We start from the raw sequence: 115,343 nt of genomic DNA on the forward strand, positions 1-115,343 counted from the left end.
ACGGTCGGCAGACCACTGAAAGCCACACCTCACACCCCCGGATGCCCCAACCCTACGAATGGCTGGACCAAACCGATGACCAAGGTAAGGACCACTGACCACGACCGCCCCCGTCACCCGGGGAGCGCCGGGCCCGCCGCGTGGGGGCCGCCGGCCGCGCCCGGCCCGACGGACGCGCCCGCTCCCGGCTCCGGGGTCGGCGAGCCGAAGGGGCCCCTGGTCCGCAGGCTCTGGCGCGGCCGGCCCGAGGACCCGCGCTGGGCGCGCCCCGCGCTCCTCGGCCTGCTGCTCGCCACCGCGCTGCTGTACCTGTACAACCTGAGCGCCTCGGGCTACGCCAACTCCTTCTACTCGGCGGCGGCCCAGGCAGGCAGCACGTCTTGGAAGGCGTTCTTCTTCGGCTCGTTGGACGCGGGCAACGCGATCACCGTCGACAAGCCTCCGGCGGCGCTGTGGCCGATGGCCCTGTCGGTGCGGATCTTCGGCCTCCACTCGTGGGCGATCCTCGCTCCCGAGGTCGTCATGGGCGTCCTGACCGTGGCCGTCGTGTACGCGGCCGTCCGGCGCAGGTTCAGCCCTGCGGCCGGGCTGATCTCGGGCGCCGTGCTCGTGCTCACCCCCGTCGGGGCGCTGATGTTCCGCTTCAACAACCCGGACGCGCTGCTCGCACTGCTGATGGCGCTGACGGTCCACTTCGTCATCCGCGCTCTGGAGGACGGCCGCACCAAGTGGCTGGTGTGGGCGGGCGTGGCGGTCGGCTTCGCCTTCCTGACGAAGACCCTGCAGGCCTTCCTGATCCTGCCCGCGCTGGCCCTCGTGTACGGCGTCTGCGCGCCCGTGCGGCTGAGGAAACGGCTCGTGCAGCTGGCTCTCGCGACCGTCGCGCTGGTCGTCTCGGGCGGTTGGTGGGTCGCGATCGTCGAGCTGTGGCCGGCGGCCTCACGCCCGTACATCGGCGGCTCGCAGAACAACTCCTTCCTGGAGCTGACTTTCGGCTACAACGGATTCGGCCGCATCAACGGCGACGAGACCGGCAGTGTCGGGGGCATGGGTGGCGGCAGCGGCGGGCAGTGGGGGACCACGGGCTGGGACCGGATGTTCAACTCCGAGATCGGCGGCCAGATCTCCTGGCTGCTGCCGGCCGCGCTGATCCTGTTCGTCGCGGGCCTGGTGCTCACCAGGAAGGCCGGGCGGACGGACCTGGCTCGCGGTTCGTTCCTCGCCTGGGGCGGCTCGCTGCTCATGACGGTGGTCGTCTTCAGCTACATGGCGGGCATCTTCCACCAGTACTACACCGTTGCACTGGCTCCCTACGTGGCCGCTCTCGTGGGCATGGGCGTCACGGTCCTGTGGGAGGAGCGGTCGAGGACGTGGGCGTCGCTCACACTCGCCGCGGCCGCCACCGCCACCGCCGCCTGGGGGTATGTGCTCCTCGACCGCACGCCCGACTACCTGCCGTGGATGAAGTGGTTCGTCCTCGTCGGAGGTCTGACCGGCGCCCTCGGTCTGATCTTTGTGACCCGGCTCGGGCGGCAACTCGCCCTCGCGGCCGTGGGCCTGAGCTTCGTGACCTCGATCGCGGGGCCGACGGCGTACACCCTCAGCACGGTGAACCAGGGCCACACCGGTTCGATCGTCACGGCCGGTCCGGCGGGCGCGAGCAGGGTGGGCGGCCCGGGCGGTGGTGGTTTGCGCGGTGGCTTCGGCGGACTCCCCGGCCAGAGCCGGCAGAACGGCAACGGCGAGGCCCAGGGCCGGAACGGCGGGCGCGGCTTCGGGCAGGGCGGCGGCTTCGGCGGGTTGCCCGGCGCAGGCATGCCGGGCGGGAACGGCCAGAACGGCCCGACCCCGCAGGGCAATCAGCAGGGCGGCTTCCCCGGCGGTGGCACGGGCGAGGGCGGTATGCGCGGCGGCCGCGGTCCCGGCGGTCTGCTCGACGGGGCGAACGTCGGTTCCGAGGCGAAGAAGCTGCTGGAGAACGATGCCGGGAACTACACCTGGGTGGCCGCGTCCATCGGCTCCCAGAACGCCGCGAGCTACCAGCTCGCCACCGGTCACGCGGTGATGGCGATCGGCGGCTTCAACGGCAGTGACCCGGCTCCGACTTTGGCCCAGTTCCAGAAGTACGTGGCCCAGGGCCGGATCCACTACTTCATCGCCGGAGGGGGGTTCGGCGGCGGTGACCGGACCGGCGGGTCCGACGCCGGCTCGCAGATCAGCTCATGGGTGGAGAAGAACTTCAAGAAGGTGACGGTGGGTTCGTCAACCTTCTACGACCTCACCCGGAAGTCCGCAGGCTGACGGAGGTGTCCCAAAGCGGTGGCCCGGGCATGCGTGCCCGGGTCACCGCTCCTGTGTGCGGGCACACCACCCGTGCCGATCGGGCGCCGGTGGCACGGGATTTGTCGCGTGGGCCGCGACGGGAAGGCTCGCTGGGGCTGCCCGGGATCCCGGCCGCGGGACGGGAAGCGGCGAGGTGTCATGGTCCCGCGCGGCCGCCGGGCGCCTAGCATCGTGAGCAGGTCGAAGTGTCGAGAAAGGTACGCCATGGTGAAGGCAGCCCAGCGGGCGGAGCGTCCGGCGCGTACCAGCGTCTGGCTGGAGGGCAAGGCGCCGCGGGGCGGAGGCTCGCGCGGCGGTCACCCCTCGGGCCTGGACCGCGACCGGATCACGGAGGTGACCGTACGCCTGCTGGACGCTGAGGGGCTGCCGAAGTTCTCCATGCGCCGTCTGGCCGCCGAACTGAACGTGACGGCGATGTCGGTCTACTGGTACGTGGACACCAAGGACGACCTGCTGGAGCTGGCCCTGGACGCGGCCTACGGCGAGATGCGGCTGCCCGCGGGCGACTCGGGCGAGGACTGGCGCGACCAACTGCGGGCGCTCGCCGCCGAGTACCGGGCTCTGCTGGTGCGCCACCCCTGGCTGTCGCCGCTGGCCGGCACCTTCCTCAACATCGGCCCGCACGCGGTCGCCTTCTCGCTCGCCGTGCAGCGGGTGATCCGGCTGACCGGGCTGCCCGCACACGGTCAGATGGGCGCGATCGCGGCCGTCTTCCAGTTCGTGTACGGCTTCGGCACGATCGAGGGCCGCTTCATCGAACGCTGCGCGGTGGCCGGGCTGAGCCAGGACGACTACTTCCGCCACGCCATGAGCGCGGTGACGGAGAGCCCCGACCTGACCGAGGTCGTGCACCACGCCGCGGACCTCATGGAGGCCCGCGGCGGCGACACGGTGGAGGAGATGCGCGAACGGGACTTCACGTTCGCGCTGGAGACGCTGATCGCGGGGATCGAGGCGATGATCGTACGAGGCTGATCCCCGCCGGGCGCCCGGGGAGCGGTCAGTCCTCCGACGGCACCAGGCGCGCCGGGAAGCCGCCCGTCGCCACCGGACCCCAGCGCACCGGGGTGACCCGGATGATCGACTTGCCCTGCTTGACCATGGCCTCGCGATACTCGTCCCAGTCCGGGTGCTCGCCCGCGATGTTGCGGTAGTACTCGACGAGCGGTTCGACGGAGTCCGGCGTGTCGATGACCTCGGCCGTGCCGTCGATCTGGACCCACGGCCCGCTCCAGTCGTCACTGAGCACGATCAGGCTGACGCGCTCGTCCCGCTTGGCGTTGCGGGTCTTTGCGCGCTCCGGGTACGTGGAGACCACGATCCGCCCGGAGTCGTCGACCCCGCAGGTCAGCGGCGAGCCCTGGGGGCTGCCGTCGGCGCGCCGCGTCAGCAGGATGGCGTGGTGGCGGGGCCGTACGAAGTCCAGCAGCTCGTCCAGGGTCACGCCGGTGTTCGTCGCGATGTTCGGTGCCATGGGGGCAGCCTAGGGGCAGACCTGCCGGATCAGGGTGACCCTGCTGTGCCTACGCCTGCGGCAGCGAGTCGCCCCGCACCGCCTGGATGTCCAGTTCGACCTTGAGCGTCGTACCGACCAGGGCGACGCCCGCCTGGACCACCTGGTTGAAGTTCATCGCGAAGTCCTCCCTGCGCAGTTCCGTCGTCGCGCGGAAGGCCGCTCGGGTCCCGCCCCACGGGTCGGAGCCGGTGCTGAGATAGACCAGGTCCAGGTCGACCGGGCGTACGACACCGCGCAGGGCCAGCTCGCCGTGGACCGTCCAGCGGTCGGAGCCCGCGTCGGTCAGGCCGGTCGAGCGATACACGATCTCCGGGTACGTGTCGGTGTCGAGGAAGTCGTCCGACCGCAGATGGGCGTCGCGCATGCCGTTGCCGGTGGTGATGGACGCGGAGCGGATGACCGCCTCGACCCGGGACTTCGCCACGTCGTCCGGGGCGATCTCGATACGCCCGGCGAACTCGGTGAAGCGGCCGTGCACGCTGGAGATCCCCAGGTGCTGGGCGACCGCGGCCACGGAAGAGTGCGCCGGGTCGATGGTCCACGGTCCCGGCGGCGGCAGCTCGGTGCCGCCCTGACGGGCCAGCGTCACCGTGCCGACCTCGGCCCGGCCGCTCGCCGTGACGATCGCGCTGGACGCCGCGGGCGCGTACCCGACCGCGGTGACGATCACCGTGTAGGCACCGGGGGCCAGCGCGGTCGCGTCCCGTACGACCCCGTCCGTGTCCGCCTCGGCGCGCACGACCTGGGTACCGGTCATGTCGGTCACGGTGACGACCGCGTGCGAGACGGCCCATCCGTCCCGCGTACGGATCCGTGCGGTCAGTCCCATCGTGTGGTCTCCCTCTAAATCCTTGAATATCCCCGTAGAACGCTCAAAAAAATCCGGCTCGTGGGGCGCACCTCGTGCTCACGGTGCGCCCCACGAGCCGGTGCCGACTACTCGCCCGGGTGGGCCAGTTCGATGTCGTGGTCGTCGACGCCGCGGCCGTGCACCGTGACCGCCGTCGCCTGCGGCGGGTAGCCCGTCGCGATGACCGTGTACTCGCCGCTGTTCAGGTCGGTGAAGGCGTACGCCCCGTCCGCGCCGGTCATGGACGTGCCGACCACGTTGCCCGCCGCGTCCACCAGCGTCACGCGGGCGTCGGCGAGGGGTCCGTGCGGGGCCCGTACGACACCCTGCACCTGGGCGCCGGAGTCGAGGTCGATCTCGATCCTGGTGACCCCGGTGGCGCCGACCTCCACGGGCAGTGCCCGCGGCCGGTGCCCCGCGGCGTTCACCGCGAGGGTCACGGAGCCGGGCACGAGCTCGGCGAAGGAGAACTCGCCCTGTTCGCCGGTGGCGGCGGTGGCCAGCAGGTCACCGCGGACGTCCGTGACGATGACCATCGCGTCCTTGACCGGCAGCCCGGTCTCGGCGGCCCGCACGACACCGCTCAGGCCGCTGGTACCGCTGAGCAGGATGTCGAACGACACCGGCTCCTCGTGTACGACGACCGTCGAGGCCTGCGGCTGGAAGCCGTCGGCGGAGGCGATCAGGACATAGCTGCCGGAGCCCGGCGCGTCCACGGCGTAGGAACCGTCGGCACCCGCGACCGACCGGCCGAGCTGCCGGCCCCCGAGGGAGATCAGCGTGACGGCGGCCCGCGCGACCGGGGCGCTCTCGGCTCCGCGGACGAAGCCGCGGACCGGTACGCCACCGACCTCGCCGGCGGACGTGGGCGGGGCCAGTGTGGCGACCGCGGACAGCCTCTGTGCGCCGTCGGGAGCGGCCTCCGTGCTCGACACCGCCCAGCTCGGGACCGCCTCCTCGACGGGAGCGGCAGCCGCGGCCGCGGCCACGGGGGCCTCCTCGGCCTCGGCCTCGGCCGCGGCGGCCGCCGCCTGCGCCAGACCGCCCCTGGTCCGCAGCGGGACCTCCTTGATGAACAGGGTGATCACAAGGGCGAGGAACGCCAGGCAGGCGGCGATCAGGAAGACGTCAGCGATGGCGTGGCCGTACGCGCTCTCGATGACCGTGCGCAGCGGCTTGGGCAGCCTCCCCAGGTCCGGGATGGCGCCGTCGGAGCCCGCCTTGGCAGCGAGTCGTGCGTACTTGGGGCTCAGGTCGTCCAGGCCGTCCCGGACGTAGTCGGTGATCCGGTGGGCCATGATCGCGCCGAGCGCGGAGACGCCCATCGCACCGCCGAGGGAGCGGAAGAAGGTGACCGTGGAACTGGCCGAACCGAGGTCCTGGGGCTCCACCTGGTTCTGGGTGGACAGCACCAGGTTCTGCATCATCATGCCGATGCCGAGGCCCATCAGCGCCATGAACACGGCCATCTTCCAGTACGCCGTGTCGTAGCGGATGGTGCCCAGCAGACCGAGGCCGGCCGTGACGAGCACACCACCGCTGACCAGCCAGGCCTTCCACTTGCCCGTCTTGGTGATGACCTGACCGGAGACGGTGGAGGAGACGAACAGGCCGCCGATCATCGGGATGGTGAGCACGCCGGACATGGTCGGGGACTTGTCCCGTGCCAGCTGGAAGTACTGGGCGAAGAACACCGTTCCGGTGAACATCGCGACGCCGACGAAGAGCGAGGCGAGCGACGACAGGGTGATGGTGCGGTTGCGGAACAGGCGCAGCGGAATGATCGGCTCCGCGGCCCGGGACTCGACGAGGATGAAGATCAGTCCGAGGACGATCGCGCCGGCCACCATGGTGTAGGTCTGCCACGACACCCAGTCGTACTTGTCACCGGCGAAGGTGACCCAGACCAGCAGCAGGCAGACGGCGGCGGAGATGAAGAACGCGCCGGCCCAGTCGACCTTGACGTCCCGCTTGACCACGGGCAGGTGAAGGGTCTTTTGGAGCACGATCAGTGCGATGACGGCGAAGGGGACGCCGACGTAGAAGCACCAGCGCCAGCCGAGCCACGAGGTGTCGGTGATGACACCGCCGATCAGCGGGCCGCCGACGGTCGCGACGGCGAAGGTCGCTCCGAGGTAGCCGGAGTAGCGACCGCGCTCGCGCGGGGAGATCATCGCGGCCATGACGATCTGCGCCAGTGCGGACAGACCGCCGACGCCGACGCCCTGGACGACTCGGCAGGCGATGAGCATGCCGGGGTTCTGCGACAGACCCGCGGCCATCGAGCCGAGTACGTAGACGATCAGGGCTATCTGGACGAGCGCCTTCTTGCTGAACAGGTCCGCGAGCTTGCCCCACAGCGGGGTGGTCGCGGTCATGGCCAGCAGGGAGGCCGTGATGACCCAGGTGTAGGCCGACTGGCCTCCGCCGAGGTCGCCGATGATGTGCGGCAGCGCGTTGGAGACGATCGTGGACGACAGGATCGCCACGAACATGCCGAGCAGCAGCCCGGACAGGGCCTCCATGATCTGCCGGTGCGTCATCGGAGTGCCGTCCGGGAGGCCTCCCCCGTGCTTGGCGTGGGCCCGCACACCGGCTGGTGTGGTCGTTGCCATGGGCTTCCTTTTCTTCCGTTCTTTATGCGGGTGTACGGGTGGTCTGGTCTGCAACCGATCGCGTCGCCGGCGCGAGCTGCACCAGCCGGGGGGCTGAGCGACAGTCGCCGAAGCTGGCCCGCAGCCGCGCCATCAGCTGGATGAGCAGGTCGACGTCGTCCTGCGACCAGTCGCTCAGCCGTTCGGCGAGCAGTTCGGTGGTCCGCCGGGACAACTCGTCGAGCTGGATCCGGCCGGGGACCGTCAGGCGCAGGATGCGGGAGCGCTTGTCCGCGGGATCGGGGGAGCGCTCGATCCAGCCGCGGTCCGCGACCTGCGCGACATGGCGGCTCGTGACGGAGATGTCGACGGCGAGCAACTCCGCGAGCTTGCTCATGCGCATGTCCCCGTAGCGGCCGAGCAGTGTCAGTACGGCGGCGGAGCCGCCCGGGCAGTCGGGCGGCAGGATCCGCCCCATGTCCCTCGTCACGGCACCGATGGCGCCGAGCTGACGCGCCAGCTCTTCGTATTGCGCTCGCTCGGCCATCACCCCTCCCAGTATCGTTGCTTAGGGCAACCATAAATCGGTTGGTTGCCGCAGGCAAACTAAATCGGAGCTCCTGGGCTAAAAACTTGGCAAAGGCAAGTATTGGCGATCGTAAACCCCCAGGTGGACCGCGTGGGCCCGGCCGGCCCTGACAGTGGTCGCACAGTGAGGTCACAGTCCCCTCACCGGGCCGACGAGTGGCAGAAGGGCACCCGCACTTGGGCAGCCTCCGCGTTTTCGCTAGGGTCTCGGGCCATGGCTAACACCCAGGGCCCCCAGGGCAACTACGACCCCTCCGGCAACACGCAGATGTTCCGTGCGTTCGTCGACGAGGCCCCGCAGGACCGGCACCAGGCGGCCGTCTCGTCAGGGCCGCGCGTCGGTCTGATCGTGGGCGTCATCGCCGTCGTGGTGATCGTCGCCGCGGTTGCCTGGCTGGCGCTTAAGTAGCACGAGCAGGGCGAAGCCCTGCTCCGCTTCCACCTTCACTTCCACTGGCTTCACTTCCACTGGACGGACACGTCCCGCGTCTCGATGTGCATGCCCAGCGGCACACGCCACGCGTCGACGCAGACCGTCCAGGTCTTCTTCGTCGACGCCCCGGCGGCGATCGGCGACGGCAGCGTGCCCGTGGACTCCACCGTCGCCCAGTCGATCCCGAGCGCGCCGACGATGTGCGTGCCGAAGGCGACCGTGCCCGAACGCACCGCGCTGCCCCCGGTGTTGCGCAGCGAGAGGGTGACCTTCTCGCACCAGCGACGGTCCGTGGGCTCCCGTACGGGTGCACCCACGCTCAGCGCCGTCGGTCCACCGGGCGTAGCAGGCGCGGCGGTTGCCGTCGGTGTCGGCGAACCCGCCTTCGCGGGTGGGGAGTCGGGGGTTCGGGACGCGGGTGCGGTGCTGTCGGGGGCGTCCTCCGGAGCACGGGTGGCCGCGGGAGACGGCTGTGGCGCGACCGAGGCGCCGGCCTCGGCGGGCGGGTGCCGCCGTCCTCTCTCCTGGCGGTTCTCCGCCGCCTCCAGCGGCACCAGCGTCACATCTCCCGTCGGCGCCACCGCGGCACCGGAGACGACCGGGGTACCGCCCGCGGGCCCGACCGCGACGAATCCGCCGCCGGCCGGGCCGCCCGCGCACGCGGCCGGAATGCCGACCAGACACACGACGGTCGCCGAGGCACCGAGCAGAGCCCCTCGACGACCCCGCCACCACGTCGCTCGAAGCATCGCGCCAGTGTGGCTGACGGCCCGTCAATTAGGAACCCTCGGGCGGACGGGCCGTCCCCGGGCACTGGCCCGGGGCTCCCCGCGGCTCAGTCCGAGATGAGGCCCTCCCGCAGCTGCGCGAGCGTGCGGGTCAGCAGCCGCGAGACGTGCATCTGCGAGATCCCGACCTCCTCGCCGATCTGCGACTGCGTCATGTTCGCAAAGAAGCGCAGCATGATGATCCGCCGCTCACGGGGCGGAAGCTTGGCCAGCAGCGGCTTGAGGGACTCGCGGTACTCCACGCCCTCCAGGGCCGAGTCCTCGTAGCCGAGGCGGTCCGCGAGGGAGCCCTCGCCGCCGTCGTCCTCGGGGGCCGGGGAGTCCAGCGAGGACGCCGTGTAGGCGTTGCCCACGGCGAGGCCGTCGACCACGTCCTCCTCCGACACGCCCAGCACGGCGGCGAGTTCGGTGACCGTCGGGGAGCGGTCCAGCTTCTGCGAGAGCTCGTCGCTGGCCTTGGTGAGGGCCAGGCGCAGCTCCTGGAGGCGGCGCGGCACACGCACCGACCAGGACGTGTCCCGGAAGAAGCGCTTGATCTCGCCCACGACCGTCGGCATCGCGAAGGTCGGGAACTCCACGCCGCGCTCGCAGTCGAAGCGGTCGATCGCCTTGATCAGCCCGATCGTGCCGACCTGGACGATGTCCTCCATCGGCTCGTTGCGGCTGCGGAAGCGGGCGGCCGCGTACCGCACGAGCGGGAGGTTCAGCTCGATGAGCGTGTCCCGGACGTAGGCGCGCTCCGGGCTGTGCTCGTCGAGGGTGGCGAGTCGCAGGAAGAGGGAGCGGGACAGGGTGCGGGTGTCGATGGCCTCGTGGGCGGAGGGGACGTCCTGGGCCTCGGGGACCGGAACGGTCTCGGCGCTCGGGAGGTCCTGAGGGGCCTGAAGGTCCTGAAGCACATCGGGCGCGGAGTCGCTCTGCATGAGCGTGAGCACCTTCGAGCTGCCCTGGTCTGCGGACATGCCACCCCCTTTGGGTCGCGGGACGGTCGCGGCGGACGCTCCCGTCGTCGGGAACGCAGCCTCCACCTGAATACCGGCCACGAGGCTGCGGCAAACGCGCTTGGGGAAGAATGTCACATGTCGGCAACGCGCTGTAGTGACATGTCGACATGCAAGATGCGAAAGCGCCCTGGTTGAAGGTCTTCTGATGGCCTTTCAGCGGGGATCGACGGGGAAGAGGCCTTGCGGGAGGATTCGCTCTCGCGGATTAGGCATCGATCCTGTTTGCGGATCTGAGTCGTGCAAAACTCCTGGCGAGGAGTCTTGACACATGCATCTGGGAGACCCCCAGCTCCGCGCTGATCTGTGACTGGGTCAGATTGCTGTAGTAGCGCAGCAGCAGGATCCGCTGCTCCCGCTCGGGCAGCTGTACGAGCAGATGCCGGACGAGGTCGCGATGCTCGACCCCGTCGAGAGCGGGGTCCTCGTAGCCGAGCCGGTCGAGAAGTCCCGGCAGTCCGTCACCCTCCTGGGCGGCCTCCAGTGAGGTCGCGTGGTAGGAGCGTCCGGCCTCGATGCAGGACGTCACCTCCTCCTCCGTGATGCGCAGCCGCTCGGCGATCTCCGCGGTGGTGGGGGAGCGACCGAACGTCGTCGTCAGGTCCTCGGTCGCGCTGTTGACCTGCACCCACAGCTCGTGCAGCCGGCGCGGGACGTGGACCGTGCGGACGTTGTCGCGGAAGTAGCGCTTGATCTCGCCCACGACGGTGGGCATCGCGAAGGTCGGGAACTGCACGCCCCGCTCGGGGTCGAAGCGGTCGATGGCGTTGATCAGGCCGATGGTGCCGACCTGGACCACGTCCTCCATCGGCTCGTTGCGGGAGCGGAAGCGCGCGGCGGCGTAGCGCACGAGCGGGAGGTTCGCCTCGATGAGCGCCCCGCGCACACGATGGTGTTCCGGCGTGCCCGGTTCCAGGTCCTTGAGCTCGGCGAAGAGCATCTGGGTGAGGGCCCGGGTGTCGGCCCCGCGGCGCTTCTGCTCCGTGGCGGGCGGTGTGGATTCCTCCGGTGTGGTGTCGTCGGTCGTGGTGGATTCCTGGGGCGGGCCGGCAGCAGGGGCCGGAGCCTCGTCCTGGGGTGGCGCGGTACTGGCCGACACGGTCAACGCCACCTCTTCATCCATCCACGCATCCGTCAATTCGCCGTCAAAAGCGGTCATAGCATCACAAGAAATGGACACTGTGTGCAAGCACCGCATAACTCCGTGTTGAGGGAGAGTTGGGGCACATCACGCAGAAAAGCCCCCCGCCGTTTCCGGTGGGGGGCTCTGCGGTGGTGTCGCCCTGAATCAGTGGGCGGTATCGCTCAGATTTCGTAGTCGGCCATCACCCAAGTGGCGAACTCGCGCCAGAGCGCGACGCCCTCCTGGTGTGCCGGGTGCTCAAGATAGCGGCGCAGCGCGTCCGTGTCGTCGACCGCCGAGTTGATCGCGAAGTCGTAGGCGATGGGCCGGTCGGTGATGTTCCAGGCGCACTCCCAGAAGCGCAGTTCGTCGATCACGTCGCCGAGGCTTTCGAAGGCGCGTACGCCCTCCACGACGCGCGGGTCGTCCCGCCGGACGCCTTCGTTGAGCTTGAAGAGGACCAGATGCCGGATCACGGGCGCTCCCAGGGTGGCGACGGTGGCCGCCCGGGCCCCGGAAGCCTCACTGGGCCCCGTTGGCGATCCACGTCATGAAGTGGCCGATGGCCCTGGCGGCATTCGAAATGCCCTCGAACCCTATCTGGACGTAGTCGGCGGCCCTGGCCGGATCGGTGATGATCACGTAGAGCACGAAGACCACGACCGCGTACAGCGCGATCTTCTTTCCCGGTACCGCCACCGAGGCCTCCCCCGTCTCCTCCGCCCCGCGGGGCCCGTTCGCCGGCGGCGAGTCTAACGCGGCCAGGTGTTCGGGTCTCGCAAAAGATCACGCATCCACCAGGTCCTCACGCGGTTCCTCCCCGCCCGGTGCTCCGCGGCGCGGTCGCCGGTCTCAGGTGGCGGGCGGTCCGTCGTCGGCCGCCGTGATCCCAGGAGTCCGGTGCGCGGACGAACAGGACTGGTAGCGGGCCAGTGCGCGCCGCAGTTCGTGCAGTTCGGCGTCCGGCAGGGTGCCGCCCTGGGCGAACTTCAACACGTCCTCCGCGACGACGCGCAGTTTCGTGTTGGTGCGCTGCGAGACGTCCCGCAGGGCGCGCCACGCCTCCTCGGGAGGGACCTGCCCCAGGACCACCAGGACGCCGATGGCCTGGTCGATGACGGCACGCGAGGACAGGGCGCGCTGGAGCTGTTCGTTCTCCGCCTGGAGTCGTTCGTGCTCCATGGCGAGGTCGGTGACGGACAGCAGCTCCAGAGGGCGGTGCCTGGAGACCGCGAAGAACGCCATGGGATCACCTGGTCGACGGGGGCAAGGTCTTCCTACTGCTACCCGCCCCGCATGGAAATAGTTGTCATGAGACAACGTTCACTGTGCGGTCGTCGACGGGCTCACGTCGAAGGGGCCGGCAGCCGGGCACGGCAAGGAGGGCGGCCCTGCGGTGATGCGGCGAAGAAGGTCTGAGTCGGCCGAGCAGGCAGTACAGGGCTGCCGTGGTGATGGAGTGCTCGATCGGTCGGCCGGGACGGAAACCGGGACCGGGGATGCACGAAGGGTCCGGCTCGTCGAGCCGGACCCTTCGTCCATCTGCGGTAGCGGAGGGATTTGAACCCTCGGTGACTTGCGCCACACTCGCTTTCGAGGCGAGCTCCTTCGGCCGCTCGGACACGCTACCGAGGGAGACCTTACCCCAAGGTGGGCTGTGGTCAGAAATCCATATCCGGGGGCATCCGGCGCGGGACTCAGCGGCTTCTGAAGAAGTCCGTGAGCATGCGGGCGCACTCGTCCGCGAGCACGCCGTCGATGACCTCGGGGCGGTGGTTGAGACGCCGGTCGCGCACCAGGTCCCACAGCGACCCGGCGGCGCCGGCCTTCTCGTCGCGTGCGCCGTAGACCAGGCGGTCCACCCGGGACTGCTGCACCGCGCCGGCGCACATCGTGCAGGGCTCCAGCGTCACGACCAGCGTGCAGCCGGGCAGCCGCCACTCGCCGAGCACCGCGGCGGCCCGGCGGAGCGCGAGTATCTCCGCGTGAGCCGACGGATCGCCCGTCGCCTCGCGCTCGTTGTGGCCGCGGCCGATCACCGAGCCGTCCGCGGACAGCACGACGGCGCCGACCGGCACGTCACCGCCCGCGACGGCCAGGCCGGCCTGGTCCAGGGCGAGCCGCATCGCGGCCCGCCAGCGGTCGCGCACCGGATCGGGGGCCGGCGTCCCGTCCTCGGTCACTCGGTGCGCCTAGCGGACGGTCTCCAGGACGTCCGAGGCGCCGAGGGCGTCGGCGATCGAGCTCAGCGCGTCCTCGGCGTCCAGGATGCGCAGCTCCTTCTCGTCGACGCCGAGGTCGTCGAGGATCTCGCTGTCACCCACGGGGCCGTGCGGCACAGCGAGGTCCGCGACCGCCGTTTCCTCGTCGTCGGCGTCCTCGGGCTCACCGTCCTCCGTACCGTCGAGGTCGAGGGAGTCCAGGTCGGCGACGTCGTCACCGGGCTCCCTTCCGAGCAGCTCGTCGGTGAGCAGGATCTCGCCGTACGAGCTGCGGGCCGCGGCCGCGGCGTCCGAAACGTAGATACGAGGGTCGTCCTCGCCGTCCACGCGGACTACGCCGAACCACGCGTCCTCCTGCTCGATGAGTACGAGCACCGTGTCCTCGTCGACCGAGGCTTCGCGGGCCAGGTCGGTCAGATCCGACAGGGTTTCCACATCGTCGAGCTCTGTGTCGCTCGCTTCCCACCCGTCTTCGGTGCGCGCGAGCAGTGCGGCGAAGTACACCGTGACTCTCCCACTGGTCATAGGCGTGCCGGTTGGGGTTCCCCCCGGCGGAGGTTGCGGGCGGGGAGTGCTGCTCCGAGCCCCGCCCACTCGGAATCGTGGCAGAAACAAGGCGCTCAGGGGACGTCTTCGGCTCCCTGTGTCTGGCCGTTTTGATCGCGGAGCGCTTGTTGAAAGCAGTCCACTCACCAGCGCACTCATTGCCGCCACCTGCGGATCGTACGCGGCTCGGGGCCGTGTGGTCGCACGGCCACCCCCGTGGCGGCCGCGTCACTACCAGCGGAAGGTGCGCATGCGCACGGCGTGACGCAGGCGCGCGACCTTGGCGCGGCGGGGCTGGACGCGGTCGCGCAGCTCGCGTGCCTCGGCGAGTTCTCGCAGGAACCGGGCGCGGCGCCGCATGCGTTCGGCATCCGTCCGCCGCGCTTCGCGCACTTCTTCGGACTTCCGGTCGGACATAAACACACCACCCCAGTTGTGTCCCTCTCACTTTCCCTCCGATGGCGGGTTCGATGCCGACGCGGAAGGGGGGAAGGATCCGAGGTGAGCGGTCCGCCGCCACCGGCGTCGTACAGGGGCGCGGTGGGGATGGGAGGCCCGGCTACTGTTGGGGACATGCGTCTCCACGTCGTCGACCACCCCCTGGTCGCCCACAAGCTCACCACGCTGCGCGACCAGCGCACCGACTCCGCGACCTTCCGTCGGCTCGCCGACGAGCTCGTCACCCTGCTCGCCTACGAGGCGACCCGTGACGTGCGTACCGAACAGGTCGACATCGAGACCCCGGTCGCCCGGACCACGGGTGTCAAGCTCGCCCGTCCGCGCCCCCTTGTCGTGCCGATCCTGCGCGCCGGCCTCGGCATGCTCGACGGCATGGTGCGGCTGCTGCCGACCGCCGAGGTGGGCTTCCTGGGCATGATCCGGAACGAGGAGACGCTCCAGGCCTCCACGTACGCCTCGCGCATGCCGGAGGATCTGTCGGGGCGCCAGGTGTACGTCCTTGACCCGATGCTGGCCACCGGTGGCACGCTCGTGGCGGCGATCCAGGAGCTGATCAAGCGCGGCGCGGACGACGTGACGGCGGTGGTGCTGCTCGCCGCCCCGGAGGGCGTCGCCGTCATGGAGCGCGAACTGGCGGGCACGCCGGTGACGGTGGTGACGGCCGCGGTCGACGAGCGGCTCAACGAGCTCGGTTACATCGTGCCGGGGCTGGGCGACGCGGGAGACCGCCTCTACGGGGCGGCCGAGTAGACGGCGTTCGGGCCGGTGGCGATTTCCGCACGGAAGCCGCCGACGGCCCGGTACGGCGGCCGCACGGCCGTCTGAGCATTCCCCGCCGTGCGGGTGCGGGAAGCTTCAGCAGCCCTTCTTGGTGCCGCCCGTGGGCGACGCCGTCGGACTGGTCAGCGCGGTCAGCGCCTTGTCCGCGTCCGGCTTGCTCGTCAGCGCCTTGAACCCGTCGCCCAGGATCAGATCGACGGCAGGGCCGGTGCGGGACGCGTCCGTGCGGCGTTCGGCGGCCGGGAGTTGCACGCCGAGGACGGTCAGCGAGGTGTCGACAGCCGTCTTGGGGCCGAGCAGCAGCGCGACGCCCTTGACCTTCTTGTCGAACTCCTCGGTGGCGTTGCCCACGTCGCCGATGCGGAAGCCGCGCTTCTTCAACTCGTCCGCGGTCTGCTTGGCGAGACCGCTGCGGGGTGTGGCGTTGAGGACGTTCACCGTGATCTGGGCGGGCGCGGGCAGGGCCTTGAGGGCCGCGGGCGTGGCATCCGCCTTCGCGCAGTGCGCCTTCGCGCCGGACGCCGACGCATTGCCGCCGTTGCCGCTGAAGACGTTGATGAGCTGCAGGGTCCCCCAGCCGATCAGCCCGACGGCGGCCACGGAGGCGACGACGGCGAACACGATCCTGCCGCGGCGCCGGGGACGGCGCATCCGCGGGTACTTGTCCCCCGTGATCCGGTACTGGCCGCCCATGCCAGGGGGAGTCAGCATGCTCATGAGGCGCAGCGTAGTGCGCCCGGACGGCAATGCCTACTAGATGATCATTCAACGCCGTGCACTCCAACCCGAAAGGGTCAAAGGGAACACACGGACGGCCGGACGCCGCGGAGACGAGCGGGTGTCACAACGGCCGGCGGTACACGGACGAGGCGAAGACGACGGGACGTCAGTCGAGTTCGAGCACTCTCGCATGCAGGACCTGGCGCTGCTGCAACGCCGCGCGGACCGCGCGGTGCAGGCCGTCCTCCAGGTACAGGTCGCCCTGCCACTTCACGACGTGCGCGAAGAGGTCGCCGTAGAACGTCGAGTCCTCGGCGAGGAGGGTCTCCAGGTCGAGCTGCTGCTTCGTCGTCACGAGCTGATCGAGGCGGACCGGGCGCGGCGCGACGTCCGCCCACTGCCGGGTGCTTTCCCGGCCGTGGTCGGGGTACGGCCGGCCGTTTCCGATGCGCTTGAAGATCACACGGAAAGCCTACCGGTCGAGACGTTCCGGGCGCAGCCATGGCGACGGAGTACGGCACGGGAAAAGACACGGTAAACAAGGGCAAAACGGGAGTGAGGTGAGGGGGAGCCATGGCCGGAGCCTGCCTGGGAGCCACCGCTTCCACGGTGCGGGTGAGTCCTTCCGGGCTCCGGGGCGCGACGTGTGTGTTCCTGGGGTCACGGCTGGTGGGGGCCACGGGGCGGCTTCGGCCGCATCCGTCGCGCGGCTCCCGCCGGTGGTGATCGCCCGCATGTACAGCGGGCTCCCGAGCTCCGGCCGCCGGTCGGGGTCCGGTGGGGAGGGGGAGCGGCCGCCCGGCCCCGGGGCGGCCGCCGTGCGTGCTACTCGCGGTCCTTCTCGGGCGGGGTGGTGGCCGGGGGCGGCTGCTCCCCGGTCTCGGCTTCCGGTTCGGTCGTGGTCCGGGGTTTCGTGCTGCGCGCCGCCTCGGCACGCAGCAGGGCGTGCAGGACCGCGTACGGGTCGATGAGCATGTCGGTGTCCTTGCGTTGCTGGCAGGTATGACGGTTCCGGAGGACGGGACCTGTCAGCAGCGCAGGACGACCGTGCGCAGGGCGTGCAGCGTGGGTGAGTGCGACGCCCCGGGGAGGACGGGCACGGAGCCCTCGGGGCCGGACGGCCTGGCGCCGCCCGGCGGGCCCGGCCGCGAGGAGGCGAGGGCGCGGTGGCCCTGGGGGTTGGCCGGCGCCGGGGTCGCGGCGAGCTGCTCGTACTCCGCGTCGCAGGTCTGAGCCGTGGACGTCGGGAGTGAGTCGGCCGTCACCGCCCCGGTGTGCGCGCCGGCCGTCAGCAGCGCGACCAGCACCACGAGCGCCCGCAGCCAGGCGTACCGGCGGGCGGTGCGCGGGGCGTACGGGGTGCGGCTCACGAGAGGTCATCTGCCCGCTTGGCGAGCATCGTTCATCGTGTCGTCCTCGAAACCGCCCGCTCGGCGTACGTTCCGTGCGTGATGTTGACGCCAATCAGACGGTACGAGGAATGTGCTGCGCGCGGCTCCGGATCCGGATCGCCGTGACGATCTCGACGACACCGACCACGAGCAGCCACCAGCCCGCCACCAGAGTGAGCACGGCGATCGAGGCGAACGGCGAGACGATCAGCACGATCCCGGCGACGAAGGTCACGACACCGAGGAAGATCTGCCAGCCGCGCGCCGGTACCGCGGGGTCGTGGGCGGCCGCCATGGTCTGGGTGATCCCGCGGATCAGCCAGCTGATGCCGATCCACAGCGCGAGCAGCAGAACCGATTCCATGGGGCCACGGAAGCAGAAGAGGCCCAGCAGGATCGAAAGCGCACCGCTGATGAAGGCCAGGACACGCAGCGAGGTGGCTTTGTGCGTGCCGAAGGCGGAGGCCAGCTGGAGCACACCGCTGATGATCAGGTAGAGGCCGAAGAGAACTCCCGCGGCGAGCAGGGACGGTCCCGGCCAGACCAGGACCAGGATCCCCAGGATCAGGGACGCGACGCCGGTGGCCAGGACGACCTGCCAGGCCGTGCGGGACAAGTAGTGCAGGACTCCCTCGAAGGGTGGTTCGACATCATGCGACGCGGGCCTCGGTGTGTGCGGGTCACGCGTGGCGTGGACGCGGCGGTCGTCGTATTCGGATTCCCGGGGGGAGCCGCTCGGTGCCTCGGTCATGGTCCATGCTGGGACCGGGCTCGAACACTCCGCCAGCCGGGTGGGCCAACCGGCTGACGCTAGCGGCCCGCCGTCTTGGCGGCCTTCGCCGCCGCCTTCAGTTCCTGCTTGTACGCACGGACCTTCGCCAGTGACGAAGGACCGGTGATGTCGGCGACGGAACGGAACGACTTGTCCTCGCCGTAGGGCCCCGCGGACTCCCGCCACCCCTCCGGCCGCACGCCCAGCTGCTTGCCGAGCAGGGCGAGGAAGATCTGCGCCTTCTGCTTTCCGTAACCGGGCAGTTCCTCGAGCCGCTTCAGCAACTCCCGCCCGCTGCCGACGCCTTTCCAGACGGCCTCGGGGTCACCGTCGTAGTGCTCGACGAGGTACTGGCACAACTGCTGGACGCGCTTGGCCATGGAGCCGGGGTAGCGGTGCACCGCCGGCTTCTGCGACAACAGGGCGGCAAAGGCCTCCGGGTCCCGCGCCGCGATCTCGTGCGCGTCGAGTTCGTCCGTGCCGAGCCGCTGTGCGATGGTCCACGGCCCCTTGAACGCCCACTCCATCGGAACCTGCTGGTCCAGCAGCATCCCGATCAGCGCGGCGAGCGGATTGCGTCCGAGGAGCGCGTCGGCCTCGGGATCCTGGGCGAGATGCAGGGTGACGTCCATGCCCCGATGATCCCGCGTGCCGGCTCAGGTCGCGCGCCAGTACCCCAGAGCGTGCAGCCGCCGTGCCGGGACGCCCAGTTCCTTGCGCGCGTACGCACTCAGCGTGCGTGTCGTCGCCGTGTCGCAGGCGATCCACACATAGGGCTGCGGGGCGGCCTCCAGCAGGCCCGGCAGGGCCGATTTCACCTCGGCGACCAGTTGGGCGCCGTCGTCCCCGCGGGGGACGGCGCGCAGCTCGTGGCGAGCGGGATCGATGCGCAGCGGGAGACCGTCCGGTGCCCCCTCGAACCACACCGTCGCCGGGGTGGGGGCCAGCGCCGAGAGGAGGGAGTTCAGCGCGGGCAGCGAGGCAGGGTCGGCCATCGCGAAGACGTGCGAGGGCTCCGGTTCGGGTCGGTGGAAGGCGGTGCCCTGGACCGTGGCCTCCACGGTGTCGCCGGGCTTCGCGGCCCGTGCCCAGTCGGCGGCGCGCCCGTCGTGGAGGGCGAACTCCAGGGTCAGGGTGCCGGACGTCGGGTCCGGGTCGACCAGGGTGTAGGCCCGTTGGTGCGGACGGCCCGGGCCCGGGAACCACAGCCGCACCCACATCGTGGGATGCACACCGGTCGCCGCGAGCATTCCGCCGTCGGTCAGGCGCAGCCGCCGGTAGTGCGGGGTGACGTCCTCCGTGTCGGTCACGGTGAACACGAAGTCCTTTGCACGCAGCAGCCTGAGGACCGTGCCCTCCCAGCCGCGCCCCTGCCCCTGACCCATCGCGCCCCCACTCGTCGTTTACGATTCCATCCCAGTAACTTAGGTAAGCCTAACCTAAAGAATTGAGGGGTCACAGGTGCCCACCGAGATCTACCGCGATGCCTGGGGCATCCCGCATCTGCGTGCCGACGACACAACGGCCCTCGCCCGGCTCCAGGGCCGGGTCACGGCCCTGGACCGGGCCTGGCAGCTGGAGGTCGAGCGGCACCGGGCGCAGGGCACCTCCGCCTCCTTCCTCGGCACACCCGCCCTGGCCTGGGACACGCTCGCCAGACGCGCCCGGCTCGACGACACGGCCAGACGCTGCTTCGCCGCGCTGGAGCGGCACGACCCCGAGACCGCGCGATGGGTGCGCGCGTACACCGACGGAGTGAACGAGGGGCTGGCCGAAGGGGCCCGTCGTACCCCCGAGTTCGGCACGACGGGACTTGTCCCGGGGCGGTGGGAGCCCTGGCATCCCCTCGGCGTGTGGCTCGGCACCCACATCCTGTTCGCCGGCTTCCCGGCCAAGCTCTGGCGCGAGGAGGCCGCGCGGTGCCTCGGCGACGAGGCGATCGGCCTCTTCGCCACCGACGGGCCGGGCACGTCGGGCAGCAACGGCTGGCTCGTGACCGGCGAGCACACGGTCACCGGGCGGGCCATCGTCGCCGGAGACCCCCATCGCTTCATCGAGGACCCCGGCGTCTACCAGCAGATCCACCTCGCCTGCCCCGAGTTCGACGTCGTCGGCCTCGCCGTCCCCGGCATCCCCGGCATCGCGCACTTCGGTCACACGGGCCCCGTCGCCTGGGCGATCACCAACGCGATGGCCGACTACCAGGACCTCTACCGCGAGCGTCTGCGGCGCACGGCGGACGGCGGCGTGGAGGCGCTGGACCCGGACGGCACATGGCGTGCTGCGGTCAGGCTGGTGCAGACGGTCGAGGTGGCCGGAGGCGATCCGGTCGAGGTCGAGGTGATCGAGACCGGGCGGGGCCCGGTCGTCGTCGGCGGCCCGGAGTCCGCGGGCACCGGCACGCGCCCGCAGGCTGCCGTCTCCCTGCGCCATCCGCCCCGGGTCACCGAGCGCCTCGGTTTCGGCGCCCTGCTCCCCCTGCTGCGCGCCCGGCGCGTCGCCGATGTGGACCGCGCGCTCGATCTGTGGGCCGAGCCCGTCAACGTCGTGCTGGCGGCGGACGTCGACGGCGGTGTGCTCCACCGGGTGGCCGGAGTGGTGCCCTGGCGCGGCGGGAAGGGCCGGTCGCGGCTCGTTCCCGCCTGGGAGCCCGGGCACGAGTGGCGGGGGTGGCACGACATGCCCCGGGGGGACGTCGAGAACGGCATCGCCGTGATGGCCAACCAGCGTGGACCGGCCGCCCCCCTCGGCGTCGAGTTCGCCCCCGGCCACCGGGCCGACCGTATCCGCGAGCTGCTGGAGCGGAAGCCGCGGTGGTCCGCGGGGGAGATGCCGGCCGTCCACATGGACACCCGTCTCGCGTCCGCCGCTCCGCTGCTCGACCGCCTCCGCGCCCTCGACGGCCTCACTCCCGGGGCGGGTGCGCTGCGCGACGTCCTGCTGGCCTGGGACCGGCACATGGACGCGGACAGCGGTGCCGCGGCGGTCTACGCGGCGGTGCGCGGCGCGGTCGTACGGCGGCTCGCCGCGCACCCCGCCTTCGCCGAACTGGCCGCCGCCCCGTCCCCGTATCCGGAGGTCTTCCTGCCCTGGCTCGCCCTTCTGCCCCGGATCGGCTTCGCCCTCGAACACCTGCTGGCCGCCGAGGACCTCTACGGCGTCGACCGCGCCGCGATCGTGCGGGAGGCGGTGGAGGAGGTCGCCGTGAACCCGCCGCGGGGAACCTGGGGCGACACCCACCGGCTCGCCCCCTGGCGGGCGACGCCCGGGACGCCGTACGAGGAACCGGGTCTGTCCGGGGACCACGACTGCGTCCTGTGCACGTCCTGCGTCCCCGGCCTGACCGATCTGAGCGCACGCGGCCCGGCCGCCCGCTATGTCTGGGACCTCGCCCGCCGCGACGACAGCCTCTGGGTGGTCCCCCTCGGCGCCCTGGGCGTCCCGGGCTCGCCCCATCACCGCGACCAACTGCCCCTGTGGCTCGAGGGGGAGCTGGTCCCGGTCGTCACCGACTGGGACCGTCTGACGAAGGAGGCACCGACGGCCGCCGAGCCGTACGCCGCCCACCGCGAGGCCGTCCACGAGGAGCTGGTCGAGGGCTTCGGCGCGGTCCGCATCGTGCCCCTGGACCCCCGGGCCGACCTGGATGTCGTCCATGGCTGGGTGAGCGAGGAACGCGCCTCCTTCTGGGACATGACCGGGCTGACGAAGGAGCAGGTGGGCGAGATCTACGCCCATATGGCCACGCTGGACACCCATCACGCCTTCCTCGCCGTCAAGGACGGCGAGCCGGTCGCGCTCCTGCAGACCTACGAGCCGGAGGCCGACCGGGTCGGCGCGTGCTACGCGGTCGAACCAGGCGACATCGGTGCCCACCTCCTCCTCGCGCCCCCCGGCTCCACCGGCGCGCGGGCAGGCTGGACTTCGGCCCTGCTGACCGCCTTCACCTCGTACATCCTGGACGGCCTCGGCCGGCGACGGGTGGTGGTCGACCCCGACGAGCGCAACGAGAAGGCGATAGCCCGCTTCCTGCGTCAGGGCTTCGTCCCCGGCCCGGCCGTCGTCCTGCCCGAGGTCGACCTGCCGGACGTCCACCTCCCCGAGAAGCGGGCGCGGCTCGCGTTCCTCACCCGTCCGGTGAGGCCCTAGCCTGCGTGCCGTGACCCCTGACGACCTCGTCGCCCACTACGGCCTGGAACCGATCCCGCGTGAGGGCGGGAGGTTCCGGCGCACCTGGGCGGGACCCCCGCTGCCCGACGGACGCCCGGCGGGCACCGCCATCGTCGCCCTGCTGACCGCCGAGCCGGACGACTACTCGGCGCTGCACCGCCTTCCGGCGGACGAGGTCTGGCACTTCTACCTCGGCGATCCACTGGAGCTGCTGCTCCTCGGCGCCGACGCGAGCGTGCGGACGGTTGTCCTGGGACCGGACGTCCTCGGGGGCCAGAGCGTCCAGTTCACCGTGCCGGCGGGCACCTGGATGGGCGGCCGGGTCGCCGCGGGCGGGTCGTGGACGCTCTTCGGGTGCACCATGGCGCCGGGCTTCACCTACGAGGGCTACGAACACGGTGACGCGGCCGGGCTGACGGCGCGCTATCCGGCCGCAGCGGCCCGGATCGCGGGACTGTGCCGGTCATGAGCGGATTGCTGAGGGGACAGGTTGCCCTGGTGACCGGCGCGGGCGCAGGCGTCGGACGCGGGATCGCGCTGCGGTTCGCCGAGGAGGGCGCGGCCGTCGCGGTCCACTGCCGCACATCGGTTTCCGGGGCGCACGACGTGGCCGCGCGCATCCGTGACATGGGTTCCCGTGCCGTCGTCCTCCAGGCCGACCTCACCGTCGAGGACGCCTGCGCGCGGCTGGTCCAGGACGCGGCCGACTGGGGCGGCGGAAGGCTGACGGCACTGGTCAACAACGCGGGCGTGCAGCCCACGCAGGACCTGTTCGGGATGACGGCCGCCGACTGGCGGGCCGTTTTCGACGCCAACCTCTCGAGCGTGTTCGCCTGCACGCAGGCGGCGGTGGAGGTGATGCGCGCGACGGGCGGCGGCAGCGTCACGCACATCGCCTCCATCGAGGCCACGCATCCGGCGCCCCTGCACGCCCATTACTGCGCGTCCAAGGCGGCTGTGGTCATGCATGCGAGGTCGGCCGCCCTCGAGTACGGCCCTCAGGGGATCCGCGTCAACACGGTCTCGCCCGGACTCATCGACCGCGAAGGGCTGGCGGAGGACTGGCCCGAGGGGGTGCGCCGCTGGCGCGGTGCCGTGCCCACCGGCCGGCTGGGGCGCCCCGAGGACGTCGGTGACGCCTGTGTGTTCCTGGCCTCGCCGCTCGCCTCCTGGATCACCGGTCACGACCTGGTGGTGGACGGCGGTGTGTCGGCCCGGCCCACGTGGTGACGGGGCCTGCGGCCATGATGACCTCACGCATGTACGGGTGGGGGGATCGCCGCCGCGCTGAGCGCTGCGGACGCACCGTCCGTACGTAACCGGGACCCGGGACGGCGGATACGGGAGACAAGACGTGGGCGCAGGACTGGTGGGTGACGGGAGATCGGTGGCGGTGGCGGGCGGGCGACGGCCGTGGCACCTCGTGTTCGTGCTGCTCGTCGTTCCCCTGCTGCTCCTCGCGGGGGGTGGTTCCGCTTCCGCGCACGCCGTCCTGAAGGACGTCGACCCGGTGGACGGCAGTGTGCTGAAGACGTCGCCCGAGGCGGTCACCCTCACCTTCTCCGAATCCGTCGGACTGCTGGATGACTCCATTCGCGTGTTCGACCCGGGCAACCGCCGGGTCCACACGGGCGAACAGGAGCACGCGGACGGCCGCGCGGACACCGCGCGCGTCACGCTCCCCCGACTGCCGCAGGGCAGTTACATCGTGGCCTGGCGCGTGGTGTCGGCGGACAGCCATCCGGTGTCCGGGGCGCTCACGTTCTCCGTCGGCAAGCCCTCCGCGACGACCGCGGTGCTGCCGTCCGACGAGGCCCAGGACGCCGCCACCACGACGCTCTACGACATCGCCCGCTACGTCGCCTACGGCGGCCTGGCCCTGCTGCTCGGCGTCCTTGTGTTCGCGATGGCGACCGGTGCGGGAGTGGCCCGCGGTCTGCTCGTGGGCGGTTGGTGGACCCTGCTGACGGCCACGGTGGCACTGCTGCTGCTCCGGGGACCGTACGAGCGCGGCAGCGGCCCCACGACGGTCTTCGAACTTCCGGTGCTGCGCGAAACGGCGACGAGCCGGCTGGGGATCGCGCTGCTCGTGCGGCTCGTGCTCCTCGGTGTCGCGGCCGCGCTCGCGGGGCGCGCGGGGCTGACGCCGGCGCACGGCCGGGGGCCGGATACCGACGGCGAGCGGGCCGCCGGCGCGGTGGAGACGGTGGGTGGTCCGGCCGTCGGCGCACGGCTGCGGTTCGCGGTCGTGACGCTGCTGTCGCTCGCACTGGCGCTCACCTGGGCGGTGGCGGAGCACGCCTCCGCGGGCATCCAGGTCCCGCTCGCGATGACCTCGGCGGTGCTGCATCTACTGGCGATGGCGGTATGGCTCGGAGGCCTGGCCGCGCTGCTCACGGCGCTGTACCGGACGCCCGACGAGCTTCCCGCGGCCGCGGTGGCCCGCTTCTCGCGCCTGGCCCTGGCAAGCGTCGCCGTGCTGGTGGCCACCGGCGTCTACCAGTCCTGGCGCGGCCTCGGTTCCCTCGACGCGCTCACCTCCACCCAGTACGGCAGGCTGCTGGCCGCGAAACTGGTGGCGGTCGTGCTGCTGCTGGCGGCGGCCGCGTACTCGCGGCGCTGGATCGCACGGCTCGCGATGCCGGCCGCGGTGGCGGTGCCGCGGCGGGTGCCCGAGATGGTGGGGGCGGCGGGGCGCGCGGAGACCGCCGCGCGGGCCGCGCTCGTGGAGGAGCCGCGCACGGCCGAGGGCCCCGACGGCCCCACCGTGAACGCCGGCGCGGACCCCGAACCGGGAGGGCCGAGCGGCGAGGACCCGTCGCCGTACCGGAGTGCGTTGCGCCGCTCGGTGCTCGCGGAGATCACCATCGGGGTCGTGGTGCTCGTGATCACGACCCTGCTGACGGGCGCACAGCCGGGCCGGGCGGTGTCCGAGGAGCAGGCGGCCCGGACCGCGTCCGAACAGACCCTCGGCTCCACCACGTTGATCCCCTTCGACGTGGGGACGCCGGGCGGGCGGGGCAAGGTGCAGGTCGAACTGACGCCGAGTCGGGTGGGCGAGAACCAGGTCCAGATGGTGGTCTACGGACCCGACGGCGGCATCGCGACCGTGCCCGAACTGCGGCTGAGTTTCACGCTCGACGGACGGAAGATCGGCCCGCTGGACGCCAAGGTCGAGAACCGGGGCGGCTATTGGGCCGCCGACGCGCTCAACCTCCCGCTGCCCGGCACCTGGACGATGAAGGTGACGGTCCGTACGAGCGCCATCGATCAGGTGACCGTGTCGAAGACCGTCCGGATCGGCTAGCCGGCACTCGCGAACCACGTCCGCTCGCAACGGGTTTCGGAACGGTGCGGTGGTGACATGGTTCCGCTTGTGCACATCTGGTGGAGACGCGGCCGACGGGCGATCCGCCGGTCGTCGCCGTCGCGCCCGTATACCGCCTGGGGGTCGCGCGCTCGCCGGCGTCCCGCGCCTGGGCGGTCAAACACGCTGTGTTCAAACGGCCTTGGGAAGCGCTCTCCACTGTTCGTTCGTCAACGGAGTCGATCAAGGCGATGTCGATTACGTTTCAAAAACGGGCCACGACAGCTCTTGACGTATGACCGGACATGCGAGTCTTATGACGGCCACGATGTTCGGTCGAGTTGGTTTCTGGTGGATTCTGACCCAAGTCCTCAGAGATCCGCCCGTGACCGACCCTGCCCCCAGGAGCCGTCATGCATCACACCCCGTCCGGCCTCACCGTCCCCGGCCCGAGCCGTCGTTCACTGCTGCGTGGCGTCGGCGGCGCAGCCGTTCTCGCCGGTGCCGGCATACCCCTGCTGAGCGCCTGCGGCGGCAGCGGCGCGGCATCCGACCCGAAGACCGTGAGCCTCGGCTCCAACGCCTCGGACGCGGTGCCGAAGAAGGCGTTCGAGGAGGTCTACGCGGCCTTCAAGAAGCAGTCCGGCATCACGGTCGATGTGAACACGAAGGACCACAACACCTTCCAGGAGCAGATCAACTCCTACCTCCAGGGCACACCGGACGACGTCTTCAACTGGTTCGCCGGCTTCCGGATGCAGTTCTTCGCCGCCAAGAAGCTCGCGTCCCCGATCGACGACGTGTGGCAGAAGATCGGGGACAACTTCCCCGACGCGATGAAGAAGCTCAGCAAGGGCGAGGACGGCAAGTACTACTTCGTCCCGCTGACCACGTACCCGTGGGCGGTCTTCTACCGCAAGAGCGTGTTCCAGCAGCACGGCTACCAGGTCCCCACCACCTGGGACCAGCTCGTCGCGCTCTGCAAGCAGATGAAGAAGGACGGCCTGGTCCCGATCGCGTTCGGCGACAAGGACCAGTGGCCGGCGATGGGCACCTTCGACCAGATCAACTTCCGCCTCAACGGCTACGACTTCCACGTGGAGCTGATGGCGGGCAAGGCGTCCTGGACCGACGCCAAGGTCAAGGCGGTCTTCGACCACTGGACCGAGCTCCTGCCCTATCACCAGGACGGAGCCCTGGGCCGCACCTGGCAGGACGCCGCTCAGTCGCTGGTCGCGAAGAAGGCCGGCATGTACCTCCTGGGCAGCTTCGTGGCGCAGCAGTTCACCAACAAGGCCGATCTGGACGACCTCGACTTCTTCCCCTTCCCGGAGATCAACTCCGCGTACGGCCAGGACACCGTCGAGGCGCCGACCGACGGATTCATGGTCAGCAAGGCCCCGAAGAACCACGACGGCGTCGTGAAGCTGCTGGAGTACCTGGGCAGCCCGGAGGCGGAGGAGACGTACCTCAAGACCGACCCCAGCGTGGTGGCCGCCTCCAGCAAGGCGGACACGTCCTCGTACAGCGCCCTGCAGAAGAAGGCGTTCACGATGATCAGCGGCGCCAAGAACCTCACCCAGTTCATGGACCGTGACAGCCGCCCCGACTTCACCTCCACGGTGATGCAGCCCTCGCTGCAGAAGTTCGTCCAGAACCCCAAGGGCGTCGACAGTCTGCTGTCCTCGATCGAGCGCCAGAAGAAGACGATCTTCGCCTCCGCATGACCATGGAGACGACGACGAAGAATCCGGAGGCGGCCTCCGTGCCGCCTCCGGGCCCCGCGCCCGCGAAGAGGCGGGTCACGCAGGGCCATCGGCGCCTGCTGACCCGCCGTGACCGGATCACGCTCGCCGTCATGGCGGGCGTGCCGACGATCCTGCACCTGGCCCTCGTCTGGGTCACCGCCCTCGCCTCCATCGCACTCGCCTTCACCACCTGGGACGGCATCGGCTTCGACTCGATCAAGTGGGTCGGCCTGGAGAACTTCAAGCAGCTCTTCTCCGACAACCCGCAGTTCTGGCCCGCCGTCGAGCACAACGTCATCTGGTTCGTGGTGCTCATCCTCGTCCCGACGCCGCTCGGCCTCTTCCTCGCCGTCCAGCTGGACAAGAGGATCCGCTTCAGCCGCGTCTACCAGACGGCGTTCTTCCTGCCGGTCGTGATCTCGATGGCGTGCATCGGGTTCGTCTGGCAGCTCGTCTACAACCCGGACACGGGCCTGATCAACAGCCTGATCGGCGCCAACAAGCCCGGCCACTACATCGACTGGATCGGCGACCCGAAGCTCAACCTCTGGGCCGTGCTCGTGGCCGCCTCCTGGCGGCACACCGGCTACATGATGATCCTCTACCTGGCCGGTCTGAAGAGTGTGGACCCGTCCCTGCGCGAGGCCTCGGCCCTGGACGGCGCAAACGAGTGGCAGACGTTCAAGAGCGTCATCTTCCCGACGCTGCGGCCCACCAACACGGTCGTTCTGGTCGTCACCATCATCGAGGCCCTGCGCGCCTTCGACCTGGTGTTCGTCTTCAACAAGGGGGCCCAGGGCACCGAGCTGCTGTCGATCCTGGTGACCAACAACATCATCGGTGAGTCCAGCCGCATCGGTTACGGGTCGGCCATCGCGGTCGTCCTGCTGGTCATCTCGCTCGCCGTGATCATCCCCTATCTGGTGGCCACCTTCCGGAAGGAGCGGCGATCGTGAGCGCCCCCACCCTCGCGGCCGGCGCGCTCAAGAAACGCGCACCCCTCCGCCCCGCCCGCGTCCTGCTGCACGTCTTCCTCGCCGGGACGGCACTGGCGTGGCTCGCGCCGCTGCTGTGGGCGGTCTTCTCCGCCCTGCGCCCCTACAGCGAGACCAGCGCCAAGGGGTATGTGTCCTGGCCGGACAAGCTCAGCCTGGACAACTTCACGAACGCGTTCGAGCAGTCGGACATGATGCACTACTTCGGCAACACGCTGCTGATCGCGGTGCCGGCCGTGCTGCTCACGCTGTTCCTGTCGTCGATGGTCGCCTTCTACGTCAGCCGCTTCGACTTCCGCCTCAACCTCGCGTTGCTGCTGGTCTTCACGGCGGGCAATCTGCTCCCGCAGCAGGTCATCATCACCCCGCTGTACCGGCTGTACCTGCTCACGAACCTGCCCGGGATCACGGCGAGCGGCAAGCTGTACGACTCCGCACTCGGCCTGGTCCTCATCCATGTGGCGTTCCAGTCCGGTTTCTGCGCCTTCGTGCTGAGCAACTACATGCGCTCGCTGCCGCACGAACTGACCGAGGCCGCGCTCGTCGACGGCGCCTCGGTGTGGCGCATGTACTGGCAGATCACTCTGCCGCTGTGCAAGCCGGCGATGGCGGCCCTGGCGACGCTGCTCTCGATCTGGATCTACAACGACTTCTTCTGGGCCCTCGTACTGATCTCGACCGGCGAGAACATGCCGATCACCTCGGCGCTGAACAACCTCTCCGGCCAGTACTTCACGGACCCCAACCTGGTCGCCGCGGGCGCCCTGCTCACCGCGATCCCCACCCTGGTCGTGTACTTCGTGCTCCAGCGCCAGTTCGTCAGCGGTCTGACCCTGGGCTCCAACAAGGGCTGACCGGGCTCCGCTCGACGGAGAACTCCGGCCACCACCCGTTCCGCCCGGCGGACTTCTCCCTCGTGGACCTGCGCACCGCGCGCGTCCACGAGGGACGGCCGGCCGTGCCCGGGTGCCCGGTCCGTTCACCGCTCGCCGTGTCGGCCCTCTTGATGACCGGCAGGACGGCTCTTACCCTGCTGCCCTTCCGGCATCTGTCGACGAGGGGGCGGCGATGGCGAGGAAACCGTCCGCGGAGGAGCTGCTCCAGGCCGTCGGGGAGCACGTGGCCCGGCACGGGATCAGCGTGCTGCTCACCTCTCCCGGCGCCGCGCACCTGTCCTGGCAGTCGTTGCTCGACTGCCGGATCGTCCGCAGCGTCGAGGAGCGCAGCGAGCGCGAGATGAGGACCACGGGCCGTCGCCGTGACATCGCCGATCGCCCTGCCTACACCGACCTGGCCTCCCATCCGGTCGAGACGCCCGCCGACCCGGTGACCCCACTGAGGCTGGAGCTGGTGCGCGAGGGCTCGCTCGGGGAAGTGGCGTGCGAGGGCTGCGAGGGGGGCCGCAGGACCTGCGGGCGCTGTACGGGCAACGGCCGCCTCATCTGCGAGAAGTTCGTGTCGTGCGACGGATGCGGAGGCGGCATCGACGCATGCTGGGAATGTGACGGCACCGGCCGTCCCCGGCGCCGCGGCAACCGGACCGAATCCCGTCCCGTCGACGGCCCGCAACGCGCCCGCTGCTCCCGCTGCCACCGCCCGGACGCCGCGTGCCCGAAGTGCCTCGGCAAGGGCCGCGTGGACTGCCCGGTGTGCCGGGCGAGCGGTTTCGTGGAGTGCTCGGCCTGCCGGGGTGAGGGCCGGGTGAAACACACGGAGTGCGCCGGCACAGGCCTGTTCACGACCTGGACCGGCGCCGTGATCAGTCGCACTCCCGAGCAGCGGAAGGTGGAGGAGGCGGCGCCGCTGCACATCCGCTCGGCGACGGACGGAGCGGGCGCCTGGCGCAGGTCGGTGCTGACCGGCGTGACGGACAAGCTTCCGGACGACCTGGAGCCGGCCCACCGGACGCTGATCGAGGGCCACTTGGCCCTCGCGAAGAACGAGGTGGGCCGGCGTGTGACCATCCGGTATCTCCCCCTCGCGCGCGTCACGGTCCACGCCGACCCGGACCGCGTCTACTTCGCCTTCCCGTCCTCCACCGGCATCAAGGTCGTCGAACGCCCCTCGAAGCAGCGCGTCGTCCGCTTCTCGGCGATCGCCTCGACCGCGGTCGCCGTGGCCGTGCTCCTGCTGCTCCTGGTCGTCGTGGTGCTGAACTGAGCCGTCGCCGGCATCGACGAGGACGGGCCGCCGGCGCCCGGGCGGGCGCGCGATTCCCGGCCCGGCGGGGATCCCGACTTCGGGGCGGGACGGATGAGTGACCGCAGGGCAACAACCCTCCTCGGCGCTTCCCACTGTCCCGAAGACCGGAATCCGCGGGCGACTGGCCACGGCGGATCACCCCCGGGCGCACGTGGCCCCGCTCGCCGGGCCTGCGAACGCCGACGGGGTGCCCGATACCGCTCGGGCACCCCGCCGTGGATCAGGCGTCAGATCACTGGACGACGACCTGGGCGCTGCCCGTGACTCCGCCGGAGGTCACCGAGACGGTGACGGTGCCGGAGCGGTGGGCGGTCAGGGCGCCGGTGGCCGGGTCCACCGAGGCGACCTTGGGGTTGTTCGAGGTCCACACGTGGGACGCGGGGTCCGCGATCGGGATCGTGAGCGGTGCGATGTTGTCACCGGCGATCTGGTCGCCGGTTGCGGTCAGGGTGACGCGGTCGCCGCGGGCGATCGGGTCCTTGGGGCCCGTGACCTTGATCGTGGCGAGCGCCGGCTCGACGGTGTACTGCAGGTCGCCGTCGTCACCGATGCGGACCAGACCGAAGTGGTAGATGCCACCCTGGTCGGCCGGCGCGTAGGCCGGCATGCCGAGGTCCGCGAAGGTGAACTGCGGGATGCCGCCGTCCTCCGTGCTGACGCTCTGGCCCTCGGGGTTGAGGATCTGCTCCGCGAAACCGCGGGCGTGACCGTACATCATGATCACGTGCTGCTTCGGGTGCGTCTCCTGGTAGCGCTGCACCAGCCGCAGGTACATCCGCGCCTCCCAGCGGTCCGTGAACTGGCTGTTCGCGGCCGGGTGCGGGTCGTACGCGGGCATGTGGGTGATGACCATCACGTCCTTGGCGGTGGTGTCCGTCAGCTGCTGGACCAGCCACGGGTACTGCACGCCCTCGGGGTTCTGGAACGGGTCCGAGGACTGCAGGCTGCCGTGCGAGTTGTCGGTGACGATCATCCGCGCCGCGCCCTGGCTGTAGGCGTAGTGGGTGTCACCGAAGGTGTCGCTGTAGTTGCCGTCCTCGGAGTCCGCGCCCTGGGTGATCTCGTGGTTGCCCACGATGTCGCGCTCGGGGACGCCGAGGGCGTCCATCTTGGACTTGGCGTACTGCAGGTCCGCCAGTTTGCCGTCGTCGGACATGTCGCCGAGGAACTGGGCGGAGTCCGGCCGTGCCTGCGGCGTGAGGGTGGGCAGCCGCTTGGCGATGGAGTCCATCACGTTGCTGCTGACGGAGCCCGGGTCGCTCGCGAGCATGTGCGCGTCGTCACCGGTGAGGACCGTGGTGCCGCGCTTGGCGAAGTCGGCCGAGTCCTCCTCGAAGGACAGCCACTCGGGGTTCTGCGGGATCGCGTGGTACTCGGGCACCGTGACCGGACGCGGCGAGTACAGCGCCTGCAGGCCCGCGACGTTGAGCGAACCGCTGTAGGCGGTGCTCGGGCTGATGGCCAGGAAGTCGATGAAGCTGATGGTCAGCGGGAACTGCATGCCCGCCGGCAGCTGCGCGACCGCCAGGTGCCAGTCCTTCCACGTCACGTAGGTCGGGTAGAGCGTCGTGGAGGTGCCGTTGACGCCGATGTACTTCTCGGCGAGCTCGATGCCGTTGCCGTCGCCCTTGATCCACACGCCGATGCCCGTGGGGACCTGGCCGTTGTTGGTGTCGGTCTTCAGGGTGGTGCGCGGCGAGAGCACGAGCTGCTTGACGCCGGCGCCGGCCGGCATCGAGTAGTCGAGCCGCAGCGACCCGGACTCGGTGGAGCCCGGCGGGACGACACCGGGGTCGGTGGCCAGGGTGGCGGGCTTACCGGTGGTGTTGTTGCTGAGCCGCCAGACGTCGAGGCTCGTCATCGGGTCGATGACCTTGCTGACGCTGCCCACGGCGATGGACGTGGTGCCGGTGGCGCCCGCGACCTTGGCGCTCACCTCGGCGAGGCCGCCGTTGTCGGCGTCCGCCGTGAACAGGCCGTGTGTGTCGACGGTGCCCAGGTTGTCCGGGGTGACCTTCCAGTTCGCCGCCTCAGCGGGGATCTGCACCTCGCCGCCGCCCTTGACGGTGCCGGAGAGGGCGAGCTGCTGGGTGGCGCCGTTGTCGAGGTCGGCCTTGTCGGGCGAGACCGTGAGGGACTCGAGCTTGCTGACGACCTCGAGCTTCTCGGAGGTGAAGGCCTTGCCGTTGAAGGCGATGATGCGGCCCGTACCGGAGCGGCGCGGGGTGAGCTTGCCGTCCTCGTACGTGGCGAGGCTCGACGGCACGATCCGGACGTGGTCCTGGCCGGCCGCCGGATTGGCGAACCGGTCGACGGAGTGCACCGGGAGCGGGATGGAGCCGCCGGCGACGGTGGTGACCGTCTTGCCGCCGTTCACCACGACCTTGACGGCCGGTCCGGCCTCCTTGGCGGTGGAGTAGAAGAAGATGCCGTTGGCGACCGGGCGCTCGGTGTTCCCGGGCAGGTCGGAAGGCGTGTTGACGACCTCGGCCTGGTCGGCGCCGGGTGCGCGGCTCACCATGCCGGTGGAGCCGCCGCCGTCGAACAGCATCGCGGTGTAGGCGCCGTGGGCCACCATGTAGCCGGCGGCCTGCTCGGCCGTCACACCGAAGGCCGTGGAGGCGCCGCCGTGGCCGTCGATGGCGACGACGATGGCGTGCCTGCCGTCCTTGGTGATGCCGACGGCGGTCTCCGGGTTGGCGCCGCTCGGCGGGGTGCCGGTCGGGTCCTTGTAGACCTTGCCGTCCTTCACCAGCGTGTCGACGCCGCTGATCAGCTGGGTGACATCGTTGTCGGGCGCCAAGTGGGTCGTGATGCCCACCGTGTCGCCGCTGTGCAGGTTGTCGGACAGCCACTGCCCGCCGTCGCCGGCGCCGAGCAGACCGAGCCGGCCGGCGGAGAGCCGCGGCACGGTGGCGACGCCGGACTGCACCTCGTCGACGACGAAGCCGCCGTCGGTGCTGTGGCCGAGCACCAGGGTGGACGCCTTGGACAGGCCCGGGGTCTCGCCGAGGTCGGGGGTGACCTCCGTGATACCGCCGGATGCCACGTCGTTCACGGTGTTCACCGAGGTGAGCGCGTGGTTCGCGGACCCGGCCGTGATCGTGCCGGAGAAGGTCTCCTGACCCATCACCATGGTGCCGTCGGGCTTGACGCCCAGCTGGGAGGCGAAGCCCGGCTTGGGGCTCTTCAGCAGCCGCCCGTCGGTCATGATGCCGCCGAGCGGGCGTCCGCTGGCGTGGATCTCGAAGTAGTCGCCGTTGACGCCGGCCACCGCGTGCGTGCGGTGGGCCATCGAAGAGGGCGTTTCGTCTGCCGGGTTGGTGATGGTGTCACCGGCCTCGACCATGGCCACCCGGAGGTTCGGGTCGTCGAGGTCGGCCGAGAGCACCTGGATGTGCTGGCGGCCGCCGACGGTGTCGTAGGTCTCGCTGTAGTGTTGCAGACCATGGGTGACGGTCTCCGCCGGCGTGCGGGTGTAGTCCACCACCAGCGGCCAGTTCTCGGGCGTGTCCGGGAGCCAGTTCCCGTTCACGGCATGGCTGTCCGCGGCCGTGGCATCGGCGGAACCGAAGGCGGTTCCCGCTCCCGTCACAGAGCCGGCGAATGCCAGCGCCACCGCGACCGCGATCGCGGTACGGCGTGTGCCGGCCCCCGCGGGTCTCTTTGCGCGAATTGTCATTGCGTATTTCCTTCAGGACGTGCGCTCCGGTGGTCACCGGAGCGCACCGACCAGCGCACACCGGCCCGGCGGATCACAGGTATCGGCGCGAGGTGACGCAGATGACTTTCCGGAATACTTGCTCACTACATTGGGTCAAGTGGAGTTAACCTCCGACTTGATTGGGTCCGCACTCGCCCTTGTCGGGTGCGGCGTCGGACCCGGACCGGCCACGGTGGCCACGGTGTTCTTCGTTCGGCGGTTCAATTCCGGTGCTGCGTGGGCTCATCAGCCCAACATTGATCAGATCGGTCACATCGGGCAGGTTCCGACCTGCGGGTGCATTTCGTTCGTACGGGGAGCACGGGAAGCCGCTTGTGCGGAAAATCTCGGCGGCCTCGATGACCAGGGGTTCCGAGGCCGCGGCACGGACGCGGTGCGGCCGGCGCCGGAAGGCGTCGCCCCGGGGTGGTTCTTCGTGACCCGGCGCGCCCCGGCCGATCACCATGGACCACTGCACGGCCGGGTGCGCTTCGACGGAGATGCCGCCACCGTGATCGGCTCGGCCCCGGTCACGGCCACCCGGTCGTACGGGGTGCGCACCGCGTCGGTGTGCACTCGAGCGGGAACGGGAGGTGAACCGGTCGTGCGGCAGGATCGATCCCGGCCGTGCCGCGGCCGGTCCGAAGCCCCACACCCGGCACAGGGGACTGCCGCGACTCAACGTCGGCTCGAGCAAAGGGCGTACGGTGTGCTGTTGCGACCGGCACGGTCCGGGGACCCGCCCCGTGTCGGTGCTCTCCCCTAGAGTCGCCGACATGATCGAGCCCGACTACCTTGCCGCGGTCCGGGAGTCGTACGACACCGTTGCCGCCGCCTATGCGGAGCGCGTCAAGTCGCCGGCGGAGCTGGACCCGCTGTCCCGCGCGATGCTGGCCGCGTTCGCCGAGGTCGTGCGGACGGCCGATCGCGGGCCGGTTGCGGACCTGGGCTGCGGGCCGGGCAAGGTCACGGCGCATCTGGCGGCGCTGGGCGTGTCCGTCTTCGGCGTCGACCTGTCCCCGAAGATGATCGAGCTGGCCAGGCAGGCCCATCCGGCGCTGCGGTTCACGGTGGGTTCGATGACCGGGCTGGCGCTCCCGGACGGCGAACTCGGCGGCATCCTGGCCTACTACTCCACCCATCACACGCCACCCGAGCTGCTGCCCGTCGTGTTCGCCGAGTTCCATCGCACGCTCGCACCCGGCGGCCACCTGATGATGGCCGGGTACGTCGGAGACGACGTGCGTCTGCGTCCGGCACAGGCCTATGGAGGCCATCCCGTCTCCTACGAGTCCCATCTGCAACCGCCGGACCGGCTCGCCGCGTTGCTGGCCGAGGCCGGATTCGTGCTCACCGCACGGCTGTTGCAGGAGCCCGCCGGGGAAGTGAGGAGAACGATCGCCACCTTCCTGGCCCGGAAGCCCGAACACCCATGAGATGACGATCGGTTGCCCCGTCTGCACCCGTCCGACCCGCGGCGGCCTGCCCGAACCGGCACCCTGCCGCTCGTCCTCTCCACAAGCGGCGGAGCGCCGTCGTCCGGGCTGCGTCACCGGTCGAGATCTCCGAATCCCTCCGGCGGCACTCCCACCTCCGAGAAGACCTCCAGCGCCTGCTGCCGCGCGAGTTCGGCGGCGTCGTCGTCCGTCCCGCGAAGGGCACGGGCCAGTGCGAGGAGGGCGCGGGCCTCGCCGAGCCGATGACCGGTGCGGCGATGAACGGCCAGCGCCTCGCGACCCAGGCCGACGGCCGCGGCGCGCGCCGACTCGGCCTGCGCGGCGCGGCACAGAACGGTCAGCGCCTGTCCCTCCACCACTCGGAAGCCGTACTCGCGTGCCATGCGCAGCGCCTCCTCGGCATGGCGACGGGCGTCATCGTGCTGGCCGAGCCGCTGGTGGGTGAGGGAGAGGCCCAGGATGCTGTCCGCCTCCGGTCGTTTGAATCTGGCCTTCCGGGCCAGAGCGAGAGCTTGTGCGTCGGTCCGCAGGGATTGCTCGAAGCGGCCCAGATGCCGGTCGGCGGCCGCGAGCGTGTTGAGGATGCCGGACTGTATCCAGGCGCGACCAGGGGCCCTGACCATGGAGAAGGCTCGCTCGGCCTGAGCCAGGGCCTCCTGGTGGCGACCCAGCTCGATATTGATCTTGGCGACGGTGTCGAGCATCATGGCGCGGCCGTTGCGGTATCCGCCCCTGTCGTCGGCGGCCACCTTGGGACCGAGGACGTCCAGGCCGTCGGTCAGACGTCCGAGCTCCCAGTAGACCCCGCCCAGTATCTGCAGTGCCAGGCTGTCGTCCCACCAACTCATCTCCGCATTGCGGCTGATGACCAGTTCGAGATGCCCCGCAGCCTCCCGGAGCCGGCCCAGATCCCGGCAGGTCATACCAAGGCCGAGCAGCCCGAACGTCCCGAGATACCGGTTCCCGGTTTCATGGACGATCCGCATGCCGGCGGTGAGGCGCTCGAGCGCACTGTCGAGGCGTGCCAGACTCCACTCCACGCAACCACCGACGCCGAGAGCCGCAGCCTCTCCCAGCGGCCAGCCGAGCTCCCGGCTGATGTCCAGTACGCGCGTGTGGTGACGCGTCGCCTCCCAGGGATGCCCCCAGTCCCACTCGATCACTCCAAGGCTCACGTGCATGGCCGCCTGGCCGAACAGGTCTCCCTCGGCCTCCGCCGCACGCAGCGCCGTCTGTGCGCCGGCCTGCCACGTCGTCCGTGGCAGATGGAGCCAGAAATGACCGAACAGCACGGAGTTCAGATGCCAGGCGACGGGCCGGGGACCGTGGCGGCCCGCGTGATGGACCACCGCGAGCAGATTCGCCCGCTCCGCCTGCAGCCAGCGTCCGGCTTCGGCGGCCGTCGGCAGGCCCTGCTGCTCGCCGGGGTCGAGGGCGGCGGGCAGCTCCGGGAACAGCCAGGTCCCCGCGGCCTGGCGTGCGGCGTGCAAGTACCAGATCACCACGCGGCGCAACGCGGTGTCGCGATCAGGTGCCGGATCCTCCGCCCGCGCACGCTCCTGGCCGTACTCGCGAAGCAGATCGTGGAACCGGTATCGACCGACCGTCACCGGTTCGACCAGATGGGCGGCGGTCAACGCACCGAGCAGACGCCGGGCCTGAGGCAACGGCGCGTCCAGGAGGGCGGCCGCGGCCTCGGCGGTGAACTCCGGCCCGGGAAACAGACTGAGCGATCGGAAAAGCCTGCGCGCCGCGGGTACGAGCACCCGGTACGAGACGGAAAAGGCCGCACGCAAAGGGGAGTTCTCGTCGCCGTCGGGCTCCAGCGCCTCCAGCCGATTGCCCTCGGACATCTCGGCGACCAGGTCGGCCAGGCGCAGGCCCGGATCGCCCGCCAGCCGGGCGGCGGCCACCCGCAGCGCCAGCGGAAGGCCGCAGCACAGCCGGATCAGTTCGTCGACGGCCTGCGGTTCGGCGAAGAGCCGCTCCGCACCGAGTGCCTCGCCCAGCAGCGCGCGGGCCTCGTCCGGCAGGAGGAGGTCCAGCGGCAGGGCGTGCGCGCCGTCGCGGACCACCAGGTCACCGAGCCGATTGCGGCTGGTGACGACGACACGGCAGGACGGGCTGCCCGGAAGCAGCGGACGGACCTGCTCCGCCGAGGCCGCGTTGTCCAGCAGCACCAGCAGGCGCCGGCCGGCGAGCACCGTCCGGTACAGGCGCGACTGCTCCTCCTCGTCCGCGGGGATCTCCGACGCAGCCAGCCCCAGGCTGCGCAGCAGGAGCCCCAGGGCCTCGCCGGCCTCGAGCGGCTCGCGGTCGCGGTCGAATCCATGCAGGTTCACATACAGCTGGCCGTCGGGGAAACGATCCCGCACCTGGTGCGCCCAGTGCACCGCGAGAGCGGTCTTGCCGATGCCGGCGGCTCCCCCGATGGCGGAGATGACCACGGTGTTCGCCGAACCCTGGTTCTGCTCCGTCGGAAGCAGCGCGTGGAGCCTGGCGAGTTCCTCGGCCCGGCCGGCGAACCCCGCCGCGTCGTGCGGCAGTTCGGCGGGTGCGGGTGCGGGTGCGGGTGCGGGTGCGGGTGCGGGTGCGGGCGCAGGCCCGGGCGCAGCGCTGTCGCGTGGCGGGCGAACCGGCTGCTCCGGCGGCCCTGCCTGCGGGGCGGCGCGGACGACGGGCCGGGTCGACGACGGTGGCGTCGCAAAAGCCGCCGGTGCGAGCAGGCAGGCGTCGTCCTGGCGCAGCACCGCCTCGTGCACCCGGCGGAGGTCCTCCCCGGGATCGACCCCGAGTTCGTCACGCAGGCGCATACGCATGTCGTGATAGGCGTTCAGCGCCTCCGCCTGACGCTCGCAGCCGTACAGGGCGCGCATGCGCAACGCCAGCAGCGATTCGTCGTAGCGCTCGAACGTGGACAGAACCGCCAGGTCGTCCAGGGCGTCGCCGAACCGGCCGAGCAGAATCAGGCAGTCGAGCCGTTCCAGCCGGATCGTCCGGCGCCGCTCCAGCAACCGTTCCCGCTCGGCCTGCGCGAACGGCCCCGGCAGGTTGGCCAGCGGCTCGCCCCGGAACAGAGCGAGCGCGGCCGACAACTCGTCCGCAGCGGTGGCCAGGTCGCCGGACGCCTTGGTGCGCAGCGCCTTGTCGCCGCGCTCGGACAGATCCGACAGATCGAGCCGCACGCCGTCGACGAAGCGGTACCAGCCCTTGCCGCTGCGGATCACAGACGCCGTGTGCGGAGTGCCCGCGGGGTCCAACGTCCTGCGCAGGGGATTGATGTGACTGGCCAGCACTTTGCTTCCGGAGAGGGGTGGCTCCGCACCCCAGACCCCGTCGAGAAGGTGCTCGTGGCTCACCACGATTCCCCGTCGGAGCAGCAGCCCGGCCAGCACGGCCTGCCGCTTGACGGGCCCGGGATCCAGGGGTGCTCCGCCCCGCCAGGCCCGTAACGGCCCGAGCACCTCGATCCGAAGCAGTTGAGGATCTCCCCCGTCCACCGCGAAGCCTCCGCTCACGTGCATCACCGGTAAATCGACTGCATTGCAGCACTCCCGGCCCCCGTGGGGACCAGGACATCGCACAACCCCCACAACCGGGGGCCCTGCGGCTTCGCCGGACGGCCGTCCGTATCGCGTCCGTCGCCGGGTGCTCGCGCCGCGGGAGACGTGCCTCAGCGCGTGGCGCGTCCGAGGTAGGTGAGCGGCCCGGGGGACCGTACCGGCAGGACGGAGAAACCGAGGCGGTCGTAGAAGGCGCGGGCGGCGGTGTTGGCGGTGACCATGCCGAGGTGGACCCGCTCGACCCCCTGCGCGGACAGCGCGCCCAGGAAGGTGTCCATCAACGCGCGTCCGTGGCCGAGCCGCTGGTGGCTCGGGAGCAGGTCGATGTGCAGGTGGGCCGGATGGTCGGCGATCTCGGGCACGAGCATCCGCTCGGGGGTGTGCATCAGGTGCAGCATCACGCCGGTCGGTGTGCTCGGCTCGCCGGTGGGGGCGGGGTAGCGGTCGACCAGCCCGGGCAGCCACTCCTCCCGGAAGAGCCGCACGAAGGCAGAGGTGTTCGCGGTGCCGACGATGTATCCCACCGCCCGCTCGCCGTCGTCCACGACGAACGCCAGCTCCGGTTCCAGCTCCGCGTAGGGAGCGGCGAATATGTTGGGCAGCAACTCCGGGTCGGGGTAGATCTGCCGGGAGTCACCGCCGTTCTCCGCCGTGCGCACGCAGATGTCGAAGAGTGCGTCGCGATCGGTGGGGCGGTAGGGCCGGATGAGCGCTCGAGAGGTCGTCATGCGTGCCATGCTGCCTGGCGCGGGAGCGCTCCCACAATGCGGGCGTCCGGGCGTCGGCGCGTCCGCGACCGACGGGGCCGAGGCGATGACAGCCGTCGCCGCCCGACCGGTCGACACGGCGCCGACGGAGCTGCGCATGCCCATGAGGCTCGCCCCGCGCTCCCGGTCCGCTCGTCGTCCCGGAAAAACAAGAGCCACTCGTACAACTGCCCGCCCTCTTCGCAGGTCCGACCGGTCGGCACGCACGGATGTGCGTACAGCCCGGCTCATCAGGAAGGACTTCCTTGGCTTCCATACGCACCACCCGACGCCGTCTCGGCGCCTCCGTCGCCACCGTTCTCGCCGTGACGATCGGTGCCGGCGTCCTGGTCTCGCCCGGGGCCGTGGCCGCTCCCGCTGCCAGGACCGCCGCCCCCGCCACCATCGGCGAGGCGAAGCTGCCCCTCGGTGCCGAGATCGTCAGCACCGGTGACACCGGATACCTCACGTCCCGGTCGGACGACTCCGGTGACAAGGTCCTGGAGTGGCACAGGTACGCAGACGGCTCGGTGCTGCCGATCACGGGCACCATGGGCTACGACAGCAACTCCGACATTGTCGTGACCGGCGACGGCGGCAGCACGGTCTTCCTGCGCGACATGACGGAAGGCGCCGGCCGGTCCGCGTCCTACGACCTCGCGTCCGAGTTCAAGCCCGGCGCGAAACTCGTCGGCGTGGTTGGCGACAACCTTTTCGTGAAGGTTCCGACAGGCAGCGGGGACTACCACGAGCTGTGGCAGCTCGCCCAGGTGGACGGGGTCGCCAAGAAGACGAAGCGCTCGTCCAACCCCTACAGCATGGACTTCAAGGTCGTGGCCGCCACGAGCGACGTCCTGCTCGTCCTGAGCAGCAACCGGGTCTTCCCGAGCCCGGCGACCTTCCGGACCGAGTACTGGAAGACGCGCACGACCGTCGACGGCGACGCGCCGATCGAGTCGGGCAGCAGGGGGAACACCGCCCCGTGGACCCAGGCCTCGACGGGCGCCTACACCGCCGACTACGAGGCGTCGGTCGAGTACCGAGGAGGCGTCACCGAACTCGTCGTGGACGGGACCGGCGTCCACCAGAGGTTCGCCATGGACAGCCCCATGAGCGGTGCCGTCATCGCCGGCGTCACCAGGGACACGCTGCTCTACGGGGTCCCGGGCAAGGCGACCGACGAGACGCTGAGCCCGCTGTACGCCCGGAGCGTCAAGAACTCCACCGCCGCGCCGTACAAACTCCTGGAGCACTTCTCCAGCGTGGCCCACGCGCCGGACGGCGGTCTGCTCGTGCGCGGCGCCACGGCCGACGCCGACGGGCTGTTCCGGATCTGGGAGGGGAACGACGGCCTGCCGAGCGCCACGCTCGTGGCGGACACGGGCCGGGTCCTGGCCGTCAAGGTGACCGGGTCGAAGGCCCCCACCACCGTGAGCCTGGAGAAGCCGGGCACCACGGTCCCGATGGAGTGGACCCTGTCCCGCGCGAACGCCACCGTGGACCTCACGCTCACGCACACGGCCACCGGCAAGAAGCTCACCAAGCGCCTGCCCCAGCCGGTCTCCGACAGCCGCTTCGCCATTGTCTGGGACGGCCTCCTGGAGGGCATCAGCGCCCCGAACGGCGCCTACACCTGGCAGATCACCGCCACCCCGACCGACGGCGTCGGCGGCCCGGCGACCGCCCACGGGAACTTCCAGGTCTCGCGCCAGGCCAACCCGCACGACTTCAACAACAACGGCTCGACGGACGTCCTCGCGCGGGACGCCTCGGGTGCGCTGTGGCGGGACGACCTCTTCGACTGGCCGTCGGGCAGCAAGGTGACCACGGCCAAGCGGACGAGGATCGGTACCGGATGGCAGGTCTACAACCAGATCGTGGCCGCGGGGAACCTCGCCGGCACCTCGACGGGCGACCTCGTCGCCCGTGACACCTCGGGCGTCCTCTGGATGTACCTGGGCAAGGGCGACGGCACCTTCGCGACCCGCGTCAAGGTCGGCACCGGCTGGCAGACCTACAAGAAGATCACCGCCGGCAGCGACCTCACCGGAGACGGCCGGCCCGACCTCCTCGCCACCGATGCCTCCGGCGTCCTGTGGCTCTACAAGGGCACCGGCAGCTCGTCCGCCCCCTTCGCCGGCCGCGCCCGGGTCGGCAGCGGCTGGAAGATCTACAACCAGATCACCGCCGTCGGCAACATCGCGGGCACCACGGCCGGCGACCTCGTCGCCCGCGACACCTCGGGCGTCCTCTGGCTCTACCAGGGCAACGGCAAAGGCAACTTCAGCACCCGCGTCAGGATCGGTTCCGGCTGGAACGCCTTCTCCCACCTCGCCGGTGCCGGCGACGTCACCGCCGACGGCCGCCCCGACCTGATCGCCTACGGCCGGAACGGCACGTACGTCTACCGCTCGACCGGTTCGACGACGGCCCCGTTCAGCCGGCTGACGACCACCCTCTACGCGGGCGAAGGCACCAAGTTCAACAGCATCGCCTAGAAGGCTCGTGAAGATCCTGGGGTTCTGGCCCCGCCGCGTGAGCGGCGGGGCCAGACGCGTTTTGTGGTGACGGGGGAATCACGGGGTGGGAGCCAGGCACCTCCGCAAGCGTGCGGGCGCGGTACCTCCACGTGCCCGGTGCCATGCTCGAGGACGGCGCCCGGTAGATCGCAGAGACACCCGCTGTGGACAAGAACCAGGCCGGGACAACGAGGTCCGAGGACAACGTCGAAGGGCCCCACCGTGAGGTGGGGCCCTTCGACGTATTGCCCGGTGAGAGCAATGGCGGAGGATACGAGATTCGAACTCGTGAGGGGTTGCCCCCAACACGCTTTCCAAGCGTGCGCCCTAGGCCTCTAGGCGAATCCTCCGCCGGAAACATTACATGACGCCGGGGAGTGCTAGCGAACTCGTTCGGGCCCCCTGCGATCAGGTACGCTGGGGTCCAGCCCCTCACGCGGCGCTATCTGACTGAACTCCCCCAGGGCCGGAAGGCAGCAAGGGTAGGTTGGCTCTGGCGGGTGCGTGAGGGGTCTTCTGCGTTGCGGGTGAGGGTCGCGGGCGCAGGGGTCCGGGAGTGGGCCTCGGGCCGGTCACTTTGTCAGTGGACGCCTATAACCTCGTATGCGTGTCGTCTCTCGCGCTGTACCGCCGCTATCGCCCGGAGTCGTTCGCCGAGGTCATCGGGCAGGAGCATGTCACCGACCCGCTGCAGCAGGCGCTGCGGAACAACCGGGTCAATCACGCGTACCTGTTCAGCGGGCCCCGAGGCTGCGGCAAGACGACCAGCGCGCGCATTCTGGCCCGTTGCCTGAACTGCGAGAAGGGCCCGACGCCGACGCCGTGCGGCGAGTGCCAGTCCTGCCGGGACCTCGCCAGGAACGGGCCGGGGTCCATCGACGTCATCGAGATCGACGCCGCGTCGCACGGTGGTGTCGACGACGCCCGTGACCTGCGGGAAAAGGCATTCTTCGGGCCCGCGAGCAGCCGGTACAAGATCTACATCATCGACGAGGCCCACATGGTCACGTCGGCGGGATTCAACGCGCTGCTGAAGGTGGTCGAGGAGCCGCCCGAGCACCTCAAGTTCATCTTCGCGACCACCGAACCGGAGAAGGTCATCGGGACCATCCGGTCGCGCACCCATCACTACCCCTTCCGGCTCGTGCCGCCGGGCACCCTTCGGGACTACCTCGCCGAGGTGTGCCAGAAGGAGAACAACCCCGTCGAGGACGGGGTCCTGCCGCTCGTCGTGCGCGCCGGTGCCGGATCCGTGCGTGACTCCATGTCCGTCATGGACCAGTTGCTCGCGGGCGCGGGTGCTGACGGTGTGACGTACGCCATGGCCACCTCGCTGCTCGGCTACACGGACGGGTCGCTCCTCGACTCCGTTGTCGAGGCCTTCGCGTCCGGGGACGGGGCCGCCGCCTTCGAGGTCGTGGACCGGGTCATCGAGGGGGGCAACGACCCGCGGCGGTTCGTCGCCGATCTGCTGGAGCGGCTGCGTGATCTGGTGATCGTCGCCGCCGTGCCCGACGCGGTCGAGAAGGGGCTCATCGACGCCCCGGCAGACGTACTCGAGCGCATGCAGGCGCAGGCGGGCGTCTTCGGCCCGGCCGAGCTCAGCCGCGCCGCCGACCTGGTCAACGAGGGGCTCACCGAGATGCGCGGAGCCACCTCGCCCCGGCTGCAGCTGGAGTTGATCTGCGCCCGGGTGCTGTTGCCCGCGGCGTACGGGGACGAGCGGTCGGTCATGGCCCGCCTGGACCGTCTGGAGCGGGGCGTCAGCCATTCCGGGGGCGGCGCTCCCGCCATGGGATATGTGCCGGGTCCCGAGGTGCACGGCGGTATGACCGGGGGACCGGCTCCACAGGATGCGGCACCCGTGCCGCCAGGTGGAGGCGCGGCGGCCGCTCGTGCCGCCGTGCGCTCCGGTGGTGCCGGACCGGCCGGGGCCCCCGCTGCCCACGAGGTTGCCGCGCCCCCGGTGTCGGCACCGTCGCCTGCGGCACAGGAGGCCGCCCCGGCCGCCCCCGCACCGACCACCCCGCCACCGGCCGCCCCCGCGCCGGCTCAACCGCAGGCGCCGGCCGCCGGCGCGCCCGGTGCGTGGCCCGCCGCCGCCTCCGCGGGGGGCGGCCGCCGTCCCGGCGGCTGGCCCACCGCGGCGCCCGCCGGCGGTGTCCGGGCACCCGCCGCCCAGGGCCGGCCGACCGCACCGACCTCTCCGGACACCCCGGCAGCTCCGGCACCCGCGGCGTCCACGCCGGGCTCCGGCGGTCTCGACCCGCGCACGCTCTGGCCGAACGTTCTCGAGTCGGTGAAGAACCGCCGCCGCTTCACCTGGATCCTGCTGAGCCAGAACGCGCAGGTGGTGGGCTTCGACGGCACCACGCTGCAGATCGGCTTCGTGAACGCGGGCGCCCGCGACAACTTCCTCAGCAGCGGCAGCGAGGACGTGCTGCGGCAGGCGCTGGCCGAACAGTTCAATGTGCAGTGGAAGGTGGAGGCCATCGTCGACCCGTCGGGTGGCTCGGCACCGCCGGCCACCGGGAGCTCGGGATTCGGTGGCGGCTTCCAGCCAGGAGGCGGCGGCGCCTCGCCCGCGCCCCGTCCCGCCCCCGCGGAGCAGCCTGCCTCATCGGCGGCGCGTCCGGCCACGCCGGTGTCCCCTGCTCCGGCGCCCCCGGCCCCTGCCCAGGCCGCGCCTCCCGCCGAACGGCACGTGGTCGCTCCCGAGGACGACATGCCGGAGGACGACGACCCCGACCTGGACGAGTCGGCCCTGTCCGGCCACGACCTGATCGTCCGGGAGCTCGGCGCCACGGTCGTGGAGGAGTTCACGAACGAGTAGGCGGGTGCGAGCCGGGTCACCGGGCGGCACTCCTCATTTTGGGAGGAACCCACAAACGGCCGCCCCCGCTCCGTTCGGCGGCCCCCACAAGGCCATCCCGCCCCGGCGGTTAGGCTGACCCCGTGAAGGTCCTCGTCATCGGTAGCGGCGCCCGCGAACACGCCCTGTGCCGCTCCCTCTCCCTCGACCCCGATGTCACCGAACTGCACTGCGCCCCCGGAAACGCGGGTGTGGCAGAGGTGGCCCAGTTGCACCAGGTCGACGCCCTCGACGGAAAGGCCGTGGCCGCGCTGGCCACCGAGCTCGGGGTCGGGCTGGTCGTCGTGGGCCCGGAGGCGCCGCTCGTCGCAGGCGTCGCCGATGTGGTGCGCGAGGCGGGGATCCCCGTCTTCGGGCCCTCCCGGGAGGCCGCCCAGCTGGAGGGTTCCAAGGCCTTCGCCAAGGATGTGATGGCGGCCGCGGGCGTCCCCACCGCACGTTCGTACGTCTGCACGACCGCCGACGAGGTCGAGGAGGCGCTCGACGCCTTCGGAGCCCCCTACGTGGTGAAGGACGACGGTCTCGCCGCGGGCAAGGGCGTCGTCGTCACCGATGACCTGGAGGCCGCGAAGGCGCACGCCGCCGACTGCGAGCGCGTGGTGATCGAGGAGTACCTCGACGGACCCGAGGTCTCCCTGTTCGCCGTCACCGACGGCGAGACGGTCCTGCCGCTCCAGCCGGCACAGGACTTCAAGCGCGCGCTGGACGGCGACGAGGGGCCGAACACCGGTGGCATGGGGGCGTACTCGCCGCTGCCGTGGGCCCAGCCGAAGCTGGTCGAGGACGTCCTGGAGAGCGTTCTCCAGCCGACAGTCGACGAGATGCGCCGCCGCGGCACCCCCTTCTCCGGTCTGCTGTACGCGGGCCTGGCGATCACTTCGCGCGGTGTCCGGGTCATCGAGTTCAACGCCCGGTTCGGTGATCCCGAGACGCAGGTGGTCCTCGCCCGGCTGAGGACACCGCTCGCGGGCGTGCTGCTGGCCGCGGCGAACGGCACCCTCGCGGATCTGGAGCCCCTGCGCTGGAGCGAGGACGCAGCGGTCACCGTGGTCGTGGCCTCGCACAACTACCCGAGCACCCCGCGCACGGGCGACCCGATCACCGGTCTCGCCGAGGTGGCGTCCGAGGACGCCCCGCACGCCTACGTCCTGCACGCGGGCACCCGGCAGGAGGGCGACGCCGTGGTGAGCGCGGGCGGCCGGGTGCTGTCCGTCACGGCTACCGGAGCCGACCTCGCCGAGGCGCGCCGGCGGGCGTACACGGCGGTGGGCCGTATCGGGCTCGAGGGCTCCCGGCACCGTACGGACATCGCGGCGCGGGCCGCCGGGGCCGACGGCGCCTGAGCAGCCGTGGCGCCGCCCGGCGATGAACCCCTCGGGCCCCGGATCCGTCTCAGGATCCGGGGCCCGCGTCGTGAGAAGGGGCCCGGAATCCGGGTCTCTGTCGAACGCGTTTCGGTGGGCGATCCCGGGCCTGGCCGTCGCCCTACGTCATCCACCTTTCCCCAAAGCCATTCCATCGAGTGAGCGGTGACCCATCCGGCTGACGAGTGCGGGGGCCCCAACTAGGGTGCGGCGCAAGCGTTCCGGCACTTGGCCCACCGGCATTGCGATGTCGGTGGCGGGTGCCACAGTGGGGGAGTGAGCAACGCACGGACGTCCGACGACGGCCTCCGTGACGAGGACCGTCACGGCGCAGGTCGCGTGGGACAGAGGCGGATCAGAGGGGGTGACGTCCGGTCGTGACCGGAATCGGTGTGGAGGTCGGCGCGCAGGCCGCGCGTTCCCGGGCTCTCGCCGTGCTGCGGATCCGCAGCAGGGCGCTGGCCGTGGCTCTGCTGCCTGCCGCCGTTGCGGTCGTGCTGCTCGTCGGCCGCTCCACCGGTCACATCAGTGGTGGGCACTGGGGAGTGGTCGCGCGCTGGGGCGTGAGCTGCCTCGCCGTGGCCGTCCTGCTCGCCGCCGCCGGTATCGCCCTCGTGGTCGCGGGCGCCCGTCCGGCCGTCAGCCCGACGGTCCCGATCGCGGAGGACGCGGCCCCCGATCTGTACCGGATGGTCCGGGACCTGGCCGATCGCCTCGATGTCCCCGCCCCGTCCGCCATAGCGCTCACGCCGGACTGCGACAGCTGGCTGGAGGACCGAACCCATCCCGCCCATGGCCCGCCGCTGCGGTCGCTGGACGAGATATCCGGCCCCCGGGGCATACGCGGCCTGCAGTCCTCCCGGCACCACCGGGCCCCGACGGCGCCCGTGCTCGTGATCGGCTCCCCGTTCCTGTGGTGGATGCGGGTGGGCGAACTGCGTGCGGTGCTCGCCCCGGTCGTCGCCGGTACGGGGCCGTCCGCGCACCCCGACATAGCAGCGGCACGACGCTTCGTCCGAGGACTGGACGCCGCCGTGGCCGTGAGTGCGGCACCCGGGCGCGGAGTCCTGATCCGTGCGGTGCTGAGCGGCGTCGGCCGGGTGGCCCGGCTGCTGCTGCGGAGCTGCCGGGTTCATGCGGAAGAGATGGAACGAGGGGTGGCGGCCGCCGCGGCCGAGCGTGCACAGGCTGTGGACTACGGTCTGCGGATCGTCGCACAGGAGCAGGTGGGTCTGGCGTACGCCGGCTGGGACCGGCTGCTGACCCGGGTCGCGCTGCCCGCCTGGCGGATGGGGCGCTGGCCGTCGCGCCTGGACGCCGGCGTGGTTGCGGCCCTCACGGAGCTCTCCCGCCGGGACCGTCTGGCCGAGGGATTCGCCTCCCGTCTGGGTGAGCGGCCGGCCTGCGACCTGCTGGAGGAGCCCGGAGCGGTGGACGAGGCCGCGTCGCTGCTGGCAGCGCGTCTCTTCCACGGAGGTCCGGCGGCACCCGGCCCGAACTGGGCGCCGGTCAACTGGCAGGACTATCCGGACGAGGTCGTGGACCGTAAGTGGCGGTCGGACGCCGCCCGGCTCCACCGGGTCCTCGACGCCCTGGGCGTTCACCACACCACCCGCTCGGGCACGTCCGACGCGGGTGGGCCGACGCTGGACCGGGTCCTGAAATACCTGACGGTCCGGGCGGACACCGACGAGAGGGACGCGGCGGCCGGGAGCGAGCGCCCCGGGGCATCCACCCCTCGGCGCGACGGCCCGCCCGGCCCGCACCTCCGCGAGCACGGCGCGGAAGGTACGGGCGACGGCGGGAGCGCGCCGGACGCACCGGACGGGGCCGCCGTCCCCGAAGCCCCCGACGTGGAAGGGGATCCCGGCGCGGAGACGGCGCACGCCGAGGCCGTCGGCGCATCCGCTGCCGACATGCTCGCCGCCGGTGCCGTGCCGGCCTCCGACGAGGACGGTGCGGTCGCCGGTGCGCGGACGGCCGCCCTGGTCGCCGGACTCAGTGCCGAAGTCGCCTGGGAGGAGTCGGCCCTCGCGGCGGTACCGGGCGGGAGCGCCGGCCGGCCGTCGGGGCCGGACCGCACGGTGTGGGACGACGTGTTGCTCCCGCTGTTCCCGCTCCAGCCGCCCCGCAGCGGTCGCGAACTGCTCGTCGACCATGTCGCCGCGATGGTGTGCTGCGCCGCGATGGACACGGCCGGAGCGGTACCCGGCCTCGACTGGCTGGACGGTCCGTCCCTGCTGGTCCGGGACGAACGTGCGACCGATCTGACCCCCCGCGTGCTCACGCTCGTCGAGGACGGCGACCCGGAACCGCTCCGCGCCTGGCTCCTCCATCTCGGCATACGGGCCGAGAAGCCGGTCCGGTTGGTCTGACGACTTTCGGCCGGCCGAGCCGTTCCGTCACCCGCTCCCCGCTCCTCACGGGGGACTCTCCCGCCCCACCGGGCGGCCGTCACCCCGAGGATCGAGACCACCGCGCCCGGTTGTGTTCCCACCCCGTCCCACCTGCGGATACGCCGCTTCGGTCGGTGTCGGGGCCGCGACCCATGGCCGGAGAATCCCATTCCGTCCACGTCAATTCACGACGAACGGTGACGGAGTGCGTGCGTAATGTGATGTGCTGGGACCGTTCGGGTACGACGCAAGGGCTACGACGGCTCACGGGGTCGAGGGAGGGGACATCGCATGGGGTCGGAGCACATCCGCCGCTGGGAGTCGGGCGCTCTCGCACACGCTGTGACGGATCCTTTCGGCCAGGGCCCGGTTCCCTGGCTCCGGGGCAGTGAGACCTACTTCGACGACACGGGCCAAGTGGTCCCCTGGTACGTGGATCCGGCCCCGGCCCACGTCCCGTCCCAGGGCCACAAGGGAGCGCGGATCCCGGCGCCCCGCACCGGCGGCCCGCGCTCCGCCGACGACGTCCACCGCCAGATCAAGGGCTTCACCTCCACCGGCGGGGTCGCGCCCGGCGAGGCCATCGACTTCCGCATCACCGTGGACCCGCCGCAGGAGTTCGCCGTCGACGTCTACCGGATCGGCCACTACGGCGGCGACGGGGCTTCCAAGATCACCACGAGCCCCCGTCTCTCCGGCATCGTGCAGCCGCCTCCGCTGACGGCGGACCGCACGGTCTCCTGCCATCACTGGTGGCTGTCCTGGCGGCTGCAGATCCCGTCCTACTGGAGCATCGGCGCGTATGTGGCCGTCCTCACCACCGCCGACGGCTACCGCTCCCATGTCCCCTTCACCGTCCGCGACAGCCGCCCGGCGGACCTCCTCCTGCTGCTCCCGGACATCACGTGGCAGGCGTACAACCTCTATCCGGAGGACGGCCACACCGGCGCCAGCCTCTACCACGCCTGGGACGAGAACGGCCGCCTGCTCGGCGAGGCGGACGCCGCCACCACGGTCTCCTTCGACCGCCCGTACGCGGGCGCGGGCCTCCCGCTGCACGTGGGCCACGCCTACGACTTCATCCGCTGGGCCGAGCGCTACCACTACGACCTCGCCTACGCCGATGCCCGCGATCTGCACGCCGGCCGCATCGACCCCACCCGCTACCGCGGTCTGGTCTTCCCGGGTCATGACGAGTACTGGTCGCCCCAGATGCGCCGCACCGTGGAACTCGCCCGGGAGAACGGCACCTCGCTCGTCTTCCTCTCCGCCAACACGATGTACTGGCAGGTGGAGTTGGGGCCGTCCCCGTCCGGTGTCCCCGACCGCCTGCTCACCTGCCGCAAGCGCCGCGGCCCGGGAAAGGCCACGCTGTGGCGGGAGATCGACCGTCCCGAGCAGGAGACGATCGGCATCCAGTACGCGGGCCGGGTGCCCGAACCCCACCCCCTCGTCGTCCGCAACGCCGACCACTGGCTGTGGGAGGCGACCGGCGCTGAGGAGCGCGACGAACTGGCGGGGATGGTCGCCGGCGAGGCGGACCGTTACTTCCCGCGCGCGCCACTGCCCGAGCATCAGGGCCGCATCCTCCTGGCCCACTCTCCCTACCGGGACGGCGAGGGAGTGCTGCGGCACCAGGAGACGTCCCTGTACCGGGCCCCGTCGGGCGCCCTGGTCTTCGCGTCCGGGACCTTCGCCTGGTCGCCCGCGCTGGACCGTCCCGGCCATGTGGACGCCCGTATCCAGCAGGCGACAGCGAACCTCCTGGACCGCATCTGCAAACGGGACTGAATCCGTTCCGACCCGCCCCGCGGACCGGCCCGCTCCTGGCATACGGGAGAATCGAGCCAATTGGAGAGAACCACGGGGAGGAACCGTGTCCGGATTCGTCGAAAAGCCCGAGCCCGTCGAGGTACCGGGTCTGGTGCATCTGCACACCGGAAAGGTGCGGGAGCTGTACCAGAACGAGGCGGGCGACCTCGTGATGGTCGCCAGCGACCGCACGTCCGCGTTCGACTGGGTGCTGCCGACCGAGATCCCGGACAAGGGCCGGATCCTCACGCAGTTGTCGCTCTGGTGGTTCGACCAGCTCGCCGATCTGGTCCCGAGCCACGTCCTGAGCACGGAGCTGCCGGCCGGGGCCCCGGCCGACTGGGCCGGCCGCACCCTCGTCTGCAAGTCCCTGCGGATGGTTCCGGTGGAGTGCGTGGCGCGCGGTTACCTCACCGGCTCGGGCCTCCTCGAGTACAACGAGTCCCGTACCGTCTGCGGCCTCGCGCTGCCCGAGGGCCTGGTGGACGGCTCGGAACTGCCCGCGCCGATCTTCACCCCCGCCACCAAGGCCGCGGTCGGCGAGCACGACGAGAACGTCTCGTACGAGGAGGTCGCCCGCCAGGTCGGTGCGGAGACCGCGGCCCAGCTGCGGCAGGCGACCCTCGCCGTCTACGGCCGTGCCCGGGACATCGCCCGTGATCGCGGGATCATCCTGGCGGACACCAAGTTCGAGTTCGGCCACGACGGCGACACCCTCGTCCTCGCCGACGAGGTGCTCACTCCGGACTCGTCCCGCTTCTGGCCGGCCGACCGCTGGGAGCCGGGCCGCTCCCAGCAGTCGTTCGACAAGCAGTTCGTGCGGGACTGGCTCGTCTCCCCCGCTTCCGGCTGGGACCGTGCGAGCGAGCAGCCTCCGCCTCCGCTGCCCCCGGAGATCGTGGAGGCGACCCGGGCGAAGTACGTGGAGGCGTACGAGCGACTGACCGGCGTGCGCTGGTCGTAGCGGCCATGGGCCCGGCGATCCCGCCGGGCCGCGGCTTCACCCCGCGCACAGCAAAAAGCCCCCCGGCCTGGGCCGGGGGGCTTCTCTACGGAGCGGACGACGAGGCTCGAACTCGCGACCTCAACCTTGGCAAGGTTGCGCTCTACCAACTGAGCTACGTCCGCACTGCGCTGTTGCGCGAGAGCAACTATACCCAACGTCGCTCGTGTGCGAGACGCACCGCCCCATCACGGTGCACGGCCATGAGTTCGAGAGCGGCCCTTGGCAATGGGCTCCGCCCCCTCTCCTTCTCCGGCGCGGCCCGCCCGGGGATTTCCGGCGTCGGCGCGGGCGCCCTCCGACCCCGGTCTCCCGGGCCGTCGGCGGCGCGTGCACGGTGACGCCGACGACAACACCCAACTCGTGCTCCACGTGCCGGTTTTCCGTACGGACGGTCCGGACGACCGCGGTACGCCGTCGGCCCGGGGCGGCGCATCCGCACACTCCGGCCGTGGGCGCCCGCTTCGAATGCCCGGCATCGTGCCCGTTCCCGATCGCCACCCGGCGCCGCGGCAGTTCGGAGGCTCGGCGATGTGGCGACCCTCACACCGGCGTGTCCCGGGCCCGATGCCTGCCGGGACCGCCGGGCGGGCACGTGCGGCTCGTCCACCACGGCGGCCACGTCGGCACCACCGGTCACTTCCACCACACTGGCCATGTCCCGTCTGAAGGTGGTGGTCGATCGGAGGCCGGCCTCTGCAGGGGTCCGTTGGGTGCAGGGCAGACGGGATCCCAGCCCTCGGGCAGGCGTCCGCCTGATCGAAGTTACGCCTCGGCCGGCGCGCGCAATCCGTCCGCGCGGGCTGCGGGTAAGACGAAGGCCCCGGTCGATCGACCGGGGCCTTCCTCTTTGGAGCGGACGACGAGGCTCGAACTCGCGACCTCAACCTTGGCAAGGTTGCGCTCTACCAACTGAGCTACGTCCGCATTGCTCCCGACCGGCTCTCACCGATCGGTGCGAGCACCAGCCTACCTGATCCTCACCCCTGCTCTCGACAAGCTCGAGCAGAGGTGCTTCCTGAATCGGTGGAACCGATGCCTTGGAGCGGGTGACAGGGATTGCACACTGCGCCTCCCCCTTGGAAAGGGGGTGTTCTGCTACTGAACTACACCCGCATGGCTCTTGGGGTTTCGGCATTTCGCCCTCGCCCCTCGGCATGCTCCAGACTTTAGCTGATCACCAGGGGGGCAGTGCAAGTCGGTTGCCCGCAGGGTCCGATGGGGCCGCCACAGGGCGGGCCGATCACCGACCCGGCTCCCGGCGACGGAGAGCGCGCGGCGTCCACCGGACGGGGGGAGCGGCGCGTGGAGGGAACCGGGCTCGCCGGGGCCGGATGCCGGCCCCGGCGAGCGGGTCGCGTCAGTTCGCCTCGGCGAACGCCTCGTACACCTTCTTCGGGATGCGGCCCCGCGGCGGTACGTCCATCTTGTTGGAGCGTGCCCAGGCCCGTACGGCAGCCGGGTCCGGCGTCAACGCCGTGTGCGTGTACGCCTTGCCCGACTTCGCCTTCTTGCGGCCGGCCTCGACGTAGGGTGCCAGCACCTTACGCAGTTTCTTGGCATTGGCTTGATTGAGGTCGATCTCGTACGACTTGCCGTCCAGTCCGAAGGCGATCGTTTCCGCCGCTTCTGAGCCGTCGATGTCGTCAAAGAGAGTGACCACGACACGCTGCGCCACGAATATCGGTCCCTTCGTGCGGCACCTCTGCGATCAGACACCATGACGTGCACAGACGTCCGGCGGATGTCGGGGAGATGTCGACTGTCCGGCTGTTATTGGGCAAAGTATCGGCTATTGCCATTTCCTTTGTACAGTGCCCGGCATTGCATTGTGAAGACCGACTGAATACCTCCGCGTGTCCGCCTGCAATGACCTGCCATCGCTCTTCTGTGATTTTTCCCAGGATTTTCCGTGTAACGGGCCGCCGCCGCCGGTGTGCCGTGACGGCCGTCACGTAGGATGCTACGAATCTACGCGGGTAGAAATTCTGTGCGGGTAGTCTGAAGGAACCTGCTCAGCACCACACACCGGGAGTGCCAGTGGCACGCGTCGTAGTCGACGTCATGCTCAAGCCGGAGATCCTCGACCCCCAGGGCCAGGCGGTCCATCGCGCACTGCCGCGGCTCGGTTTCGAGGGCATCTCCGATGTACGTCAGGGAAAGCGATTCGAACTCGAAGTGGACGGTCCGGTCGACGAGGCCGCGCTCGCCCGCATCCACGATCTTGCGGAATCCTTCCTCGCGAACACCGTGATCGAGGACTTCACCGTCAAGGTCGAGGAAGTCGCGGAGGCCGCGAAGTGACCGCTCGTATCGGCGTCGTCACTTTCCCGGGGAGCCTCGACGACCGGGACACGCAGCGCGCGATCCGCCTCGCGGGCGCCGAGCCGGTCGCTCTCTGGCACAAGGACAAGGACCTGAAGCAGGTCGACGCCGTGGTGCTCCCCGGCGGTTTCTCGTACGGCGACTATCTGCGCGCCGGTGCCATCTCCCGTTTTTCGCCGGTGATGGGGACGGTCATCGAGCAGGCGAAGTCCGGTCTTCCGGTCCTCGGCATCTGCAACGGTTTCCAGGTCCTGACCGAGGCCCATCTCCTTCCGGGCGCGATGCTGGGCAACGACCACCTCCACTTCATCTGCCGCGACCAGAAGTTGCGGGTGGAGAACGCGGAGACCTCCTGGACCGGTGACTACGCCGTGGGCCAGGAGATCCACATTCCGCTGAAGAACATGGACGGCCGGTACGTCGCCGACGAGTACACGCTCGACAAGCTGGAGGCCGAAGGCCGCGTGGCGTTCCGCTACGTGGACTTCAACCCCAACGGCTCGCTCCGCGACATCGCCGGCATCACCAATGAGGCGGGCAACGTGGTGGGCCTGATGCCGCATCCCGAGCACGCCGTCGAGCCGCTGATCGGTTCCGGTCGCACCGACGGTCTCCCGTTCTTCACGTCGATCCTCAAGAAGCTGGTGGGCGCATGAGCCGGACGCCTCTGGACACGGTCGAACATGCGGCCGCGACCCCCGACGTCGAGCTGCCCTGGGCCGAACTCGGCCTGAAGAAGGACGAGTACGAGCGGATCGTCGAGATCCTGGGCCGTCGCCCCACCGGCGCCGAGCTCGCCATGTACTCGGTCATGTGGTCCGAGCACTGCTCGTACAAGAGCAGCAAGGTGCACCTGCGCCAGTTCGGCGAGAAGGCCCCCCAGTCGGACGCGCTGCTCGTGGGCATCGGTGAGAACGCCGGTGTCGTCGACGTCGGCCAGGGCTACGCGGTCACCTTCAAGGTCGAGTCGCACAACCACCCCTCGTACGTCGAGCCCTACCAGGGCGCCGCGACCGGCGTCGGCGGCATCGTGCGCGACATCATCGCGATGGGCGCGCGGCCGGTCGCCGTCGTGGACCCGCTGCGATTCGGCGCGGCCGACCACCCGGACACCAAGCGAGTGCTGCCCGGTGTCGTGGCCGGCATCGGCGGCTACGGCAACTGCCTCGGACTGCCCAACATCGGCGGAGAGGTCGTCTTCGACGCGTGTTACCAGGGCAACCCCTTGGTCAACGCCGGTGCCATCGGCGTCATGCGGCACGAGGACATTCATCTGGCGAAGGCGTCCGGCGCGGGGAACAAGGTCGTCCTGTACGGCGCCCGCACGGGTGGTGACGGCATCGGCGGCGCCTCGATCCTCGCCTCCGAGACCTTCGACGACGCCAAGCCGTCGAAGCGCCCGGCCGTCCAGGTCGGTGACCCCTTCCAGGAGAAGCTCCTCATCGAGTGCACCCTGGAGGCCTTCAAGGAGAAGCTGGTCGTCGGTATCCAGGACCTCGGTGCGGCCGGTCTGTCCTGCGCCACCTCCGAGCTGGCCTCCAACGGCTCCGGCGGCATGCGCGTGACGCTGGACGACGTACCGCTGCGCGACTCGACGCTCTCGCCCGAGGAGATCCTCATGAGCGAGTCGCAGGAACGCATGTGCGCGGTGGTCGAGCCGGAGAAGGTCGACCGCTTCCTGGAGATCTGCGAGAAGTGGGACGTCATCGCCACCGTCATCGGTGAGGTGACCGACGGCGACCGCCTGGAGATCTACTGGCACGGCGGGAAGATCGTCGACGTCGACCCGCGGACCGTCGCGCACGAGGGGCCGGTGTACGAACGCCCGTACGCCCGTCCGGAGTGGCAGGACGCCCTGCAGGCGGACGACGCGAACAAGCTGCCGCGGCCGGAGACCTCCGAGGAGCTGAAGGACCAGGTCCTGAAGCTGGTGTCCTCGCCCAACCAGGCCTCCAAGAAGTGGATCACCTCCCAGTACGACCACTTCGTGCAGGGCAACACGGTCCTCGCCCAGCCCGAGGACTCCGGCATGATCCGTGTCGACGAGGAGTCCGGGCTCGGCGTCGCCATCGCGACCGACGGCAACGGCCGGTACGCGAAGCTCGACCCGTACGCGGGCGCGCAGCTCGCCCTCGCCGAGGCGTACCGCAACGTGGCGACCACCGGTGCCAAGCCGCTGGCCGTCTCCGACTGCCTGAACTTCGGTTCGCCCGAGGACCCGGCCGTCATGTGGCAGTTCGCGGAGGCCGTCCGCGGACTCGCCGACGCCTGCCTGCAGCTGGGCACCCCGGTGACCGGCGGCAACGTCTCGCTCTACAACCAGACGGGCGAGGCGGCCATCCACCCCACCCCGGTGGTGGCGGTGCTGGGTGTCATCGACGACGTCGCCCGCCGTACGCCCGTCGCCTTCCAGGAGGAGGGCCAGCTGCTCTACCTCCTCGGCGACACCCGTGAGGAGTTCGGCGGCTCGGCCTGGTCGCAGCTCGTCCACGACCATCTCGGCGGTCTGCCCCCGCAGGTCGACCTCGAGCGCGAGCGGCTGCTCGGCGAGATCCTCATCTCGGCCTCCCGCGACGGCATGATCGACTCCGCGCACGACCTGTCCGACGGCGGCCTGATCCAGGCGGTCGTGGAGTCCTCCCTGCTGGGCGGAAAGGGCGCGCGGCTGGTCGTGCCGGACGGGTTCGACGCGTTCACCTTCCTCTTCTCCGAGTCGGCGGGGCGCGCGCTCGTCGCCGTGCCGCGCTCGGAGGAAGTCCGCTTCAACGACATGTGCGGGGCGCGTGGTCTGCCCGTCGCCCGCATCGGTGTCGTGGACGGTGACGCGATCGAGCTCCAGGGCGAGTTCGCGCTGTCCCTGGAGGAGCTGCGGAAGGCCCACGAGGAGACCATTCCGGCGCTGCTCGCGTAAACGGTCCGCATGACGGCGAAGGCCCCGCCCGGTTCGCCGGGCGGGGCCTTCGCGTGCCGGCGTCAGACCGTGGCGGGCTCGCTCGCCGGTTCCCCGGCGCTCTGCGCGGGACGGGACACGGGCAGCCGTGTCGCCACCACCAGACAAACCGCCATCAGCGCGGCCCCGCAGAAGAACACGCCGTCCAGCGCGTCGACGTAGGCGTGCACCTCCGTCGTGCGCGCCGTGCCCGGCACGAAGGCGAGGGGAACGGGCCCGTCGTACAACCGGGAGACGAGAGTGCCGAAGAGGGCGGCGCCCAGGGCCGTGCCCAGGGTCTGGAAGAGGCGGATGCCGGTCGTCGCCACCCCGAGTTGATGGCGGGGGGCCGCGTCCTGGACCAGTTGGATCAGCTGGCCGATGAGCTGGCCGAACCCGACGCCGACGAGGAGGAGTTCGGCGCGGAGCCACCACAGGGAGGTGTCGCTGCCGGTGGTGGCCAGCAGCAGAAAGGCCACCGCGGTGACCGCGGACCCGCTGATGGCGAACGCCCGCTCGGGCCGGCCGCGTTCCGCGAGTTTTCCGGTGACGACCCCGGCGGCGGTCATGCCGACGGCCATGAAGACGAGGTACAGCCCCGCCGACGAACTGGACACGCCACGGGCGACCTGCAGGTAGACCATGACGTAGTACAGCGCGCCCACCAGGGCCGCGCCCACCAGAGCCTGGATGGCGAAGCCCCATCGCAGTTCCCGGACACGGAACATGGACAACGGCAGGATCGGTTCGGCGGCCGTGACCTGGCGCCACAGGAAGAGACCGAGGGCGGCCGCCGAGGCCAGAGCCAGAAAGACGATCTGCGGTGAGGACCAGGCGTACTCCTTGCCGCCCCACTCGGTGACCAGCAGCAGTGCCGTGGAGAAGGCGGCCGCGACACCCGCGCCGAGGAAGTCGATCGAGCGGTCGGCGGTGTGGCGGGGGAGCTTCAGGACACATGCGGCGAGGACCAGGACCGCGAGGCCGAGCGGCAGATTGATGTAGAAGATCCAGCGCCAGCTCGCATGGTCGGAGAGGAGACCGCCGATCCAGGGGCCGAGCGCCATGCCGCCGCCGGAGACGATCCCGCCCATGCCCGCGCCCTTGGAGTCACGTTCGCCGGGTCCCCTCAACTGGGCGATCACGACCATCGTGACGCTCATCAGCCCGCCGGCCCCGACGCCCTGAACGGCCCGCGCGGCGACGAGCTGCCCGATCGACCGGGCTGCTCCGCACAGCGCCGAGCCGAGGAGGAACGTGCCCACGGCCCCCAGGAACACCCGCTTGGCGCCCAGGACGTCGCACAGCTTTCCGTACAGCGGGAGCACCGCGGCCGACGCCAGCGAAAAGGCGCTGACCAGCCAGGGGATCTTGTCGATGCCGTGATCCGGGTCGAGGTCGCGCACGATCGGGACGGTGGCCGCGGACACGATCTGCATGTCCAGGACGGCCAGGACGATCGTGACGAGGCAGACGAGGAAGGCGATCTTGCGCTGGGTCTCGGTCATGGGCGTCACCATGCCCAGCATTTGTGTACCAAGTCAATGTTTTATCTCGGAGTAAATTTCTGTCAGGATCAAATTTCATCTTGGTACAATGGCGTCATGGCTGCTGAGGCGATGGGGCTGCGTGAGCGCAAGAAGCGGCAGACGGCGCTGCGGATCTACCGCACCGCGATCGCCCTGTTCGCCGAGAAGGGCTTCGATGCCGTCTCGGTACAGGAGATCGCCGACGACGCCGAGGTCTCCAAGATGACCGTCTTCAACTACTTCGGCTCCAAGGAGGACTTGGTCTTCAAGCCCATGGTCGAGCACTTCTCGGACGCGGCGCGTGCCGTGCGCGACCGCGCGTCCGGCGAGTCGGCGGTGGACGCCGTTCGCCGGCAGTTCCTGGAGATGGTCGAAGGGCGCGACCCGTCGGTCGGTCTGCACGGCGAGCCGTTCGCCCGCCGGATCCGGGAGGTCATCATGAAGACGCCGGAGCTGATGGAACGCGCCTACGTCGAGTCGGAGAAGGGCGCGCGCCAACTGGCGGACCAGCTCGCGCAGGAGACCGGCGACGCGACGCTCGCCCTGATCGCCGCCGCCACCCTGACCGCCGCCCGTAACGCCCTCGTCGAGGAGCACCACCGCCGCCTCGACGGCGGCGAGGCCGTCGACGAGGTCGCAGCCGACGCGGCCGAGCGCGCCCATCGCGCCTTCGACCTGATCGCAGCCGGCCTGAACGGGTACGCGGTGAAGGCATAGGCTCACCGCCATGCCCCCGGCCAGGAAACGCGCACGGACGTACGACTCCGCCAAGATCCGTGCAGCGGTGCACGCGCAGTTCGGGAACGTGCGGGAGGCCGTGCGCACCCTCACCCCCGAGCAACTGGCGCTGCCGACGCGGCTCGGCGGCTGGACGGTGCGGGATCTCGTGGCGCACACCGGGACGGCGCTCGGCGCGGTCAGCCGCTTCGTCAACCTGCCGGAACCCGCCGGGAAGGACGTCACGCTCCTCGACTGGCCCTTCACGACCGCCGTCGACGCGGACACGATCGCGGACATGGGCCGTCGGCTCGCCGAGCAGAATCCGGACCTCGACGCCCATCTCGGCGACATCGAGCGCCGCTTCACCGAAGACCTGGCACGCCACCCCGGCACACGACTGCTCGCCACCGTCATCGGCCCGCTGCCGCTCGCCGACTATCTCGTCACCCGCACGGTGGAACTCGTCGTCCACAGCGACGATCTGAACGCCGCCGTACCCGGACTCGACATCCCGTACGACCGCCACGCTCTCGCCGCCGCGACCCGGCTGCTCGCCGACGCGCTCGCGGTGAAGGCGCCCGGCGCCTCGACCGAGGTGCGCATCCCGCCGTTCGCCGTGGTGCAGTGCGTCGAGGGCCCCCGCCACACCCGAGGCACCCCGCCGAACGTCGTCGAGACCGATCCGCTGACCTGGATCCGGCTGGCGACGGGCCGGGTGCAGTGGGCCGTCGCTCTCGCCGACGCCAAGGTGAGCGCCAGCGGCGAACGAGCCGACCTCGACGGCCTGCTGCCCCTCATGACCTGAAGCCGCGGGGGCTCCGGGTGCCGTCCGGGGACCGCGTGACCGAAGGACGCCGGCTGTGGAACCAGCCTCCCGCCCCACCCGTCCCACCTCCATGGACAAGCACCGACTGACCCTCACCGTCCTGACCCTGCTCCCGCTCGCGGTGGCGTGCGGTACCGACACCGGTTCGGGCAGCGGCAGCAGTTCCGTCGGATCCGACGGCGGCTCGCAGGTCACGGGCGTGCACTGGCGCGTGGACAGCCTCACGACGAACGGCACCACAAGGAGCGCCCCGGCCGGTGCGTACCTCCTGATCGAAGACGGCCGGGTCCAGGGCAACTACGGCTGCAACGGCTTCGGCGCGTCCGCCACCGTCCGGGGCGACCGTGTCGACCTCGGACCCGCCCGGTCCACCGACATGGCCTGTGCGAAGGGCCCGATGGCGTTCGAGGCGTCCATCTCCCGCACGCTCGCGCACGGGCCGCTCACCGCGGCCGGCGACCGGAACCGGCTGACGCTCACCGGCGGGGAAGGCGACCGCATCCACCTCACCAAGGAGGACGACGCGTCCCTGTACGGCACGAAGTGGCAGGTCACGTCCATGATGAACGGCGACGTGGCCTCCTCGCTGCCCGAGGCGGCCACCGGCAAAGCCTGGTTCACGTTCGACAGGACCGCAGGCACGGTGTCCGGGAGCCTCGGCTGCAACCGGTTTCACCGCCAGGGCGACCGTGCGCGACGGCCGGGTCACCCTGGGTACTCCCAGGGCCACGCGCATGATGTGCGACGGCTCACTCATGACGACCGAACGGGCGTTGAGCACCCTCCTTGACGGGACGCTCGGCTACCGCATCGATCATCGCGACATCACGCTGACCAGCGAAAACGGCAAGGGTCTCACCGCGACCGCCAAGCCGTGACCCCCCCTGCCCCGGGAGGGGGCGCATCCGGCGGGGCAGATGACCGGATTCGGACCAGTGCACGATCTCGCCTACACTCGGAGCCGTGCCACGTGGTGACGGTCGACTCAATCACGACCTGCTTCCCGGTGAGAAGGGCCCTCAAGACGCGTGTGGCGTCTTCGGTGTCTGGGCTCCTGGGGAAGAGGTCGCAAAGCTCACGTACTTCGGGCTGTACGCCCTCCAGCATCGGGGCCAGGAATCCGCGGGTATCGCGGTCAGCAACGGTTCCCAGATCCTCGTCTTCAAGGACATGGGCCTGGTCTCCCAGGTCTTCGACGAGACCTCGCTCGGTTCGCTCCAAGGTCACATCGCGGTCGGACACGCCCGCTACTCGACCACCGGTGCCTCCGTCTGGGAGAACGCCCAGCCGACGTTCCGGGCCACGGCCAACGGCTCCATCGCCCTCGGCCACAACGGCAACCTGGTCAACACGGCGCAGCTGGCCGAGATGGTCGCCGCGCTCCCCAAGGAGAACGGCCGCGCCACCCAGGTGGCCGCGACCAACGACACCGACCTGGTCACGGCGCTGCTGGCCGGACAGGTCGACGACGACGGCAAGCCGCTGACCCTCGAGGACGCGGCCGCCAAGGTCCTGCCTCGGGTCAAGGGCGCCTTCTCGCTGGTCTTCATGGACGAGCAGACCCTGTACGCGGCCCGTGACCCGCAGGGCATCCGCCCGCTGGTCCTCGGCCGTCTGGAGCGCGGCTGGGTGGTCGCCTCCGAGACCGCCGCGCTCGACATCACCGGCGCCACCTTCATCCGCGAGATCGAGCCGGGCGAGTTCGTCGCGATAGACGAGAACGGCCTGCGCACCTCTCGATTCGCGGAAGCGAAGCCTCGCGGCTGTGTCTTCGAGTATGTGTACCTGGCCCGTCCGGACACCGATATCGCCGGCCGGAACGTGTACCTCTCCCGGGTCGAGATGGGCCGCCGCCTTGCCAAGGAGGCGCCCGTCGAGGCCGATCTGGTGATAGCGACGCCCGAGTCCGGCACGCCCGCCGCGATCGGCTACGCGGAGGCCTCCGGCATCCCGTTCGGTGCGGGTCTGGTGAAGAACGCCTATGTGGGCCGCACCTTCATCCAGCCGTCGCAGACGATCCGCCAGCTGGGCATCCGGCTGAAGCTGAACCCCCTCAAGGAAGTCATCAGGGGCAAGCGCCTGGTCGTCGTCGACGACTCGATCGTGCGCGGCAACACCCAGCGCGCCCTGGTGCGGATGCTCCGTGAGGCGGGTGCCGCCGAGGTGCACATCCGCATCTCGTCCCCGCCGGTGAAGTGGCCCTGTTTCTTCGGCATCGACTTCGCCACCCGCGCCGAGCTGATCGCCAACGGCATGTCGGTGGACGAGATCGGGCGCTCCCTCGGCGCGGACTCCCTGTCGTACATCTCCATCGACGCCATGATCGAGGCGACCACCATCGCCAAGCCCAATCTGTGTCGCGCCTGCTTCGACGGCGAGTACCCGATGGAGCTGCCCGACCCGGAGCTGCTGGGCAAGCAGCTGCTGGAGACCGAGCTGGCGGCCGGTCCCGCCGCCACGGCCGCGGCCGACGCCATCCGTCGTCCCTGAGCCGCACCATCAACCCCGAAAGATCCCAGGCAATGTCTGCTGTGTTCGATCAGTCGACTTCGTCGACGGGCAATCCCGAGGGCGCTTCCTACGCGGCCGCGGGCGTCGACATCGAGGCGGGTGACCGCGCCGTCGAGCTCATGAAGAAGTGGGTGAAGAAGACGCAGCGCCCCGAGGTTCTCGGCGGCCTCGGCGGGTTCGCCGGCCTCTTCGACGCCTCTGCCCTCAAGCACTACGAGCGTCCGCTGCTCGCCTCCGCCACCGACGGCGTCGGCACCAAGGTCGACATCGCACGCCGAATGGGCGTCTACGACACCATCGGCCACGACCTCGTGGCGATGGTCATGGACGACATCGTGGTGTGCGGTGCCGAGCCGCTGTTCATGACCGACTACATCTGCGTCGGCAAGGTCCACCCGGAGCGCGTCGCCGCGATGGTGAAGGGCATCGCCGAGGGCTGCGTGCTGGCCGGTTGCGCCCTGGTGGGCGGCGAGACGGCCGAACACCCGGGTCTGCTCGGTCCGGACGACTTCGATGTCGCGGGCGCCGGTACGGGCGTTGTGGAGGCCGACCGGCTGCTCGGTGCCGAACGCATCCAGGAGGGCGACGCGGTGATCGCGCTGGCCGCCTCCGGACTTCACTCCAACGGGTACTCCCTTGTCCGGCATGTTCTCCTCGACCGGGCGAAGCTCGGCCTCGACCGGCACATCGACGAACTCGGGCGCACCCTCGGCGAGGAACTGCTCGAGCCCACCAAGATCTACTCGCTGGACTGCCTGGCGCTGATCCGCACCGCCGAGGTGCACGCGTTCAGCCACATCACCGGCGGTGGACTCGCGGCCAACCTGGCCCGTGTGATCCCGGACGGTCTGCACGCCGTGGTCGACCGCTCCACCTGGACCCCTGCACCGGTGTTCGATCTCGTCGGGAAGACCGGCGACGTCGAACGCCTGGAGTTGGAGAAGACCCTGAACATGGGCGTCGGCATGATCGCGATCGTCCCCGAGCACTCGGTGGACGTCGCGCTCGCCGCCCTGGCCGACCGCGATGTGGAGGCATGGGTCGCCGGCGAGATCACCGACCGGGGCGGCCACGAGACGGGCGCGGCCCTGGTGGGTGACTACGCGGGCTGAAACCCGGCGGACAGCACAGCACCCGGTCCGTGGCTGGTGCCACGGACCGGGTGAGAGCTCAGTGCAAGGTCAAGCGCCGCGACGATGCTGCGAGGAATCGCCGTCCTCGTCGTCGTCATCCTCCGAGTAAAGATCGGCGTACCGTGCGTACACGTCGTCGTCTTGCTCATCGTCCTCGAACCGGTCGCCGTTAGGCGACGTATTCGACGTCGATGCGCCCAGCTCCTCGGCCAGGCGTGAGAGATCCGTCCCACCGCTGTTGTACTTCAGCTGGCGGGCGACCTTCGTCTGCTTGGCCTTGGCCCGGCCGCGCCCCATGGCTCGACCCCCTCAACGACGGGGCTCGACGGCCCCAGAGTCTTGACACGCGTTCATGATCCGGAACGGGCTCTCCGTGGAGAGACCGGTCCGTAGGGCTTCCACGGTACCTGAGCCCACGCCCATACGGTACGTCGCCCGCAGGACGGGCGTGTGCCCAGGACCTGCGAGGCGCCCCGTCCTCGCTGGTCACGGCCGATTTTAACCACTTATTGGCGGACGACCCGCCGATAAGAGTGAGAGTTCTCTCCAACCTCCCATCGGCGGGTACCGCTCACAGCTGCGAGGCCTCCCCCGGGAGGGCCGGCGTGCGGGCCTCCGCCATGCGCTGCTCGGCGATCCGGTCGGCGGCGGCCGCGGGCGGAATGCCGTCGTCCTTCGCACGTGCGAATATCGCCAGCGTGGTGTCGAAGATCTTCGACGCCTTCGCCTTGCAGCGGTCGAAGTCGAAGCCGTGGAGTTCGTCGGCGACTTGGATGACACCGCCGGCGTTCACGACGTAGTCCGGGGCGTAGAGGATCCCGCGGTCGGCGAGGTCCTTCTCCACACCCGGGTGCGCGAGCTGGTTGTTGGCGGCGCCGCACACCACCGTGGCCGTCAGTACCGGCACGGACCGGTCGTTCAGCGCCCCGCCCAGGGCGCAGGGTGCGTAGATGTCGAGACCCTCGGTGCGAATGAGGGCGTCGGTGTCGGCGGCCACGGTGACCTCGGGGTGCTCGTCGGTGACCCGGCGCACGGCGTCCGGCCGCACATCGGTGATCACGACGTCGGCACCGTCCTCGAGCAGGTGACCGACCAGGTAGTGGCCGACCTTGCCGACCCCCGCGACGCCGACCTTGCGGCCGCGCAGGGTGGGGTCGCCCCACAGGTGCTGGGCGGAGGCCCGCATGCCCTGGAACACGCCGTAGGCGGTCAGGACCGAGGAGTCGCCGGCGCCGCCGTTCTCCGGGGAGCGCCCGGTGGTCCAGGGGCACGCCCGGGCGACGACGTCCATGTCGGCGACGTAGGTTCCGACGTCGCAGGCGGTGACGTAACGCCCGCCGAGCGAGGCCACGAAGCGGCCGTACGCAAGCAGCAGCTCCTCGGTCTTGATCCGCTCGGGGTCACCGATGATCACGGCCTTGCCGCCGCCGTGGTCGAGGCCGGCCATGGCGTTCTTGTACGACATGCCGCGCGCGAGGTTCAGCGCGTCGGCGACGGCCGCCTCCTCGCTCGCGTACGGGTAGAAGCGGGTGCCGCCGAGGGCGGGGCCCAGGGCGGTGGAGTGGATCGCGATGACGGCCTTGAGGCCCGTGGCCCGGTCCTGACAGAGCACGACCTGTTCGTGCCCCCCTTGATCCGACCGGAACAGGGTGTGCAGGACGCCGTCGGTTACGTCGGTCACGGTGGTGACTCCCGATTGAGTAGCGCCGGTTGAGGGAGGGTCCCGTGCGGGTGGCGGGGCCCGTGGGCATGAGCGTAGAGCGTCCGGGCGGCCCTGAACCGCCCAGTGCCCGGGATCACCCTCCCCCGGAGTACGCCGGGACGGGTTCGTGGGACGATTTGCAATGGTTTTCCACCCCGGCCGGGTATTGACCTGCCGGGTTTCGGGTCATGACCGATGGGGAGGGAGCAGGCGTGCCCAAGGTGTCCTCGGTGATCGTCCCGTACGCGTGCTACTTGCGCGTGTACGAGCCGCTGGCCGCCTTCCGGGAGCCGGAGCGCAGCCACTGGGAGCGCTACGCCCGGCGCCCCGACCGCCCCTCGTACCAGGACGAACTGCGCCGCTCCCTGGCCGACTTGCTGCCCACCCCGCCCGTCCCGGTGCCGGTGCACGAGAGCGGCGACGCCTTCGTGGCCCTGGTCGACGAGGCGCTGTGCGTCTGCCCGTGGCGCACCCGGCTGCGCGGCTGGCAGGCGCTGGAGGACCTGGCCGAGGAGCTGCCCGCCCCGGTCCTGGACGCGGTGCTGCCGCGCGTCGTGCGGGATCAGGCCGCCCGGGACTACGAGCGCTGGCGCGAGCGCAACCCCGACGCCCGGCCGTGGATCCGCACCGCGACCTGGCAGGTGCCGCTGAACTGGTTCGTGCTGGTCTCGGACGAGGAGCGCAGGTACGAGAAGGGGTCCGGAGAGGTGCCTCCGATGCTGCGCTACCGCACCCCCATGGTGCAGGCCAGGCGCCGCACCGCGCGGGCGCTGCGGACCCTCAAGGAGACGATCGACGAGGGGCCGCTCATCGACGGTCTGGTGGACGTGGGGCGGTGGTTGGAGGAGTTCCACCCGCGGTCCCTGGTCGAACTGGACTACGGCGGGCTCGTCCACGTCCTGCCGGCCGCGGAGCTGGACGGTGATCACTCGGCCGCGGACGTCGCCGAGGGCATCGAGGCCCTGCGCGTGGGCGACGGGGCCGCCGCCGGAGAGGCGTACGGGCGGCTGGTGGAGCGGTGGCGTGGCGTACGGGAGCGCCGCTCGGCGAACTGAGGGTCCGTCCGACCCCTTCGGGGCTCCAGCGAACCGATGCTCGAATTGTGACCCGCGAGACATGGTGAAGTGGCAACCATTGGCCCATGGTTGACGTACCGCAGTTCGACACACGGGACGTAGACGCCGATCCGGGCTTATCGCGTCAAGCGTGACGGAGCGCACTTACGCGGACCTTGCATCTTACGGCCCTCCTCATGCCAAAATAGGACAAGGAGCCCGGGGGAGGCTCTATCTGCCCGATTTTGGGCGGAAGCTCTGCATTGCAAGCTTTGGGGGGTCTGGTGCCTCCTGATCGCCCTGTGACTGATCGTCACAGAGGCGTGACTGTCCGCTATGGCATGGTCCATCGGCTTCCGTCGCTGATGAACACCTGGGAGGGCAATTCCATCGGTTTGGCCGACGCGGCTGGACAGATGGTGTAGTTGTAGTGCCGAGGACAAGCCGTTCGTCCTATAACCGACTCGACTCGCGTCCGCCATTTCGGGCAACGCGGGTCAAGGTGCAGAATTTAGAGGAAAGAACCGAGAAGGTTCGGTTCTCCCGAGGAGGCCGCTCATGACCGCTCGCACCCCTGATGCCGAGCCGCTGCTGACCCCGGCTGAGGTCGCCACCATGTTCCGTGTCGACCCCAAGACCGTCACGCGGTGGGCCAAGGCCGGCAAGCTCACATCCATCCGCACGCTCGGCGGGCACCGCCGCTACCGCGAGGCCGAGGTCCGCGCTCTGCTCGCGGGCATCCCGCAGCAGCGCAGCGAGGCCTGACGTCGCATATAGCCGGACATACGGGCAGATTCCCCCATCTGCCTCCGTGTTCGACGGACAGCTCCAAGCGGCGCGGGTTCTGCCCCAACAGGACCCTGTCCCAAGGTCATAGAGGCATGACAAGGGTGCGTCGTCGATCGCGCTGGACTCCGCCGAGTCCAGCGCGATCTTTTTTGTGCCCGGACCGTGGTCTGCGGGGCCCGCCTGTGAGCGACCTTGTCGGACTCTGGGGAGGGGTGTCGGATCTGCCGGACAGGACCTCCGGGAGTAGTGCAATTGCACATATTAAATTGACCCTATGTAGGAGAGGGGTAAATTCCTCATCTCCCAAAACTCATACGGTGACTCCCGTCACATGCCAGAGTCCTTGTCGCGGTCATGGTGTCCTTGCTAAAGGAACACGCCCGCGTGGGACGGGCGTTGGGCGGACCGCACGTCCAGAAGTGCCCACGCCGAGGGGGTCCCAACCTCCGGAGCGGGGGGGGGCGGTGCGGGCCCGCACGTCCGTCGCGCCCGCCGGTTCGCTCACGCCCTGGAGGGGCTGTCGTCCTCGGCCGCCGTCTCCGGGCCCTCCTCGACCTGCTGGGCCGGCTCCATGGCCAGGCGCAGCAGGTGACGGCAGACCGGGCAGTGGTGCGTCAGATGGCGATACCCGGAAGCGGCCGACAGATGGGCGCGAAGCAGCGCACGGGTCTCGTGCCGAGCGGACGCCGCCATACGCCACCTCCCCCGAGGGCCCGAATCGTCGGGATCCCTGCTGTCCGGGGTACCGGCGGAAAGTGACGCCGTCAAGAGGCACCGGAACGCATGGGAGGCGGGCCCGCCACTTCGGACGCAGGCCGCAGAGGCGTCCGGAGAGGGCCGGACGGCCGCCGGGCCGCCGGTGCTCCTGACGGAGGCTCACACGGTCGCGGAGGACGCGGAGCGGGGCCCTGCGCGGCCGGTGCGGCGGTGCCCGGTCTCCGGCCCGGCGGGGTCGTCGCCGCCGGTCGAGGGGGTGCCTCGGTCGGACAGGGTGGTGCGGCGGGACTCCTGGGCTCTCGGCGGGTGCCGCGGACCGGGTCGGACGACGGTGACACGGCACTGCGCCTCGGAGGGCGGCCGTAGCGCACAGGGACACGAAGAAGCCCCGCATCTCAAGGGATACGGGGCTCTTCCTGGTGCGGTCCTGACGGGATTTGAACCCGCGGCCTCCACCTTGACAGGGTGGCGAGCACTCCAAACTGCTCCACAGGACCAGGCTTCGCAGCACTCACTCAGCCGGACCGGATCTACGGCTCCGTGTGCGGTGCGCTGCGAGAAGAGACTGTACAGGAGGGTGAGCCCTTGGTCGAACTCACCCACCGTGAAGGGGCCGTCACGGCGCCGCGGCGTCGATCGCCTTCACGATGCGCTTGTCCGAGACCGGATAGGCGGTGCCCAACGCGTGCGCGAAGTAGCTCACGCGCAGCTCCTCGAGCATCCAGCGGATGTCGCGTACCGAGGACGGGACGGGGCGGCCCTGCGGCAGCTGCTCGAGCAGCCATGCGTACTCGTCCCGCATCTCGTGGACCTTGGCCATGCGCGTCGTGTCCCGCTGGACGTTGGTCGGCATCTGCTGCAGCCGGCGGTCGGCGGCGACCAGGTATCGCATCAGGTCAGGCAGCCGCCGAATGCCCACCTCCGTGACGAAGCCGGGTTTCACGAGGGCGTCCAGCTGGGTCCTGACGTCCGTCAGGTTCGGCAGCAGCGCGGGGCTGCGCACCGCCTTCAGCCGGCGCTCACAGGCCTGCCAGGCGGCGAGTACCTGCTGCACCTGCCCGACGGTGCGGACCGTGGTGTCGACGATCTCGGCGCGCACCTTGTCGAACAGCTTCCGGTACGACTCCTCGTCCCACGCCGGTCCCCCGAAGTCCCCGATCAGCTTGTCCGCCGCCGCTGTCGCGCAGTCGTCGAACAGCGCCTGGACGGAGCCGTGCGGGTTCGCGGACAGGCCGAGTTTCTGCGCGTTCGTCAGCTGCTCGGACGCGAACTTCGCCGGGCTCACGGGGATGTTCCGCACGATCAGGCGGCGGGTGCCCTTCCACATGGCCTCGGCCTGCTCCTCCTCGGTGTCGAAGAGGCGTACCGAGACTGTGTCTCCGTCGTCGACCAGCGCCGGGTAGGCCTTCACCGGCTGGCCGGCGCGGCGGGTCTCGAAGAGCCGGGTGAGCGCGCCGATCGTCCAGTCCGTGAGGCCGGAGCGCTCCAGGGACTCCCCGCCCTCCCGCTCGGCGGTGGCCGCCGCGGCCTGGGAGAGGGCCTTGCGCGCCTTCGGCTTCAGCCGGAGCTTCAGGGCCTCGAGGTCCTTGTCCTCCGCCAGCTTGCGGCGCCGCTCGTCGACGATCCGGAAGGTGATCTTGAGATGGTCGGGAACCTTGGCCCAGTCGAAGTCGTCGGCCTCGAAGGGCACCCCGACCATGCGCTTCAGCTCGCGCGCCATCGTCACGGTCAGCGGTTCCTGCAGCGGGACCGCGCGGTCGAGGAACGCCGTCGCGTAATTCGGTGCGGGCACGTAGTTGCGGCGGATCGGCTTGGGCAGGGACCGGATCAGCTCCGTGACCACGTCCTCCCGCAGCCCCGGGATCTGCCAGTCGAAGCCCTCGTCGGTGACCTGGTTGAGGACCTGGAGCGGGATGTGCACCGTCACACCGTCGGCGTCCGCGCCCGGCTCGAACTGGTAGGTGACCCTGAACTTCAGCGGGCCCTGGCGCCAGGAGTCGGGGTAGTCGTCCTTGGTGACCGCGCCCGCCTTCTCGTTGATGAGCATCTCGCGCTCGAAGTCGAGGAAGTCGGGCTGCTCGTGCCGCTTGTGCTTCCACCAGGAGTCGAAGTGGGCCCCCGAGACCACGTGTTCGGGCACCCGCTGGTCGTAGAAGTCGAACAGCGTCTCGTCGTCGACCAGGATGTCCCTGCGGCGGGCGCGGTGCTCCAGCTCCTCGACCTCGGTGAGCAGCTTGCGGTTGTCGGCGAAGAACTTGTGGTGGGTGCGCCAGTCGCCCTCGACCAGGGCGTTGCGGATGAACAGCTCGCGGCTCGCCTCCGCGTCGATCCGGCCGTAGTTCACCTTCCGCTGGGCGACGATCGGGACGCCGTACAGCGTGACCGTCTCGTAGGCCATCACCGCGGCCTGGTCCTTCTCCCAGTGCGGTTCGCCGTACGTCCGCTTCAGGAGGTGCTCGGCGAGCGGCTCGACCCACTCCGGCTCGATCTTGGCGTTGACGCGCGCCCAGAGCCGGGAGGTCTCCACGAGCTCGGCGGACATCACGAAACGCGGGGGCTTCTTGAACAGGGACGAGCCCGGGAAGATCGCGAACTTGGCGTTGCGGGCGCCGATGTACTCGTTGCGCCCGCCGTCCCTTCGGGTGCCGGGGCCGGAGTCCTTGGACTCCTTCACGTCCTTGAGCCCGATGTGCGAGAGGAGGCCGGCGAGCAGCGAGACGTGAATGCGGTCGGCCGGGGCGTCCTGCTCGTCGAGATGGATGTCCATCTGCTTGGCGACCGTGCGCAGCTGTGTGTAGATGTCCTGCCATTCGCGGATGCGCAGGAAGTTCAGGTACTCCTGTTTGCACATCCGGCGGAACGACGACGAGCCCCGCTCCTTCTGCTGCTCACGGATGTACCGCCAGAGGTTGAGGTAGGCGAGGAAGTCGCTCGTCTCGTCCCGGAATCGGGCGTGCTGCTGGTCGGCCTGGGTCTGCTTGTCGGCGGGCCGCTCCCGCGGGTCCTGGATGGACAGGGCGGCGGCGATCACCATGACCTCGCGCACGCAGCCGTTCTTGTCCGCCTCCAGGACCATCCGCGCCAGCCGCGGGTCGACAGGCAGCTGGGCGAGCTTGCGGCCGGTGTCGGTCAGGCGCTTGCGCGGGTCCTTCTGGGCGGGGTCCAGCGCGCTCAGTTCCTGCAGCAGCTGGACGCCGTCGCGGATGTTGCGGTGGTCCGGCGGATCGATGAAGGGGAACTTCTCGATGTCACCGAGGCCGGCGGCGGTCATCTGGAGGATGACGGAGGCGAGGTTCGTACGCAGGATCTCGGCGTCGGTGAACTCGGGCCGGGTAAGGAAGTCCTCTTCGCTGTACAGACGGATGCAGATGCCGTCCGATGTACGGCCGCAGCGGCCCTTGCGCTGGTTGGCGCTCGCCTGCGAGATCGGCTCGATGGGCAGGCGCTGGACCTTGGTGCGGTGGCTGTAGCGCGAGATGCGTGCGAAGCCGGGGTCGATGACGTACTTGATGCCGGGGACGGTGAGGGACGTCTCGGCGACGTTGGTGGCCAGGACGATCCTGCGGCCCGTGTGCGGCTGGAAGACGCGGTGCTGCTCGGCGTGCGAGAGCCGGGCGTACAGGGGCAGGATCTCGGTGAACCGGTACTGCTTCCTGGTCAGCGCGTCCGCGGTGTCACGGATCTCGCGTTCACCGGAGAGGAAGACCAGGATGTCGCCCTGGCCCTCGGTCATCAGCTCCTCGACGGCGTCCGTGATCGCCGTGATCTGGTCGCGGTCCGCGTCCTCGGAGTCCTCCTCGAGGAGCGGCCGGTAGCGCACCTCGACGGGATACGTGCGTCCGCTGACCTCGATGATCGGGGCGTCGCCGAAGTGCCGTGAGAACCGCTCGGGGTCGATCGTGGCGGAGGTGATGACGACCTTGAGGTCCGGTCGCCTCGGCAGGAGCTGGGCGAGGTAGCCGAGCAGGAAGTCGATGTTGAGGGACCGCTCGTGGGCCTCGTCGATGATGATCGTGTCGTAGCCGCGCAGCTCGCGGTCCGTCTGGATCTCGGCGAGCAGGATGCCGTCCGTCATCAGCTTGACGAAGGTGCCGTCCGGGTTCACCTGGTCGGTGAACCGCACCTTCCAGCCGACGCCCTCGCCGAGCGGGGTGCGGAGCTCGTCGGCGACCCGCTCCGCGACGGTCCGGGCGGCGATACGGCGCGGCTGGGTGTGGCCGATCATGCCCCGTACCCCACGGCCGAGTTCGAGGCAGATCTTGGGGATCTGGGTGGTCTTGCCGGAGCCGGTCTCGCCGGCCACGATCACGACCTGGTGCTCACGTATGGCGTCGGCGATCGCGTCCCTCTTCTGGCTGACCGGCAGCTCTTCGGGATACGTGACGGCGGGGACGCGGGCGCCGCGCTCGGCGATCCTGGCCTCGGCCTTGGCGACCTCCGCCTCGATCTCGGCGAGTACGGCGGCCCGGGCCTCGGGCTTGCGGATCTTGCGCGCGCCTTCGAGCCTGCGGCCGAGCCGGTGGGCGTCGCGCAGGGACAGCTCGGTCAGGCGGGGGGCGAGAGCGCCGAGGGCGGGGGCAGGATGCGTAGACATACGCGGTCCAGGATCTCACCTCGGAGAAATTCGTGGCTAACGATTTGTCTCCGGCGGGTTGGCGTGAGGCCACGTGCGGACCGCGCCGGCGCTACGGGCCGTGCCGCTGCCCGGCGATCGCTGCTCAGCGCCCGGTGACCACTGCTCAGTGATCGCTCGGCTGCGGGGGCACCGAAGCGGCGGGCTTGGCGGGAGCGACCCGCTCCCGGGCCATCGACTTCGCCGTGTTGGAGACGGCCTTGATGCCCAGGTACGCGGTGGTCATGCTGCTCACGGAGGTGAAGGCCGCGGTGAGCACGCCCACCATCACGGACCGGTCGCCGTCCAGGCGCCACACTCCGAAGATCGCGACACCGGCGATCGCGAGATTGCTGATGATCACCGCGAGGAGTCCGTAGCGGGCCCGGTCCCGCTCCAACTCGACGTCCCCCATGGCCTTCGCCCCGCCCACGCCCATGATCGCCCCGCCCGCACGATTGACCTCGACCGCCAGAACCTAGCGTTCGCGCGAGGGCATGCCAAGCCGGGTCGGCCCCGTGGGGGACAAAGGCCCCGTCCGTCTGCGGCGGGGCCTTCCGCCGGGCGGTCGGCGCGCCATCCGCGACGATGTGCGCCGTCGGCCCGACGCGGGGACGCCGGCCCGATGCGGGGCGTCAGAGCAGTACGGACTCGCCCGAGCGGACGGCGCCCAGGGCGCGCTCGACCGTCTCCCGGTTCTCACCGACGGGAGCCACGTAGTCGAGGACGCCGCGCGCGGCGTCCTCCCCGAGTGTGCGGGTCATCACCCATGTGGCCAGGTACTGGGACGCCAGGCAACCGCCCGCCGTGGCGATGTTCCCCTCGGCGTGGAACGGAGTGTCCAGCACGGTGACACCGCGGGCCTCGACGAAGGGCCGCGTCTTCACGTCCGTGCACGCGGGCATGTCCTCCAGCAGACCCAGCCGGGCGAGCACCAGGGCACCGGAGCACTGGGCCCCGATCAGCTGGCGCGAAGGGTCGAGTCGGAGCCGGGCGATCAACCGGTCGTCCTCGACCACGTCTCGGGCCTTCACACCGCTGCCGATCAGCACGACCTCGGCCTCGGTCACGAACTCCATCGGACGCTGGCCGGTCACCTCGACGCCGTTCATCGACGTGACCACCGGCGTCGGTGTCGTGATGAAGGCCTCCAGGCCGTCCTTGCGGCACCGGTTGATCAGGGCGGAGGCGATGAAGCTGTCGAGCTCGTTGAACCCGTCGAAGGTGACCACGGCGACCTGCATCACAACTCCTTAAGTACGGCGTCGAAGGGCAGTATCACCCGGCACGCCGTTCCGGGACGAGGGCCAGTCCGGGGCCGGTGGCATGCGCACACCCAGGCCGCGTGGGGTTCGGCGTCCGAGTGCCGTGTCGGTCGAAGCCCCGCGTCCTGCCGTTGCCCGGCCCGGTCCCGCGTCCGTACGCCGGGGAGCCGATGAACTGCCGTGGGCCGCGGGCCACTTGCCGCCGTCCGCCCGCCACGCCACCGCCCTCCGGCCAACCGGTGATGTCGCCGGCTCCCATCGGGCGCGCGCCGTGAAACATGGGATGTTAGCCTGGCCGAAACGTGGGATGTTAGGAGGTGTGGGATGCCTATCCAGCCTACGGAGCGGGCGAGCCTGGTGGCGCAGGTCATCGGGCAGTTGCAGAACCTGATCGAGTCGGGCGAGTGGCCCGTGGGGACGAGGATCCCCGCCGAACCGGTCCTGACCGAGACGTTGGGGGTGGGCCGGAACACCGTGCGGGAGGCGGTGCGCGCGCTTGTGCACACCGGCATGCTCCAGACGCGGCAGGGTGACGGGACCTACGTCCGGGCCTCCGACTCCCTCGGCGCGGCACTTCGACGGCGGCTGCACCGGGCGGGGCTGATGGAGACTCAGGAGGTCAGATCCGCCCTCGAGCGCGACGCGGCACGGCTCGCCGCCCGGCGGCGCACCGACGCGGATCTCGAGGTGCTGCGCTCGGCGCTGGCGGGCCGGACGACGGCGTGGGAGGCGGGGGACGTCGAGGCGTTCGTGCAGGCGGACGTGGCCTTCCACCGCGCGGTGGTCGCCGCCGCGTACAACGGCATGCTCTCCGACATCTACAGCCATCTCACCGACGGCCTGTACGCCCTCATCTCCTCCATGACCGACTCCTCGCTCCCGGACCGCGACCGCACGCACTTCGAATCGCACGCCGACCTCCTCGCCGCGATCGAGGCCTCCGACCCCTATGCGGCGGGCCGCGCGGTGGCCCGGTACATCGACGACGGCACGAGCGCGCTGCGCCTCCTGCAGGACGCGGACCCGCTCCCGTCGGCGCCCCCGTCGGCACCGGCTCCACCGCCCGGGACCGGCACCCTGACGGGAGACGAGTAGGTGGGTCCCGCCTTCCGCCGCGACCGCGCCGCTGCCTCGGACGACGTCGATGCCGGCACCCGGCCGGAGGAGACCCCGACCGTGCGGGGGAGAGCGGGACTGCGGACAGGGTTCCTGCTGGGCGCGGGCGTCATCGCCCTGGCGCTGAACCTGCGCCCCGCGATCGTCGCCGCCTCGCCGATCCTGGACACCATCCGGCAGGACACCGGTATGACCGCCATCGCTGCCGGCCTCCTGACGACGCTGCCGCTGCTGTGCTTCGGGCTCATCGCGCCGCTCGCGCCCGGGCTGGGCCGCCGGCTGGGGATGGAACCGGCGCTGCTGTGGACGATGGCGGCCGTCTGCTGCGGCAGCGCACTGCGGCTGACACCGTCGACGGTGGCGCTGATGGCCGGCACGGTCGTGGTCGGCGCGGGGGTGGCCGTGGCCAATGTGCTGCTGCCCGGGGTCATCAAACGCGACTTCCCCGGCCGCATCAGCCTGATGACCGGCCTGTACTCGATGTCCCTCTACGCCGGTGCGGCCCTGGCCGCCGGCCTGACCGTGCCGATCGGCACGGCGCTGGGCCTGCACTGGCGACCCGGGCTGGCCATGTGGGGACTGCCGGCGCTGGTGGCGTTGGTGTTGTGGGCCCCGCAGTCCCGTCGGCACTCGCGCCCTTCCGCCGCACAGGCCGCGGCCGCGCAACACCCCGTTCGCGGGATGTGGAGCCATCCGATCGCATGGCTGGTCACCGGCTACATGGGCATGCAGTCGCTGTCGTACTACGCGGCGGCCGCCTATCTGCCCAGCATGCTCACCAACGCCGGCATGAGCGCGGGAACCGCCGGCTGGATGCTGTCCTTCAGCAGTCTCGTCGGTGTCGCCGGCGCCTTCGCCTCCCCCGTTCTCGCCCGGCACGTCCGCCCCGGACTGCTGGCCGTCACCGGCGCGGTGGTCACGGGCGCCGGATTCGCGGGCCTGGCCGCGGCCCCCACGAGCCTCCCCTATCTGTGGATGGTCCTTCTCGGCCTCGGGCAGGGCGCCGCGATCTCGCTGGCCATGCTCTTCGTCGTGCTGCGCTCCCCCGACGCCCGGCACACCGCACAGCTGTCGAGCATGGCGCAGTTCGTCGGCTATCTGCTGGCAGCGGCGGGCCCCCTGGTGCTGGGAGCGGTCCACCAGTCGACCGGCGGCTGGACCGTCCCCCTGATCATCCTGATCGTGCTGCTCGTCCCCCAGGCGGCACTCGGCCTGGGCGCATCCGTTAATCGGCACGCCGCACCACGCCGGTCGACGGACGAGGGGCGCGGAGTGGTCTCCTGATCCAGGGGACCGGTGCTGCATCGAGTACCAGGTTGCGGCGTCGTCACCGTACGGACGGGCCGGCCGTTCGCCGACGAGAGCCCGACGGTCCGACTCCCCACCCGAACAGCGCGACGCGCACGGGCTACTGAGCCCGTAGGTACCTAGGCGTGGGCATCTTCGACCCCAAGGCGCGCCCCAACGAGAGACCGCGCCGGCGTCGCCCTGCCGGTCGCCCGCCCTGTCGCACGGCGGCCCTCCCGGAACCACACTGGTCACAGGGGCGCCCCGGCCGGGGCGCGTGCTCACGGCGGAAAGGACCGAGTCATGCCCACGGACACATCTCCCGGCCCGCTTCGGGTGCTGGTCTTCGGCGGGGCACTGCGTGCCGATTCGGCCAACGCCCGCCTCGCCGCCCTCGTCGCCCGGCTCATCTCCGCCACCGGTGCGGCGGTCGACCTCGCCTCCATGCGCGACTTCGACATGCCCTTGTACGACGGCGACATGGAGGCCGCGGAGGGACTGCCCCCCGGCGCCCTCGCCCTGCGGGACCGACTCGAACGGAGTGACGCCTTCGTCATCGCCTCGCCGGAGTACAACGCCTCCGTTCCGGGTGTGCTGAAGAACGCGATCGACTGGGTCTCCCGTGTCCGGCCGCAGCCGTTCAAGACCAAGCACGCGATGCTCGTCTCCGCCTCGCCGTCACTGGTCGGCGGCAACCGCGGACTGTGGGCCCTGAGGGTGCCCCTGGAACACCTGGGCACCCGGGTCTACCCGGACATGTTCAGCGTGGCCGACAGCTACCAGGCCTTCGCCGAGGACGGAGCGCTGGCCGACTCGGGGCTGCAGCAGCGTCTCACCGAGACCGTGGCGGGTTTCCTCAGCCTCGTCGAGGCGGACGTGCGCTACGTCTGCCTGGAACGCCGGTGGTACGAGTTCCTGGGGGACCGCACCGACGCGGCCATCACCCAACGGGCCGAGGCGTGACGCGCGGGTGACACGTACGGACTTCGGGCCGAAGGGCGGTCCGGGTCCTGCCGCGCCCGTGCGGTGCGGCGGTTCGGGGAACGGCGGGCGGCGGGTTTTCTTCGCCGTCCTGATTTGCCCGGCCATCACACTTTCGACAACTGCTTCAGCGGCTCGAGGACCCCTGCGGCATTTGCATCGGATACGAGAAGACGAGAAGACCGCCACTTCCTGTGAAGTGGCGGTCTTCCTCGCGTCATTCCTGCATCAGGCAGGTTCCGTCAGAAGACGGGATTCAACTCGTGGCCAGCTCACGGCAGAGGCAGTCCGCGATGCTGCTGGCGTCGTCCTCCGGGGCGACGGTGCCCACGGTGTCGTCTTCGGTGGCGGCCGGGGTGGTGGCCGCGGTCTCGGTCGGCGTGATGTCGGCACCGTTGGCGCAGGTGTTGCCGGCCGCCGGGTTCAGCAGCCCGATCACGTTCACGGTGTTGCCGCAGACGTTCACCGGGATGTCGATGGGCACCTGGATGACGTTGCCGCTCAGGATGCCAGGGGAGCCCGTGGCGCTGCCCTGGGCACCGGAGTCAGCCATGGCCGGAGCAGCGGCCCCGAGAGCAACGACCATACCTGCGGCCACAGCCGCCATTTTCCTGAGCTTCATGCGTTCCTCTCCCTGCAATCATGTCGACGTGCCGCAAGACCGAGTGCTTCTGAGCACTCTTGATCCCGAGCAACAGCATGGAAACGACAACAGCACCAATAAGGCCACTACACACGGGGCAGTTTTCGATATATGCACTCGGATGGCTCATTCGGAGAGGATTCGCCGGGCCGCCGACGGGGCATCACGGGCGGCGAAGTCCTGATGCCCGGGTCGACCATTCGGAGCGCCGGGGCAAGGGTCACCGGTGGCGGACCGGCGCACGCCCGCTGTGCGTGCGGGCGCCCGCCCGACCACCCGATCGTCCTGCGCCTTTGCGGAGTCATGGCCCGATCTTGATCGGATGCCGAAGTCCCGTCCGTACGCTCTCCTGCATCCCCCCACGCGCACCGGCACGGCGCGCACGCGTGCCCTCGGAACACCGCAAGGACAATCATGAACAACCGGCGCAGACAGCAGCTGCTTCAGTCCGTCGCCCCCCTGCTCACCGAGGGAGAGCAGGTCGAGATCACTTCCGTCGCCAAGGTCGGGTCCGTCTCCGCCAAGCGCCGGGTGCTCACCACCGCGCTGGTCGGCGCCCTCACCGCCGGGACGGTGATCGCCACCGTCCAGCCGCGTCCGATGTACTGGGCGCTCACGGACCGGCGGCTGATGTTCTTCGACGCCTCGACGATGTCGGGACGCCCCGGCAAGCTGCTGATGTCCCTGCCGCGCCAGCTGATGTCCGCGGCACCCGTGAAGAAGGCGCTGCTCGGTCTGGGACTGCAGACCGTGCTCACTGTTCAGGGCCAGGAACAGAGTCTGAAGCTCACCTTCCCTCCCGCGTACAAGGCCGCGGGCAGGGACCTCGCCTCCCGCATCGCCGTCGCCGCCTGAGAGGTCACCGACGGGCGCATTCTGCCGGTGCGCCTTGGCCGGCGAATGAACCGTGCACCCCGCCCCAGGACCGGGCTGTGACGGCGACGGTGGTGAGCAGGCGCCGCCCGCCGACTTGGCTTACCCGAGCGTCAGTTCCGTGTCACGGAGGGGAACCGGCGAACCGCCTCGGCCGTGGTGACGGAATGCGAAGGGCCGGTCGCGGTCCGGACGGCACGGTCATCAAGGCCGACGAAGTCGAGGCGCGGGCGCGGAAGGGCGACGGTGCGTCGTATGCGCCGCCGCCCTTGCCTTTTCCGGCCCTGGTCAGTTGGTGAAGCAGAGGGGGAAGTACGGCTCAGCCCCATCCGAACCACGACAGCACGTTTGTGATGCCCAGGACTGCGTGCATGAGGCGCCAGGCGAAACGCAAGCCGATCCGCTCGACCGCGAAGACGAAGAGCAACGCCGCGAACGCTGCCTGCGCTGCGTGCCGCGGCGAGCAGAACAAGCGCGGTATTCGCCGTGCCGGCAGCGGGTTGTCGCATCTCAGGCACGTGCGGCTTTTGGCTTCGGTGGCGCCCTGCGCCTGGATCTCCCCACCCATGCGCGCGACCTTAACGGGCCCGCAGACCGCCGCTCCGCCCGCCCACACCCGACAACTCCCCTTGAAGGAAACAACCATGGCGCCGCCCGGCACGCGTCGCCTGAGCCCGGACGGCATGGACATCCTCCCGTTCGACGCATGGGACTCCGGCCGGTGCATGACCTGGCCGACTAAACGCCGTCCAGGAACCGCACGACCGCTGAAAGAATCCCGTATCGCCGGCGATGCTCCCGGCTGCAGAACCGCCGTCGACGCCAACGACTCCGTGGCTGCTGCACCGGTGCGTCGCACCACCTGCGCGCCGCGTCTCGCGCTCTGGTTCCCCACCCACGCGCTCACCGTATCGGGCCGTTGCCCGGGGCCCAATCGTGTCGGTTGCGTCTGTGCAGTGGCAGAGCGGCAAGCGCAAGCAGAGTGGCAAGTCCAAGCAGCAGGATCGCCTCGGGCACGGGCCGCTTGGCGCGCCAGAGCTGGACTGGCAGCCCGATCGAGGGCACGCGCAACCGTGCTACGCCTTCGAGTGCCGTGGGCCGGATGGGGGTGGAGTCCGGTGTGGAGTTGGCGTCACCTTTCGTGATCAGGTCTTTGTTGGGGAGTACCTGGTAGACCCTATGGGTGAGCAGATGGCCGGGTCGGGTGGGGTCCTGGGCCAGCACGATTTGGCCAACCGCTGGTGTGCGGTCGCGCGGTGGTGGCTGATAGAGAACTACGTCGCCCGGCACGAGGGCGGGACGCATGGAGCCGGACTGCACCACGCACGCCGTCCAGCCCAGCGCCGCCACGGGCAATTGCGCCCACACGAGCAGCCCAATCAGCGAGCCGAGTACGGTACGTGCGGTGACCGAGGTGACCACGCGGATCGGGTCCCGGGCACCTCTGGTCGTGGGTTGGCAGGGCGCGGTGGCGGCTAGGCCACTTGAGGGAGTCACTTGTGTTCCCGCGCTTCCCAGGTGAAGGTCACCTCGTTAGTGACCACGCTTTGCGCGCTGTTGGGTGCGCTCCGGCTGAACTTCCACGCGAAGCGGAAGCTCAGCGAGTTGGGTGGCTTGCCGGGCAGGGTCCAGGGACCCAATCCGGTGCGGAAGTCGGTGTACAGGGCGACGAACTGGTCCAGGGTGCCGTCGAACGCAGTCCTCTGTGGACTGAAGCCCTTGCAGTTGCCGAAGGTGCCGCCGCTGCCTACCTCGATTTTGAGGTTGATGAAGGATTGGTAGTTGCTGGGCCAGTTCGGTGAGCTGCTGTACAGCTTGAGCGCGGTGGGGAAGTCGGCGTTCGACTCGATTCTGATGCAGTTGGAGCCTGTGTCGCCGGGTCGCATGTTGTCGACGCGGAACATGGGCACCTTGCTGTTGTTGGCCAGCCCCAGCGAGCCGGACTCCCACGTGTTGCCGCTGTTGCTGGTGGTCCCACTCCAGTCGGCGTTGGTGGCGCCCCAGACCAGTGCACCGCTGAGCAGCAACCCGAGCGGAACGGGGACCACCTGTGCCAGCACGTGCAGCCAGGGACGCCCCATCGGCCACTCCGTTCAATTGCGACATTCCCTAATATCTTGGTGCATTCTGTCTCATCTGTGTCGGTGCCGCTCCGGTGACAGCGGGAGGCAGAGGGGCGGGGTGTCTGAGGTGCCGAGTAGCCGGAGTCCGGCCATGTCTTTACGACGGCTGCGGGCTCGCCGATCGACCCGAGGAACCTGAATCGCCACTGGTACGCCACGCGGAAACGGGTCAGCCCGTATGAGCACCGTTTCCATGGTCTTCGGCACTCGTTCGTCTCGCTACTCCCGCGTTGAGCGGCGGTGACGGCCGCGCAGGTACGCGCTTGGATGCTGCTGTCTGCGGACGTTGATGTCAGCGTTGATGTCAGACGGCGGGCAAACGACGGGGCCCCGCTGTCCTCAGCGGGGCCCGTCGTTTCGCCTGCCCAGGCGGCCAGTGCAACCGAGACTGCAACCGCGCATGCGAAAGGGCCGGACCGTCTCACGGTCCGGCCCTTTCGCCGCTTCGGTGGCGGCGTCAGCTCCCGGGCTGCAGGATCGTCCAGGCGGCCCCCGGGGCCGACTCGGTCCCGTCGGCGTACACGGCGGTTACCCAGTAGAAGTGGGTGGTACCCGTGGCGGCTGTGGTGTCCGTGTAGGAGAGATCGGTGACCGGCTCCGCCGTCAGCGGCTCGTACGCCGCGGCGTCGGGGTTCCAGCGGTGGACGCGGTAACCGGTCGCTTCCCCGATCGCGTCCCAGCGCAGCTCCACCGTGTGGCCCGAATCAGCGGCCGTGGCCGTGAGATCGAGCGGCGCGCCCGCCGGCGTGTCGACGGACGGAGTCAGATCCAGCTCCGTCACGTCGGCGAACGTCATGCCCTCGTCTTCCGGGTTCAGGTACAGCGTGTAGAGGGAGTTCCCCGAGGTGTCCACGGCATCCACGGAGTAGGTCAGGGTCTCGCCGTCCGGCAGCTCCGCGTCCACGAAGTGGGTGGTGGCGGCGTCGACTTCGGCCAGATTGCACCAGCAGGGAAGCTTCTCTTCCGGCTCCCTGCGAATGATGAACTTGGCGATGTCGGGCGCCGTGCTGGGATCCCAGTCCAGCACCACACCGTAGGGCGTGGCCTTGGCCGTCACCCCGGTGACCGCGGGCGGGGGCGTCCTGTCCACGCGCGTGATCGAATACGGGACGGACCGCTCCGACTCCCGCCCCTTGGCGTCGACGGACGTCACCGTGTACTGGTACGCGGTCCTGGCGACCGCGCTCCGGTCGGTGCAGTAGTGGACCTGCACGTATGGGGTCGAGCCGCCCTGCCCGAAGTCCTCGCACGTGACGGCATGCCAGGAGGGGTCGGCCGAGCCGGGCTCGGCGCGGTAGACGCGGAACCCCGTCGTGCCGGCGTTCAGGCGCGCTTCCCAGAGCAGACGGATACCGGTGTCCGCCTCGTTATTCTCGGCGTGGTAGAGCCAGGGGACGGCCGTGGGCCGGGTGTAGGACAGCACGGCGGACGCCGCCGAGGTGTTGCCCGAGACGTCGGTGGCAGTCACCTTGTAGTGGCGGGGCGTGCTGTAAGGGGCGTCGGTGAGGGTCAGCCACGTCGACTTCGTCGTACCGACGAGGGAGTACGGCCCGGTGGTCGAGTCAGCCCGGTACACCCTGAAGGTGGAGCCCGCCTCGCTCGCCGTCCAGCTCAGAGTGACGTCCCACTGGCTGTCAGCCGCCGTCAGTCCGATGGGTGCCTGCGGAGCCGTCCGGTCAGCGGTCGTGACGGGCAGATCGATGCCGGAGGACGACGTGTTCCCCGCCCTGTCCACGGCGTCGACGCCGAATCGGTAGACCGCACCCGTGGCGGGCAGCGTCGTCGTGTAGGACGTGGCGGTCGTCCGCACCACCAGGGTGCTGGTGCCCGGTCTGCGCAGGTACACCTTGTACCCGGCGAGATCCATCTCCTTGTTCTTGGACCAGGTGAACGTGGCCTTGCTGGAGGCCTGGTCGTACGAGACCCTCGCGCCGGTCGGGGCGAGCGGGGCGGTCTTGTCGACGGTGGCCGAGGTTTTGGGCGCGTAGCCGAACTTGACGTTCGCGCTTCCGGTGAAGGCGGCGAAGTCGACGCGAATGGTGTGCGTGCCCTTGGGGACGGTGACGTTGACCGTCTTGCTGCGGGTCGACGAGACGTTGGACCACAGGTTGATCTTGCGGGTGCCGTCGAGGTAGACGCGGACGGCGTCCTGGACGGCCACGCTGAAGGTGAAGGGCCCGCCGGAACCGAAGTTGCGCGTCATCGTCCAGCGGACCCCGAAGTTGTCGCGTGGGAGCGTGACGCCTGCGGGGTCTCGGGTGCCGTAGCTCTCGCTGATCGCTGTGTCGCACACGGTCAGCTTCGACGTCCCGGCGAACGTGGTGTTCGCGTAGTACGACGCTTTCCACACTCCGGCGGCGCAGGTGGTTGCCGCCTGAGCGCCGGAGGCGGGTAGCGCGAGGCACGCGACGGCCCCCACGAGGGCAGTGCCGACCGCTCTGCGGGTGCCACGGCGGCTCCGCATGCGGCGGCTCCCTGTGAATGTGTCGTTCATGATCCCCTCCCCGGAGAGGGGAGCATCGCACATGGCCGGCAGTCTGCGAAACCGCTTCACATGGCAGCTGATGTAGGCGTTCCGAGGTGCCTCTCACTATCGGGCGCCCCTCAACGCCTTCAGCCGGGGACGTGGCCCGGAACTCGTGCAAACCTCAATCAGTCCGACGATGTCAGAGACCGGCGGGGCCTCGGACCCTCTGTCTACTTGGATCACCTACGCTCCTGCCGTCTCACTGTGCACACGGAGGGGATATCAGGGTGGGGAAGAGAAGAAGAGACAGCATCGCGGCGGCAGTTACGGTGACGGCGGCCGCCGTGACAGGCGTGGTCGCCATACCCGGTGAGGCCGTGGCAAAGCCGATCGCCGCCCCCGCGGACTTCAACGGCGACGGATACCGGGACCTGGTCGTCCCGGCGCCCACAGCCAAGGTCGGGGGCAAGGACGGGGCCGGCGCGGTCGTCGTGCTCTACGGCGCCAAGACCGGCGTGTCCGCCTCGCGCAGGGCCGTCATCACGCAGAACACCGCCGGTGTGCCCGACAGCGCCGAGACTGAGGACCTGTTCGGGTCCTCGACCGCTTACGCCGATCTGGACAAGGACGGCTACAGCGACCTGATCGTCGGGGCGCCCTGGGAGGACCTGGGCACCACCAAGGACGTCGGCACCGTCACCGTCTTGTGGGGCGGCAAGAACGGCCTGTCCGCGGCGAGCACGCTGCCGTCGCCGCGGGTCTCGTACGGCCAGTACGGCTTGGACGTCGCCGCCGTACGCGACAGCCAGGGGCCCCGCGTCCTGGTGGGCGGGTACGACGGATCGATCGAGTTCAGCGGCACCTTCAAGCGCACCGGATCGGTCAGCGCGAAGACGTCGTACGTCGGGTTGACGGGGTCCGTGGGCGTCGTCGACCTCGGGGACCTCAACCACGACGGCCGAGCGGAGCGCATCGTCACTACGCTCCGGGCCGGCGGTTACAGCGGCGGGCGCGTGTATGTGGATCCCTCGAACGGGAATCGCGCCCCGCTGCCCACCGACGGCACCACGACCGCTGTCGGGGACGTCAACGGCGACGGCTATAACGACTTGGTCGTCGGCGACCCCGACGAGCCGACGACCGGCACAAGCGGTCACAGGGGCGGCGAGCTCACTCTCTGGTACGGCGGTCCGCTGGGCCTCGCCGACGCCAAGCCTGTACACATCAGCCAGGACAGCCCCGGCGTCTACGGCACGTCGGACACGCACAACAGGTTCGGCACCGCCATCGCCGTCACCGACCTGAACAAGGACGGCCTTGGCGACATCGTCGTCGGCGTCCCCGGCCAGACACAGAGCAACCAGGCTGGTGCTGGGGTCGTCGTCGTCATCCCCGGCAAGAAGACCGGGACGCCCGGCACCGGCTCGTACCCGCTGTCCCAGGAGACCGTGTCCGTGCCCGGGACGTCGGCCCAGGGTGACGCCTTCGGCACCACGCTCACGGTCGGGGACCTCGACAAGGACGGCCACCCCGATGTGATCGTCGGCGGCGGGGGTGAGGACCACTACCGCGGCGCGGTCTGGATCCTGCGCGGCACGTCCACACGGCCGACCGGAACGGGCGGTGTGGAGCTGACCGCGTCGAAGCTCGGAGCGGGCGGCGAATCCCCCCAAATCGGAGGCTTCCAGCCGTCGTAGGCCTCGGTCACGCCCCGCCTCCTCGATGTCAGCGGGTGATGTCACGGGCACGAAAAGGCCCCCTCCGAAGATCCTCGGAGGGGGCTTTGCCCTGATAGGGCGGCGGTGGCTGGGGCCGGGGTCGAACCGGCGACCTTCCGCTTTTCAGGCGGACGCTCGTACCAACTGAGCTACCCAGCCGCAAGGTTTCACGTGAAACCTTAGCGGTCCTGACGGGATTTGAACCCGCGGCCTCCACCTTGACAGGGTGGCGAGCACTCCAAACTGCTCCACAGGACCAAGCGTGCGTACGACAGTGTCGCACATGGTGGTGCGTGCCCCCAACGGGATTCGAACCCGTGCTACCGCCTTGAAAGGGCGGCGTCCTAGGCCGCTAGACGATGAGGGCTATCGGCCCGCCTGCGCGCTTCTCAGCGCGTCGGGGACGTGAGAAGCATATGGGATGCGGGGAGCGTTCGCCAAAACAGTTCAGGGGGCGCTCGACGCAGGGGGCGCGCCGGGACGGGACGGGGTCGAGGTGGAGCTGCCGGGTGGCGTGGAGGTCGGGGGTGACGTGTCGGGGGAAGGCCCGGTGTCCGGCTGGTTCTCCTCGGCCAGATGGCGGGACACCTCGGCCGTGGTCTGGCCCAGGCCGCCGAGTTTGATCTCGTCCCAGGCCTGCAGACGTCGGGTGTCCCGGTCCAGATAGAGGACCGAGGCCTCGATGGGTGCCGGGTACTTGTGCTCGACCGCACGCAGCCCGCTGCCGCCCGTCGAGCCCTCGATGCGCAGCCGGGTGCCGTACTTCATGATCTCCGTTCCCTCGTGGTGCAGATGCCCGGCGAGCACCAGGGGCACCGCGCCGTCCGTTCCGCGTGCGGCTGTGGGCTCATGGGCGATGGCGATGTCGACGGGGGTGCCGGCGGCCTTCTGGTCGGTCAAGGCCGCGGCCAGGCGGGCGCCCGCGAGCTCCTCGGCCCGTTCGCCGCCCGGCTCGACCGAGCGGTCGGGGGTGAACTGGGGGTCGCCGATCCCGGCGAACCGCAGGCCTGCGACGGACACCGCCTTGCCGTCGTCCAGCACGTGGACGTTCTTCAAGCCCTCCAGATAGCGCTGGGTGGCGCGGGAGTCGTGGTTGCCGCGGACCCAGACGTACGGGGCGCCGAGGTCGGAGATCGGGTCGAGGAAGCCGTTCTCCGCGGCCGTGCCGTGGTCCATGGTGTCGCCCGAGTCGACGATCACGTTGATCTTGTACTGCTCCACCAGTGACGCGATGATCTTCCAGCTCGCCGGGTTGAGGTGGATGTCGGAGACGTGCAGGACCCGGATGGTCGTCGGGTCGGGGTCGTAGGCCGGGAGTGTGGACGTGACGTCGTAGAGCTTGGTCACGTTCGTCACCAGGCGTGCCAACTCCTCCTGGTAGACATTGAATTCCGTGACGATGCTGCGCGCGTTGCCGACCACGGACGGGGCGGAGGACAGCAGTCCGGAGAACCTCGGTTCCAGGACCGACTTGGGGTTCCAGGTGGCCCAGGCCGTCGCCCCGGAGGCGGCGAGGAGGGTCAGTGCCAGACCGCCGGCGGCGAGGGCGCGGCGCGGACGGCGGTAGACGGCCAGCCCGAGCGCGGTGGCGCCGGCGACCACGGCCACGCCGGAGCGCACGGCGAGGTCAACCGTGCCGTGTTCGACGTCGTGGGCGATCTCCTCCTGGAGCCCGGAGATCCGCTCCGGGTGGTCGACCAGGGCCTGGGCGCGGTCCGGGTCGAGCTGGTCGACGTTCACGTCGAGGCGGACGGGTGCCTTGTGGCTGTCCAGCTCCAGGGCGCCGAGCGGCGAGACGTTGATCTTCGTACCGCCGGCGAGCGAGGGACGCAGCGTCATGGTGGTGTTCATGGGCCCCACCGGGACGCGTACGTTGCCCACGATCAGCAGGCCGAGCCAGGCGCCCAGGAGGACGACGGCGACCATGCCGAGCGCCCGGAGCCAGGGATGGGGCTGTGGGACCAGTTCGGCGGACGGATGGGGTCGGAGCGAGCGGTAGTACCGGGCGAGCGTGCCTGACGCCCTTCGTATTCCAAGCTGAGCTGCGGCGGGGACGCGGGCCATTGGTCCCGTATGCCCAAGTTCCCCGGCTGATATGCGGAACGGTTCACGGCTCTCCTCGGACGGGGTTCGTACCGGACAATGGCCCTGTGCTGGAGATGACGCGCGAGGAGTTCGAGGAACTGGTCGCCGAGGCGCTCGACCGGATCCCGCCGGAGCTGACGCGGCTGATGGACAACGTGGCGGTGTTCGTCGAGGACGAGCCGTCCGCCGACGACCCCGAGCTGCTCGGACTGTACGAGGGGACTCCGCTGACGGACCGCGGGGAGTGGTACGCGGGGGTGCTGCCGGACCGGATCACCGTCTACCGGGGGCCGACCCTGCGGATCTGCGAGACGCGTGCGGACGTGGTGGCGGAGACCGAGGTCACGGTGGTCCACGAGATCGCCCATCACTTCGGGATCGACGACGCCCGGCTGCACGCGCTCGGGTACGGATGACGGCGCCGGACGGCGTGTGTGCGCGGGCGCCGGGCCCTGTGGACCGGGGACGCGACTCGCCGGACGCGTGACGTTCTCCCCCGGGTGCGTGTCCTCCCGTGGGTACGGGGAGTTGGGCAGGGGGACTCCTCGCACCTTCCCCGCGCTCTCGGCCGCTCCCCAGGTTCTCGGTTCCACCGGACCGGGGGACCCTCACGGGCAGGGGAGACCCCTATCGGAGGTGGCTGCCCGTGCGCGCCTGTTACGTACTCGTCCGTCTGGCCGCCGCGGTCATGGTCGTGGCCGCGGTCGCCGGCTGCATGAGCGTGGGGGACGACGAGGGCAGTCCCTCCCCGTCGCACTCGGCGGGACACCACGGAGGGGGTGCACCCGGCGGCGGGTCGGCGGTGGGCCAGGGTGTGGGTGGCGGCCGCGGCGGGGCCGCGGTCAAGGGCGGTTCGACCGACCCGGACGAGTCCTCCGGGACCTCCGCGTCCCCTTCCTCCTCCGAGTCCGAGCACGGTGGCAAGGGCAAGGACGGCAAGCCGACCGCCGGGCACACCGAGGGCAAGGGGGGTGACGGAGGGGTGCCTCCCGCTCCGACGGACGGGAATCCGACCCCGACGGACAGCACGGCGGATCCGACACCGCCGAGCGAGCCGGACCCCGCCTCGTCCACGCCGACGACCGCCGAGCCCTCGTCCTCGGCGCATGAGCAGACCACCCAGCTGATGCAGCGGGAGCCCGCGCCCCGTGCGGGCGTTCCGGCGATGTAGCCGTCCGCCCGCCCGGGGAGGCCCACGGCGGGGCGAAGCGGCCGTGTGGTGAGGGTCACCCGTGGCGGGCGGGACTCGGTTTGCACTCGACGGGGCCGGGTGCGTATGGTGGTAGATCGTTTGATCCCATTTGCCCGGCGCCACAAAGACGCGCCGCGTGTGGCGCGTACTCTCCCTTGCCGTGGCCGGACCGCATTGAGGCGGTCGAATGCGACTTCACGGATGTTTGGGCGCGTGCCGTGAACTCCGGAAGGTTCGCATTTCGCATGTCTGCTGTCAGTACTGAGCACGTCGTCCTGTCCGAGGACACCGAGGGCGGGGAAACCGCCCCCGAGGTGACTTTCGCCGATCTAGGGCTCCCCGAGGGCATCGTCCGCAAGCTCGCCCAGAACGGCGTCACCGTCCCCTTCCCGATCCAGGCCGCGACCATCCCGGACGCCCTGGTCGGCAAGGACATCCTCGGCCGCGGCCGCACGGGTTCCGGCAAGACGCTCTCCTTCGGTCTGCCGACCCTCGCCACCCTGGCGGGCGGCCGCACCGAGAAGAAGAAGCCGCGGGCCGTGATCCTCACGCCGACCCGTGAGCTCGCCATGCAGGTCGCGGACGCGCTGCAGCCGTACGGCGACGTGCTCGGCCTGAAGATGAAGGTCGTCTGCGGCGGCACGTCCATGGCGAACCAGATCTACGCCCTCGAGCGCGGTGTGGACGTTCTGGTCGCCACGCCCGGCCGTCTGCGCGACATCATCAACCGCGGTGCCTGCTCCCTCGAGAACGTGCAGATCGCGGTGCTCGACGAGGCCGACCAGATGTCGGACCTGGGCTTTCTTCCCGAGGTCACCGAGCTGCTCGACCAGGTGCCGGCCGACGGCCAGCGCATGCTCTTCTCCGCGACCATGGAGAACGAGATCCAGACCCTCGTCGACCGGTACCTGAACGAGCCGGTGAGCCACGAGGTCGACGCCGCCCAGGGCGCCGTGACGACCATGTCGCACCACATCCTCATCGTTAAGCCCAAGGACAAGGCCCCGGTCACCGCGGCGATCGCCTCCCGCAAGGGGCGGACCATCGTCTTCGTCCGCACCCAGCTCGGTGCCGACCGGGTCGCCGAGCAGATGCGCGACGCCGGTGTGAAGGCGGATGCGCTGCACGGCGGCATGACGCAGGGCGCGCGCACCCGGACGCTGGCCGACTTCAAGGACGGCTACGTGAACGTGCTCGTCGCCACGGACGTCGCGGCCCGCGGCATCCACGTCGACGGGATCGACCTCGTCCTGAACGTGGACCCGGCCGGCGACCACAAGGACTACCTGCACCGCGCCGGACGCACGGCCCGCGCCGGCCGTACCGGCACGGTCGTCTCCCTCGCCCTGCCGCACCAGCGGCGCCAGATCTTCCGGCTGATGGAGGACGCGGGCGTCGACGCCTCGCGCCACATCATCCAGGGCGGGGCCGCGTTCGACCCCGAGGTCGCCGACATCACCGGCGCCCGGTCCATGACCGAGGTCCAGGCCGAGTCCGCCGGCAACGCCGCGCAGCAGGCCGAGCGCGAGGTCGCCCACCTCACCAAGCAGCTGGAGCACGCCACCCGGCGTGCGACCGAACTGCGCGAGGAGGCGGACCGGTTGGTCGCCCGTGCCGCGCGGGAGCGGGGCGAGGACCCGGAGTCGGCGGTCCAGGCGGCCACCGACGCGTCCACGGCGGCCGCCGAGGCGCCGGAGGCGGGGATCTCCGTGCCCGAGCAGCCGACCGCCCAGGACGTCGAGCGTGCCGAGCGCGAGGAGCGGCCGGCCGGTTCGTCGTACGAGCGCCGTGAACAGCGCGACGATCGGGGCGGTTCCCACCGCGACCGCGAGTTCGACCGGGGCCGTGACCGCCGGGACGACCGCGGAGGCTTCAACCGCGACCGGGACCGTGGTTTCGACCGTCGGGACGGCGAGCGTGGTGAGCGTGGCGGCCGTTCCGCCGGGACGACCGCGGAGGCTTCAACCGCGACCGGGACCGTGGTTTCGACCGTCGGGACGGCGAGCGTGGTGAGCGTGGCGGCCGTTCCTTCGAGCGTCGTGACGACCGTGGCGGTTTCCGCCGGGACAACGACCGGCGTCCGTTCGAGCGCCGTGACGACCGCGGTGGGCACCGTGGCAGCGACCGGCCCTTCAACCGCGACCGCCAGGGCGACCGCCCCGGCTTCCGCGCCGGCGGTCACGAGCGCCCGTTCGGCCGCCGTGACGACCACCGCGGCTCGGGCGGGTTCGGCCGCCGCGAGGACAAGCCCCGCTGGAAGCGCAACGGCTGACGCCGGGCGCGCCCCCGCGCGCAGTGAACGCCGTGGCCCCCCACCGATTCCGGTGGGGGGCCACGGCGTTCGTGGTGCCGAAGCCGCCGCACGAGGCGCGGTAATCGCGTTCCGGCATGCTGTGAACTTCTTATACGATCAGCGGGCTTTGAGGGGGATGTGGCGGCTGGGGGCCGGGGGAATCCGATGCGTGCACCGCACGCACACGCATCCCCTCTCATGTTTTCGGGGAGGGATTTCCTTGTCGCGTCATGCCTTCACATGCCTGAGGCTGATCGCCGCGTCCGCCGTTCTCGCCGCCGGGCTGGGACCTATGCTGCCATCGGCTGCATTCGCGGACGGGCCGCACGAGACGGTGGTTCCGGCGACGTTGCGCAGCACCTACACCTCCGCCCGGCTCTTCCAGGGGTCGACCTACACGGGCCACGACGGCGCCGGGACCCAGGGCGTCTTCCACTCGCTGGAGGGGTACACCGGTCAAGTCTGGACGCGTTATGCGGACGGGCGGACCGTGCCCGTGGTCAAGCCCGCCGGGGCGACCTCCGCCCTGGCGACCGGCGGCGACGTGATCGCCTACCAGTACGGCGGGGGACGGGTCGATCTGTGGAACGCGGTGGACGGGACCACCCGCAGCGTGCAGACGCCCGCGGGGCTCCAACTGCTCACCGAGTACAGCGACCTGGCGGTCGGCTGGCGCAGTGTGCAGGCCCCCGACGGGACCACCGTGCGGGAGATGCACCTCCTGATCCCGGACGCCGACGGGACCACACGCGACGTGCCCGTCGGAGGACTGCCCGAGGGTGTGAACCTCGGGGCGCCCGTGGGCGGGGACGCCACGGGTCTGCTGTTCAACGCCTCCGAGGACGGGCGTTATCTGTCGATCATGGTCGACCGGAGGACGGGGCAGATCCAGAGCCTGACCCCGCTGCGCTCCAAGGTCTATCTCAAGGCGCAGGTCACCGCCGATCACGTGGTGCTGTTCAACCCCGACGAGGCCACCGTCCAGGTGCTTTCCCGTTCCGATCTGTCGGCCGCCCCGGTCGGGGTCACGCTGGACGGCACGGGGAGCGTGAACCCCGCAGACGGTCTCGCCGTGGTCGGTGACTGGCTGGTCCACCGGCCCAGCGCCGGTACGGCCGTGACGGCGGTGCCCATCGCCGGCGGTGCCGCGGTGACCGTGCTCACCTCGTCGGACTCCCCCGTCTCCGCCGTCTCCGACGGCACGGCCGTGGTCGTCGGGCGCACCACCGCCGACGACTGGGGCATCCAGCGCATCCGCACGGGCGCGGACGGCCGGCCCGCCGTCACCCAGGTCAAGGCGCTGCCGAAACCGCCGTACAGGATCGAGGGCCTTGCCCTGGAGCAGGGGCGGCTGATCGTCGCGGAAGAGCGCGATCAGGGGTACCGGCAGGCCTACGGCCGGACCGTCGCGGCGACCGGAACGCCCGAGTTCGGTGAGCGTTCCCTGTACAGCGACGATCTGTTCGGCTGCCCGTCGGCGGAGGGCGCCTGCCGGCTGTTCGCCACGCCGGACAACCGCGCGGTATGGCTGACGCGGGACACGGGGAGCATCGACCGCCTCCGGGCCGACGGGCCCGACGAGGGCGGCTGGCGAGAGTTGAGCCTTCCTGCGGGAGGGCAGATCACCGACGCCTCGGGCCGGTACGTGATCCACACGACCGCGACCCAGCAGCGGGTCGTCCAGGTCGACAACGAGGTCGCGAGCGTCGTCCGCGCACCCGGCGCCGCCGCTCTGTCGGGCGACGTGCTGTGGACGGCGGGGACCACCCCCGGCACGGTCACGGCCTACGACCTGACGACGAAGAAGACCACCGAGACCCTCACGATCGACGCCGGGTGCACGCCCACCGAACTCCAGGCGTTCGGCCGCTGGATCTACTGGACCTGCGACGGGAAGGCCGGGGTCTACGACCGCGACACGCACAGGTCCGTGCCCGTTCCGGCGGACGAGGCGAAGCTGGGCGACGGTTTTGTCGTCACGCACGACCGGCGGGCCGGGAAGCTGACGCTCACGACGGTCACGGACGGAACGCCCGTGAGCCGGGTCATCGGCGATCTGCCGGACACCGGGGTCTCGCAGCGGGACGTGCGCTGGACGGTCGACGAGTCCGGCCCGAACGCCGCCTACGTCGACGAGCAGGAGCGTGTGCATCTCGTACCGTCCGGAGTGCCGCAGCAGGCGCTGAGTCCGTTGGACCCGGCGGAGTCCAGCGACAGCGTCTTCGCGGACCAGGGCGACACCGGTCCCGCCCTGACCAGGGTCGAGCTGTCGAAGCCCGCGGCGAACTGGCGTCTGACGGTGCGCAGCAAGGCGACCGGCAAGGTCGTCGACACCCGCGACGGCGGGGAGGCGCGCGGTGAGCTGGCGGTGAAGTGGCACGGGACGACCAGTACGGGCTATCTCCCCAACGGGCTCTACTACTGGACGCTCTCGGTCGCGCCGGCGGACGGCGTGGGCGGACCGCTGGAGACGAAGGGCACGGTCCGGCTGCTGCACGGCGGCGCGGCGCGCCATGACTTCGCGGGCAGCGTTTCGCAGGACCCGGACGGCGTCGGCGATCTGCTCACCCTCGACTCCTCGGGCGGTCTGACGATCCACGACGGGACGGGGACCGGGAAGTTCTCCGCGCAGACGACCGCTACGGGCTGGTCCACGTCGATCAAGGCGGTCCCGTTCGGGGACCTGAGCGGGGACCGCTGCAACGACGTGCTGGTGAAGCTGAGCAGCGGTGCCGTGCGGTTGTACAAGCCGGGTTGTGGTGCGGCGCTGAAGCCGACCACGTCGTACACGACGCTCGTGACCAGTGGCTGGAACGCGTACGACGTGCTGACCTCGCCGGGGGACATCAGCGGTGACGGGCGGGCCGACCTGCTCGCCCGCAACGCCGCGACCGGTGCGGTCTACCTGTACAAGGGCACCAGCACCGGAAAACTCTCCACACGCGTCAAGCTGTACGACAACTGGAAGACGTACAAGAAGGTCGTGGGTGTGGGTGACCTCAACGGTGACGGCATCGGGGACCTGATCGCCCAGGACAAGGCCAATACCCTCTATCGCTACTACGGCACCGGGAAGGGCTCCTTCGCCTCCCGGGTGCGGTTGTTCACGGGTTGGGGGAACTCGTACAACGTGGTGGTCGGGGCGGGTGACATCACGGGGGACGGCAAGGCGGACATCGTTGCGCGGGACACCGCGGGCAACCTGTTCCGGCAGACCGGTTACGGCAACGGGTCCTTCGCGCCGCGGGTGAAGATCGGCACCGGCTGGCAGAAGTACAAGGGGATCTTCTAGCGGTTCCCGGGGCGGCCACCCGTACGACAACTTTTGGCCATAACAACCACTGTGTGGCGCATGTCACGTCCTCGGCGAGGGAATCGCTGGGGACATGACATCTCCCTCACCCTCCGGCGCCCGCGGCCCTTCGGGGACCGCGGGCGCCGCCGTGTCCGACGAGGAACGGCTCGCCCAGCTCGGCTACACCCAGGTCCTCGCCCGCCGGATGTCGGCGTTCTCCAACTACGCGGTGTCCTTCACGATCATCTCGGTTCTCTCGGGCTGCCTGACGCTCTATCTGTTCGGCATGAACACGGGCGGCCCGGCCGTGATGACCTGGGGCTGGGTCGTCGTCGGCCTGATGACCCTGTTCGTCGGACTGTCCATGGCCGAGATCTGCTCGGCGTATCCGACCTCGGCGGGCCTGTACTTCTGGGCCCACCGCCTCGCGCCCCCGCGGACCGCCGCGGCCTGGGCCTGGTTCACGGGCTGGTTCAACGTGCTGGGCCAGGTGGCGGTGACGGCGGGGATCGACTTCGGTGCCGCGTCCTTCCTGGGCGCCTACCTCAACCTCCAGTTCGACTTCGAGGTGACACCGGGCCGCACGGTGCTGCTGTTCGCGGCGATCCTGGTGCTGCACGGGCTGCTGAACACCTTCGGCGTCCGGATCGTCGCCTTCCTCAACGGCGTCAGCGTCTGGTGGCACGTGGTGGGGGTCGGGGTGATCGTCGGAGCGCTGGCCTTCGTGCCGGACCACCACCAGTCGGCGTCCTTCGTGTTCTCGAAGTTCGTGAACAACACGGGTTGGGGCAGCGGGGTCTACGTGGTGCTGTTGGGGCTGCTGATGGCCCAGTACACCTTCACCGGCTACGACGCCTCCGCCCATATGACGGAGGAGACGCACGACGCGTCGACGGCCGGCCCCAGGGGGATCGTCCGGTCGATCTGGACGTCGTGGGTGGCCGGGTTCGTGCTGCTGCTCGGCTTCACCTTCGCCATCCAGTCCTACGACAAGGAGCTCGCGTCCCCGACGGGCGCACCACCCGCCCAGATCCTGCTGGACGCCCTCGGCGCGACCGCGGGCAAGCTGCTGCTCCTCGTGGTGATCGGCGCCCAGCTGTTCTGCGGGATGGCGTCGGTGACGGCCAACAGCCGGATGATCTACGCCTTTTCACGCGACGGCGCCCTGCCCTTCTCGCATGTCTGGCACACGGTCGATCCGCGTACGCGCACACCCGTGGCCGCCGTCTGGCTCGCCGCGCTCGGCGCTCTGGCCCTCGGTCTGCCGTACTTGATCAACTACACGGCCTACGCGGCCGTCACCTCGATCGCCGTCATCGGGCTGTACGTCGCCTATGTGATCCCGACCCTGCTGCGGGTGCGCAAGGGCGAGGCGTTCGAACGCGGACCCTGGCACCTGGGCCGCTGGTCGCACATCGTCGGGGTGGTGTCGGTCGGGTGGGTCGGGGTCATCACGGTCCTCTTCATGCTGCCGCAGGTCTCCCCCGTCACCTGGGAGACCTTCAACTACGCCCCGGTGGCGGTCCTTGCGGTGCTCGGCTTCGCGGCGACCTGGTGGCTGGTGTCGGCCCGGCACTGGTTCCTGAACCCCGAGCACGCGCGCACACGCGCACGGGAGGCGGCTCGGGCCGGGGCGCCGACGGTGGAGGATCCGTAGGACCGGGCGGGGCGGTGGGGCCATCCGCAGGATCTCGGCCGTCGGTGTGGCCGGGTCACCGATACCCGATCGGAGTCCCGGCCTCCTCCGGCTATGCTCGGGGAGGCAACATCGCCTGGGCCCTTAGCTCAATTGGCAGAGCAGTGGACTTTTAATCCATTGGTTGTGGGTTCGAGTCCCACAGGGCCTACCAGGACCCCTCGGGGTCGAAACCCTCGTCGACCTGCGTCGGCGGGGGTTTCGCCGTCGGCAGATCGGCCGCCGTGCGGTGCGCGGTCCGCGAGGATGGCGGCATGGGAAGAGACATCGCGGTGCGTCGGCTCGACCTCGGTTACTTCGTCCGGCCCGCCTCGGAGACGGAGAGCGGGCAGCCACGGGTGGAGCCGGTGCTCGCCTATCTGGTGCGACACGAGCGCGGCCTGCTCCTCTTCGACACCGGCATCGGCGCCGCGGACCCCGAGACCGAGGCGCACTACCGGCCCCGGCGCCGTGCGCTGCAGGAAGCCCTGTCCGCGGCGGGGGCAGTCCTCGACGACATCTCCCTCGTCGTGAACTGCCATCTGCACTTCGACCACTGCGGCGGGAATCCCCTTCTGGGGGGCAGGCCCGTCCTCGTGCAGGACGTGGAGCTGGCCACCGCCCGGCGGGGCAACCACACCTTCGACGAGCTGGTCGACTTCCCCGGTGTCGCCTACGAGGAGCTCGCCGGGGAGACCGAGATCTGGCCGGGGGTCCGGGTCGTTCCCACACCGGGGCACACCGAGGGACATCAGTCCCTGGTCCTGCGGAAGGACGACGGCACCGTGGTCCTCGCCGGCCAGGCCCATGACTTCGCATCCGGGTTCGCGTCGGACCATCTGGCCCGCCACGCCGCCCGCCAGGGTGTGGAGCAGCCGCTCCCGCCCTACCCGTCCTGGCTGGACCGGCTTGCCGATCTCGACCCCCGGCGTGTGCTCTTCGCACACGACTGCTCGGTCTGGGAACCGGCGCACGGCGGCCTCTGACACGGCTGGGAGGCGGCACCGCGAAGGGTGTACGCCACGGACGCGGGCCGGGGGCGGGCCGCGGCGCCTGACATGCGGTCAGGTCGCCCCGGCCGTCCTGGACCGGCGTCGCCGGCCGCGTCAGCCGGCCGTCAGCTCCGTGAGGGGCAGGGTGTGGTGGGTGTGGACCACCTTCGCGCGGAGGTAGCGGACGTTGTGCGCCGTGGTGAAGACGCCCGTGGGGACGTGGTGGGTGACCGCGAGACCCAGGTCGCGGAGCTGCGCGGCCTTGTCCGGGTTGTTGGACAGCAGGTCCAGGCTGTTGATGCCGAGGGCGCGGAGCATCTGCGCGGCCGCCGTGTAGTCGCGGGCGTCCTCCGGCAGACCGAGCGCGGCGTTCGCCTCGTAGGTGTCCAGACCCTGGTCCTGCAGGGCGTAGGCGTCCAGCTTGTTGTAGAGGCCGATACCGCGGCCCTCCTGGCGGAGGTAGAGCAGAACGCCGCCCTGGTCGGCGATGCGTTCCACCGCCTCACGCAGCTGCGGACCGCAGTCGCAACGGGCCGAGCCGAAGACGTCGCCGGTCAGGCATTCGGAGTGCAGGCGCACCAGAGGGGGCCGGTCGGCGGACATCTCGCCGAGGACCACGGCGAGGTGCTCCTGGCCGTCGGCCAGGCCGTGGAAGGTGACGAGGTCGGCGGTGACCGTGTAGCCGTCGCCGAAGCGCAGCGGGACCGTCACGCGGGTGCGGACCGTGGCGGTGGGCAGGCGGGTCGGGTCGCCGCCGTCGCCGGATGTGGTGGCGTCGCGTGGGTCGGTCATGTCTGTCGTCCTCCTCCAGGCTGGCTGCGGGTGCGGAGTGACCCGCTGCTTCAGATTTGAAGCACAGCCTCGGTCGGAGACTCTAGCCCGTGCTTTAAAGTTCAAGCAACCTTTTTGGGGCTACGGGGCCTCCGGGGGCTCACGCCGAGGACGAACGCCGCCGCCAGGGCAGGCCGCCGCACGTGGACTGCTCCTCGCCTGCCTGGAGCGCCTCCGTGATCCGGTCGCAGATCGCCTCGAGCTGGCTCACCTGCTCGGGCGTGAGATGGTCGAATACGGCGGCCCGGACCGTCTCGACATGGCCCGGTGCGGCGCGCTCCAGCAGCGCCGTCCCCGCGTCCGTGAGGACCGCCATGCTGCCGCGCCGGTCCGTCGGGCACCCCTCCCTGCGGACGGTGCCGTCCTTCTCCAGGCGGGTGACGACATACGTCAGCCGACTGCGGGTGATCTTCGTGGCCTCGGCCAGATCGGTCATCCGCATCCGGCGGTCGGGTGCGTCGGAGAGGTGGGCCAGCACGGAGTAGTACAGGTGCGGCATGCCGGCCTCCTGCTGGAGCTGCCGGTCGATCGTGTCCTCCAGAAGCCAGGACGCGGCGATGTAGGAGCGCCAGGCGCGCTCTTGCTCCGGGGTGAGCCAGCGGGTCGTCATACTGGCAGTGTAGTTATTGTTTAAAACTTGAACCAAGCGTCAGCAGCGCGGCCTTCCTGGCTGTCGACCGAAGTCCCACTGGAGCGCACCCCATGGCCCACCCCTATGTCCTGCTGTCCGCCGCCGTCTCCCTCGACGGCTTCCTGGACGACACCGGGCCCTCACGGCTGCTGCTGTCCGGACCGGAGGACTTCGACCGGGTCGACGAGGTGCGGGCGGGCAGCGACGCGATACTCGTCGGCGCCGGCACGCTGCGCATCGACAACCCGCGGCTGCTGGTCAACTCGCCCGAGCGGCGCGCGGCCCGGGTCGCCGCCGGGCTGCCGGAATACCCGCTCAAGGTCACCGTCAGCGCGTCCGGCGACCTCGACCCGGACGCCCAGTTCTGGCACACCGGCGGGGCGAAGGCCGTCTATACGACGGACAAGGGCGCCGAGCGGCTGCGCGGGCTGCTGCCGGAGAGCGTGGACGTGGTCGCGCTCGGCCCCGACGTGGAGTGGCGGACGGTGCTCGACCACCTCGGGGACGTCAAGGGCGTACGGCGGCTGATGGTCGAGGGCGGCGGGCGTGTGCACACCCAGCTGCTGCGGCAGGGGCTCGCGGACGAGCTTCAGCTCGCGGTCGCACCGCTGTTCGTGGGGCAGGCGCAGGCGCCGCGGATGTTCGGGCCCGGCGACTACCCGCCAGGGCGGATGCGGCTGCTGGAGGCGCGGACGGTCGGGGACGTGGTGCTGCTGCGGTACGTGCCCACAGCGCCCGGAACCGGGACGCTCGCCTCGGCCGCGGACCGGCGATGGCTGGAGACGGCCTGCGAGCTCGCGGCGCAGTGCCCGCCCTCCCGCACGGCCTTCAGCGTGGGAGCGGTGGTCGTCGCGGCCGACGGCACCGAGCTGGCACGCGGGCACTCCCGTGAGGAGGGCGATCCCGTGGTCCACGCGGAGGAGGCCGCCCTGGCCAAGCTGGACCCGGAGGATCCGCGTCTGCCCGGCGCCACGGTGTACAGCAGTCTGGAACCCTGCGCGCGCCGCTCGTCCCGGCCCGCGCCGTGCGCCCGGCTGATCCTGGACGCCGGGATACGGCGGGTGGTGACGGCCTGGCGTGAACCGGACACGTTCGTGCGGGCCGCCGACGGGAACGCGCTGCTGATGGCCGCCGGGGCGGAGGTGGTGCTCCTGCCGGAGTACGAGGAGCGGGCGAAGGCCCCGAACGCCCACCTGCTGCCCCCGCCGGCCCGTCCCTGAGGCGTCGCGCACCCCCTTGACGGCTGCAAAGAGCCGGTGAGGGCCCGTGGCTGCAAGACCCGTGTCATTCGTGTCGCGCTCATGGCGTACACTTGAATCACCGACGCGGGGTGGAGCAGCTCGGTAGCTCGCTGGGCTCATAACCCAGAGGTCGCAGGTTCAAATCCTGTCCCCGCTACTGATGGCCGAGAGCCGGAGTCCATGAGGACTCCGGCTCTCGGTGTTTCCCCGGTCCCCGTTCCCTCGCCCCCGCCCGGGCGGGTCCCGCCGGTCCGTACTCCGGCCGGCCCACAGCGGTCGCCTCCCGCTGTCCTTGCGGGAAGCCTGGACGGGTGATTCAGCAAGCAGGTGCGCGGTGGCTGCAGGAGTCGTACGACGACGAGGACCGCCTCGACGCCTTACTCACCGGAGAACCCGTCTGCGCCCCCGGTGCCGGGGACGTCCGGCGGCCGGGCCGGGCCGAGCGTGAGACCCGCCGCCTCGTGCGCGCGCGGGCGGTCCTGTCTGCCCTGCCCGTGCTGCTCGTCGTGGTCGGCACCTGCTACGACTGCCTCACCCCGTCCGACGTCACGGCCGGTCCCCTCTTCACCGCGGCGCCCCTCGTCGCCGCGCCCCTGTACTCGCTGCGCGGCACGGTTCTCACCGGCCTGGCGGCGATCGTCGCCGTCCTCGCCGTCCACGTCGGGCTCGGCCTGCTCGGCGGGGCCGGTGCGATCACCGAGTCGGTCACCATCGTCACCGTCGCGGTGCTCGCCGTCCTCATCAACGTGCTCGTCCGCCGCAAGAACGAGCGGCTCGCCTCCGCGCGGGGGATCGCCGAGGCCGCCCAGCGCGCCGTGCTGCCCGAGCCCGCCGCACGGATCGGCGGGCTCGACATCGCCGCCCGGTACGAGGCGGCCCAGGCCGGCGCCTTCATCGGCGGCGACCTGTACGCCGTGCAGGACACCCCGCACGGCGTACGGCTGGTCGTGGGCGACGTGCGGGGGAAGGGGATGGGCGCGGTGGCCGTGGTCGCGGTGGTGATCGGCGCCTTCCGGGAGGCCGCGGAACAGGAGTCGACACCGGAAGCCGTCGCCCAGCGGCTGGAGCGGGCCCTGTCACGCGAGGGCACCCGGCGCGACGGCCCCGACATGGTCGAGGGGTTCACCACCGCGGTCCTCGCGGAGATCCCGCACGGCGGCGACCTGGTCCGCATCCTCAACCGCGGTCACCCCGCCCCGCTGATGCTGCTCCCGGACGGCAGCCTGCGCGTGCTGGAGGCCCGCGAGACCGCGATGCCCCTCGGTCTGGGCGCCCTCGAGGCCCGGCCCGACCGCGCTGAGGAGTGGGACTTCCCGCCCGGGGCCACACTGCTGCTCTACACGGACGGCGTCTCCGAGGCGCGTGATCGGCACGGGGAGTTCTACGACCTCGCCGCGGGCCTCACCGGCCGGGTCTTCGCCGGCCCGGGCGGACTGCTGGCCGCGCTGACCGAAGCGGTCGCCTGCCACACCGGCGGCCGTGCCACGGACGACATGGCCCTGCTGGCGGTGCGCAGACCCGAGCGTCCATGACCGCGGTCACCAAGGGTGAGTGACCGACCCCCCTCCGCATAACAACTGACTTACCGTCAATACGCCTGAGGTTTAAGAGGCGCGGTCAACTCGCCCCTTTTCCGCCGATCATGGTGGGAAAGTCCAGGCCAGAAGCGTTAATGATCTGTCCGAACAGCTTGGAATCAAGGCCCCGGGTCTATTAACGTTCGATAACGCAGCGCGGTCGTCCCAGCCGTCACAAGAGGCGGCTCCGTGCGCGTGTGCCGAATCCCGCAAGGGAGCCGGGGAACCACCACCTTGGGGTGAATCGGGCGGAGACCGCCGTGGAAGCACGGTCGGTATACGCGCGTAGGAGACCTTCCTCTCCGAACCCGTCAGCTAACCCGGTAGGCGAGACGGAAGGAAAGGAGTGCGCCCACGTGGCGTCCAACCGGCCTGCCCAGAGCACCTCGTTCGCTCCGAACGACACTCAGACGTTCGGCTTCGCACCTGGCAACGACGAGGGCCCCTGGGAGGAGTGGAACCCCACCGAGGAGTCCCTCCGTCCCGTCCGCGGCCGGCACCGCGTCGCCAAGCAGCGCGGGGGCGGACTTGCGCGCAGCTCCACGGTGTTGGGCGTCGGCGTGATGGCCGCCGTCGGTGCGGGCGGCATGGCCACCGCGCAGAGCGGCAAGCCTCCGGTCTCCATATCCATGCCCGACCTCTCCTCGGTCACCCACTCGGCCAAGGAGTTCATCGGCGCGGACACGAGCAGTGCCCCCAAGGGCTCCGCCACCGCGCTCAGCGGTGCCGGCCTGACCACCGAGGACGCCGCCGCCGGCTCCTCGGACGCGGGGGAGGCGCTGCGCGCCCGGATCATGCAGCAGGCCGAGTCCCAGCAGGACCGGATCGCCGCCGCGGCCGCGCAGGCGGCGGAGGACGCCGCCGCGAAGAAGGCCGCCGCGGCCGCCGCCAAGGCGCAGGACGACGCCAAGGCCAAGGCCGCCGCCGCGAAGAAGAAGGCCGAGGAAGAGGCCAAGAAGAAGGCCGAGGCGGAGCGGCTCGCCGCACTCGCCAAGCAGTACGCGCTGCCGACCTCCTCCTACACCCTGACCTCCCGCTTCGGTGACGCCGGTGCCATGTGGTCCTCCGGCTACCACACCGGACTCGACTTCGCCGCGCCCACGGGCACGCTCATCAAGGCGATACACAGCGCCACCGTCACGGAGGCCGGCTGGGCCGGCTCGTACGGCTACCGCACGATCCTGACCCTCGACGACGGTACGGAACTCTGGTTCTGCCACCAGTCGTCCATCAGCGTGACCGTGGGGCAGAAGGTGGCCACCGGCGACGTCATCGGCCGCGTGGGTGCCACCGGCAACGTGACCGGGCCGCACCTGCACCTGGAGGTGCACCCGGGCGGCGGTGACGCGATCGACCCGATGGCGTGGCTGCAGAGCAAGGGCCTCACCCCCTGACCGCGGACCTCTCCCGGCCCCGGTGGCCCTGACGGCATCCCCCCGACGTCAGGGCCACCGGCCGTGGTGCGCAGAGGGCGGAATGGGTGGATCCGATGGTTTGCAAGGTCTTTGCAGCTGTCACGGAAGGCGCCGGTCCGGTCGGCGCGTTCTCATGAACCATGACTTCCCTTCGCAAACTCGGCTCCTCCGACCTCGAGGTCTTCCCGCTCTCCCTCGGCGGCAACGTCTTCGGCTGGACCGCCGACGAGGCGCAGTCCTTCGCCGTACTCGACGCCTACGCGGCCGCGGGCGGCAACTTCGTCGACACAGCGGACTCCTACTCGGCCTTCGCCCCGGGCAACAAGGGGGGTGAGTCCGAGACCATCATCGGCAAGTGGGTCAAGGCGCGCGGCAACCGCGCGGATGTCGTCATCGCGACCAAGGTCAGCCAGCACCCGGACTACCCGGGCCTGAGCGGTGCCAACATCAAGGCCGCCGCGGACGCGTCCCTGCGCCGTCTGGACACCGACTACATCGACCTCTACTACACGCACTTCGACCGGCCGGAGGTGCCGGTCGAGGAGATCGTCGGCGCGCTCGACGAACTCGTGAAAGCGGGCAAGGTCCGGTCCATCGGGGCGTCCAACATCTCCGCCGAGCGCCTCCAGGAGTCCCTCGACGTCTCCGACCGCGAGAACCTGGCGCGGTACGTGGCGCTGCAGCCGCACTACAACCTGGTCTCGCGCGACACGTATGAGGGCGCGCTGCAGGACGTCGCCTCCCGAGCGGGTCTCGCGGCCGTTCCTTACTTCTCGCTGGCGGCCGGCTTCCTCACGGGCAAGTACCGTCCGGGGACCACGGTGGACTCGGCGCGGGCCGGGCGGGCCGGCCAATACCTGAAGTCGGAGCGGGGGGTACGCGTCCTGGCGGCCCTGGACGAGATCGCGCAGGCGCGGGGAGCGGAGATCGCCACGGTGGCCCTCGCATGGCTGGCGGACCGGCCGACGGTGGCGGCCCCGATCGCCTCCGCGCGCGCCCTGGAGCAGCTGCCGGCCCTGCTGGCGGTGGCGGATCTGTCGCTGACGGACGAGGAGTCGGCGAAGCTGACGGCCGCGTCGGCGTAGGGGGTCGGACCGGTCCGTCCCGCCGCCTCGCCGAGCGGTCAACACCGTTCGGTCCGGCAGGCGCCGGACCCTTGCGGCGACTCCTAGGAGCGGTACGGGTTGTACGCGGGAGGTGGCGCCGTCGAGCCGTAGGGCGGTGACCAGTACGCCGGGGCGGCTCCGTACATCGGGCGGACCGGTGGCGCCGTCACCGGTGGCATGGCCGGTGTCATGGACCGCGCGGCCTCCGCCAGCGCCGGCCGTGCCACCGCACGGCGTGCCCACAGCTCGCAGAGCAGTTCCCGCTCCCGGGGGACAAAATCGGCGCCTGCCCGGCCGAGGCGCCCCCGGCGGCGCAGGAACGCCAGCGATGTCGCGTAGGCCTCGTACTCCGCGACGGAGCGCGCCCCCGCTCGGCCGAAGTGGTGCCCCGCGTACTCCCGGGCCAGTCGTCGCGCCCGCATCGAGCCGAGCACGAGCGGCTCCACGGGCCCCAGCCAGCCGGCGATCGTGTAGGCCGGCAGCTCCTCGCGCACGGTGCGCAGCTCCCGCTGGCGGGTCCAGACGACCAGCCAGGTCAGCAGGGCGAACGCGGGTGCCATGAACGACGCGTAGACCGCGAAGAACCCGTAGTCGCCGAATGTCGACGACCCGTTCCACATGGCGTGCATGCCCATCGCGAGCAGCAGCCCGCCCAGGGGGATCAGCACACGGCGTACGCGTTGGCGCTCCGACGAGAGCGCGGCGACACCGAAGCCGATACCGGTGAGCACGGTGAACAGCGGGTGCGCGAAGGGGGACATCACCACGCGCACGAAGAAGGTCGCGGCCGTCACGGAGGTGAGCCCGTGCCCGCCGCTCAACCGGTCCGTGCCGAAGGCCGTGCCGAGATAGAGGATGTTCTCGGTGAAGGCGAAGCCGGTCGCGGTGACCCCCGCAATCACCACGCCGTCGAGAATTCCCGTGAAGTCGCGTCTGCGGAAGAGGAAGACCAGCAGTACGGCCGCGGCCTTCGCGGACTCCTCCACGACGGGTGCTATGACGGTCGCGCCGAGTGTGTCGGCGCTGTGGGGGTCGGCGATCGCGGTCGCTATCCACCGGGTCGCGAAACTGTTCGCGACGATCGCGATCAGTGCGGCCGCGCACGCACCCCAGGCGAACGCGAAGATCAGATTTCGCCAGGGTCCCGGCTCGACCCGGTCCAGCCAGCGGAAGGCGGCGACGAGCAGCGGCACGGGCAGCACGGCGAGGCCGAGGCCGACCAGAAAGCCCTCGGTGCCGGTCTGTTGGCGTACGAGGGCGAGGATGACGAGACCCGAGAGCGTGAGCAGGGTGGTCAGCCCGCAGTAGCGCACCCACCGCTTCTGCCACCAGTGCGCGTGCCCGGCACGGCCCCGGCCGGCGTCGCCGCCCGGTGGCATCGGATGCGGGGGGAAGGTGGCCACGGCATCGACCCTAACGAGGAGGGGAACCGCTCGCGACGGCGCGCGACATGCGCTCAGTCGTCGGCGGAGGGCTGGTCTCGGTGCTCTGCGCGGCGGAACAGCAGATCGTTCACGACATGACCCTTGTCCAGTCCCTGGCCTTCGAAACGGGTCAGCGGCCTGAAGTCGGGACGTGGCGCGTAACCGCCGTCGGGCTGCGTGTTCTCGAAATCCGGGTGCGCGGACAGTACCTCGAGCATCTGCTGGGCGTACGGCTCCCAGTCCGTCGCGCAGTGCACCAGCGCGCCGGGCCTCAGGCGGGCGGCGGCGAGCGTGAGGAACTCGGGCTGGATGAGCCGGCGCTTGTGGTGGCGCTTCTTGGGCCAGGGGTCGGGGAAATAGACCCGCAGTCCGTTGAGGGAGTCCGGCCGGAGCATCTCGCGGAGCAGGATGATCGCGTCGCCGTTCCCGACCCGGACATTGGTCAGTCCGCTCCGGTCGGCGAGATTGAGCAGGTTGCCCTGCCCGGGCGTGTGCACGTCGACCGCGAGGATGTTGGTGCCGGGGTCCTGCGCCGCCATCCGTGCGGTGGCCTCGCCCATGCCGAACCCGATCTCGAGGACGACCGGACGGGCGTTCCCGAACAGCTCGGCCAGGTCGACGATCCGCTGCCCGTCGATGTCCAGCCCCCAATGGGGCCACAGCCGCTGCAGGGCGTCGGCCTGCCCGGCCGTCACCCGGCTGCGCCGCGGTTGGAAGCTCCGGATCCGGCGCTCGAAGTGCGAGCCGGCGGGATCGGCCTTCGGCCCGTCGGGGAACCGGGGCTCCCCCTTGGCGCGGCGGTGACGCACGGACACGCCGGGGGCATGGCCGCCGCCCGGACCGCCGACGGCGATCTGGTGATCTTCGGGAGCGAAGTTGAGGGAGTCAGACACAGTGGCACCAATTTTAGGGCCTGCACGGCCGGGGCCGGCCGCTGTACCGAGGTGACGTGGGCCTTTCAGTCCCGGGCCAGTACCGCCACTGCCCTCCGCGCCACCTCCCTGCCGATCGGCAGCGAAGCCGTGGCGGCGGGTGACGGCGCGTTCAGCACATGGACCGCGCGTGCGCCCTCGTGGATCAGGAAGTCGTCCACCAGCGTCCCGTCCCGCAGCACGGCCTGCGCCCGCACCCCGGGCAGGGTCCGCACCAGGTCGTCCTCGTCGATCTCCGGCAGCAACCGGCGCACCGCCCGGGTGAACGCCCGCTTCGACACCGACCGCAGCAGCTCCCCGGTTCCGTACCGCCAGTGCTGCCGCGCCATCCGCCACGCACCCGGCCATGCCACCGTCCCACCCAGCTCGCGCGGCCGTACGATCCCCCAGCCGTATCCCTCGCGGGCCAGCGCGGGCACCGCGTTCGGCCCGACGTGGACCTCCGCGTCGATCCCCCGCGTCAGATGGACCCCGAGGAACGGGAACGCCGGGTCCGGCACCGGATACACCAACCCCCGCACCAGTTCGGGCCGAGCCAGTGCGTAGTACTCGCCACGGAAGGGCACGATCCGCATCCCCGGGTCGTCGCCGGTCAGCAGGGCCACCTCGTCGCAGTGCAGCCCGGCGCAGTTCACCAGCACACGGGCGCGCAGGATCGTGCCGTCGTCGGTGCGCACGGCTGCGCCCAGGGACGGACGCCGATCGATCCGGACCACTTTCGCGCCGTACCGGATCTGCGCACCGGAGGCCTCACCCAGCCGCCGGGCGACCGACACGAAGTCGCAGATCCCGGTCGTGCCCACATGGATGGCCGCCAGTCCCCGCACCTGCGGCTCGTACTCCGCGATCTGGGCCGGGCCGAGCTCGCGCACGGGAATGCCGTTCTCCCTGCCGCGCTGGACGAGCGCGTGCAGGCGCGGGAGCTCGTCCCGCTCGGTCGCGACGATCAGCTTGCCCGTGACGGCATGGGCGATGCCGTACTCCGAGCAGAACTCGACCATCTCCGCGGCGCCCCGCACCGCGTACCGGGCCTTGAGGGAGCCGGGACGGTAGTAGATCCCGCTGTGGACGACCCCGCTGTTGCGCCCCGTCTGGTGGCGGGCAGGGCCGGGCTCCTTCTCGAGGACCGTCACCCGTGTGCCCGGAGAGGCACGGGTGATCGCATACGCCGTCGACAAGCCGACGATCCCGCCCCCGATCACCAGCACGTCGCAGTCGTAGGCGCTCTCCCGCACCTGCTTCACCTCCCGGCTTCGATAGTGCACTGCGCCACCGACAATGCCTTCAAACCGGGCCGCGCCCCGTGACGGCGCGGTGCTGTGCCGATATGCGGTTCCTTGCGTGGTCCGGAGCGCCACGGACGGCCAGCGGTCCGGAAGCGCGGCGGCCGGGCGGGTGCTCGCAAGCCCCGCCGGGCGGAGCGCCTACGCGGGAGCCATCAGCAGCGGCCGTGCCCGCTCCCGCAGCTCCACCACACGCGGCTCGTCGCCGTACGGCTCCAGACGGTGCAGAAGGTCCCGCACGTATTCGGTGGTGCGGGCCGACGATATGCGTCCGGCGACCTCCACGGCCCGCACGCCCTGCTCGCACGCCGCGTCCAGATTGCCGGACTCCAGCTCGGCGACCGCCGATACGACCAGGCGCAGCCCGTGGGAACGGACGAACTCCTCCGTCGGCCGCGACAGGGCCTGCTCGGTGAAGCGGCGGACCTGGCGGGGTGCCTTGAGGTCGCGGTAGCACTCGGCGGCGTCGGCCGCGAAGCGGTCGTAGGAGTAGAAGCCGAGCCAGGACGGGTCGTTGTCGCCGTCGCGAGCCCGCTCCAGCCAGCCTTCGGCGGCCTTCAGTGCCGCGCCGGCCGCCTGGGCGTCGCCCGCGCGTGCGTGTGCGCGTGCCTCGACGAGACGGAAGAAGCTCATGGTGCGGGCCGTGGCCAGGCCGCGGTTGCGCTCCAGGGCGGCCTGGGCGAGGTCGACGCCCTCGTCGCCGAAGCCGCGGTACGTCGCCTGCAGCGACATGGAGGCGAGGACATAGCCTCCGAGAGGCACGTCGGCGGCCGCGCGCGCCAGGCGCAGGGCCTGGATGTAGTAGCGCTGGGCGGCCTCCTGCTGTCCCGTGTCGAACGCCATCCAGCCGGCCAGGCGCGTCAGTTCGGCACTGGCTCCGAACAACGCCCTGCCCACCTCGTCCGAGTACGAACCGAGCAGCAGCGGCGCCGCCTCCACGCGCAGGCATTCGGGCACCATCGACGAACGCCAGTCGCCACCACCGTACTTGGAGTCCCAGCGCCGGGCGTCCTCCGCGGCCTCGCGGAGCTTCTGGACATCGCTGTGGCCGACTTTCAGCGGCGCTCCCGCCCCTTCGCCGGGGCTCGGGTCACGTGCCACCGAGCTGTCGGCCGGTGTGATCAGCCAGCGGGAAGCAGGGGTCGCATAGGCACTCACCGCGAACGATCCGGCCAGCGACTGCCAGATGCCGCCGCCGGTCCGGCGCCCGGCGAGGTCGAGGCGGTAGAGCTCCGTCGCCGACCTCACCGCCTGTCCTACGTCCCGGGGGAAGGCGAGGCCCACTTCCGGTGCGGGATCCGCGTCCGCCAGACCGATCTCGTGGAGCGGTACGGGGCGGCCGAGCTTCTGGCCGATGGCCGCGGCGATGAGGTGGGGAGCGGCGCCCTGCGGCACCATCCCCTTCGACACCCAGCGCGCCACCGACGTCTTGTCGTAGCGAAGAGTCAACCCGCGCTGGGCGCCAAGGTCGTTGACGCGCCGGGCGAGTCCTGCGTTGCTGATTCCCGCGAGGGCGAGAACGGCGCCGAGCTTTTCGTTCGGCCCGCGTTGCTCCCTGGACATGCGTCACCCCTCGACACAGACGGCTGCCGCAGCGGTGGCATAACCGCGCGGCATTCGTAAACCCAGCGTAGTTCGCCGCATCCCAAGCGTTAAGGGGCTTAAATCCGGATGGCGGGATTGTGGTCCGTGCCTCGGCCCGGACGGTTGCGGCGTGCTACCGGTGTGTGGCCGTGCGCCCGTCCGTGCGCTCTTCTCCGGCCACCGGGGGAGCGGTTCCATGGGCCTTGCGTGGGTCGGCCCGCTGTACTGGATCCAGTGGGCTGGGGGACACCGCCGCCTTCATCCCCGCGGGCGGCGGACCGGTCCGGGAGGTGAACTCCACCTCCCGGACTGTGCGTTGCGCGAGGGCCTGTACGGAGCGTGCCCAATCCTGCCCGCTCACCACCGATTTGGCCGAAATCCGACGGTGGTTCTCAGCGGCGATCAAGGCTCCTACCACCACTCTTCAGGGCGCGAAGGGCGTTTTCGGGGAGCATTTCGGGGGCGCATTCACGTCGCTGTTCGCTCATGACTTCCGCCCGGCGGCCGTTCCCCGAACGGGAGTCCACCGGCTCGTGACGGTTCGTGTACGGGCGCATTCCACGGCGCGCAAGCAGTGGCACACACCCTCCCACGGGCACTCTTCGTGGCAGCATGGGAGCCGTTCGTACGGTGCACTGGTTGTCCCCAGCCTGTGGAGGCGTCGATGCGGTGGTTGGTGGGTTGGAGCAGCACCGCCGCTGGAGCCGCAGCGCCCGGATCGGCCGGGGCCACCGGATACGACGGCGAGACCGTGCACCCGGTGGGCTCCCAACTCCTGTGGGGCGACCCGGACCCCCTGTGGGCGGTGGGCGACTGGCGCCCCGACGAGGTGCGCGTGGTGAAGGCCGACGCCCAGAACCGGATCGCGGTCCTCGGCATGTGCGGAGCGTCCGACGAGGAACTGCGCGTCGGCCTGTTCGCCGCCCGGGGAGGGGCACTTCGCCATCTGACCGCCTGGCCCGGCAGCTATACCGCCGTCGTCCAGGTCGGACGCAGGGTCACGGTGTGCGGCGATCTCGCGGGCGCGCGGCCGGTGTTCTACACGCCCTGGGCGGGCGGCACGGCCTACGCGACCGCCGCTCTCCCCCTCGCCGACCTCATCGAGGCCAATCTGGACTTCGGGCACCTGGCGGCCCTCCTCGCCGCACCCGACGTACCGGCCGCGGTGCACGACTCGACCCCGTACGACGGCGTGCGGCGCATCCCGCCGGGCCACGCGCTCATCCTGCGGGCGGGATCGCGCGAGATCGCCGGATACGAGCCGGTCGCCTCGCTCGCGGTCGCGGCACCCCCGGCGGACCCGGGAGCGGCGGTGGACGCGGTGCGCGACGCCCTCGTCGACGCCGTGCGCGCACGTCTGGCGGCGCCCCGGCACGTCCCGGGCACCGACATCGACCCCGGGCCCGTTCCCGGGATGGGGCCGGCCGAACGCCGCGCCGCGCGCGGGATGCCCGTGCCCGGCATCGGCTCCGACCTCTCCGGCGGGCCGGCCTCCGGCACGCTGGCGTTGCTCGCGGCGGGTCTGCCAGGGATGCCCGGGACGGTGCTCGGGCACGGCACCGGAGCAGGTGAGCGTCTGCTGGCCGTCACGTTCAACGACCTGGCCGTCAGGGGGCGCGAGGCGGAGCTGGAGCGGGCGGGCACGCTGGCGGCGAACCCCCGTCTGCACCACGTGGTGGTGGCCGGCGGCGAAGAGGTGCTGCCGTATGCCGACCTGGAGGGCCCGCTGACCGACGAACCGGGCCCGTCCCTGGTGACGGCGGCCCGGCATCGCGCACGACTGGCCGCGGGCAGCGCCGACCACTTCACGGGCTACGGCGCGCGCCAGGTCCTCGACGCGCACCCGGCCCGTCTCGCGGACCTGCTGATGGACCGCAAGCGGCGCCATCTGGTGCGCCCGGTGGCCGCGCTCGCGAAGGCGGACGGCTCGGTGATGGTCCCCGCGCGGGTGTACAGCGCGGCGCGCCGGCTGGCCCGTACGCCGTACCGTGCCGGGGTCGACGCGCTCTCCGACCGGCTGATGCAGCGGCGGTTCGAGGAGCCCGGAGGCGCCGTGGGCGCGTCGCTCGCGGCGCTCACCTGGGCCAGACCGGGGCCCGCGGCGCGCTGGCTCACCGGTGAGGCACTCGCTGAAGTATCGGTTCGCCTCCAAGGAGCCGCCGGCCGGACGGGAGTGGGTCCTGGACAGCGGCCGGGCGACTTCCGCGCCCGGGCGGCGCTGGCGAGACACGCGGCGGATCTGCGGGTGCTCGAACAGGCCGCCGAGATCCGCTCCCAGCGCCTGCACGCTCCCTTCCTGGACAACCAGGTCGTCCGCGCGTGCCGGGCCCTCCCCGAGGCGCTCCGTGTGCAGCCGGGAGCGCGGGCGGCGATCCTGCGCACCGTGCTGGAGGGCGCGGGGGTGGGCGGCCTGCCCCCCGGCTGGGGCGCACCCACGCACGCGTCCTCCGCCGTGGCCGCCCGCACCGGTCTGCGGGTCGCGGCGGACTCCCTGACGGCCCTGTTCGACACACCGCTCCTCGCCGAGGCGGGCCTGGTCGAGGCCCGGGTGGTCCGCGAGGCGGTACGGGACGCGGCGGACGGCGCCGCGCTCCCGCTGGACGGGATCGCGGACCTCGTCGCCCTGGAACTGTGGCTGCGGCGCCTGCTGGCCCGACGGGGCACCTGCTGGACGGGCACCCCGGCCCGGGCGCGCGCCGTGCCAGCGGGCATCGCCCCCCAGGGACGCGCCCTCGGCGCGGGCGCGTAGGCATCCCCCGGTGCATCGGGGCTCCACCACGCCGAACCACGTGGCCGCACCGCACCTCCCCGGCCAGAATGGCCCGATGCGGTACAGGATCCTGGGCGTCGCCCAAGCAGAGGACGACCGGGGAACCCCACTCCCCCTGGGCGGCCCCCGCGTGCGCGGCCTGCTCACCGCGCTCGCCCTGCGCGCCGGCCGTACCGCCACGCTCTCGGACCTGATCGACGAGGTGTGGGCCGACGATCCGCCGCTGGACGCCCCGGCCGCGCTCCAGGCCCTGGTCGGACGGCTCCGCAGGGTCGTCGGACGCGACGCCGTCACCTCGGAGCCCGGCGGCTACCGCCTCGTGGCCCCCCGCGACGCCGTCGACCTCTTCCTCTTCGAGGACCTCGTGCAGCGCGGCACCGCGGCCCTCGCAGAGGGCGACGCCCTGACGGCCGCCGGTGATCTGCGCGAGGCCCTGGCCCTGTGGCGCGGTCCCGCCCTCGCCGACCTCCCGGACCGCGGTGCCGCCGCACGCCTCGAGGCCCTGCACCTCGCGGCGAACCGGACCCGCATCGAGGCCGATCTGCGCCTGGGCCGCGCCGACGACGTCGTACCCGAGCTGACGGAACTGACCTCGGCCCGCCCCTACGACGAGCCGCTGCACGCCCTCCTCATCCGCGCCCTGCGCGCCACGGGGCGTGCAGCCAACGCGCTCGCCGCGTACGAGGTCGTGCGTCGTGCGCTGGCGGACGGGCTGGGCGCCGACCCGGGTGCGGAACTGCAGTCGCTGCACGCCGAGCTGCTCTCCCCCGAGCCCTCCGCGCCCGTACCGTCGCCGCCCGTACGCCCCACCCTCGCCCCGGCGGCCTCCCGCGCCGCCCGCACGGGCAACCTCCGCCCGCGCCTGAACTCCTTCGTGGGCCGGGAGCCCGAACTCGACGCCATCCGCTCCGACTTGCGCAGGTCGCGCCTGGTCACCCTCACCGGTCCGGGAGGCTCGGGCAAGACCCGGCTCGCCGAGGAGGCCGCCGCCGGGCTGCCGCAGGCGTGGCTTGCCGAACTTGCCCCGCTGGACCGCCCCGAGGCGGTGCCGGCCGCGGTGGTGAGCGCGCTCGGTCTGCGCGAGACCGCACTGATCACCAACGAGATGGCGGTCCCCCACGACGATCCGATCGCCCTGCTGATCGAGTACTGCGCGCCTCGCAGCGAACTCCTCGTCCTCGACAACTGCGAACATGTGATCGGCGCCGCCGCGGAGCTCGCGGAGACCCTTCTGACCCACTGCCCCGGGCTCACGATCCTCGCCACCAGCCGCGAGCCTCTCGGAGTGCCCGGCGAGTCGGTCCGCCCGGTCGAACCCCTGCCGCCCGACCCCGCGCACCGGCTCTTCATGGAGCGCGCGGCCGCCGTGCGCCCCGACGCCCCCGCGGCCCGCGACCCGGAGGCCGTCGACGAGATCTGCCGCCGCCTGGACGGTCTGCCCCTCGCCATCGAACTGGCCGCGGCCCGGCTCCGGTTGCTGACCCCACGGCAGATCGCCGACCGCCTCGACGACCGATTCCGGCTTCTCACCTCCGGCAGCCGTACGGTGCTGCCCCGCCAGCAGACCCTGCGCGCGGTCGTCGACTGGTCCTGGGATCTGCTCGACGAGCGTGAGCGCACGGTGCTGCGCGAGGTCTCCGTCTTCGCCGGCGGCTGGGACCTGGCCGCCGCGGAGGCCGTGTGCACCGGACCCGCCGCCGACCTGGTCGGGGCGCTCGTGGACAAGTCCCTGATCGTCGCGGCCCCGTACGACGCGGACGGCGGCGGTATGCGCTACCGCATGCTGGAGACGATCCACGAGTACGCCGCCGAGCGTGCCGCCGAGGTCCCCGAACTGCGTGCAGCGGCGGAGCGCCGGCACCGCCGATGGGTGCGGGCGCTCGTCGAGGAGGCCGAGCCGAAGCTGCGCTCCGCCGACCAACTCCCTTGGATCCAGAGGCTGGAGAACGAGCTCGACAACATCAGGACCGGGCTGTACCGGGCGATCGTCGCGGGCGCCGAGGAGGAGGCGGGGGCCGTCGCCCTCGCGACGGGCTGGTTCTGGTGGCTGCGCAACTTCCGCCGTGAGGGCGCCGAGTGGGTGGACCGCCTGCTGCGCCTCGGAGCGGTCCTGGACGCCCGCGCCGGCCATGACCCGGTCGCTCCCGCGCCGACGGCGGTCCCGCCCCGGGTCGGGACCGGGAAAGCGGAGTCCTGCACCGCCTCCGCGGGGCGCCCCGCCGTCGACGCCTTCGAGGAGCTCGAGGCGGTCGACCCCGTCGACACGTTCCTCGCCCACGAGGACGCCGAGCGGGGGCACCCCCTCCATGCGCTGCGGATGAAACTGCGGGTCCTGCACATGTTTCTGCTCGCCGAGTCGCGGCCGGCGGAATCGATGCGGAACGAGCGATCGCAGCGGTACGTCGCCCTGGTGCACGAGCACTTCGCTCGGGGAGGCCGGGACGCGGCGCGGCTGCCCGGCATCATCTGGCCGATGACCGCCTACTACCTGGGTGAACCGCACGACGTCCGGCTCGCCATGGACGCGGCACTCGCCAACTGCCGCAGCCACGGCGACGACTGGGAGATCGGCGTCACCCTCATGCTCCGCACGCATGTCCTCGTCGACTCGCAGGGCGGTCTGCACGACGTGGACGGCGACCTCGCCGAACTCCGCCTGATCAGCCGCCGGGTGGGCGACCGCTGGATGCGTGCGCAGGTGTGCAGCGCGGCGGGCGAGGCGGCGATGGGGCGGGGCGACTTCCCCGAGGCGCAGGGCGAGTACGAGGAGGCGCTGCGACTCGCCCACGAGGTGGGGGCATACGCGGAGACCCCGTTCCTCATCGCACGGCTCGGCGAGATCACGTACCGCGAGGGGAAGCGGGAGGACGCGCGGGCGGCGCTGGACGAGGCGAGCGATGCCGCCGATCGGTACGGAGTGCAGGACGCCCGCGCGTACGTGTCGCTGTTGCGCGCCCGCATGGCGCTGGACGACGGGGAGACCGCCGTGGCGCGGGAGTGGTGGGAACGGGCGCGGGTGGAGATGTGGAGCGGCACACCGCCCCCGCAGTTCGTCGCCGCGCTGAACGGTGTCGACGCGCTCGTCACCGTCGCCGAGGCGGGACCGGAGTCCGGTCTGCCCAAGGTGTCCGAGGCACTGAGCCAGGCGGTGTCGGGCCAGTGCGCGGAGGCGGTGACGGCGGGACTCGTGGACACCGCGGCCAACGTCCTGGGCAGCCTGGGCGCGCACGCCGACGCGGTCCGGCTGCTCGCCGCCGCGGACAGCTGGCGCGGTCCGGCGGTGCGGCCCGCACCGGAGTCCACGGAGGTCGAGCGGACACGGGACGCGGCCCGGGACGCCCTCGGCCCGGCACGCTTCGACGCCGAACAGGCCAAGGGCTCCGCGTTCACGGCGGAGGACGTACTGGCGGACCTGGCGGAGGCGTCCGCGCGCCATCCCGTCCGATGAGCGGGGCCCCGTCGTCCACGTGCGGGTGAACCGGGTCGTGGGAGCCCGGGACGACCCCTGCCGGTGATTTCGTTCGTGGAGCACCGTCCCGGTTCGTAGGACGGCTCACCGGGACGGGTGATACGCGGTAGGTGTCCCGGGCGCGGACCGCACAGGATCCGCGCCCGGGGAGAGCCGACGAGCAGGAGCCCGGGCGGGGCGCCGACCGGCTCAAGCCGGGCGGGAGCGCAGGCCCTCCAGCAGAATGTCGAGCAACCGGGTCGAGGCC

Annotated in this window: 89 protein-coding genes, 11 tRNA genes, 1 other RNA gene, 2 pseudogenes and 1 riboswitch (1 of these 104 running past the window's edge); of the genes and pseudogenes, 50 read left to right on the forward strand and 53 right to left on the reverse strand. The window is 70.8% G+C overall.

What is annotated here, in order from left to right; translation table 11 throughout:
• Positions 1 to 75: 75 nt before the first annotated feature.
• Together ADL25_RS25025 and ADL25_RS25030 are read left to right on the forward strand one after the other, a co-directional pair.
• Positions 76 to 2,301, forward strand: coding sequence for a glycosyltransferase family 39 protein (locus tag ADL25_RS25025; RefSeq protein ID WP_059130078.1), 2,226 nt, complete (start codon positions 76 to 78; stop codon positions 2,299 to 2,301).
• Positions 2,302 to 2,547: 246 nt separating this feature from the next.
• On the forward strand, positions 2,548 to 3,318 hold the full coding sequence (locus ADL25_RS25030) for a TetR/AcrR family transcriptional regulator (RefSeq protein WP_059130079.1): 771 nt from the start codon (positions 2,548 to 2,550) through the stop codon (positions 3,316 to 3,318).
• A gap of 25 nt (positions 3,319 to 3,343) precedes the next feature.
• Here ADL25_RS25030 and ADL25_RS25035 read toward each other — a convergent pair whose 3' ends face one another.
• The 4 genes from ADL25_RS25035 to ADL25_RS25050 form a co-directional block, all read right to left on the reverse strand.
• The gene (locus ADL25_RS25035; protein ID WP_059130080.1) at positions 3,344 to 3,817 is read right to left on the reverse strand and encodes a PPOX class F420-dependent oxidoreductase; all 474 of its coding nucleotides are present in this window, start codon (positions 3,815 to 3,817) and stop codon (positions 3,344 to 3,346) included.
• 49 nt (positions 3,818 to 3,866) lie between these two features.
• Positions 3,867 to 4,688, reverse strand: a complete 822-nt coding sequence (locus ADL25_RS25040) for a YceI family protein (RefSeq protein WP_059130081.1) — start codon at positions 4,686 to 4,688, stop codon at positions 3,867 to 3,869.
• Between the two features lie 107 nt (positions 4,689 to 4,795).
• On the reverse strand, positions 4,796 to 7,324 hold the full coding sequence (locus ADL25_RS25045) for an MFS transporter (RefSeq protein WP_107116700.1): 2,529 nt from the start codon (positions 7,322 to 7,324) through the stop codon (positions 4,796 to 4,798).
• A gap of 22 nt (positions 7,325 to 7,346) precedes the next feature.
• Entirely contained in the window at positions 7,347 to 7,850 is a 504-nt protein-coding gene (locus ADL25_RS25050; RefSeq protein ID WP_059130082.1) for a MarR family winged helix-turn-helix transcriptional regulator, read from the reverse strand.
• A gap of 255 nt (positions 7,851 to 8,105) precedes the next feature.
• Here ADL25_RS25050 and ADL25_RS25055 point away from each other — a divergent pair, with 255 nt between their 5' ends.
• Complete coding sequence (locus ADL25_RS25055) at positions 8,106 to 8,300, forward strand: hypothetical protein (protein WP_059130083.1); 195 nt, start codon at positions 8,106 to 8,108, stop codon at positions 8,298 to 8,300.
• A 50-nt stretch (positions 8,301 to 8,350) separates the two neighbouring features.
• On the opposite strand, the gene ADL25_RS25060 is transcribed toward ADL25_RS25055, so the two are convergent.
• From ADL25_RS25060 to ADL25_RS25100, 10 genes are all read right to left on the reverse strand, one after another.
• Positions 8,351 to 9,073: a hypothetical protein gene (locus ADL25_RS25060; RefSeq protein ID WP_059130084.1), complete on the reverse strand. Its 723-nt coding sequence runs from the start codon at positions 9,071 to 9,073 to the stop codon at positions 8,351 to 8,353.
• 86 nt (positions 9,074 to 9,159) lie between these two features.
• Positions 9,160 to 10,074: an RNA polymerase sigma factor SigF gene (locus tag ADL25_RS25065; protein ID WP_059130085.1), complete on the reverse strand. Its 915-nt coding sequence runs from the start codon at positions 10,072 to 10,074 to the stop codon at positions 9,160 to 9,162.
• 247 nt (positions 10,075 to 10,321) lie between these two features.
• A complete protein-coding gene (locus tag ADL25_RS25070; protein ID WP_059130086.1) occupies positions 10,322 to 11,236 on the reverse strand; it encodes an RNA polymerase sigma factor SigF in 915 nt (304 codons plus the stop codon).
• 182 nt (positions 11,237 to 11,418) lie between these two features.
• Positions 11,419 to 11,712 (reverse strand): Dabb family protein, encoded by a 294-nt coding sequence (locus ADL25_RS25075; RefSeq protein ID WP_059130087.1) that lies wholly within the window; start codon positions 11,710 to 11,712, stop codon positions 11,419 to 11,421.
• Between the two features lie 46 nt (positions 11,713 to 11,758).
• A complete protein-coding gene (locus tag ADL25_RS49850; protein WP_181923097.1) occupies positions 11,759 to 11,935 on the reverse strand; it encodes a hypothetical protein in 177 nt (58 codons plus the stop codon).
• Positions 11,936 to 12,088: 153 nt separating this feature from the next.
• Complete coding sequence (locus tag ADL25_RS25080; protein WP_059130088.1) at positions 12,089 to 12,481, reverse strand: ANTAR domain-containing protein; 393 nt, start codon at positions 12,479 to 12,481, stop codon at positions 12,089 to 12,091.
• Positions 12,482 to 12,781: 300 nt separating this feature from the next.
• Positions 12,782 to 12,866, reverse strand: a tRNA-Ser gene (locus ADL25_RS25085).
• 67 nt (positions 12,867 to 12,933) lie between these two features.
• Positions 12,934 to 13,362, reverse strand: coding sequence for a tRNA adenosine(34) deaminase TadA (gene tadA / locus ADL25_RS25090; RefSeq protein WP_059130157.1), 429 nt, complete (start codon positions 13,360 to 13,362; stop codon positions 12,934 to 12,936).
• Between the two features lie 66 nt (positions 13,363 to 13,428).
• Positions 13,429 to 13,962, reverse strand: a complete 534-nt coding sequence (locus ADL25_RS25095; protein ID WP_059130089.1) for a hypothetical protein — start codon at positions 13,960 to 13,962, stop codon at positions 13,429 to 13,431.
• Between the two features lie 273 nt (positions 13,963 to 14,235).
• Entirely contained in the window at positions 14,236 to 14,421 is a 186-nt protein-coding gene (locus ADL25_RS25100) for a hypothetical protein (RefSeq protein WP_059130090.1), read from the reverse strand.
• A 156-nt stretch (positions 14,422 to 14,577) separates the two neighbouring features.
• On the opposite strand from ADL25_RS25100, the gene upp reads away from it, so the two are divergent.
• A complete protein-coding gene (upp, locus tag ADL25_RS25105; protein WP_059130091.1) occupies positions 14,578 to 15,213 on the forward strand; it encodes a uracil phosphoribosyltransferase in 636 nt (211 codons plus the stop codon).
• A gap of 105 nt (positions 15,214 to 15,318) precedes the next feature.
• Here the strand turns inward: upp and ADL25_RS25110 are convergent, their stop codons facing one another.
• The 7 genes from ADL25_RS25110 to ADL25_RS25135 form a co-directional block, all read right to left on the reverse strand.
• A complete protein-coding gene (locus ADL25_RS25110; protein WP_234381032.1) occupies positions 15,319 to 15,960 on the reverse strand; it encodes a LytR C-terminal domain-containing protein in 642 nt (213 codons plus the stop codon).
• A 169-nt stretch (positions 15,961 to 16,129) separates the two neighbouring features.
• Positions 16,130 to 16,426 (reverse strand): type II toxin-antitoxin system VapB family antitoxin, encoded by a 297-nt coding sequence (locus ADL25_RS25115; protein WP_004943146.1) that lies wholly within the window; start codon positions 16,424 to 16,426, stop codon positions 16,130 to 16,132.
• 362 nt (positions 16,427 to 16,788) lie between these two features.
• Complete coding sequence (locus ADL25_RS49855) at positions 16,789 to 16,938, reverse strand: hypothetical protein (protein WP_199839210.1); 150 nt, start codon at positions 16,936 to 16,938, stop codon at positions 16,789 to 16,791.
• 53 nt (positions 16,939 to 16,991) lie between these two features.
• Positions 16,992 to 17,333, reverse strand: a complete 342-nt coding sequence (locus tag ADL25_RS25120) for a hypothetical protein (RefSeq protein ID WP_059130093.1) — start codon at positions 17,331 to 17,333, stop codon at positions 16,992 to 16,994.
• A gap of 94 nt (positions 17,334 to 17,427) precedes the next feature.
• Positions 17,428 to 18,105 carry an HdeD family acid-resistance protein gene (locus tag ADL25_RS25125; RefSeq protein WP_059130094.1) on the reverse strand — a complete coding sequence of 226 codons (678 nt, stop codon included), beginning with the start codon at positions 18,103 to 18,105 and terminating at the stop codon, positions 17,428 to 17,430.
• Positions 18,106 to 18,164: 59 nt separating this feature from the next.
• On the reverse strand, positions 18,165 to 18,758 hold the full coding sequence (locus ADL25_RS25130) for an HhH-GPD-type base excision DNA repair protein (RefSeq protein ID WP_059130095.1): 594 nt from the start codon (positions 18,756 to 18,758) through the stop codon (positions 18,165 to 18,167).
• A gap of 24 nt (positions 18,759 to 18,782) precedes the next feature.
• Positions 18,783 to 19,511, reverse strand: coding sequence for a siderophore-interacting protein (locus ADL25_RS25135; protein WP_059130096.1), 729 nt, complete (start codon positions 19,509 to 19,511; stop codon positions 18,783 to 18,785).
• Between the two features lie 76 nt (positions 19,512 to 19,587).
• Between ADL25_RS25135 and ADL25_RS25140 the strand changes: the two genes are divergently transcribed.
• From ADL25_RS25140 to ADL25_RS25175, 8 genes are all read left to right on the forward strand, one after another.
• A complete protein-coding gene (locus ADL25_RS25140; RefSeq protein ID WP_059130097.1) occupies positions 19,588 to 22,275 on the forward strand; it encodes a GNAT family N-acetyltransferase in 2,688 nt (895 codons plus the stop codon).
• Positions 22,276 to 22,285: 10 nt separating this feature from the next.
• Positions 22,286 to 22,765 (forward strand): cupin domain-containing protein, encoded by a 480-nt coding sequence (locus tag ADL25_RS25145; RefSeq protein ID WP_059130098.1) that lies wholly within the window; start codon positions 22,286 to 22,288, stop codon positions 22,763 to 22,765.
• Entirely contained in the window at positions 22,762 to 23,526 is a 765-nt protein-coding gene (locus ADL25_RS25150) for an SDR family NAD(P)-dependent oxidoreductase (protein WP_107116704.1), read from the forward strand. The genes ADL25_RS25145 and ADL25_RS25150 overlap by 4 nt, the downstream gene beginning before the upstream one ends.
• A gap of 124 nt (positions 23,527 to 23,650) precedes the next feature.
• Entirely contained in the window at positions 23,651 to 25,603 is a 1,953-nt protein-coding gene (locus ADL25_RS25155; RefSeq protein ID WP_420711363.1) for a copper resistance CopC/CopD family protein, read from the forward strand.
• Positions 25,604 to 26,016: 413 nt separating this feature from the next.
• Positions 26,017 to 27,330, forward strand: coding sequence for an ABC transporter substrate-binding protein (locus ADL25_RS25160; protein WP_059130100.1), 1,314 nt, complete (start codon positions 26,017 to 26,019; stop codon positions 27,328 to 27,330).
• Positions 27,327 to 28,307, forward strand: coding sequence for a carbohydrate ABC transporter permease (locus ADL25_RS25165; protein ID WP_059130101.1), 981 nt, complete (start codon positions 27,327 to 27,329; stop codon positions 28,305 to 28,307). Before ADL25_RS25160 ends, ADL25_RS25165 begins: the two co-directional genes overlap by 4 nt.
• Positions 28,304 to 29,200, forward strand: coding sequence for a carbohydrate ABC transporter permease (locus ADL25_RS25170; RefSeq protein WP_059130102.1), 897 nt, complete (start codon positions 28,304 to 28,306; stop codon positions 29,198 to 29,200). Before ADL25_RS25165 ends, ADL25_RS25170 begins: the two co-directional genes overlap by 4 nt.
• A 214-nt stretch (positions 29,201 to 29,414) precedes the next feature.
• On the forward strand, positions 29,415 to 30,506 hold the full coding sequence (locus ADL25_RS25175; RefSeq protein WP_059130103.1) for a hypothetical protein: 1,092 nt from the start codon (positions 29,415 to 29,417) through the stop codon (positions 30,504 to 30,506).
• Between the two features lie 274 nt (positions 30,507 to 30,780).
• On the opposite strand, the gene ADL25_RS25180 is transcribed toward ADL25_RS25175, so the two are convergent.
• Positions 30,781 to 34,230: a phosphodiester glycosidase family protein gene (locus ADL25_RS25180; RefSeq protein ID WP_059130104.1), complete on the reverse strand. Its 3,450-nt coding sequence runs from the start codon at positions 34,228 to 34,230 to the stop codon at positions 30,781 to 30,783.
• A gap of 797 nt (positions 34,231 to 35,027) precedes the next feature.
• On the opposite strand from ADL25_RS25180, the gene ADL25_RS25190 reads away from it, so the two are divergent.
• A complete protein-coding gene (locus tag ADL25_RS25190) occupies positions 35,028 to 35,687 on the forward strand; it encodes a class I SAM-dependent methyltransferase (RefSeq protein ID WP_059130106.1) in 660 nt (219 codons plus the stop codon).
• Positions 35,688 to 35,800: 113 nt separating this feature from the next.
• Here the strand turns inward: ADL25_RS25190 and ADL25_RS25195 are convergent, their stop codons facing one another.
• Together ADL25_RS25195 and ADL25_RS25200 are read right to left on the reverse strand one after the other, a co-directional pair.
• The gene (locus ADL25_RS25195; protein ID WP_234381033.1) at positions 35,801 to 39,226 is read right to left on the reverse strand and encodes an AfsR/SARP family transcriptional regulator; all 3,426 of its coding nucleotides are present in this window, start codon (positions 39,224 to 39,226) and stop codon (positions 35,801 to 35,803) included.
• A gap of 155 nt (positions 39,227 to 39,381) precedes the next feature.
• Entirely contained in the window at positions 39,382 to 39,999 is a 618-nt protein-coding gene (locus ADL25_RS25200; protein ID WP_059130160.1) for a GNAT family N-acetyltransferase, read from the reverse strand.
• 284 nt (positions 40,000 to 40,283) lie between these two features.
• Here ADL25_RS25200 and ADL25_RS25205 point away from each other — a divergent pair, with 284 nt between their 5' ends.
• Entirely contained in the window at positions 40,284 to 42,515 is a 2,232-nt protein-coding gene (locus tag ADL25_RS25205; protein WP_059130107.1) for an FG-GAP repeat domain-containing protein, read from the forward strand.
• Between the two features lie 283 nt (positions 42,516 to 42,798).
• Here the strand turns inward: ADL25_RS25205 and ADL25_RS25210 are convergent.
• Positions 42,799 to 42,886 (reverse strand) — tRNA-Ser (locus tag ADL25_RS25210).
• 73 nt (positions 42,887 to 42,959) lie between these two features.
• Between ADL25_RS25210 and ffs the strand changes: the two genes are divergently transcribed.
• From ffs to ADL25_RS25240, 6 genes are all read left to right on the forward strand, one after another.
• Positions 42,960 to 43,056: signal recognition particle sRNA small type (gene ffs, locus ADL25_RS25215), an RNA gene on the forward strand.
• An 87-nt stretch (positions 43,057 to 43,143) separates the two neighbouring features.
• Entirely contained in the window at positions 43,144 to 45,369 is a 2,226-nt protein-coding gene (locus tag ADL25_RS25220; protein ID WP_059130108.1) for a DNA polymerase III subunit gamma and tau, read from the forward strand.
• Positions 45,370 to 45,491: 122 nt separating this feature from the next.
• Complete coding sequence (gene purD / locus ADL25_RS25225) at positions 45,492 to 46,751, forward strand: phosphoribosylamine--glycine ligase (RefSeq protein ID WP_059130109.1); 1,260 nt, start codon at positions 45,492 to 45,494, stop codon at positions 46,749 to 46,751.
• 398 nt (positions 46,752 to 47,149) lie between these two features.
• Positions 47,150 to 49,147: a hypothetical protein gene (locus ADL25_RS25230; RefSeq protein ID WP_059130110.1), complete on the forward strand. Its 1,998-nt coding sequence runs from the start codon at positions 47,150 to 47,152 to the stop codon at positions 49,145 to 49,147.
• Between the two features lie 312 nt (positions 49,148 to 49,459).
• On the forward strand, positions 49,460 to 50,959 hold the full coding sequence (locus ADL25_RS25235) for a N,N-dimethylformamidase beta subunit family domain-containing protein (protein ID WP_059130111.1): 1,500 nt from the start codon (positions 49,460 to 49,462) through the stop codon (positions 50,957 to 50,959).
• Between the two features lie 85 nt (positions 50,960 to 51,044).
• Positions 51,045 to 51,944 carry a phosphoribosylaminoimidazolesuccinocarboxamide synthase gene (locus tag ADL25_RS25240; protein WP_059130112.1) on the forward strand — a complete coding sequence of 300 codons (900 nt, stop codon included), beginning with the start codon at positions 51,045 to 51,047 and terminating at the stop codon, positions 51,942 to 51,944.
• 91 nt (positions 51,945 to 52,035) lie between these two features.
• Here the strand turns inward: ADL25_RS25240 and ADL25_RS25245 are convergent.
• From ADL25_RS25245 to ADL25_RS25260, 4 genes are all read right to left on the reverse strand, one after another.
• Positions 52,036 to 52,108 (reverse strand) — tRNA-Gly (locus ADL25_RS25245).
• 726 nt (positions 52,109 to 52,834) lie between these two features.
• Positions 52,835 to 52,910, reverse strand: a tRNA-Gly gene (locus ADL25_RS25250).
• A 114-nt stretch (positions 52,911 to 53,024) separates the two neighbouring features.
• A tRNA-Gly gene (locus ADL25_RS25255) sits at positions 53,025 to 53,099 on the reverse strand.
• Positions 53,100 to 53,343: 244 nt separating this feature from the next.
• On the reverse strand, positions 53,344 to 53,661 hold the full coding sequence (locus ADL25_RS25260; protein ID WP_059130113.1) for a histone-like nucleoid-structuring protein Lsr2: 318 nt from the start codon (positions 53,659 to 53,661) through the stop codon (positions 53,344 to 53,346).
• 362 nt (positions 53,662 to 54,023) lie between these two features.
• Here ADL25_RS25260 and purS point away from each other — a divergent pair, with 362 nt between their 5' ends.
• The 3 genes from purS to purL are packed head-to-tail and all read left to right on the forward strand — an operon-like array spanning position 54,024 to position 57,219.
• Positions 54,024 to 54,287, forward strand: a complete 264-nt coding sequence (purS, locus tag ADL25_RS25265) for a phosphoribosylformylglycinamidine synthase subunit PurS (RefSeq protein WP_059130114.1) — start codon at positions 54,024 to 54,026, stop codon at positions 54,285 to 54,287.
• Positions 54,284 to 54,964, forward strand: coding sequence for a phosphoribosylformylglycinamidine synthase subunit PurQ (gene purQ, locus ADL25_RS25270; protein ID WP_059130115.1), 681 nt, complete (start codon positions 54,284 to 54,286; stop codon positions 54,962 to 54,964). The genes purS and purQ overlap by 4 nt, the downstream gene beginning before the upstream one ends.
• Positions 54,961 to 57,219, forward strand: a complete 2,259-nt coding sequence (purL, locus tag ADL25_RS25275) for a phosphoribosylformylglycinamidine synthase subunit PurL (RefSeq protein WP_059130116.1) — start codon at positions 54,961 to 54,963, stop codon at positions 57,217 to 57,219. Before purQ ends, purL begins: the two co-directional genes overlap by 4 nt.
• A gap of 62 nt (positions 57,220 to 57,281) precedes the next feature.
• Here the strand turns inward: purL and ADL25_RS25280 are convergent, their stop codons facing one another.
• Entirely contained in the window at positions 57,282 to 58,742 is a 1,461-nt protein-coding gene (locus ADL25_RS25280) for an MFS transporter (RefSeq protein WP_059130161.1), read from the reverse strand.
• Between the two features lie 96 nt (positions 58,743 to 58,838).
• On the opposite strand from ADL25_RS25280, the gene ADL25_RS25285 reads away from it, so the two are divergent.
• The 6 genes from ADL25_RS25285 (at position 58,839) to purM (ending at position 63,932) form a co-directional block, all read left to right on the forward strand.
• Positions 58,839 to 59,480 (forward strand): TetR/AcrR family transcriptional regulator, encoded by a 642-nt coding sequence (locus ADL25_RS25285; protein ID WP_059130117.1) that lies wholly within the window; start codon positions 58,839 to 58,841, stop codon positions 59,478 to 59,480.
• 10 nt (positions 59,481 to 59,490) lie between these two features.
• The gene (locus tag ADL25_RS25290) at positions 59,491 to 60,288 is read left to right on the forward strand and encodes a maleylpyruvate isomerase family mycothiol-dependent enzyme (protein WP_059130118.1); all 798 of its coding nucleotides are present in this window, start codon (positions 59,491 to 59,493) and stop codon (positions 60,286 to 60,288) included.
• A gap of 55 nt (positions 60,289 to 60,343) precedes the next feature.
• Positions 60,344 to 61,099 (forward strand): META domain-containing protein, encoded by a 756-nt coding sequence (locus ADL25_RS25295; protein WP_324614064.1) that lies wholly within the window; start codon positions 60,344 to 60,346, stop codon positions 61,097 to 61,099.
• Complete coding sequence (locus ADL25_RS51920; RefSeq protein ID WP_324614065.1) at positions 61,020 to 61,187, forward strand: META domain-containing protein; 168 nt, start codon at positions 61,020 to 61,022, stop codon at positions 61,185 to 61,187. Before ADL25_RS25295 ends, ADL25_RS51920 begins: the two co-directional genes overlap by 80 nt.
• Before the next feature lie 85 nt (positions 61,188 to 61,272).
• The gene (gene purF / locus ADL25_RS25300; RefSeq protein WP_059130119.1) at positions 61,273 to 62,799 is read left to right on the forward strand and encodes an amidophosphoribosyltransferase; all 1,527 of its coding nucleotides are present in this window, start codon (positions 61,273 to 61,275) and stop codon (positions 62,797 to 62,799) included.
• 32 nt (positions 62,800 to 62,831) lie between these two features.
• On the forward strand, positions 62,832 to 63,932 hold the full coding sequence (gene purM / locus ADL25_RS25305) for a phosphoribosylformylglycinamidine cyclo-ligase (protein ID WP_059130120.1): 1,101 nt from the start codon (positions 62,832 to 62,834) through the stop codon (positions 63,930 to 63,932).
• 69 nt (positions 63,933 to 64,001) lie between these two features.
• Here purM and ADL25_RS25310 read toward each other — a convergent pair whose 3' ends face one another.
• A complete protein-coding gene (locus ADL25_RS25310) occupies positions 64,002 to 64,250 on the reverse strand; it encodes a DUF3073 domain-containing protein (protein ID WP_059130121.1) in 249 nt (82 codons plus the stop codon).
• A gap of 274 nt (positions 64,251 to 64,524) precedes the next feature.
• Positions 64,525 to 65,634 carry a Leu/Phe/Val dehydrogenase gene (locus ADL25_RS25315; protein ID WP_059130122.1) on the reverse strand — a complete coding sequence of 370 codons (1,110 nt, stop codon included), beginning with the start codon at positions 65,632 to 65,634 and terminating at the stop codon, positions 64,525 to 64,527.
• Between the two features lie 233 nt (positions 65,635 to 65,867).
• Between ADL25_RS25315 and ADL25_RS25320 the strand changes: the two genes are divergently transcribed.
• The gene (locus tag ADL25_RS25320; protein WP_059130123.1) at positions 65,868 to 66,710 is read left to right on the forward strand and encodes a hypothetical protein; all 843 of its coding nucleotides are present in this window, start codon (positions 65,868 to 65,870) and stop codon (positions 66,708 to 66,710) included.
• A gap of 558 nt (positions 66,711 to 67,268) precedes the next feature.
• A complete protein-coding gene (gene bldC, locus ADL25_RS25325; protein ID WP_003949541.1) occupies positions 67,269 to 67,475 on the forward strand; it encodes a developmental transcriptional regulator BldC in 207 nt (68 codons plus the stop codon).
• A 525-nt stretch (positions 67,476 to 68,000) separates the two neighbouring features.
• On the opposite strand, the gene ADL25_RS25330 is transcribed toward bldC, so the two are convergent.
• The 5 genes from ADL25_RS25330 to ADL25_RS25350 form a co-directional block, all read right to left on the reverse strand.
• Entirely contained in the window at positions 68,001 to 68,192 is a 192-nt protein-coding gene (locus tag ADL25_RS25330; protein WP_059130124.1) for a DUF6274 family protein, read from the reverse strand.
• 446 nt (positions 68,193 to 68,638) lie between these two features.
• Positions 68,639 to 68,713: transfer RNA gene (locus tag ADL25_RS25335), tRNA-Asp, on the reverse strand.
• A 119-nt stretch (positions 68,714 to 68,832) separates the two neighbouring features.
• Positions 68,833 to 72,810, reverse strand: a complete 3,978-nt coding sequence (gene hrpA / locus ADL25_RS25340) for an ATP-dependent RNA helicase HrpA (protein ID WP_059130125.1) — start codon at positions 72,808 to 72,810, stop codon at positions 68,833 to 68,835.
• Between the two features lie 145 nt (positions 72,811 to 72,955).
• Positions 72,956 to 73,267 (reverse strand): hypothetical protein, encoded by a 312-nt coding sequence (locus ADL25_RS25345; protein ID WP_234381034.1) that lies wholly within the window; start codon positions 73,265 to 73,267, stop codon positions 72,956 to 72,958.
• A gap of 196 nt (positions 73,268 to 73,463) precedes the next feature.
• Positions 73,464 to 74,072, reverse strand: a complete 609-nt coding sequence (locus ADL25_RS25350; protein ID WP_059130126.1) for a DJ-1/PfpI family protein — start codon at positions 74,070 to 74,072, stop codon at positions 73,464 to 73,466.
• A gap of 345 nt (positions 74,073 to 74,417) precedes the next feature.
• On the opposite strand from ADL25_RS25350, the gene ADL25_RS25355 reads away from it, so the two are divergent.
• The 3 genes from ADL25_RS25355 (at position 74,418) to ADL25_RS25365 (ending at position 77,459) form a co-directional block, all read left to right on the forward strand.
• Positions 74,418 to 75,188 carry a FadR/GntR family transcriptional regulator gene (locus tag ADL25_RS25355; RefSeq protein ID WP_059130127.1) on the forward strand — a complete coding sequence of 257 codons (771 nt, stop codon included), beginning with the start codon at positions 74,418 to 74,420 and terminating at the stop codon, positions 75,186 to 75,188.
• The gene (locus tag ADL25_RS25360; RefSeq protein ID WP_059130128.1) at positions 75,189 to 76,493 is read left to right on the forward strand and encodes a CynX/NimT family MFS transporter; all 1,305 of its coding nucleotides are present in this window, start codon (positions 75,189 to 75,191) and stop codon (positions 76,491 to 76,493) included.
• Between the two features lie 306 nt (positions 76,494 to 76,799).
• Entirely contained in the window at positions 76,800 to 77,459 is a 660-nt protein-coding gene (locus ADL25_RS25365; RefSeq protein ID WP_059130129.1) for an NADPH-dependent FMN reductase, read from the forward strand.
• Between the two features lie 412 nt (positions 77,460 to 77,871).
• Here ADL25_RS25365 and ADL25_RS50740 read toward each other — a convergent pair.
• A pseudogene (locus ADL25_RS50740) lies at positions 77,872 to 78,099 on the reverse strand (chaplin); the annotation flags it as partial.
• A 435-nt stretch (positions 78,100 to 78,534) separates the two neighbouring features.
• Between ADL25_RS50740 and ADL25_RS25375 the strand changes: the two are divergent.
• Positions 78,535 to 78,975 carry a hypothetical protein gene (locus ADL25_RS25375; protein WP_059130130.1) on the forward strand — a complete coding sequence of 147 codons (441 nt, stop codon included), beginning with the start codon at positions 78,535 to 78,537 and terminating at the stop codon, positions 78,973 to 78,975.
• Positions 78,976 to 79,312: 337 nt separating this feature from the next.
• On the opposite strand, the gene ADL25_RS25380 is transcribed toward ADL25_RS25375, so the two are convergent.
• The 4 genes from ADL25_RS25380 to ADL25_RS25395 all read right to left on the reverse strand — a co-directional run bounded on the left by ADL25_RS25380 (position 79,313) and on the right by ADL25_RS25395 (position 83,610).
• Positions 79,313 to 79,561, reverse strand: coding sequence for a hypothetical protein (locus ADL25_RS25380; RefSeq protein ID WP_059130131.1), 249 nt, complete (start codon positions 79,559 to 79,561; stop codon positions 79,313 to 79,315).
• 335 nt (positions 79,562 to 79,896) lie between these two features.
• Entirely contained in the window at positions 79,897 to 80,415 is a 519-nt protein-coding gene (locus ADL25_RS25385) for a signal peptidase I (RefSeq protein WP_059130132.1), read from the reverse strand.
• A gap of 71 nt (positions 80,416 to 80,486) precedes the next feature.
• Positions 80,487 to 81,074 carry a hypothetical protein gene (locus ADL25_RS25390; RefSeq protein ID WP_059130133.1) on the reverse strand — a complete coding sequence of 196 codons (588 nt, stop codon included), beginning with the start codon at positions 81,072 to 81,074 and terminating at the stop codon, positions 80,487 to 80,489.
• Between the two features lie 499 nt (positions 81,075 to 81,573).
• The gene (locus tag ADL25_RS25395; protein WP_159045004.1) at positions 81,574 to 83,610 is read right to left on the reverse strand and encodes a fibronectin type III domain-containing protein; all 2,037 of its coding nucleotides are present in this window, start codon (positions 83,608 to 83,610) and stop codon (positions 81,574 to 81,576) included.
• A 350-nt stretch (positions 83,611 to 83,960) separates the two neighbouring features.
• Here ADL25_RS25395 and ADL25_RS25400 point away from each other — a divergent pair, with 350 nt between their 5' ends.
• On the forward strand, positions 83,961 to 85,280 hold the full coding sequence (locus ADL25_RS25400; RefSeq protein ID WP_159045005.1) for an FG-GAP repeat protein: 1,320 nt from the start codon (positions 83,961 to 83,963) through the stop codon (positions 85,278 to 85,280).
• Between the two features lie 106 nt (positions 85,281 to 85,386).
• On the opposite strand, the gene ADL25_RS25405 is transcribed toward ADL25_RS25400, so the two are convergent.
• The 4 genes from ADL25_RS25405 to ADL25_RS25420 form a co-directional block, all read right to left on the reverse strand.
• Positions 85,387 to 85,460 (reverse strand) — tRNA-Phe (locus ADL25_RS25405).
• Between the two features lie 24 nt (positions 85,461 to 85,484).
• Positions 85,485 to 85,559: transfer RNA gene (locus ADL25_RS25410), tRNA-Asp, on the reverse strand.
• 36 nt (positions 85,560 to 85,595) lie between these two features.
• A tRNA-Glu gene (locus ADL25_RS25415) sits at positions 85,596 to 85,668 on the reverse strand.
• Positions 85,669 to 85,748: 80 nt separating this feature from the next.
• Complete coding sequence (locus tag ADL25_RS25420; protein ID WP_059130136.1) at positions 85,749 to 87,365, reverse strand: metallophosphoesterase family protein; 1,617 nt, start codon at positions 87,363 to 87,365, stop codon at positions 85,749 to 85,751.
• Positions 87,366 to 87,451: 86 nt separating this feature from the next.
• On the opposite strand from ADL25_RS25420, the gene ADL25_RS25425 reads away from it, so the two are divergent.
• From ADL25_RS25425 to ADL25_RS25455, 7 genes and pseudogenes are all read left to right on the forward strand, one after another.
• Positions 87,452 to 87,802 carry a metallopeptidase family protein gene (locus tag ADL25_RS25425; RefSeq protein ID WP_059130137.1) on the forward strand — a complete coding sequence of 117 codons (351 nt, stop codon included), beginning with the start codon at positions 87,452 to 87,454 and terminating at the stop codon, positions 87,800 to 87,802.
• Positions 87,803 to 88,032: 230 nt separating this feature from the next.
• Positions 88,033 to 88,557 (forward strand): hypothetical protein, encoded by a 525-nt coding sequence (locus tag ADL25_RS25430; protein ID WP_063805747.1) that lies wholly within the window; start codon positions 88,033 to 88,035, stop codon positions 88,555 to 88,557.
• Between the two features lie 266 nt (positions 88,558 to 88,823).
• A pseudogene (locus ADL25_RS25435) lies at positions 88,824 to 90,850 on the forward strand (DEAD/DEAH box helicase).
• Between the two features lie 883 nt (positions 90,851 to 91,733).
• Entirely contained in the window at positions 91,734 to 94,163 is a 2,430-nt protein-coding gene (locus ADL25_RS25440; protein WP_234381036.1) for an FG-GAP repeat domain-containing protein, read from the forward strand.
• 94 nt (positions 94,164 to 94,257) lie between these two features.
• Positions 94,258 to 95,823 carry an amino acid permease gene (locus ADL25_RS25445; RefSeq protein ID WP_059130139.1) on the forward strand — a complete coding sequence of 522 codons (1,566 nt, stop codon included), beginning with the start codon at positions 94,258 to 94,260 and terminating at the stop codon, positions 95,821 to 95,823.
• A gap of 117 nt (positions 95,824 to 95,940) precedes the next feature.
• Positions 95,941 to 96,016: transfer RNA gene (locus tag ADL25_RS25450), tRNA-Lys, on the forward strand.
• A gap of 100 nt (positions 96,017 to 96,116) precedes the next feature.
• Complete coding sequence (locus tag ADL25_RS25455) at positions 96,117 to 96,827, forward strand: N-acyl homoserine lactonase family protein (protein ID WP_059130140.1); 711 nt, start codon at positions 96,117 to 96,119, stop codon at positions 96,825 to 96,827.
• A 120-nt stretch (positions 96,828 to 96,947) separates the two neighbouring features.
• Here the strand turns inward: ADL25_RS25455 and ribA are convergent, their stop codons facing one another.
• Both ribA and ADL25_RS25465 read right to left on the reverse strand, forming a co-directional pair.
• Positions 96,948 to 97,625 carry a GTP cyclohydrolase II gene (gene ribA, locus ADL25_RS25460; RefSeq protein ID WP_059130141.1) on the reverse strand — a complete coding sequence of 226 codons (678 nt, stop codon included), beginning with the start codon at positions 97,623 to 97,625 and terminating at the stop codon, positions 96,948 to 96,950.
• Between the two features lie 139 nt (positions 97,626 to 97,764).
• Positions 97,765 to 98,274, reverse strand: a complete 510-nt coding sequence (locus ADL25_RS25465; protein ID WP_059130142.1) for a MarR family winged helix-turn-helix transcriptional regulator — start codon at positions 98,272 to 98,274, stop codon at positions 97,765 to 97,767.
• A 92-nt stretch (positions 98,275 to 98,366) separates the two neighbouring features.
• Here ADL25_RS25465 and ADL25_RS25470 point away from each other — a divergent pair, with 92 nt between their 5' ends.
• From ADL25_RS25470 to ADL25_RS25490, 5 genes are all read left to right on the forward strand, one after another.
• Positions 98,367 to 99,515 (forward strand): dihydrofolate reductase family protein, encoded by a 1,149-nt coding sequence (locus ADL25_RS25470; protein WP_059130143.1) that lies wholly within the window; start codon positions 98,367 to 98,369, stop codon positions 99,513 to 99,515.
• A 104-nt stretch (positions 99,516 to 99,619) separates the two neighbouring features.
• A tRNA-Met gene (locus ADL25_RS25475) sits at positions 99,620 to 99,693 on the forward strand.
• Positions 99,694 to 99,847: 154 nt separating this feature from the next.
• Complete coding sequence (locus ADL25_RS25480; RefSeq protein WP_416070695.1) at positions 99,848 to 101,068, forward strand: PP2C family protein-serine/threonine phosphatase; 1,221 nt, start codon at positions 99,848 to 99,850, stop codon at positions 101,066 to 101,068.
• Between the two features lie 233 nt (positions 101,069 to 101,301).
• A riboswitch (cyclic di-AMP (ydaO/yuaA leader) is annotated at positions 101,302 to 101,458 on the forward strand.
• A gap of 11 nt (positions 101,459 to 101,469) precedes the next feature.
• Positions 101,470 to 102,507, forward strand: a complete 1,038-nt coding sequence (locus tag ADL25_RS25485; protein WP_059130144.1) for a M23 family metallopeptidase — start codon at positions 101,470 to 101,472, stop codon at positions 102,505 to 102,507.
• A 161-nt stretch (positions 102,508 to 102,668) separates the two neighbouring features.
• Positions 102,669 to 103,613 (forward strand): aldo/keto reductase, encoded by a 945-nt coding sequence (locus ADL25_RS25490; RefSeq protein ID WP_059130145.1) that lies wholly within the window; start codon positions 102,669 to 102,671, stop codon positions 103,611 to 103,613.
• Positions 103,614 to 103,696: 83 nt separating this feature from the next.
• On the opposite strand, the gene ADL25_RS25495 is transcribed toward ADL25_RS25490, so the two are convergent.
• The 4 genes from ADL25_RS25495 to ADL25_RS25510 form a co-directional block, all read right to left on the reverse strand.
• Positions 103,697 to 105,037, reverse strand: a complete 1,341-nt coding sequence (locus ADL25_RS25495) for a PrsW family intramembrane metalloprotease (protein ID WP_059130146.1) — start codon at positions 105,035 to 105,037, stop codon at positions 103,697 to 103,699.
• A gap of 53 nt (positions 105,038 to 105,090) precedes the next feature.
• Positions 105,091 to 105,951: a tRNA (guanosine(46)-N7)-methyltransferase TrmB gene (trmB, locus tag ADL25_RS25500; protein WP_416384749.1), complete on the reverse strand. Its 861-nt coding sequence runs from the start codon at positions 105,949 to 105,951 to the stop codon at positions 105,091 to 105,093.
• 65 nt (positions 105,952 to 106,016) lie between these two features.
• Positions 106,017 to 107,255, reverse strand: a complete 1,239-nt coding sequence (gene lhgO / locus ADL25_RS25505; RefSeq protein ID WP_234381035.1) for an L-2-hydroxyglutarate oxidase — start codon at positions 107,253 to 107,255, stop codon at positions 106,017 to 106,019.
• Positions 107,256 to 107,414: 159 nt separating this feature from the next.
• Positions 107,415 to 108,836 carry a hypothetical protein gene (locus ADL25_RS25510; RefSeq protein ID WP_059130148.1) on the reverse strand — a complete coding sequence of 474 codons (1,422 nt, stop codon included), beginning with the start codon at positions 108,834 to 108,836 and terminating at the stop codon, positions 107,415 to 107,417.
• A gap of 685 nt (positions 108,837 to 109,521) precedes the next feature.
• Here ADL25_RS25510 and ADL25_RS25515 point away from each other — a divergent pair.
• Together ADL25_RS25515 and ADL25_RS25520 are read left to right on the forward strand one after the other, a co-directional pair.
• Positions 109,522 to 111,606 (forward strand): asparagine synthase-related protein, encoded by a 2,085-nt coding sequence (locus ADL25_RS25515; protein WP_059130149.1) that lies wholly within the window; start codon positions 109,522 to 109,524, stop codon positions 111,604 to 111,606.
• Between the two features lie 76 nt (positions 111,607 to 111,682).
• Positions 111,683 to 115,075 (forward strand): BTAD domain-containing putative transcriptional regulator, encoded by a 3,393-nt coding sequence (locus ADL25_RS25520; RefSeq protein ID WP_059130150.1) that lies wholly within the window; start codon positions 111,683 to 111,685, stop codon positions 115,073 to 115,075.
• 210 nt (positions 115,076 to 115,285) lie between these two features.
• On the opposite strand, the gene ADL25_RS25525 is transcribed toward ADL25_RS25520, so the two are convergent.
• Positions 115,286 to 115,343: the final stretch of a TetR/AcrR family transcriptional regulator gene (locus tag ADL25_RS25525; RefSeq protein ID WP_059130151.1), read on the reverse strand. The gene runs 710 nt beyond the window's last position; 58 of the gene's 768 nt are visible here — the last part of the coding sequence; the start codon falls outside the window, past its right edge; it ends in the stop codon at positions 115,286 to 115,288.

The sequence above is a fragment of the Streptomyces sp. NRRL F-5122 genome (genome assembly GCF_001507435.1).
GTDB classification, from domain to species: Bacteria; Actinomycetota; Actinomycetes; order Streptomycetales; family Streptomycetaceae; genus Streptomyces; species Streptomyces lannensis.

Bases quoted from the DNA above. Each gene is read 5' to 3' on its own strand.
- ADL25_RS25390 (WP_059130133.1), bottom strand. From the start codon at position 81,074: ATGGGGCGTCCCTGGCTGCACGTGCTGGCACAGGTGGTCCCCGTTCCG.
- ADL25_RS25490 (WP_059130145.1), top strand. From the start codon at position 102,669: ATGACTTCCCTTCGCAAACTCGGCTCCTCCGACCTCGAGGTCTTCCCG.
- ADL25_RS25375 (WP_059130130.1), top strand. From the start codon at position 78,535: ATGAACAACCGGCGCAGACAGCAGCTGCTTCAGTCCGTCGCCCCCCTG.
- ADL25_RS25060 (WP_059130084.1), bottom strand. From the start codon at position 9,073: ATGCTTCGAGCGACGTGGTGGCGGGGTCGTCGAGGGGCTCTGCTCGGT.
- ADL25_RS25045 (WP_107116700.1), bottom strand. From the start codon at position 7,324: ATGGCAACGACCACACCAGCCGGTGTGCGGGCCCACGCCAAGCACGGG.
- ADL25_RS25035 (WP_059130080.1), bottom strand. From the start codon at position 3,817: ATGGCACCGAACATCGCGACGAACACCGGCGTGACCCTGGACGAGCTG.
- ADL25_RS25330 (WP_059130124.1), bottom strand. From the start codon at position 68,192: ATGGCGGCGTCCGCTCGGCACGAGACCCGTGCGCTGCTTCGCGCCCAT.
- ADL25_RS25355 (WP_059130127.1), top strand. From the start codon at position 74,418: ATGCCTATCCAGCCTACGGAGCGGGCGAGCCTGGTGGCGCAGGTCATC.
- ADL25_RS49855 (WP_199839210.1), bottom strand. From the start codon at position 16,938: ATGCTCATCGACCCGTACGCGGTCCTGCACGCCCTGCTGCGTGCCGAG.
- ADL25_RS25160 (WP_059130100.1), top strand. From the start codon at position 26,017: ATGCATCACACCCCGTCCGGCCTCACCGTCCCCGGCCCGAGCCGTCGT.
- ADL25_RS25520 (WP_059130150.1), top strand. From the start codon at position 111,683: ATGCGGTACAGGATCCTGGGCGTCGCCCAAGCAGAGGACGACCGGGGA.
- ADL25_RS25420 (WP_059130136.1), bottom strand. From the start codon at position 87,365: ATGGCCCGCGTCCCCGCCGCAGCTCAGCTTGGAATACGAAGGGCGTCA.
- ADL25_RS25345 (WP_234381034.1), bottom strand. From the start codon at position 73,267: ATGGGCGTGGGCGGGGCGAAGGCCATGGGGGACGTCGAGTTGGAGCGG.
- ADL25_RS25395 (WP_159045004.1), bottom strand. From the start codon at position 83,610: ATGAACGACACATTCACAGGGAGCCGCCGCATGCGGAGCCGCCGTGGC.
- ADL25_RS25470 (WP_059130143.1), top strand. From the start codon at position 98,367: ATGGCCCACCCCTATGTCCTGCTGTCCGCCGCCGTCTCCCTCGACGGC.
- ADL25_RS25175 (WP_059130103.1), top strand. From the start codon at position 29,415: ATGGCGAGGAAACCGTCCGCGGAGGAGCTGCTCCAGGCCGTCGGGGAG.
- ribA (WP_059130141.1), bottom strand. From the start codon at position 97,625: ATGACCGACCCACGCGACGCCACCACATCCGGCGACGGCGGCGACCCG.
- ADL25_RS25365 (WP_059130129.1), top strand. From the start codon at position 76,800: ATGCCCACGGACACATCTCCCGGCCCGCTTCGGGTGCTGGTCTTCGGC.
- ADL25_RS25285 (WP_059130117.1), top strand. From the start codon at position 58,839: ATGGCTGCTGAGGCGATGGGGCTGCGTGAGCGCAAGAAGCGGCAGACG.
- ADL25_RS25070 (WP_059130086.1), bottom strand. From the start codon at position 11,236: ATGGATGAAGAGGTGGCGTTGACCGTGTCGGCCAGTACCGCGCCACCC.
- purL (WP_059130116.1), top strand. From the start codon at position 54,961: ATGAGCCGGACGCCTCTGGACACGGTCGAACATGCGGCCGCGACCCCC.
- ADL25_RS25290 (WP_059130118.1), top strand. From the start codon at position 59,491: ATGCCCCCGGCCAGGAAACGCGCACGGACGTACGACTCCGCCAAGATC.
- ADL25_RS25235 (WP_059130111.1), top strand. From the start codon at position 49,460: ATGGGGTCGGAGCACATCCGCCGCTGGGAGTCGGGCGCTCTCGCACAC.
- ADL25_RS25025 (WP_059130078.1), top strand. From the start codon at position 76: ATGACCAAGGTAAGGACCACTGACCACGACCGCCCCCGTCACCCGGGG.
- purM (WP_059130120.1), top strand. From the start codon at position 62,832: ATGTCTGCTGTGTTCGATCAGTCGACTTCGTCGACGGGCAATCCCGAG.
- upp (WP_059130091.1), top strand. From the start codon at position 14,578: ATGCGTCTCCACGTCGTCGACCACCCCCTGGTCGCCCACAAGCTCACC.
- ADL25_RS25190 (WP_059130106.1), top strand. From the start codon at position 35,028: ATGATCGAGCCCGACTACCTTGCCGCGGTCCGGGAGTCGTACGACACC.
- ADL25_RS25350 (WP_059130126.1), bottom strand. From the start codon at position 74,072: ATGCAGGTCGCCGTGGTCACCTTCGACGGGTTCAACGAGCTCGACAGC.
- ADL25_RS25150 (WP_107116704.1), top strand. From the start codon at position 22,762: ATGAGCGGATTGCTGAGGGGACAGGTTGCCCTGGTGACCGGCGCGGGC.
- ADL25_RS25455 (WP_059130140.1), top strand. From the start codon at position 96,117: ATGGGAAGAGACATCGCGGTGCGTCGGCTCGACCTCGGTTACTTCGTC.
- ADL25_RS25040 (WP_059130081.1), bottom strand. From the start codon at position 4,688: ATGGGACTGACCGCACGGATCCGTACGCGGGACGGATGGGCCGTCTCG.
- ADL25_RS25030 (WP_059130079.1), top strand. From the start codon at position 2,548: ATGGTGAAGGCAGCCCAGCGGGCGGAGCGTCCGGCGCGTACCAGCGTC.
- ADL25_RS25380 (WP_059130131.1), bottom strand. From the start codon at position 79,561: ATGGGTGGGGAGATCCAGGCGCAGGGCGCCACCGAAGCCAAAAGCCGC.
- ADL25_RS25100 (WP_059130090.1), bottom strand. From the start codon at position 14,421: ATGTCCGACCGGAAGTCCGAAGAAGTGCGCGAAGCGCGGCGGACGGAT.
- ADL25_RS25515 (WP_059130149.1), top strand. From the start codon at position 109,522: ATGCGGTGGTTGGTGGGTTGGAGCAGCACCGCCGCTGGAGCCGCAGCG.
- ADL25_RS25280 (WP_059130161.1), bottom strand. From the start codon at position 58,742: ATGACCGAGACCCAGCGCAAGATCGCCTTCCTCGTCTGCCTCGTCACG.
- ADL25_RS25055 (WP_059130083.1), top strand. From the start codon at position 8,106: ATGGCTAACACCCAGGGCCCCCAGGGCAACTACGACCCCTCCGGCAAC.
- ADL25_RS25445 (WP_059130139.1), top strand. From the start codon at position 94,258: ATGACATCTCCCTCACCCTCCGGCGCCCGCGGCCCTTCGGGGACCGCG.
- ADL25_RS25200 (WP_059130160.1), bottom strand. From the start codon at position 39,999: ATGACGACCTCTCGAGCGCTCATCCGGCCCTACCGCCCCACCGATCGC.
- ADL25_RS25110 (WP_234381032.1), bottom strand. From the start codon at position 15,960: ATGAGCATGCTGACTCCCCCTGGCATGGGCGGCCAGTACCGGATCACG.
- tadA (WP_059130157.1), bottom strand. From the start codon at position 13,362: ATGCGGCTCGCCCTGGACCAGGCCGGCCTGGCCGTCGCGGGCGGTGAC.
- ADL25_RS25125 (WP_059130094.1), bottom strand. From the start codon at position 18,105: ATGACCGAGGCACCGAGCGGCTCCCCCCGGGAATCCGAATACGACGAC.
- hrpA (WP_059130125.1), bottom strand. From the start codon at position 72,810: ATGTCTACGCATCCTGCCCCCGCCCTCGGCGCTCTCGCCCCCCGCCTG.
- ADL25_RS25180 (WP_059130104.1), bottom strand. From the start codon at position 34,230: ATGACAATTCGCGCAAAGAGACCCGCGGGGGCCGGCACACGCCGTACC.
- ADL25_RS25165 (WP_059130101.1), top strand. From the start codon at position 27,327: ATGACCATGGAGACGACGACGAAGAATCCGGAGGCGGCCTCCGTGCCG.
- ADL25_RS25130 (WP_059130095.1), bottom strand. From the start codon at position 18,758: ATGGACGTCACCCTGCATCTCGCCCAGGATCCCGAGGCCGACGCGCTC.
- ADL25_RS25465 (WP_059130142.1), bottom strand. From the start codon at position 98,274: ATGACGACCCGCTGGCTCACCCCGGAGCAAGAGCGCGCCTGGCGCTCC.
- ADL25_RS25510 (WP_059130148.1), bottom strand. From the start codon at position 108,836: ATGTCCAGGGAGCAACGCGGGCCGAACGAAAAGCTCGGCGCCGTTCTC.
- ADL25_RS25050 (WP_059130082.1), bottom strand. From the start codon at position 7,850: ATGGCCGAGCGAGCGCAATACGAAGAGCTGGCGCGTCAGCTCGGCGCC.
- ADL25_RS25440 (WP_234381036.1), top strand. From the start codon at position 91,734: ATGGTCGACCGGAGGACGGGGCAGATCCAGAGCCTGACCCCGCTGCGC.
- ADL25_RS25310 (WP_059130121.1), bottom strand. From the start codon at position 64,250: ATGGGGCGCGGCCGGGCCAAGGCCAAGCAGACGAAGGTCGCCCGCCAG.
- ADL25_RS25065 (WP_059130085.1), bottom strand. From the start codon at position 10,074: ATGTCCGCAGACCAGGGCAGCTCGAAGGTGCTCACGCTCATGCAGAGC.
- ADL25_RS25135 (WP_059130096.1), bottom strand. From the start codon at position 19,511: ATGGGTCAGGGGCAGGGGCGCGGCTGGGAGGGCACGGTCCTCAGGCTG.
- bldC (WP_003949541.1), top strand. From the start codon at position 67,269: ATGACCGCTCGCACCCCTGATGCCGAGCCGCTGCTGACCCCGGCTGAG.
- ADL25_RS25080 (WP_059130088.1), bottom strand. From the start codon at position 12,481: ATGGCGTTCTTCGCGGTCTCCAGGCACCGCCCTCTGGAGCTGCTGTCC.